The 115,343-nt window shown below is 40.4% G+C and carries 99 protein-coding genes (1 of these 99 only partly in view); 58 read left to right on the top strand and 41 right to left on the bottom strand.

What is annotated here, in order from left to right; genetic code table 11:
* Positions 1 to 388: 388 nt before the first annotated feature.
* The 4 genes from MMU05_RS06865 to MMU05_RS06850 are packed head-to-tail and all read right to left on the bottom strand — an operon-like array spanning position 389 to position 6,076.
* Complete coding sequence (locus tag MMU05_RS06865) at positions 389 to 1,867, bottom strand: oligosaccharide flippase family protein (protein WP_241140937.1); 1,479 nt, start codon at positions 1,865 to 1,867, stop codon at positions 389 to 391.
* 8 nt (positions 1,868 to 1,875) lie between these two features.
* Positions 1,876 to 2,898 carry a glycosyltransferase family 4 protein gene (locus tag MMU05_RS06860; protein WP_241140936.1) on the bottom strand — a complete coding sequence of 341 codons (1,023 nt, stop codon included), beginning with the start codon at positions 2,896 to 2,898 and terminating at the stop codon, positions 1,876 to 1,878.
* A gap of 38 nt (positions 2,899 to 2,936) precedes the next feature.
* A complete protein-coding gene (locus MMU05_RS06855) occupies positions 2,937 to 3,653 on the bottom strand; it encodes a class I SAM-dependent methyltransferase (RefSeq protein WP_241140935.1) in 717 nt (238 codons plus the stop codon).
* Positions 3,650 to 6,076 carry a YfhO family protein gene (locus MMU05_RS06850; protein WP_241140934.1) on the bottom strand — a complete coding sequence of 809 codons (2,427 nt, stop codon included), beginning with the start codon at positions 6,074 to 6,076 and terminating at the stop codon, positions 3,650 to 3,652. Before MMU05_RS06850 ends, MMU05_RS06855 begins: the two co-directional genes overlap by 4 nt.
* 291 nt (positions 6,077 to 6,367) lie before the next feature.
* Here MMU05_RS06850 and MMU05_RS06845 point away from each other — a divergent pair, with 291 nt between their 5' ends.
* Positions 6,368 to 6,643, top strand: coding sequence for a GIY-YIG nuclease family protein (locus MMU05_RS06845; protein ID WP_241140933.1), 276 nt, complete (start codon positions 6,368 to 6,370; stop codon positions 6,641 to 6,643).
* 328 nt (positions 6,644 to 6,971) lie between these two features.
* On the opposite strand, the gene araA is transcribed toward MMU05_RS06845, so the two are convergent.
* Entirely contained in the window at positions 6,972 to 8,474 is a 1,503-nt protein-coding gene (gene araA, locus MMU05_RS06840) for an L-arabinose isomerase (RefSeq protein ID WP_241140932.1), read from the bottom strand.
* A gap of 193 nt (positions 8,475 to 8,667) precedes the next feature.
* The gene (locus MMU05_RS06835; RefSeq protein ID WP_241140931.1) at positions 8,668 to 9,378 is read right to left on the bottom strand and encodes an NUDIX hydrolase; all 711 of its coding nucleotides are present in this window, start codon (positions 9,376 to 9,378) and stop codon (positions 8,668 to 8,670) included.
* 279 nt (positions 9,379 to 9,657) lie between these two features.
* On the opposite strand from MMU05_RS06835, the gene MMU05_RS06830 reads away from it, so the two are divergent.
* The 21 genes from MMU05_RS06830 to MMU05_RS06730 all read left to right on the top strand — a co-directional run bounded on the left by MMU05_RS06830 (position 9,658) and on the right by MMU05_RS06730 (position 32,064).
* The gene (locus MMU05_RS06830) at positions 9,658 to 11,208 is read left to right on the top strand and encodes an alpha-N-arabinofuranosidase (protein ID WP_241140930.1); all 1,551 of its coding nucleotides are present in this window, start codon (positions 9,658 to 9,660) and stop codon (positions 11,206 to 11,208) included.
* A gap of 48 nt (positions 11,209 to 11,256) precedes the next feature.
* Positions 11,257 to 12,939 (top strand): ribulokinase, encoded by a 1,683-nt coding sequence (locus tag MMU05_RS06825; protein WP_241140929.1) that lies wholly within the window; start codon positions 11,257 to 11,259, stop codon positions 12,937 to 12,939.
* 73 nt (positions 12,940 to 13,012) lie between these two features.
* Positions 13,013 to 13,264 (top strand): type II toxin-antitoxin system prevent-host-death family antitoxin, encoded by a 252-nt coding sequence (locus MMU05_RS06820; protein WP_241124719.1) that lies wholly within the window; start codon positions 13,013 to 13,015, stop codon positions 13,262 to 13,264.
* The gene (locus MMU05_RS06815; RefSeq protein ID WP_241124720.1) at positions 13,261 to 13,533 is read left to right on the top strand and encodes a Txe/YoeB family addiction module toxin; all 273 of its coding nucleotides are present in this window, start codon (positions 13,261 to 13,263) and stop codon (positions 13,531 to 13,533) included. Before MMU05_RS06820 ends, MMU05_RS06815 begins: the two co-directional genes overlap by 4 nt.
* 101 nt (positions 13,534 to 13,634) lie before the next feature.
* Positions 13,635 to 14,339 carry an L-ribulose-5-phosphate 4-epimerase gene (locus tag MMU05_RS06810; protein WP_241140928.1) on the top strand — a complete coding sequence of 235 codons (705 nt, stop codon included), beginning with the start codon at positions 13,635 to 13,637 and terminating at the stop codon, positions 14,337 to 14,339.
* Positions 14,340 to 15,553: 1,214 nt separating this feature from the next.
* Positions 15,554 to 15,793: a hypothetical protein gene (locus MMU05_RS06805; RefSeq protein ID WP_241140927.1), complete on the top strand. Its 240-nt coding sequence runs from the start codon at positions 15,554 to 15,556 to the stop codon at positions 15,791 to 15,793.
* Positions 15,774 to 16,118: a type II toxin-antitoxin system PemK/MazF family toxin gene (locus tag MMU05_RS06800; RefSeq protein ID WP_241140926.1), complete on the top strand. Its 345-nt coding sequence runs from the start codon at positions 15,774 to 15,776 to the stop codon at positions 16,116 to 16,118. Before MMU05_RS06805 ends, MMU05_RS06800 begins: the two co-directional genes overlap by 20 nt.
* Before the next feature lie 1,639 nt (positions 16,119 to 17,757).
* Positions 17,758 to 19,959, top strand: coding sequence for a TonB-dependent receptor (locus MMU05_RS06795; protein WP_241140925.1), 2,202 nt, complete (start codon positions 17,758 to 17,760; stop codon positions 19,957 to 19,959).
* 75 nt (positions 19,960 to 20,034) lie between these two features.
* Positions 20,035 to 20,214 carry a hypothetical protein gene (locus MMU05_RS06790; protein WP_241140924.1) on the top strand — a complete coding sequence of 60 codons (180 nt, stop codon included), beginning with the start codon at positions 20,035 to 20,037 and terminating at the stop codon, positions 20,212 to 20,214.
* Between the two features lie 255 nt (positions 20,215 to 20,469).
* Positions 20,470 to 21,069, top strand: coding sequence for a hypothetical protein (locus MMU05_RS06785; RefSeq protein ID WP_241140923.1), 600 nt, complete (start codon positions 20,470 to 20,472; stop codon positions 21,067 to 21,069).
* A 296-nt stretch (positions 21,070 to 21,365) separates the two neighbouring features.
* Positions 21,366 to 21,836 carry a hypothetical protein gene (locus MMU05_RS06780; protein ID WP_241140922.1) on the top strand — a complete coding sequence of 157 codons (471 nt, stop codon included), beginning with the start codon at positions 21,366 to 21,368 and terminating at the stop codon, positions 21,834 to 21,836.
* 41 nt (positions 21,837 to 21,877) lie between these two features.
* On the top strand, positions 21,878 to 22,135 hold the full coding sequence (locus MMU05_RS06775) for a hypothetical protein (RefSeq protein ID WP_241140921.1): 258 nt from the start codon (positions 21,878 to 21,880) through the stop codon (positions 22,133 to 22,135).
* Positions 22,132 to 22,530, top strand: a complete 399-nt coding sequence (locus MMU05_RS06770) for a type II toxin-antitoxin system VapC family toxin (RefSeq protein ID WP_241140920.1) — start codon at positions 22,132 to 22,134, stop codon at positions 22,528 to 22,530. Before MMU05_RS06775 ends, MMU05_RS06770 begins: the two co-directional genes overlap by 4 nt.
* A gap of 156 nt (positions 22,531 to 22,686) precedes the next feature.
* A complete protein-coding gene (locus MMU05_RS06765) occupies positions 22,687 to 23,799 on the top strand; it encodes a hypothetical protein (protein WP_241140919.1) in 1,113 nt (370 codons plus the stop codon).
* A gap of 279 nt (positions 23,800 to 24,078) precedes the next feature.
* Positions 24,079 to 24,987 (top strand): hypothetical protein, encoded by a 909-nt coding sequence (locus tag MMU05_RS06760; protein WP_241140918.1) that lies wholly within the window; start codon positions 24,079 to 24,081, stop codon positions 24,985 to 24,987.
* Positions 24,988 to 25,156: 169 nt separating this feature from the next.
* Positions 25,157 to 26,143 carry a hypothetical protein gene (locus tag MMU05_RS06755; protein ID WP_241140917.1) on the top strand — a complete coding sequence of 329 codons (987 nt, stop codon included), beginning with the start codon at positions 25,157 to 25,159 and terminating at the stop codon, positions 26,141 to 26,143.
* Positions 26,144 to 26,555: 412 nt separating this feature from the next.
* A complete protein-coding gene (locus MMU05_RS06750; RefSeq protein WP_241140916.1) occupies positions 26,556 to 28,961 on the top strand; it encodes an ABC transporter permease in 2,406 nt (801 codons plus the stop codon).
* Between the two features lie 343 nt (positions 28,962 to 29,304).
* Positions 29,305 to 29,883, top strand: coding sequence for a hypothetical protein (locus MMU05_RS06745; RefSeq protein ID WP_241140915.1), 579 nt, complete (start codon positions 29,305 to 29,307; stop codon positions 29,881 to 29,883).
* 233 nt (positions 29,884 to 30,116) lie between these two features.
* Entirely contained in the window at positions 30,117 to 30,617 is a 501-nt protein-coding gene (locus MMU05_RS06740; RefSeq protein WP_241140914.1) for a QcrA and Rieske domain-containing protein, read from the top strand.
* A complete protein-coding gene (locus MMU05_RS06735; protein ID WP_241140913.1) occupies positions 30,617 to 31,165 on the top strand; it encodes a YceI family protein in 549 nt (182 codons plus the stop codon). Before MMU05_RS06740 ends, MMU05_RS06735 begins: the two co-directional genes overlap by 1 nt.
* 23 nt (positions 31,166 to 31,188) lie before the next feature.
* Complete coding sequence (locus MMU05_RS06730; protein WP_241140912.1) at positions 31,189 to 32,064, top strand: DUF5777 family beta-barrel protein; 876 nt, start codon at positions 31,189 to 31,191, stop codon at positions 32,062 to 32,064.
* Here the strand turns inward: MMU05_RS06730 and MMU05_RS06725 are convergent.
* Positions 31,966 to 32,739: a hypothetical protein gene (locus tag MMU05_RS06725; protein ID WP_241140911.1), complete on the bottom strand. Its 774-nt coding sequence runs from the start codon at positions 32,737 to 32,739 to the stop codon at positions 31,966 to 31,968. The two genes, MMU05_RS06730 and MMU05_RS06725, sit on opposite strands and share 99 nt — an antisense overlap.
* 399 nt (positions 32,740 to 33,138) lie before the next feature.
* Here MMU05_RS06725 and MMU05_RS06720 point away from each other — a divergent pair, with 399 nt between their 5' ends.
* Entirely contained in the window at positions 33,139 to 34,053 is a 915-nt protein-coding gene (locus tag MMU05_RS06720) for a helix-turn-helix transcriptional regulator (RefSeq protein WP_241140910.1), read from the top strand.
* Positions 34,054 to 34,115: 62 nt separating this feature from the next.
* Here the strand turns inward: MMU05_RS06720 and MMU05_RS06715 are convergent, their stop codons facing one another.
* From MMU05_RS06715 to pxpA, 5 genes are all read right to left on the bottom strand, one after another.
* The gene (locus MMU05_RS06715; RefSeq protein WP_241140909.1) at positions 34,116 to 34,412 is read right to left on the bottom strand and encodes a DUF433 domain-containing protein; all 297 of its coding nucleotides are present in this window, start codon (positions 34,410 to 34,412) and stop codon (positions 34,116 to 34,118) included.
* A gap of 66 nt (positions 34,413 to 34,478) precedes the next feature.
* Positions 34,479 to 35,990 carry a DUF4301 family protein gene (locus MMU05_RS06710; RefSeq protein ID WP_241140908.1) on the bottom strand — a complete coding sequence of 504 codons (1,512 nt, stop codon included), beginning with the start codon at positions 35,988 to 35,990 and terminating at the stop codon, positions 34,479 to 34,481.
* A gap of 208 nt (positions 35,991 to 36,198) precedes the next feature.
* Positions 36,199 to 37,059, bottom strand: a complete 861-nt coding sequence (locus MMU05_RS06705; protein ID WP_241140907.1) for a 5-oxoprolinase subunit C family protein — start codon at positions 37,057 to 37,059, stop codon at positions 36,199 to 36,201.
* Entirely contained in the window at positions 37,052 to 37,762 is a 711-nt protein-coding gene (gene pxpB, locus MMU05_RS06700; RefSeq protein WP_241140906.1) for a 5-oxoprolinase subunit PxpB, read from the bottom strand. The genes MMU05_RS06705 and pxpB overlap by 8 nt, the downstream gene beginning before the upstream one ends.
* A 3-nt stretch (positions 37,763 to 37,765) precedes the next feature.
* The gene (pxpA, locus tag MMU05_RS06695) at positions 37,766 to 38,494 is read right to left on the bottom strand and encodes a 5-oxoprolinase subunit PxpA (protein ID WP_241140905.1); all 729 of its coding nucleotides are present in this window, start codon (positions 38,492 to 38,494) and stop codon (positions 37,766 to 37,768) included.
* A gap of 206 nt (positions 38,495 to 38,700) precedes the next feature.
* On the opposite strand from pxpA, the gene MMU05_RS06690 reads away from it, so the two are divergent.
* The 3 genes from MMU05_RS06690 (at position 38,701) to MMU05_RS06680 (ending at position 42,540) form a co-directional block, all read left to right on the top strand.
* On the top strand, positions 38,701 to 40,551 hold the full coding sequence (locus MMU05_RS06690) for an ATP-binding protein (RefSeq protein WP_241140904.1): 1,851 nt from the start codon (positions 38,701 to 38,703) through the stop codon (positions 40,549 to 40,551).
* Between the two features lie 58 nt (positions 40,552 to 40,609).
* Positions 40,610 to 41,239: a response regulator gene (locus MMU05_RS06685; RefSeq protein WP_241140903.1), complete on the top strand. Its 630-nt coding sequence runs from the start codon at positions 40,610 to 40,612 to the stop codon at positions 41,237 to 41,239.
* A 155-nt stretch (positions 41,240 to 41,394) separates the two neighbouring features.
* Positions 41,395 to 42,540: a hypothetical protein gene (locus tag MMU05_RS06680; protein ID WP_241140902.1), complete on the top strand. Its 1,146-nt coding sequence runs from the start codon at positions 41,395 to 41,397 to the stop codon at positions 42,538 to 42,540.
* A gap of 152 nt (positions 42,541 to 42,692) precedes the next feature.
* Here MMU05_RS06680 and MMU05_RS06675 read toward each other — a convergent pair whose 3' ends face one another.
* The 7 genes from MMU05_RS06675 to MMU05_RS06645 form a co-directional block, all read right to left on the bottom strand.
* The gene (locus MMU05_RS06675; RefSeq protein WP_241140901.1) at positions 42,693 to 43,349 is read right to left on the bottom strand and encodes a DUF6266 family protein; all 657 of its coding nucleotides are present in this window, start codon (positions 43,347 to 43,349) and stop codon (positions 42,693 to 42,695) included.
* 270 nt (positions 43,350 to 43,619) lie between these two features.
* Positions 43,620 to 43,907, bottom strand: coding sequence for a hypothetical protein (locus tag MMU05_RS06670; protein ID WP_241140900.1), 288 nt, complete (start codon positions 43,905 to 43,907; stop codon positions 43,620 to 43,622).
* 1,194 nt (positions 43,908 to 45,101) lie between these two features.
* Complete coding sequence (locus MMU05_RS06665; protein WP_241140899.1) at positions 45,102 to 46,298, bottom strand: BamA/TamA family outer membrane protein; 1,197 nt, start codon at positions 46,296 to 46,298, stop codon at positions 45,102 to 45,104.
* Between the two features lie 203 nt (positions 46,299 to 46,501).
* Positions 46,502 to 47,569 (bottom strand): formylglycine-generating enzyme family protein, encoded by a 1,068-nt coding sequence (locus MMU05_RS06660; RefSeq protein WP_418884463.1) that lies wholly within the window; start codon positions 47,567 to 47,569, stop codon positions 46,502 to 46,504.
* Between the two features lie 135 nt (positions 47,570 to 47,704).
* Entirely contained in the window at positions 47,705 to 48,166 is a 462-nt protein-coding gene (locus MMU05_RS06655; RefSeq protein WP_241140898.1) for a hypothetical protein, read from the bottom strand.
* A 45-nt stretch (positions 48,167 to 48,211) separates the two neighbouring features.
* Positions 48,212 to 48,814 (bottom strand): hypothetical protein, encoded by a 603-nt coding sequence (locus MMU05_RS06650; RefSeq protein ID WP_241140897.1) that lies wholly within the window; start codon positions 48,812 to 48,814, stop codon positions 48,212 to 48,214.
* A gap of 4 nt (positions 48,815 to 48,818) precedes the next feature.
* Positions 48,819 to 49,457: a DUF4136 domain-containing protein gene (locus MMU05_RS06645; protein WP_241140896.1), complete on the bottom strand. Its 639-nt coding sequence runs from the start codon at positions 49,455 to 49,457 to the stop codon at positions 48,819 to 48,821.
* 193 nt (positions 49,458 to 49,650) lie between these two features.
* Here MMU05_RS06645 and MMU05_RS06640 point away from each other — a divergent pair, with 193 nt between their 5' ends.
* The 13 genes from MMU05_RS06640 to MMU05_RS06580 all read left to right on the top strand — a co-directional run bounded on the left by MMU05_RS06640 (position 49,651) and on the right by MMU05_RS06580 (position 68,690).
* A complete protein-coding gene (locus MMU05_RS06640; RefSeq protein ID WP_241140895.1) occupies positions 49,651 to 50,814 on the top strand; it encodes a helix-turn-helix domain-containing protein in 1,164 nt (387 codons plus the stop codon).
* 233 nt (positions 50,815 to 51,047) lie between these two features.
* Positions 51,048 to 52,202, top strand: coding sequence for a helix-turn-helix domain-containing protein (locus MMU05_RS06635; protein ID WP_241140894.1), 1,155 nt, complete (start codon positions 51,048 to 51,050; stop codon positions 52,200 to 52,202).
* Between the two features lie 122 nt (positions 52,203 to 52,324).
* On the top strand, positions 52,325 to 54,430 hold the full coding sequence (locus MMU05_RS06630) for an alkyl/aryl-sulfatase (RefSeq protein ID WP_241140893.1): 2,106 nt from the start codon (positions 52,325 to 52,327) through the stop codon (positions 54,428 to 54,430).
* A 207-nt stretch (positions 54,431 to 54,637) separates the two neighbouring features.
* Positions 54,638 to 55,873 carry a BamA/TamA family outer membrane protein gene (locus tag MMU05_RS06625; RefSeq protein ID WP_241140892.1) on the top strand — a complete coding sequence of 412 codons (1,236 nt, stop codon included), beginning with the start codon at positions 54,638 to 54,640 and terminating at the stop codon, positions 55,871 to 55,873.
* A gap of 57 nt (positions 55,874 to 55,930) precedes the next feature.
* Complete coding sequence (locus MMU05_RS06620; protein WP_241140891.1) at positions 55,931 to 56,818, top strand: DUF2490 domain-containing protein; 888 nt, start codon at positions 55,931 to 55,933, stop codon at positions 56,816 to 56,818.
* Positions 56,819 to 56,987: 169 nt separating this feature from the next.
* The gene (locus tag MMU05_RS06615; RefSeq protein ID WP_241140890.1) at positions 56,988 to 58,157 is read left to right on the top strand and encodes a helix-turn-helix domain-containing protein; all 1,170 of its coding nucleotides are present in this window, start codon (positions 56,988 to 56,990) and stop codon (positions 58,155 to 58,157) included.
* A gap of 228 nt (positions 58,158 to 58,385) precedes the next feature.
* On the top strand, positions 58,386 to 60,215 hold the full coding sequence (locus MMU05_RS06610) for an alkyl sulfatase dimerization domain-containing protein (protein WP_241140889.1): 1,830 nt from the start codon (positions 58,386 to 58,388) through the stop codon (positions 60,213 to 60,215).
* Between the two features lie 28 nt (positions 60,216 to 60,243).
* On the top strand, positions 60,244 to 61,740 hold the full coding sequence (locus MMU05_RS06605) for a DUF1254 domain-containing protein (protein WP_241140888.1): 1,497 nt from the start codon (positions 60,244 to 60,246) through the stop codon (positions 61,738 to 61,740).
* Positions 61,741 to 62,171: 431 nt separating this feature from the next.
* Positions 62,172 to 63,341, top strand: a complete 1,170-nt coding sequence (locus MMU05_RS06600; protein ID WP_241140887.1) for a helix-turn-helix domain-containing protein — start codon at positions 62,172 to 62,174, stop codon at positions 63,339 to 63,341.
* Positions 63,342 to 63,598: 257 nt separating this feature from the next.
* The gene (locus MMU05_RS06595) at positions 63,599 to 65,434 is read left to right on the top strand and encodes an alkyl sulfatase dimerization domain-containing protein (RefSeq protein WP_241140886.1); all 1,836 of its coding nucleotides are present in this window, start codon (positions 63,599 to 63,601) and stop codon (positions 65,432 to 65,434) included.
* 26 nt (positions 65,435 to 65,460) lie between these two features.
* Positions 65,461 to 66,915 (top strand): DUF1254 domain-containing protein, encoded by a 1,455-nt coding sequence (locus MMU05_RS06590; RefSeq protein ID WP_241140885.1) that lies wholly within the window; start codon positions 65,461 to 65,463, stop codon positions 66,913 to 66,915.
* A 94-nt stretch (positions 66,916 to 67,009) separates the two neighbouring features.
* Positions 67,010 to 67,780: a DUF2490 domain-containing protein gene (locus tag MMU05_RS06585; RefSeq protein WP_241140884.1), complete on the top strand. Its 771-nt coding sequence runs from the start codon at positions 67,010 to 67,012 to the stop codon at positions 67,778 to 67,780.
* 175 nt (positions 67,781 to 67,955) lie between these two features.
* A complete protein-coding gene (locus tag MMU05_RS06580) occupies positions 67,956 to 68,690 on the top strand; it encodes a DUF2490 domain-containing protein (RefSeq protein ID WP_241140883.1) in 735 nt (244 codons plus the stop codon).
* 319 nt (positions 68,691 to 69,009) lie between these two features.
* Here the strand turns inward: MMU05_RS06580 and MMU05_RS06575 are convergent, their stop codons facing one another.
* Both MMU05_RS06575 and MMU05_RS06570 read right to left on the bottom strand, forming a co-directional pair.
* Complete coding sequence (locus MMU05_RS06575; protein ID WP_241140882.1) at positions 69,010 to 69,657, bottom strand: hypothetical protein; 648 nt, start codon at positions 69,655 to 69,657, stop codon at positions 69,010 to 69,012.
* Between the two features lie 37 nt (positions 69,658 to 69,694).
* Positions 69,695 to 70,168, bottom strand: a complete 474-nt coding sequence (locus tag MMU05_RS06570) for a copper resistance protein NlpE (protein ID WP_241140881.1) — start codon at positions 70,166 to 70,168, stop codon at positions 69,695 to 69,697.
* Between the two features lie 195 nt (positions 70,169 to 70,363).
* On the opposite strand from MMU05_RS06570, the gene MMU05_RS06565 reads away from it, so the two are divergent.
* Complete coding sequence (locus MMU05_RS06565; RefSeq protein ID WP_241140880.1) at positions 70,364 to 72,925, top strand: glycogen/starch/alpha-glucan phosphorylase; 2,562 nt, start codon at positions 70,364 to 70,366, stop codon at positions 72,923 to 72,925.
* A gap of 86 nt (positions 72,926 to 73,011) precedes the next feature.
* On the opposite strand, the gene MMU05_RS06560 is transcribed toward MMU05_RS06565, so the two are convergent.
* From MMU05_RS06560 to MMU05_RS06550, 3 genes are all read right to left on the bottom strand, one after another.
* On the bottom strand, positions 73,012 to 73,497 hold the full coding sequence (locus MMU05_RS06560) for a hypothetical protein (RefSeq protein WP_241140879.1): 486 nt from the start codon (positions 73,495 to 73,497) through the stop codon (positions 73,012 to 73,014).
* 915 nt (positions 73,498 to 74,412) lie between these two features.
* A complete protein-coding gene (locus tag MMU05_RS06555; protein ID WP_241140878.1) occupies positions 74,413 to 75,021 on the bottom strand; it encodes an HdeD family acid-resistance protein in 609 nt (202 codons plus the stop codon).
* A 202-nt stretch (positions 75,022 to 75,223) separates the two neighbouring features.
* On the bottom strand, positions 75,224 to 76,237 hold the full coding sequence (locus MMU05_RS06550; protein WP_241140877.1) for a helix-turn-helix domain-containing protein: 1,014 nt from the start codon (positions 76,235 to 76,237) through the stop codon (positions 75,224 to 75,226).
* A 600-nt stretch (positions 76,238 to 76,837) separates the two neighbouring features.
* Here MMU05_RS06550 and MMU05_RS06545 point away from each other — a divergent pair.
* Positions 76,838 to 77,485, top strand: a complete 648-nt coding sequence (locus tag MMU05_RS06545; protein WP_241140876.1) for a sterol desaturase family protein — start codon at positions 76,838 to 76,840, stop codon at positions 77,483 to 77,485.
* A 61-nt stretch (positions 77,486 to 77,546) separates the two neighbouring features.
* Here the strand turns inward: MMU05_RS06545 and MMU05_RS06540 are convergent, their stop codons facing one another.
* Entirely contained in the window at positions 77,547 to 78,104 is a 558-nt protein-coding gene (locus tag MMU05_RS06540) for a ferritin (protein WP_241140875.1), read from the bottom strand.
* A 320-nt stretch (positions 78,105 to 78,424) separates the two neighbouring features.
* Between MMU05_RS06540 and MMU05_RS06535 the strand changes: the two genes are divergently transcribed.
* Positions 78,425 to 79,765 carry a Gfo/Idh/MocA family protein gene (locus tag MMU05_RS06535; RefSeq protein ID WP_241140874.1) on the top strand — a complete coding sequence of 447 codons (1,341 nt, stop codon included), beginning with the start codon at positions 78,425 to 78,427 and terminating at the stop codon, positions 79,763 to 79,765.
* Here MMU05_RS06535 and MMU05_RS06530 read toward each other — a convergent pair whose 3' ends face one another.
* From MMU05_RS06530 to MMU05_RS06520, 3 genes are all read right to left on the bottom strand, one after another.
* Positions 79,766 to 80,383: a hypothetical protein gene (locus MMU05_RS06530; RefSeq protein WP_241140873.1), complete on the bottom strand. Its 618-nt coding sequence runs from the start codon at positions 80,381 to 80,383 to the stop codon at positions 79,766 to 79,768.
* A 64-nt stretch (positions 80,384 to 80,447) separates the two neighbouring features.
* A complete protein-coding gene (locus tag MMU05_RS06525) occupies positions 80,448 to 81,008 on the bottom strand; it encodes a GNAT family N-acetyltransferase (RefSeq protein ID WP_241140872.1) in 561 nt (186 codons plus the stop codon).
* Positions 81,009 to 81,018: 10 nt separating this feature from the next.
* Positions 81,019 to 82,143, bottom strand: a complete 1,125-nt coding sequence (locus MMU05_RS06520) for a pyridoxal phosphate-dependent aminotransferase (protein ID WP_241140871.1) — start codon at positions 82,141 to 82,143, stop codon at positions 81,019 to 81,021.
* Positions 82,144 to 82,366: 223 nt separating this feature from the next.
* Here MMU05_RS06520 and MMU05_RS06515 point away from each other — a divergent pair, with 223 nt between their 5' ends.
* Positions 82,367 to 83,158, top strand: a complete 792-nt coding sequence (locus tag MMU05_RS06515) for a hypothetical protein (RefSeq protein WP_241140870.1) — start codon at positions 82,367 to 82,369, stop codon at positions 83,156 to 83,158.
* Positions 83,159 to 83,213: 55 nt separating this feature from the next.
* On the opposite strand, the gene mgrA is transcribed toward MMU05_RS06515, so the two are convergent.
* The 3 genes from mgrA to MMU05_RS06500 form a co-directional block, all read right to left on the bottom strand.
* Entirely contained in the window at positions 83,214 to 84,236 is a 1,023-nt protein-coding gene (gene mgrA / locus MMU05_RS06510) for an L-glyceraldehyde 3-phosphate reductase (RefSeq protein WP_241140869.1), read from the bottom strand.
* A 20-nt stretch (positions 84,237 to 84,256) separates the two neighbouring features.
* Positions 84,257 to 85,279 carry a patatin-like phospholipase family protein gene (locus MMU05_RS06505; protein WP_241140868.1) on the bottom strand — a complete coding sequence of 341 codons (1,023 nt, stop codon included), beginning with the start codon at positions 85,277 to 85,279 and terminating at the stop codon, positions 84,257 to 84,259.
* 217 nt (positions 85,280 to 85,496) lie between these two features.
* The gene (locus MMU05_RS06500; protein WP_241140867.1) at positions 85,497 to 86,831 is read right to left on the bottom strand and encodes a YfcC family protein; all 1,335 of its coding nucleotides are present in this window, start codon (positions 86,829 to 86,831) and stop codon (positions 85,497 to 85,499) included.
* A 541-nt stretch (positions 86,832 to 87,372) separates the two neighbouring features.
* On the opposite strand from MMU05_RS06500, the gene MMU05_RS06495 reads away from it, so the two are divergent.
* Positions 87,373 to 89,319, top strand: coding sequence for a sensor histidine kinase (locus MMU05_RS06495; RefSeq protein WP_241140866.1), 1,947 nt, complete (start codon positions 87,373 to 87,375; stop codon positions 89,317 to 89,319).
* Complete coding sequence (locus tag MMU05_RS06490) at positions 89,294 to 89,935, top strand: response regulator (protein ID WP_241140865.1); 642 nt, start codon at positions 89,294 to 89,296, stop codon at positions 89,933 to 89,935. The genes MMU05_RS06495 and MMU05_RS06490 overlap by 26 nt, the downstream gene beginning before the upstream one ends.
* A 194-nt stretch (positions 89,936 to 90,129) precedes the next feature.
* Here the strand turns inward: MMU05_RS06490 and MMU05_RS06485 are convergent, their stop codons facing one another.
* Both MMU05_RS06485 and MMU05_RS06480 read right to left on the bottom strand, forming a co-directional pair.
* Positions 90,130 to 93,366 carry an adenylate/guanylate cyclase domain-containing protein gene (locus tag MMU05_RS06485; RefSeq protein ID WP_241140864.1) on the bottom strand — a complete coding sequence of 1,079 codons (3,237 nt, stop codon included), beginning with the start codon at positions 93,364 to 93,366 and terminating at the stop codon, positions 90,130 to 90,132.
* Between the two features lie 74 nt (positions 93,367 to 93,440).
* Positions 93,441 to 94,433 (bottom strand): SDR family oxidoreductase, encoded by a 993-nt coding sequence (locus MMU05_RS06480; RefSeq protein ID WP_241140863.1) that lies wholly within the window; start codon positions 94,431 to 94,433, stop codon positions 93,441 to 93,443.
* 226 nt (positions 94,434 to 94,659) lie between these two features.
* Here MMU05_RS06480 and MMU05_RS06475 point away from each other — a divergent pair, with 226 nt between their 5' ends.
* From MMU05_RS06475 to MMU05_RS06465, 3 genes are all read left to right on the top strand, one after another.
* Entirely contained in the window at positions 94,660 to 95,955 is a 1,296-nt protein-coding gene (locus tag MMU05_RS06475; protein WP_241140862.1) for a glycosyltransferase, read from the top strand.
* Between the two features lie 21 nt (positions 95,956 to 95,976).
* The gene (locus MMU05_RS06470) at positions 95,977 to 96,858 is read left to right on the top strand and encodes an SDR family oxidoreductase (RefSeq protein ID WP_241140861.1); all 882 of its coding nucleotides are present in this window, start codon (positions 95,977 to 95,979) and stop codon (positions 96,856 to 96,858) included.
* 122 nt (positions 96,859 to 96,980) lie between these two features.
* Positions 96,981 to 98,927 (top strand): sensor histidine kinase, encoded by a 1,947-nt coding sequence (locus MMU05_RS06465; protein ID WP_241140860.1) that lies wholly within the window; start codon positions 96,981 to 96,983, stop codon positions 98,925 to 98,927.
* A gap of 252 nt (positions 98,928 to 99,179) precedes the next feature.
* Here MMU05_RS06465 and MMU05_RS06460 read toward each other — a convergent pair whose 3' ends face one another.
* A complete protein-coding gene (locus MMU05_RS06460; protein ID WP_241140859.1) occupies positions 99,180 to 99,692 on the bottom strand; it encodes a nuclear transport factor 2 family protein in 513 nt (170 codons plus the stop codon).
* Positions 99,693 to 99,913: 221 nt separating this feature from the next.
* Between MMU05_RS06460 and MMU05_RS06455 the strand changes: the two genes are divergently transcribed.
* On the top strand, positions 99,914 to 100,081 hold the full coding sequence (locus tag MMU05_RS06455) for a hypothetical protein (RefSeq protein ID WP_241140858.1): 168 nt from the start codon (positions 99,914 to 99,916) through the stop codon (positions 100,079 to 100,081).
* A 137-nt stretch (positions 100,082 to 100,218) separates the two neighbouring features.
* Here the strand turns inward: MMU05_RS06455 and MMU05_RS06450 are convergent, their stop codons facing one another.
* From MMU05_RS06450 to topA, 4 genes are all read right to left on the bottom strand, one after another.
* The gene (locus MMU05_RS06450) at positions 100,219 to 101,547 is read right to left on the bottom strand and encodes a flavin-containing monooxygenase (RefSeq protein WP_241140857.1); all 1,329 of its coding nucleotides are present in this window, start codon (positions 101,545 to 101,547) and stop codon (positions 100,219 to 100,221) included.
* Positions 101,540 to 102,232, bottom strand: a complete 693-nt coding sequence (locus MMU05_RS06445; protein ID WP_241140856.1) for an SIR2 family NAD-dependent protein deacylase — start codon at positions 102,230 to 102,232, stop codon at positions 101,540 to 101,542. Before MMU05_RS06445 ends, MMU05_RS06450 begins: the two co-directional genes overlap by 8 nt.
* Positions 102,233 to 102,495: 263 nt before the next feature.
* Positions 102,496 to 103,824 carry a hypothetical protein gene (locus tag MMU05_RS06440; RefSeq protein ID WP_241140855.1) on the bottom strand — a complete coding sequence of 443 codons (1,329 nt, stop codon included), beginning with the start codon at positions 103,822 to 103,824 and terminating at the stop codon, positions 102,496 to 102,498.
* 389 nt (positions 103,825 to 104,213) lie between these two features.
* The gene (gene topA, locus MMU05_RS06435; RefSeq protein WP_241140854.1) at positions 104,214 to 106,538 is read right to left on the bottom strand and encodes a type I DNA topoisomerase; all 2,325 of its coding nucleotides are present in this window, start codon (positions 106,536 to 106,538) and stop codon (positions 104,214 to 104,216) included.
* Between the two features lie 157 nt (positions 106,539 to 106,695).
* On the opposite strand from topA, the gene MMU05_RS06430 reads away from it, so the two are divergent.
* Positions 106,696 to 107,175, top strand: coding sequence for a SixA phosphatase family protein (locus tag MMU05_RS06430; protein WP_241140853.1), 480 nt, complete (start codon positions 106,696 to 106,698; stop codon positions 107,173 to 107,175).
* A 142-nt stretch (positions 107,176 to 107,317) separates the two neighbouring features.
* Here MMU05_RS06430 and MMU05_RS06425 read toward each other — a convergent pair whose 3' ends face one another.
* Positions 107,318 to 107,683, bottom strand: a complete 366-nt coding sequence (locus MMU05_RS06425) for a BlaI/MecI/CopY family transcriptional regulator (RefSeq protein WP_241140852.1) — start codon at positions 107,681 to 107,683, stop codon at positions 107,318 to 107,320.
* Between the two features lie 257 nt (positions 107,684 to 107,940).
* Positions 107,941 to 108,690 (bottom strand): acyl-CoA desaturase, encoded by a 750-nt coding sequence (locus tag MMU05_RS06420; RefSeq protein ID WP_241140851.1) that lies wholly within the window; start codon positions 108,688 to 108,690, stop codon positions 107,941 to 107,943.
* A gap of 218 nt (positions 108,691 to 108,908) precedes the next feature.
* Here MMU05_RS06420 and MMU05_RS06415 point away from each other — a divergent pair, with 218 nt between their 5' ends.
* Positions 108,909 to 109,274, top strand: a complete 366-nt coding sequence (locus MMU05_RS06415; protein ID WP_241140850.1) for a phage holin family protein — start codon at positions 108,909 to 108,911, stop codon at positions 109,272 to 109,274.
* Here MMU05_RS06415 and MMU05_RS06410 read toward each other — a convergent pair.
* The gene (locus tag MMU05_RS06410) at positions 109,234 to 109,698 is read right to left on the bottom strand and encodes an AlbA family DNA-binding domain-containing protein (protein ID WP_241140849.1); all 465 of its coding nucleotides are present in this window, start codon (positions 109,696 to 109,698) and stop codon (positions 109,234 to 109,236) included. The genes MMU05_RS06415 and MMU05_RS06410 overlap by 41 nt on opposite strands.
* A gap of 127 nt (positions 109,699 to 109,825) precedes the next feature.
* On the opposite strand from MMU05_RS06410, the gene MMU05_RS06405 reads away from it, so the two are divergent.
* The 7 genes from MMU05_RS06405 to MMU05_RS06375 form a co-directional block, all read left to right on the top strand.
* Positions 109,826 to 110,389 carry a hypothetical protein gene (locus MMU05_RS06405; RefSeq protein WP_241140848.1) on the top strand — a complete coding sequence of 188 codons (564 nt, stop codon included), beginning with the start codon at positions 109,826 to 109,828 and terminating at the stop codon, positions 110,387 to 110,389.
* A gap of 62 nt (positions 110,390 to 110,451) precedes the next feature.
* Positions 110,452 to 111,354 carry a histone deacetylase family protein gene (locus MMU05_RS06400; protein WP_241140847.1) on the top strand — a complete coding sequence of 301 codons (903 nt, stop codon included), beginning with the start codon at positions 110,452 to 110,454 and terminating at the stop codon, positions 111,352 to 111,354.
* Positions 111,355 to 111,358: 4 nt separating this feature from the next.
* Positions 111,359 to 111,592, top strand: coding sequence for a hypothetical protein (locus MMU05_RS06395; protein WP_241140846.1), 234 nt, complete (start codon positions 111,359 to 111,361; stop codon positions 111,590 to 111,592).
* Positions 111,593 to 111,676: 84 nt separating this feature from the next.
* Positions 111,677 to 112,285 carry an OmpH/Skp family outer membrane protein gene (locus MMU05_RS06390; RefSeq protein WP_241140845.1) on the top strand — a complete coding sequence of 203 codons (609 nt, stop codon included), beginning with the start codon at positions 111,677 to 111,679 and terminating at the stop codon, positions 112,283 to 112,285.
* A 98-nt stretch (positions 112,286 to 112,383) separates the two neighbouring features.
* On the top strand, positions 112,384 to 113,355 hold the full coding sequence (locus MMU05_RS06385) for a deoxyhypusine synthase family protein (protein ID WP_241140844.1): 972 nt from the start codon (positions 112,384 to 112,386) through the stop codon (positions 113,353 to 113,355).
* A gap of 1 nt (position 113,356) precedes the next feature.
* Positions 113,357 to 115,072, top strand: a complete 1,716-nt coding sequence (locus MMU05_RS06380; protein ID WP_241140843.1) for an OmpA family protein — start codon at positions 113,357 to 113,359, stop codon at positions 115,070 to 115,072.
* Between the two features lie 268 nt (positions 115,073 to 115,340).
* A protein-coding gene (locus MMU05_RS06375; RefSeq protein WP_241140842.1) for a LacI family DNA-binding transcriptional regulator crosses the window boundary here: on the top strand, positions 115,341 to 115,343 show its 5' portion. 1,005 nt of this gene lie beyond the right edge of the window; the window shows 3 of its 1,008 coding nt (coding positions 1-3); its start codon is at positions 115,341 to 115,343; its stop codon lies off the right edge, out of view.

Below are 115,343 nucleotides of genomic sequence, written 5' to 3'. Positions count from 1 at the left end.
TTGGTTGAATATTTGATCAGTTTCTTTTTTTTAATTTTTTACCCAATAAAAATACATATTTTAAGTTCTTGACAAAATGATTTTTGGTCAATCAAAAAGATTCCTTCTTTGTAAGGAAAATTAGCCTGATTGCTGATTTTTGCAGGGTTTTTTATGAAAAAGCAATCGGTCCAATCTGTCATTATTTTGTATATTTGCACAAATGGCTCGGGTCGCCGACATGTTCCGACTTCACAATTATAAAACAATCCCGAGTGAAGCCCTTTCCAAAAACAGGCCTCATCCTTTAGCGATAAAGGACCTCGTATCTCCGGATGCAGGATAACAGTGGAAGTTTGCGGATCTCGTGGCAGCTCAAATCCTGTCAGTAAAGAGGTTTGGTAACACTCTAAGGCCTGAGCCCTTTTATTTTTTGAATTACTTTTTTCTGATTTTCTTTGGCTACGCCCAATGCAACAATCCCCAATCCATACAATAAAGTGATTGCCCCGGATCGGATGACCATATCGGCAATTCCGGATAGATTGTCTCTAAAAAAATAAGCTTGAACAAAATAAATAGCCACTCCCAAAAGAATGATTTTCAATACATCCCACGAAAATGGCTCAAAGGAAAGTCTTATTTTGATATAGAGGTATTTGATGAAATTATAGAGAAACATGGCCAAAAATGAGGCAAATGCTGCCCCTTCTATACCATAGGAAGGAATGAGCAATAAATTGAATACCACAACGGCAACACTCATGATGACGGTGGCGGTAATATTGAAAATGTAGTATTTGGAAAAAACAATGATTTCTCCGTTTATGGAAAAGACGATGTCACACATTTTTCCAAATCCGATCCAAAGAACGACCCATTTTCCGGCCTCGTAAATGGTATTGTTTGGTACAAAGTGATAGAGATTATCAATATTGGACCAAATCCCGAGGAATAACAGAACACAAATCAAAGTCTGATTTACGGCAATGTCTTTATACAACTTGTCTATTTTGGGGAATTCCTTTTTGGAAAAAAAATCAGCCACTACAGGCATACTGACCTGAGAGATGGCTCTGCGTGGCATTTCCATGACAATGGCAATTGAAAAAGCAATGTTATATATCGCGTTGGCTTCTAATCCGATCATAGAACTCACCATCAAGCTGTCAATTTTCATGATCAAAATGCCTCCGGCAGTGCCGAGTAAAGTGATGAAGCTATAATTAAGAAACTCTGATTTGAAGCCCTTTCTTTCAAAAAAGAAATCTGTTTCAACGCGGAATATCCCAATGCGGAACATGTAGATTATCAAGCTTCCAAGTACGATGAGGTAATTGAGCGATAATCCCCAAATCATCTGATCAAAGTCTATCCAACCGACTAAATAGACCGAAACGAGCACTGTCGAAAGCAAACGCAAAAATACCTCTCTGAGTAATGTCGGTATTGCGATCTTCATATAAGACCTGCTGAAGGCATCCAAAACAGTATTGACTACTGCAAATAGGGTAATCAACAATACCACAACGAAGAAGTCAATGACCTGCGGGGAATTGACGGCAAAGGCAGCGATAATTTGGCTTTTGAAAATAAAAAACAAAAGAGAGACAGCAATAAACCCCATCAAGGTGACCAAAACACTGAAAGTGAGGAAAGAACCCTGCTTGCTTTTGAGTTGGGGAAAAAACCTCGTGATGGCATTTCCCAAGCCCAACTGTGCAAAGGGAACCAAAAGCATCGCCATGTCCTGTACTGTTCTGAAGACTCCGATTTGCTCAGGGGCAAGGGAATACGGAAAGAGCCACAATACATTGAAATACCCAATTGCCACTCCCAAATAATGGGAGAGGGTAGTCAGAATGCTTTGTCGGGCAAATTTTTCCAATGGATTAATCAGTTAAACAATCCCAATAATTCTTTTTTTCTTTTGGAATAAGGATAATCTTTCAAGATTTTGTTTCTGGATTTTGATCTTTTCTTTTCAAAATCCATGTTTAAAACCTCTTGGATTATTTTGGCTAATCTATCGGGATTTTTTTGATCCAAAATAAAACCAGAATCATCTATGATCAAAGGAATATCCCCGACTGCTGAACCAATAGGAACGCAACCACACAGCATGGCTTCAGCAAGTGCATTGGGAAACCCTTCAGAAGTTGACAACTGCAAATAAAAGCGGTGACTGTTGTACAATTCCTTCAATCCTTCTTTGTCTTTGGGTCCGGTAGTGGAAATATTTTTCGCCGTTGGGACATAGTCAAGATCACCTACCAGGGTAAATGTGGCCTCAGGAAATCTTCCTGCAATCAATTCGATCATATCAATCCCCTTGATCCTAGCTCTGACAGGATTGGAGATTCCTTTTGCCACAGTGATAAAGGTCATCGGCTTCCTTTCCTTTCCAAAGTCAATCCAAAAATCAGTATCAAAACCATTGTGGATAGTCTTGATCGGTGTTTTTAGATCGGGAATCAGGTTTTTCAGTCCCTGTTTGGATGAAATGGCCGGATCGTATTTATAGTCCGATTGGATAAGAGAATCTGCAACAGGTAGGATTTTTGTGCAGTTTTTGAAACTGTAAACAGTCGCCATTCTCAGCCATTTCTTTCTGAAATTCCCGTAGTTTATCTCCGGCATATTGACGGCATCAGTTCCTCCACATTGGATAAAAACTTTTTTCTTGAAAATCTTGCCAAAGAAGGTCGGTAGTACAGAATGATATCCACCAAAAAAACATAAATAATATGTCGTCTTTGGCAATAAGATTACCAATTGAAAAAACTGGAGAATAAAGAAAAAGGGGAGAGCAACTGGGTTTTGGGTAAACTGAAGTGTTTTGATGGAAAACTTAGTCTGGATCATTTCAACATCTCTATCCGTAAATGCAGTCCGTACTGGATAGGTATAAATAATCATAGATTGTCTTGAAATGGATCTGAATTATTGAGAATTGGCTACAGAAAGATACTGTTTTTGATTTTAAGAAATGTCCTTTCTATAAAAACGGGCCATTTTCCCCTTAAAGTACTTTTGGTGACTTTGGTATTTCTTCTGAAAACAAAGTATTGGTAATCTTTTTCCTCAAAGAAAACAGGATAAGTTTCCATCCTGTCGAGATAATAGCCATTGTCTCTTAAAGCAGCAACCAAAGTAGCGGTGTCTAAAGGTTGGTCAATAATTTGGAGCTTTTGGGGTTCGTTACTGATGTTATATTGCAAAAACCTAGGTGCAGGGATATGGATGAATACCACCGAACCTTCGTGGGAGTGGGCATCTATTCTGGCAAACAGATTGGAGTGCTGCTCTACAGGAATATGTTCCAAAACGTCAGGAAAAACAAAATAATCAAATGTCTGACCGGATTTGGTAAAATCGCTCATGTCAGAAACTTCGAAGCTTAGATTGGAAAATTGCTTCCAAAGGATTTTGGCTTTTTCTACGCTTTTTTCGCTGATGTCAACCGCCAAAACTTTTCCTTTTGGGGTTTTCTTCGCGATCAATTGACTGACCGTGCCGATACCGCAACCAACCTCCAACACATTATGATTGGATTTTAACCCTGATTGGACAAGCTTATCAATGATGGATATGTGGCGTGAATTAATCCCCGTCTTTTCCTGCTTGGTCACATATTCATCATAAAACTCCTTTACTTCTTCCTTTTTGCTCATGGTTTTAGAAAAGGTTTAATTGACAAAAACGTTCCCCCAATCAATGTGAGGAGGATAAGATATTGAAAAATGATGGTGACCGTCTTGGTATTGTAGTAGCTATCCGGCTCAAATTTCATTAGAACCTCAGATTTTCCTGCAGGAACAGATATGCCCCGAAGCAGGTAATTGGTTCTAATTATATCGGTTTCTTGCCCATTGACAAGTGCTTTCCATCCTTTGGGATAGTATATCTCAGAAAAGACAACCAAACCGGCTTTTGTCGCTTCAACAGAATATTTCAACTCATTTGGTTTTTGGGAAGTGATGGCAACAGAACCCGAACCAGTCTGGACAGTACCAAACTCAGTCTCATTGACAGTTGCTTCATTTTTTATATCCATCTGAGAAATGAGTTTGATTTCATCTTCGTTGGAGGTGACGTTTCGGATCGTTGTGGGGAACCAAGCCGGCCCATTTGCTTCGGGATTACTAAACACGGCATTCTCAGCTTGACCTGCGACCACATATTTGGTGTTGAGCATATTCAGTGCTTTCAGTCCCTGCCAATCGAAATCTCCTTCCTGTGCTTTTTGGATAAAAGACTGAATTTCAGAACCCAATACGTTTTCAGTTAATTCTTGGTAACGCTTCATTTTCGCTCCATGGTAACCACCGATGCTGTTGAAGAAATAACTTGTTCGCGCATCGTTGAAAGGATTTTCCAGATTGATTACCCTAAAATATCCTTGGTCATTCAGGATTTTTGCATCAGCAGGTGTTTTTGCAAAAAACTGTGCTGAAGGACTGGCCTGAAACGAGTCTTCATTCAGGTATCTTTTATTGATCATCCAAAGGTCGATAGCAATCAACAATGCGATGGACAATCCGGCTATTTGTGTTGAGATTTTGTTTTTCAAACTTGCCCAAATCAAACCTGCAGCAAGCAAAATGAAAATGAGACTTTTGAAAGCACTGCTTTGAAGCATTGATTTTCTGTCCTGTTGGATAGCGTCGACAAGCCATTCTGGCAAGTTGGCATCTACAGGTGCCCTGAATCCAAACATTCCTGCAAAAAGCATGAAAAACAAAGCCAAACCGGCTGTACTTCCCAAAGCGATCGAAACGTTTTGGATTAAGGATTTATTATCACCGCTTCTGAATAGGTACTCCAAACCCAAACTTCCCAAAACAGGGATAGCAAAAAGGGCAATTGAAAGGGCCATGGTTACTGCCCTGAATTTGTTGTAGCCAGGAAGAATATCGAAAATCAAGTCATTGAACCAAGCAAGATTTTTTCCAAAAGCAAGAAAAATGGACAAGATCGTAATCGAAAGGAACACATATTTATACGTCTTTGGAGCATAAATCAAACCCAAAACAAACAGAAAAAGCATAATCGCCCCACCGTAAATAGGACCTCCTGTTCCCGGCTGCTCTCCCCAATAGGTAGGCGCTTTTTCAATAAACCCTGTTGCTTGGGCACTTTCAACGCCATTGCTCCGCAAAGCCTGTTCTGAATTAGAATCTTTTGGCAAAGCTTCCCCACTTCCACCACCATATATAAAAGGAACCAAGAGAGTGAGAGTTTCCATTTTTCCCTGCGACCAGTTGAAGGCATAGTCTCTGTCCAAACCGCCTTCAGAAGTATTGGCTGAAGTAATATTGGATTGTCCTCTTGTGGAATATTCACCGTATTCCAGTACCGTCATAAACCTGCTAAGATTGGATCCGACAGCAAGACAGGCGCCCAAAACCAGGATGAGCAGCGTTTTTCCAAAGGCAGGTAGGCTTTTAGATTGATACGAATCCACAATTTGTCCGACGCCATAAATCAACACAATCAACAAAGTGTAATAGGTAATCTGAAGGTGGTTGAATTTGAGTTGGAGCATCAAACCAAAAGCAAAAAGCGCAAGACCCAAAATCTTTTTTCCTGAGAATGCCAAATGAATCCCTGCCAAAATCAGAGGAATCAGGCAGATGGCCCAGATTTTGGCATTGTGTCCTGCATCCAAGCTGATGATATGGAAGGTATTGAAGGCAAAAGCCACTGCACCCGCAATTGAAAATTCAGGTCGGACTTTGAAACTCAAAAGCAGGATATACATGGCCACCATTCCAAAAAACAAGGAGTTGACAGGGTGGGGTAGTCCCAATGTGACCACTTTAATCAGGAAATTGGTAATGTCTCCCGGAACTTCAAAGCTCACCAAATAAGCCGGCATCCCGCCAAACATGCTGTTGGTCCAAAGTGCTTCCTCACCTGTTTCGGCCCTGTAATCCATGACTTCCTTGGCAGCACCTTCCCACTGTAAGATATCATATTGGAAAATGATTTTGCCATCAAAAATAGCCGGAGAGAAATAAAACAATACGATGAGGTAAAAGACCACAACTCCTACAAGGTGCGGCAAGATGTTATTTTTGAAGTTGATCTGCATGATCCGAGTCAGTTCTTTTTGAAAGAATGGCGCAAATTAAAAAATAAATAGGATTATCCGCCTGCTTTTCAATTTCCAAATTCACTTAAAATCCCTTACCAAGCCCAACCAAAGAGGTGGTCCCACAAAAAATACCCGGAAGAAGCGGGGTTTATCCAGATCGCAAAAGATAAGATTGAGATTTAAGACAAAGGTTTGAATAACTAGAATTTAGTAACCTTATTTCAAAAAATGATAAAATGAGTAACTTTAAGTTGATGGATTTCAAATTCCCACGAAATAAGAAGGTATATGGTAGCTTACATGTATATTTTGATTTGCGGAAATGGGCAATACTATGTTGGGAGTACAAAAAACTTAGATCTGAGAATTGAACAACATCAACTAGGCCAAGGTTCTAATTTTACAAAAAAGAATCTTCCGGTAAGACTGGTTTATGTTGAAGAGTTTGACAGAATTGACCTTGCTTTCAATAGAGAAAAACAAATACAAAAGTGGAGTCATGATAAAAAGGAAGCATTTATAAATGGGGATATTAAAAGGTTGAAACTACTTTCAAATAATTGATTTTTAAATATTTGGTAGAAAGAGGGGGGGGGTAAAACTATAATGGCACCTCGGCAAGCTCGGTGTCCGAGATGATTTTTACTGAGGAGGGGAAGGGGAAATGCGGCGAAGCCGCATTTCCCCTTCCCCTCCAATGCCGAATCTGCGGTGGCCGAGCTTGCCGAGGCCCATTTTTATTTTTATCTGAAAGCCAAAAAAATGTATGACTCTTTAAATAAATGATTTTAGGTTTTTTTTAGAGAGAGCCATCCAAAAGAAGCATGAATGTCTTCTCAAATTAATTCAAACCACGATCTATGGACTATTGTCTGCCAACTATCGACTCCTTCTATTTATCAAAAACCTTATAATACACCTCACTCCATTTCAACTCATTCTGAAGATTTCTGATAGTGGTTTGTGAATCAATATTCACAGATTCTATCCCTGCAATATTGGCAAAGTCATTTAGAATTGTCGTAGATAGATTTTGGCTGAAGCAGGTATGGTGTGAACCTCCGGCCAAAATCCAGGCTCCACAACCGGTTTTCATATCAGGCAATGGTTTCCACATAACCCTGGCGACCGGTAATTTGGGCAAATCATGCGGAGCGTCTAGAGCCTCGACTTCATTGACAATCATCCTGAATCTATTTCCCATATCCACGAGGGAGGCATTGAGCCCTTTACCGGCTTTTACATTGAAAACAAGCCTGACAGGATCTTCTTTTCCTCCGATTCCCAAGGGATGAACTTCGCAAGAAGGTTTGCCTGAAGCGAGACATTCATCCACCTCAAGCATATGCGAACCCAATACAAGGGTGTTTTCAGGATCAAAATGATAGGTGTAATCTTCCATAAAGGCATTCCCGCCTTCCAATCCCGTTCCCATTACTTTCATTGCTCTGACTAGAGCGGCTGTTTTCCAATCTCCCTCACCTGCATAGCCAAAACCTTTGTTCATCAGTCTTTGGACAGCGATTCCCGGAAGTTGGCGCATGCCATGCAGGTCTTCAAATGTGTTGGAAAAAGCTTTGAATCCGCCTTCTGTTAAAAATCGCTCCAATCCGATTTCTATCCTCGCAGCTTCGACCAAAGAGTCTCTTTTTTCACCACCGTTTTTTAGATTTTCAGCCAAAGCATAAGTACTCTCATATTCTTTGATCAGGTTGTTGATTTCTGACTCGGTCACAGCATTGATTTTTTGGACCAAATCTCCTACAGGAAAGGTGTTGACAGCAAATCCAAATCGCATTTCAGCCTCGACTTTATCACCTTCAGTGACTGCTACATTGCGCATATTGTCTCCAAACCTTGCGATTTTCATGCCCTGCCAGTCATGCCATCCGCTAGCTGCCCGGCACCAACCGTCGATTTCCTCATGGACTTCTTTGTCCTGCCAAAAGCCCACCACGACTTTTCTGTTGATCCGCATTCGGCTTGTCAAAAAACCAAATTCCCGGTCTCCATGGGCACTTTGGTTGAGGTTCATAAAATCCATATCGATGGAATTCCAGGGAATATCCCGATTGAATTGGGTATGCAGATGGAGTAGGGGTTTATTCAGGATTTTGAGTCCATTGATCCACATTTTGGCAGGAGAAAAAGTGTGCATCCAAGTAATGATTCCGATACAATTCACCGCTTGATTGGCATCCTGACAGATTTGGAATATCTCTTCAGTGGTTTTAACAATAGGTTTGAATATTATTTTGACTGAAATCGCATCAGATTGGTTTAGTTCTTTGGCTATGACTTCTGAATGCTCAGAGACCTTGGATAAAGTCTCCTCACCATATAGATGTTGGCTTCCGGTGATAAACCAAACTTCGTTTTGGGTAATTTTTTTCATGAGAATTTCCTTTTTGAAACAGGATAGGTTAATTATGTGCACCCCTTTTTTCCGACCTCAGTGGAATTAAACTTTCGAATTGAAAACCAAGGCATCGGGCAATCGGTCAGTGATTTTTTCTTAAGTTAAAAGTAAATCAATTAAGTGTATTAATTACACCTATAGAAAACAATTTAATCATCTAAAAATAAATTTATTCGCGGACACTTGTAATTTCATGGAGTGGGATGATATTCTGAATGGTCAATATGGTCTCTTTGTACTGCTTCACATCCAAGGAATAGTAAAAAGCGCCTTTCTTAGAGCTCAGTTTGTCCTTTTCTTTTTCCTTTTTCAAAAGGTTGGTGGAAAGTAACTTTCGGGTAAAATTTCTTTTATCAAATTTGGTATTATAAAGCCCTTCATACATGGTTTGCAACTGAGGCAGCGTAAATTTTTCCGGGAGCAATTCAAATAGAATGGGGTGAAAAGCTGCCTTGTACCGCAACTTATTCAATGCGATATCTACCATTTCCTGATGATCAAAAATGAGTTTTGGAAGTTCTTTCATCGGAAACCACCTTGCATGAAAATCGTCATTGATCTGTTGTTGGTATTTTTCGATATCGATCAAAGCGACATAGGTGACGGCAACGACCCTTTCAATCGGGTCCCTGTCAGGCCTGCTAAATGCCCCCATTTCTTCAAGATAAATGTCCTGAAGTCCGGTGAGTTGTTTCAAAATCCTGGAAGCTGCTTCGTCGAGTGATTCCTCAGGTTGGACAAAGCCTCCCATCAAAGACCATTTTTCTTTTTCAGGGGCAAAACCGCGTTGGATCAAAAGCAACTTGTACTCTGTTCCATCAAATCCAAATACTATGCAATCTACTGCTACAAGGATTCTTGTTTGGTTGGAGTATTTCATTTTACAATTGATTCGATCTGAAATTAAGTTCTCAAAAGATATGTAAAATCTCAGATTAAATAAAAATGAGACTCTTCCTTGATGCAATCTTCTTCACCCCAAATCAAAGAGACTCATTCCTGGGACGATATTTGATTATTAGTGTAATTATTACAATTAATCTTTGCCCCATCAGGTTTATTTTCTAATATTATCAGGTGTAATCCCGACGAGATTTGGGTAAAACATACGTCGATTTAAAAAATGATTCAATCAAATAAACCTCAAATACAAAATCAAATGAAAAAAATTGGTTTAAAAGGACTTGTCATGATGACAGCAATGTTGGTTTCCTTCAATTCTGCTGCCCAAACCTCCCGACTGATAGTCAATGCCGATCAGGGAAGTGTCATTATCAACAAACATATTTATGGTCATTTTGCGGAGCACCTTGGAAGAAATATCTATGGGGGAATCTGGGTAGGGCCGGATTCCAAAATCCCCAATGAGGAAGGTTACCGATTGGATGTTATGAAAGCGATCCAAAAACTGGAGATTCCCAACCTGCGTTGGCCGGGAGGTTGCTTTGCAGATGAATACCATTGGACAGACGGTATCGGCAATCCAAAAGACCGTCCTACGATGATCAACACCCATTGGGGCGGCGTGGTAGAAGACAACTCCTTTGGAACACATGAATTCATGAATTTTGCCAAAAAAATCGGTGCTGAACCTTATATCACAGGTAATGTCGGAAGCGGTTCAGTTGATGAAATGTCCAAATGGATCGAATATATCAATTTTGACGGGGTAAGCCCCATGTCAAACCTGAGAAAGAAAAACGGTCAGGACGAACCTTGGAATATTAAATATTGGGGTGTTGGAAATGAAAACTGGGGCTGCGGCGGCAATATGACAGCCGAATATTATGCCAATGAATACAGAAGATATGCAACCTACGCGAGGGATTATGGGGCAAATAAACTATATAAAATCGCAGGCGGAGCTAACAGTAATGATTATAACTGGACCGAAGTATTGATGAAAAACATTCCCCTCAATATGATGGATGGGCTTTCGGTACATTATTATACCATGACTGGTTCTTGGACTGACAAGAAATCGGCTACTGTTTTTGACAAAGAAACTTACTTGGAGACTTTGAGAAAAGCTTCAGGAATTGAGGAATTGATAAAGCGCCATGGTGCTATCATGGACCAATATGATCCTGAAAAAAGAATAGGAATGATCGTTGATGAATGGGGAACTTGGTATCAAGTCGAGCCTGGAACCAATCCTGGTTTCCTTTATCAGCAGAACACTATGAGGGATGCCCATGTGGCAGCAATTTCCTTGAATATTTTCAATAAACATGCTGACAGAGTCCATATGGCTAATTTGGCCCAAACGGTCAACGTGCTGCAGGCCATCATCCTTACCAATGATACAGACATGATCCTTACCCCGACATACCATGTTTTTGATCTGTATAAGCCCCATAAAGATGCTACTTTGCTTTCCCACCATCTTGTGACGGAAGTTGTGTCTTATGGCAAAGAAAAACTGGAGGCTTTGAATGTATCTACTTCCAAATCTCCCGATGGAACGGTAAATATCAGCATTGCAAATATTCATCCTGACAAGAAAATTGACCTTGATGTGGTGTTGAGAGGGATTTCAGCCAAGACCGTCACAGCGGAATATGTGACGGCACCGTCCATAGATTCTTACAATACTTTTGAGAAAAAGGAGGTAGTCAAAAAAGCAGCTTTCAAAGATTTCAAATTGGATAAAGACAACCTGAAAATTGCTGTTCCCGCCAATTCAGTCTTGATGGTTAGGGTGAAATAATGTTTTTTAAGTACTAATTTGGTTCGAAAAAAAACTGATATTAATAGCATGGACGATAAATATGTAATCGGGTTGGACTATGGGACAGATTCTGTCAGGGCGGTTTTGGTGAATACCAAAAACGGTGACTGCGTCGCAAGCCACGTTGTTTTATACCCAAGATGGAAAGCCGGTAAATACTGCAATCCGGTGGAAAACCAATTCAGGCAACATCCATTGGATCATTTGGAAGGTTTGGAAGCGAGTGTCAAAGGTGTGATGGAAAAATCCAAAATCCCTGCTTCACAAGTCAAAGCCATCTGTGTGGATACCACAGGTTCTTCCCCTTTGCCTGTGGATGATAAAGGCCAATCCCTGGCCATGAATCCTACATTTGCAGAAAACCCAAATGCCATGATGGTACTTTGGAAGGACCATACGGCCATCAAGGAAGCCAATGAAATCAACCATATTGCCCGAACTTGGGGAGGGGAGGATTACACCAAATACGAAGGTGGAATTTACTCTTCAGAGTGGTTTTGGTCTAAAATATTACATGTTGTAAGAGATGACCAAAAGGTGGCTGATGTGGCGTTTTCCTGGATGGAGCATTGTGATTTTATCACTGCACAATTGATTGGAAATGAAGATCCTTTGACACTAAAGCGAAGCAGGTGTGCGGCAGGCCATAAAGCCCTTTGGCATGAAAGCTGGGGAGGTTTGCCGCCCAAGGAGTTTTTAGGATTGTTTCATCCTTATTTAGCGTCATTAAGAGATCGTCTTTATTCTGAAACCTTTACTTCAGACAATCAGGCAGGAAACCTTAGCGAAAATTGGGCTGAAAGGTTGGGTTTGACCACAGATACAGTCGTGGCTGTGGGAACATTTGATGCCCATGCAGGCGCTGTAGGCGGCGAGATATCAGAAAATACCCTGATCAAAGTAATGGGAACCTCCACTTGTGACATCATGATTACTTCCAAAGAGAATCTTGGAAACAACCTGATAAAGGGAATCTGTGGGCAAGTGGATGGATCTGTCATTCCCGGAATGATTGGTCTGGAAGCGGGGCAATCCGGTTTTGGGGATGTTTTGGCTTGGTTTAGGGATTTGATTACCAAACCAAGTATCGATTTGATCCAAAAAAGTATTCATTTGGACGAAAGCCAAAAAGCAAAACTGATAGAAGAAGTCCAAGAAAATCTCATAACCCAACTTTCCGAAGAGGCACTTAAAATTCCCGTGAATGAATCTAAAATAGTTTCACTTGATTGGATCAATGGGCGAAGGACTCCTGACGCCAATCAGGCTTTGAAAGGAGCGATTATGGGTTTGAATATGGGTTCGGATGCAGCGAGGGTTTTCAAATCCTTGGTGGAAGCCATCAGCTTTGGTTCCAAAAAGATTGTCGACAGGTTTGAGGAAGAAGGGGTTAAAATCGAGACAGTAATCGGAATGGGTGGTGTGGCCAAAAAGTCCAAACTTGTCATGCAGACATTGGCAGATGTGCTTGATATGCCCATAAAAGTGGCCACTTCAGACCAGGCACCGGCTTTGGGTGCGGCCATTTATGCGGCAGTTGCAGCAGGAATCCATCCTGATACACAAGCAGCAATCAAGGCCATGAGCAATGGATTTGATGAAGTTTATCATCCCATTACAGAAAATGTAAAACACTATAATAAATTATATAAGGAGTATGGTAGGTTTGGGGAGTTTGTTGAGCGCAAATTAGGACAATCAAATAATTGATATGGTTTTCTATAAACTTGAACTTATATCTGTATATTTATGTACCATATTGGTACATAAAATTTATTAGGATATGTTAGTAGTCAGCTCAAGAGAATTCAGGGAAAATCAAAAAAAGTACATGGATCTTGCCGATAACAATGAGCAAGTGATTGTTCAGAGAGGCAAGGAAAAGGCATACGTATTGGTTCCAATTTCAGAAAAAGACAGATTCTTTTTAGACCCTGAGGTTTTGGAAGATATCAAGGTTGGAATTTCACAATATAATACTGGAAATACCATCAAAGTGGACAAATCAGATTTTGACAAGTTATTGGGTTTGTGAGTTACATTATTGAATTTACTCCAAAAGCCTTAGAGGGAATCGAAAAGCTCAAAAAATCAGGAAATAAGCCGCTTTTATTAAAGCTCAAAAAACTTCTTGTGGAGCTTACAGAACATCCTTATTCAGGTGAGGGACAGCCCGAATTGTTGAAACATTCATTAGCGGGATTTTGGTCCCGACGAATAAATAGGGAGCACAGAATAGTATATGCTGTAAATGAAAAGAGCATTACAGTTACAGTGATTTCAACTGTAGGCCATTACAAATAAACTTTTGAAGGTTTTACAGGGATTTCATTTTTCAGAGAAGAAAAATTGATATTGTTGATTCCTATAAATTTAATTATTGTTCAAATCCATTTATAAATTTCATGTCTATTTACAAAAGCCTCAAACAAGAATGCTATACAGCCAATATGCTGCTTCCAAAATTGGATTTGGTAGTCTATACTTTTGGGAATGTCAGTGCGGTGGATAGGGAAAAGGGAGTTTTTGCCATCAAACCAAGCGGAGTTCCTTATGAAGAACTGAAAGTGGAGGATATGGTGATCGTTGATTTTGACAATAACGTCATTGAAGGAAAGATGCGGCCTTCCTCTGATACCAAGACACATGCATTTCTTTACAAACATTGGGAAAATATTGGAGGAATCTGTCACACACATTCGACGTGTGCAGTTGCTTGGGCACAGGCGCAGATGGATATTCCGATTTTTGGGACGACACATGCAGATCATCTTACGGTGGACATTCCCTGTGCACCTCCGATGTCAGACAGTTTGATTCAGGGAGATTATGAACATAATACAGGTCAGCAGATTTTGGATTGCTTTGCTTCCAAAGGGTTAAGACCTGATGAAGTCGAAATGGTGCTGATTGGAAATCACGGTCCTTTTGCTTGGGGTAAAAATGCCGCTAAAGCAGTTTACAACAGCAAAGTCTTGGAAGAAATCGCACGCATGGCCTATCTGACCTTACAGATCAATCCCAATGCCCCAAGATTAAAAGATGCCCTGATCAAAAAGCATTTTGAGCGGAAGCACGGAAAAGATGCCTATTATGGGCAAGGTTGTTAGCACATAAAATCTTAAGAAATAAGTATAAATCAATTGGTACTTTTTTGGTTTCCATGATTGACATTCAATCTGGATTCTAACTTCAGGATATCATTTTTTTCGTATTCTCCATTGTTAAAAACACCCTATTTCCCTAAAAATCGCGGTTTTGATTCCGTCGGGTAATCTTATTGAATGAGTGTTGGACCATTTTATCTCCTTCTCCAGAGGCGGGATTTATGGTTCATTTGAGGTTTAATTTTCTCCCGCAGTTCTCGCAGATTGACGCAGAAAATAAAGCCGTCACTACAAAGCCCATTTTTGTGTCTGCACAAACATTCAACTTTCCATTGTTATCCTTCTTCTCCAGAAGCCCGATATTTTTTTTACCGCAATGGTCACCAAGGTTTCGCAAGGATCGCAATGATCCAAGCTCACTCTGTTTTTCTCTGTGTACACTGTGCACTCTGTGGTGTTTTATTTTTTACCGCAATGGCCGCCAAGGTTTCGCAAAGGGGGGCAGAGGGTATTGATTTTTTACCGCAGAGGACACTGAGAGCACAGAGGAAAAAATTAGGAGGAGGAGGGATTGTTATCCTGCTTCTCCCGAAGCTGGATACATTACTTTTTTGATTCAAAATTCTCCCGCAGATAGCGCAGATTGCCGCAGAAAAACAGGCTGTCACTCTGATTCGCCGCGGCGGAGAGAGTATATCGCCCATGTTTGTGTCTGCACAAACATTCAACTTTCCATTGTTATCCTTCTTCTCCGGAAGCCCGATAATTTTTTAACCGCAATGGTCACCAAGGTTTCGCAAAGGGTCGCAAATGGGGATTAATGATTTTACCACGGAGCTCGCGGAGGACACAGAGGACGGTATCATGTTGAGCAATGTTTGATTGAAGTAAAAACCTTCCCCTTGTAATTTCGAACTCAGAGAGAAATCTAAATCTATCTCCCATGTTTGTGTCTTCACAAACATTCAACTTTCCGTTGTTATCCTGCTTCTCCAGAAGCAGGATATTTTTTCACCGCAATGGTCGCCAAGGTTCCGCAAATGGTCGCCAAGTCTTATTCCCCAAAAATAAATTTCTTCCTTTAGTAAAAATACCCCGGTCACGGGGTTTTTTGTTGGTACAGAAAAAAAAGAAACCGTAATTCTCTTTGATTATTTGATTTTTTTAACCTTGTAGTATATATCAAAAGTATATACCTTTAGATAAATAATAAAGCTATGAAAAACCTATCATTGAAGCTTGAAGACGATATTTTTCAGGAGACTGAACTTATCATTTCAAAAGGCAACAAGAACAGAAACAGGTATATCAACGATGCAATTGAATTTTACAACAGACTTCATAAGCGGAGACTATTGTCAGAACAGTTAAGCAAGGAATCAAAAATCGTAGCACAGGACTCTATGGAAGTTTTGGCTGAATTCGAAAAACTTTTCGATGAAGGTCAGGCAATTTGAAATTTGGATTGCTGACCTGAACCCAAGAAGGGGAACGGAGGCAGGAAAGGTCAGACCTGTTATTGTCATTCAGACCGATTTGCTCAATAAGGAACATCCTTCTACCATCATTTGTCCGATTACCACCAATGTGAAGCCCGAGGCAGAGATTTTAAGGGTTCACCTCAAGAAGGCAAAATTTGGACTCATAGAAGATTGTGATGTCATGATTGATCAAATCAGGGCAATAGATAACAATAGACTTTTGGAAAAGATAGGAGAGGTGGACAGGGCTACCGCGGAAAAGGTCAAAGCAAACTTAAGGATTTTGATGGATTTGGGTTGAAATATAGATTTTGATTCTTGATGCCCGTGTTTGTGTCTTCACAAACATTCAACTTTCCATTGTTATCCGCCTTCTCCAGAAGCCCGATATTTTTTTAACCGCAATGGCCGCCAAGGTTTCGCCAAGGATCGCAATGGTCAAAGTTTACTCTATTTTTTCTCTGTGTACACTGTGCACTCTGTGGTGTTTTATTTTTTACCGCAATGGCCGCCAAGGTTTCGCAAAGGGTGCAGAGGGTATTGATTTTTTACCGCAGAGGACACTGAGAGCACAGAGGAAAAAATTAGGAGGAGGAGGGATTGTTATCCTGCTTCTCCCGAAGCTGGATACATTACTTTTTTGATTCAAAATTCTCCCGCAGATAGCGCAGATTGCCGCAGAAAAACAGGCTGTCACTCTGATTCGCCGCGGCGGAGAGAGTATATCGCCCATGTTTGTGTCTGCACAAACATTCAACTTTCCATTGTTATCCTGCTTCTCCAGAAGCTGGATATTTCTTAAACCACAATGGCTGCCAAGGTTTCGCCAAGGTTCGCAAATGGGGATTAATGATTTTACCACGGAGCTCGCGGAGGACACAGAGGACGGTATTATGTTAAGCAATGTTTGATTGAGGTAAAAACCTTCCCCTTGTCATTTCGGACGCAGAGAGAAATCTAACTATATCGCCCATGTTTGTGTCTGGACAATCATTCACCTTTCCGTTGTTATCCTGCTTCTCCTCAAGCCGGATATTTTTTAACCGCTATGGTCGCCAAGGTTTCGCAAAGGGGGGCAAAGGGTTTCTATTTTTTTACCTCAGAGGAAGCTGAGCACAAGGACGAGAGAATCAAAAACAAGAATAAAAAGAGGAAAAAACTTCCCCTTGTCATTTCGAACGTAGAGAGAAATCTATCCCCATGTTTGTGTCTTCACAAACGTTCAAATTCTTTATCCTGAATCCCCTCCTGAGTGTAATATATACGCTTTACTCCGCTAGGTGGAATTTATAATTCCACCCTTTTATTTTTTGGGATTTGAAATCCCGATTCAGCTAAGTTCAACCCTTTTTGGGTTTTTGGAAAGAGTTTAATTTATTACTTTTTCTTTGGATAAAGCCTATAAGCCTGATTACTTTTTTTGGTCCACCAGCTAAAGGAGGTGGCAATACACTAAAGCAGTTGGCAATCAAAACCAAGGAAACGCTTCAACTGAATTTCATTCATATTTCCTCATTCTGAATTCTTTATTTTTTCCCCGCCAATGTTTGTGTCTCACAAACATTCAATCTGAATTTCTCATTCTGAATTCTTTATTTTTTCCCCGCCAATGTTTGTGTCTCACAAACATTCAATCTGAATTTCTCATTCTGAATTCTTTATTTTTTCCCCGCCAATGTTTGTGTCTCACAAACATTCAATCTGAATTTCTCATTCTGAATTCTTTATTTTTTCCCCGCCAATGTTTGTGTCTCACAAACATTCAATCTGAATTTCTCATTCTGAATTCTTTATTTTTTCCCCGCCAATGTTTGTGTCTCACAAACATTCAATCTGAATTTCTCATTCTGAATTCTTCATTTTTCCCCCTTTCCCATTAATGGAATTTATTTTCTTCCTAATTGCATTTGACCTTACCTTTCCTAAAAACAGAAAAATAGATGAATCGAGGTTTGATTTTTTTGGTACTGGTTTTCCTCCCTTTTTTGGCACAAAGTCAGTTGAGAGGCAAAGTATCAGACGCCAAAAGTCAGGAACCGCTTGAATTTGCCAGTGTCGCAGTTTACAAAACGTTGGATAGTACACTCGTGGAAGGAAGCATCACGGATGTATCAGGTGTTTTTTTGATTGAAAATGTGCCGGCAGGTTCCTACTTTTTGAAAGTGAGTTTTATCGGTTTTCAGACGCTTACCGGCCCGGCTTTTGACTTGACGAAAAATGAGGCCCTTGATTTTGGTACCATCTCCCTGCTACCGGATCAGCAGCAGCTGGAAGGAGTGGAAGTACAGGGCCAAAAGATTACCTCAGATTTCAAACTCGATAAGCAGAGCTATTCGGCTGAGAATTTTGAAGTAGCCCGGGGAGGTTTTGCAACCGATATCCTCAAAAATCTGCCCGGAATCAGTATCAACGGTGAAGGTCAAATCTCTATCCGGGGAACGAGTGGATTTGTGGTGATGCTCAACGGGAAGCCCATACAGGGAGATCCAATGATGATTCTCTCGCAGCTTCCTGCCAATGGAATCGAAAAAGTGGAGTGGATTTCCTCTCCTGGTGCACGATACGACTCAGAGGGCAAAGCGGGGATGATCAACATCACTACTGTAAGGGGAACCACAGATGGCTTATATCTTCAAGTCAATTCCAGACTAGGATTTCCGTCTATCGAAACCTATGACAATGCTGCCAATCCAAGACGTTATGGAGCAGACTTCAATCTGAATTACCTGAAAGGGAAATGGGATCTTTCACTGGGAGCCAGTTACCAGCGAAATGATCTGTCAGGGCGAAGAGTAGGGGATGTATTTACGGTGCGTGGAGACACCACGACCTTTTTCCCATCCGAAGGGGAGCGAAGTACGGTGGAGGTGAATTACTCGGGCAGGTTTACACTTGGCTTTAATCCTGATCCCAATAATTCCTTCAGCTTGGGATTCTTTGCAGGTGTGCGGGACAAAGTGCGTACGGCAGACATTCTATATTTTGACAACAGGGCTGAAGTAAACGGTCAGCGGCTCTATACGATGCAATATTTCAATGCCAATGAACAACAACGCCGGGGGGATTTTGTCTTGGGTAGCCTAGACTATGCCCATATTTTCGCCGATAAATCGAAACTCAGCACTTCATTCCTTTACGAATATACCATGCTCGGTGGGCCTACCACCAACCGGAATTTGGGGTATCCGGATATGACTGAGGTTTTGCAGGACGAGTTCAATACTAATGACAATCCCCTGAATGGTTGGCGGGTTAATTTGGACTATGCATTCAAGCCGCTGTCAATAGGTCAGGTACAAGTAGGCTATCAATATCGGAATCTGGATCACAGAGGAGATTTTATCTATAAGCGAAAAAATAATGAGACGGGTATTTTTGAGCTGGTTCCGGAATTTTCCAGCAAAGTGGACCTGAAGTACACCATCCACGCGGGATACCTTCAGTTGGACAAACAACTCAATAAACTCTCTTATGGAGCAGGATTAAGACTGGAAGTAATGGATAGGAATTTCAACCTTCAGGATCGGACAGGCACCTTGGATACGCTCTATGTGTATGGTTATTTTCGGCCCTTTGCCTGCGCAAATGTGGGCTATCAGGTCAATGAAGAATTGCAGCTGAAGGCCAGTTTCAGTCAGCGTGTGGAGCGAACCACTACATTCAAAATGAATCCTTTTCCGGAACGGGAACACAGCGAAACCTTGGAACAAGGCGATTCCGAACTGCTTCCGGAGTTTATCAACCAAGTCGAGGTAGGCCTCGTGAAAAACTGGAAGGACAACAGCTTCTACGCGACGGCTTATCATTCACGAGTCAAAAACTTAGTCAATCGGGTCAATACGGTATTCAATGATACCATACTCAACCGGATTTATTCCAATGTGGGCACAGCCAAATCAACAGGAATTGATCTAGGCGCTGAACTCTTCCCTGCCAATTGGTGGAAGTTTTTTGCAGGATTTAATTCCTTTTATTATTCCATTAACGGAAGCTTTGATGACCGCCCTGTAAACAGTTCCTCATGGGTTTACTCCATTAATTTGACATCAAGTTTTGTAGTGGCGCCTACCGTGAGTATTCAGGCCTCATTCAATTACCTTTCCAAGCGGGTGACCGCACAGGGAGAAGATGGGCGTTTTTAAAATCCCAATCTATCGATCAAAAAAACATGGTTGGACAGCCGATTGACTGCAAATTTGCTTTGGCAAAATATCGACATGGGCCTGCTCAAGAGCAACGAACAGCGGATCACGGCCTTTCGGGAGGGTGAGTTTTTTACCACCACCAATTACATCTATGAGGTGGATGTGATTGTGTTGAATCTTTCCTATACCCTTAATTCATCCAAAAACCGGACAAAGTTCGTAAAGAGTGAGTTTGGCGAGAAGGAGTTTTAGACTAGTCAGAGGCTATCTCGAAAGGGCCAAAGCCCCCGCTGGTATGAATTTGCAATCCACCCTTTTATTTTTTGGAAATCCGTTTTTTTTCTTTCTATACTAAAAAATACCCCGATCACGGGATTTTTTGTTTGTCAAAGAAAAGGTAAGTTTGAAATTGTGGTTATTTCAATAATATTTGGGAAAGCAGTCTATTTTAAAATACTTTACTTTATTGTTGAAGAAAGAAACGTACTAAAAGCCAAATAATAAAAAATGGACAATAATTTGATAAACAAACTTGAAAAGTTCTACGACCTTAATGATCATGAAAAACAAGAAACTTTGATTTCAATTTTGAATCTTGCTAACGATAACCCTGAAAAATTTATAAAAGCAATTCAAAATGAAAAATTCAATAGACTAAATAACCTACCCATTATTTATGAAGCTCTATCGAAGGATTTAGATAACTGGGCGGACTTTTTTATAACTGAGATTGAGCGTCTATTTGAAACTGCCAAACAATCAAATACTCCATATAGCATTCTTAATCATCTTCAAGAATTTACATTTATTGATCCGGATAAATTTAAACATCGGGACAGAATTGTAGAAATTTTAGCAACACAGTTGGATAATGAAAATTCTACTTTTCGATTTTGTGCTCTGGATCTATTACCAGATTTTGTTAAAGACGATGATATGCTGACAATTAATAAAATGAAAAAGCTTCTAAAAGATGAAAACTGGAGGATTAGATATTGGACGTATCTAAATTTGAAAGATATTGGAGTACTAGATGAACAAAATGATAAATTATCCTGGACAGATAGATTAAGATCAAAGTTTCTTAATAATTTAAAGTTTCAATGATAAAGAAGTGTGGTAGGTAACAATTTTTTACCCCGCCTGAGAGTAGTCAATACGGCTGTCTTTGGACTGTATGGTGCCGGAAGCTATCGGCATGCAATTCCACCCTTATATTTTTGGAAACCCATTCTTTTTGTTTTTGTAGTAAAAAATACCCCGATCAAGGGATTTTTTGTTTGTCAAAGAAAAGGTAAGTTTGATATTGGAGTTATTTCCACAATACTAGGAAAAGCATGCTAAATGGATGCTTTCCACTATTATAGAATAAAGCAAAACGTTGGCGAAAATTGAAAAAAACCATGGAAAGCAATAATCTATATCACCACTTTCTGAAATATCTGTTTCTTGGCTTGGGAATAATAATGTTAATTACGTGTATCTTATCTTGGTTCTTTCCTGAGTTATTCTGGGTAAATGGTGAGAAAATGGAACAAAGCATCGTTACCACGTTAGTTTTTGGAAAGATGGGAATAGTTTGCTTCACAATATTTATTGCTATTAAGGATAAATTTGTGATAGTAAAATTAGGAGGCCAAAATGTAACAATAAAAAATGGCGAGAACGAAAGAAATATAAATTGGATGGAAGTGGAATCCCTTTCTCTCATACAGTTTGTTTACCCTCCTTTGTATAAATTGAAAGTTAAAGGGGATAATATAGTCTATTGGTTTAATACGGAAAATGAATTTATAAAAGCATCTGGTTTTGTAAAAAATTTGAGTGATATGGGAGACTTGATTCAGAAAAAGAAAAGAGAATTAGGGATTTAATTCTCCAAATCTTTTGACCATCAAACCATTAATTTCGTAAATTGAATAAAAAAAGTATGGCAAACCTCACTTTAAACAACAAGACATTAGAAAAGTACTTCGGTCTCTTGAAAGGTTTGGATAATCTTTCTAAGAAAAAACTGATCATTAAATTGACCGAGTCTCTTGATATAAAAGAAGAGAAGGTGGATTTGCGAACCCTTTTTGGAGCATGGGAAGATGATAAAGATTCCGATGAAATTATTAAAGAAATTAGAGAATCCAGAATTGAAAAAACAGAAAATCCTGGTTTCGAATGAAGTACCTTTTAGACACCAATATCTGCGTCCATTTTTTAAGAGGGAAGTATGGATTGATAGAGAAGTTTGAACTGCTTGGTGCTGAGAATTTTGCTATTTCAGAAATTACTTTGGCAGAATTGGTTTTTGGAGCTGAAAACAGTAAAAATCCCCGAAAGAATCTTGAATTAATTGAAGTATTTGCTAACCAGGTTGTTATCCTTCCGATTTTTAGTGCCATTTACCTGTATGGAAAAGAGAAAGCCCGATTAAGATCAATAGGGTTGCAGATCAGTGATTTTGACCTGTTGATTGGATGCACCGCAGTAGAAAAAGATCTCATGATAGTGACAGAAAACGTGAAAGAGTTTCAAAGAATCTCTGGTATTCAATTAGAAAACTGGGTTAAAAGATAACCAACAACTTTCGCTAACATCACTTTGGATACAGTGGGCAAAACCTAGTAAATATGAAAATCAGTATCTTTTGGAAGTCAGGAGAAAGTTTGAAGGAAACTGCTTCGAATGTCCGCCATCTCCAAGCTGAATCCCGCTAGCCACAATCAAAACCAAATGAAGAAAAAAACAAGAAACATTTTACTTACTAGTATCTCAATATTGGTTGCTCTATTTTTTTATGGAAGACACAATTTTGGCGACGATAGACAAAGTTTTAGAGAAATCGTATCATTAGCAGGTGTTGGAGATGTCAGCACTGCTTTTATCAGAATAGAAGAAAGAAAAAGTTTCTCAAATCCGATAGTGAATTTAATTTATCAAAGATGGAAGAAAAAAATGTATGCTCGTTTTGTTTCAAAAGAAGAAGTGTTTGAAAATACCTCTGGAAACAAAATAGTAAACGACATTTCCAACATTTACCGTGAATATTGGCGAGTGGAACTGATGAAACCCTTGCCAGAAAGCAGAACAGACTCCACACTTTATAATAACATCGCTGACTATGTAATGTCGAACAATCTAACAAGACTTTCAAAAGATAGCTTACGAAAGAATATTAAAGACGACTCTGTGTTGAAAAAAATAATTGAGAAAGAAGGATTTAAAGTAAATTTTAACTTTCGAAATGGTTTTCAAGAGTTATTTATTTGGAATAAAGAAAGTACAGAAAAGTATGATGTGATTTTGCCAAAAGAAACTATCAAAACTACAGTTGTATTTATTGAAAGCTATCATATAAACGGCTATGACGAATTTGCAACTTTTGGCGATTCTCAAGTTGGTGGATGGGCTACAAAAGATTCTACAAAGCTTTACTGTAACAAAGGCACTTATGATTTAAATTCAGAGAAATTTAAAGTTTCTTATTTAAAACATGAAAGTTTACATTTTACTGATTTAAATAATTACCCAAACTTAAGTGCTGCTGATTTGGAATATAGGTCTAAGGTTATTGAATTGATGTATTGTACCGAAGAAACTATTTATGACCGAATCTCAGAATTTGTGTCTGGAGCGAATAAAGCTGATAGGGATAATGCTCATCCGTACGCTAACTATATTTTGATTCAAAATCTGTCGAAATTGATATTCAATTCCGATTTCAACTCAGATATTAATCAATGGAAAAAAGTGTCGGTCGATAAAATTAACAAGGCCGCATCCTCATTGTATGAATCAAATGAAAATATACTACTGAAGGACAATAGCATAAATGAAATAATATAAACCCTCTTTGGGTGTAGCTTAGACAATTGAAACTGGACTGGGTGGGTGCTGATAGCTATTGTCATGCAATTCCACCCTTATATTTTTGGAAATCCATTTTTTTTTCTTCCTATAGTAAAAAATACCCCGATCAAGGGATTTTTTGTTTGTCAAAGAAAAGGTAAGTTTGATATTGGAGTTATTTATAAAAAATTTGGGAAAAGTCCCTAAATCGGACTGCTTTCCTCAATTATAGAAGAAAACGAACCGTTAAGCAACATTTGAAAACAAAATTGAACAATGGACGCTATTGACCAACTAAAAAAATTAGATTTAAGCGAATATCCAATTGCTGAAATTGACAGATTACTTACCAGTTTAGGTCCGCTCGGAATTATGCTTACCGATTATCATAAAACACCCGAAAACCAATATTCAAAAGAAATTGAGCGAGCCGTAAATAACACTAAAGAAGAACCAGAATTCAATAAGGTTTCTAGAATATCATATAAACCTGCAAAATTCAATTCAAACTATTTGAGAGCTAGCACACCAAAAAATACAATGTTTTATGGTTCTGTGATTTCTGAAGAAGATTTTGACAAAGAAGAAATGAAATATCCAAGAATTGTTGGTTCTTCAGAGATTTCTAGTCTAATGAGAAATTCAGACGTAATCGAAGGTTGGAGCCGATTGACATTTGGGAATTGGAAAGTGATTGAAGATATTTCTTTAGCAACAATTATTGACCCTTCATTGGATTATGAACATCCTTATTTAAAGGGTTTGAAAAATAAGTATTCAGAGTTTTTAAAAGAAATGCCCGAAAACGTAAGGGAAAATACTGTTAAATGTCTTAAATTCTTATCAGCGGAATTTTCTAAATATGTTTCCAGTGGTAACAATCACGAATATTTAATTTCAGCAAAGTTCACCGAGATTTTTACAAAAACTTCCAATTATGATGGAGTTGTTTATCCAAGCGTTCAAGCAAAAGGTTATGGTTTATGTGTTGCCATTCACCCAAGAGCAATGACCAAATTGAAACTAACCAAAGTTTTGCAATGTAAATTGAACAAAACCATTGGAGAAGACGGAGGAAACAATTTTCAACTATTGAATGAAAAGCATTGTTTAGTTGAGGATGGGGCTGAAACATTTGAATTAAAAGAAATAGAAAAACAAAAAATGTTGCCTAACAATGGCTAAAAAACATAGGGGGATAATGCTCTCCGAAATGTTTTTTATTTATCAAACTGCAGTTTCTGTGGAAAAGTAATCGCTTCGAAAGCCCTTAGTTTCTTAGCCTAGACCGTAAGCTGCAAGCATTGATACGGCAGTGTAACTTCAAACTAACAAGCAAAATAAAGAATAAATTATGACAGGACTCGAGACAAGCATTATTCAAAAAGTTAAGGACGAGCTACAAACATCAGACGAACTATCGGCAACTGAACTTTACGACCTTTTGCATAAATATAGAAGTGCGCAGCATCCAGACAAGTTCATTGACGAAGAAAGGAAAAAAGAAGCAGAAGAAAAATTTAAGCGATTAAACGCTCTTTTACTTGAACTTTCAAAGTTTATTGAACAAGAAAAAATACAAAAGAAACCAAGTGAAATAATTCCATTTCAAAAGGATTATGAAATTGTAAAATCTAAGCAACAATTAGTAAACTATGAAGAAATCATCAGTAATCTTGAACTGAATAAAAGAGTAAATGAAAACGAAATTAAAACCCTAAAAAAGCAAATACTTAATCTTCAAAGTGACAAGGCCGACGAAAAAGCAGCAGACTTAATTAATCATTATAAACCTTCAAAGCAAAGTCTTTTATCCCAAGGTATCATCTTTCTTTTCACACTTACAATCAGTGTATTGACAAAAGTTGAAGAAGTTGCAGGCATATTGACAAAATACTTTCCATTTGACCCAGTTTATTTAAAATATATAATTTTTAGTGTTTTAGTTTTTATTCCACTTAGGTTTTTCAAAAATTATATTGAAGAGGGGCAAATTGAAAATACAGCTAAACGAATTAGAACTCCACTTTTTATAAATAAATTCCTTAAATTTTTGGCTGATAAAGACATTAAAGATACGTTTACTGAAATGAACGTGTATGATTTTTTAAGTTTAGAGTTAGCTCCGAGAAATTTTATGACAAAATTCTTTCGAGCAAACGTTTTTAAACTATACAATGAAACTACCATTGACGGTTTAAAGGACATTTTTATTTACAACTTACTTTATAAACAACTAATTTCAATATCAAGTGCCGAGCAGCTTGATAGAAAATTTAAAATATTAAAGACACGCCATTATTCATCAGCAAATTTTGACTTTGACGACCTCGACCTTTAATGGTGTAAAAATTCTAGCTCTAACAACTCCCCAAAAGGCGGGGTTTTGTGCTCTAAAGACAGATTTGTGGTTACAGGAACTTCGTACTTTTAATCAACATTTGTGGTGAATCGCCCGCCCTTCGGGTAGCTGCAAAACGTTATTTTTTTCAGAATCTGTAATTCCTAACCATATCTTTTTGAACCTTCCGACTGAACATTCTCCAATCAAAAGTTGAATTCAATTTTTTTCACTAAACTATTGCCCGAATTCGGACAAAGTTGATCGGATGGAGATTGTGCGTAGGCGGACAAATCGCTTAATTCTTTCAATTTGGGCCTCTTTCTGTGGCATAGAACTGGCAAAGCCAACAATATCAATTGATGCTTGTTTCTCTTTTGTCCCTTTTCCCAATTCCTCATTTTATACTCCCATGATCCACAGTTACCTTCGCATTGCCTGGAGAAGTCTATCCAAAAGAAAGCTTTTTACTTTTATCAATCTCACCGGTTTGGTCTTGGGCCTAAGTTCTTTCCTGTTGCTGTTTTCCTTTGTAGCATCTGAATGGACTTACAATGATTTTCATGTCAACAAGGATAATATTTACCGGCTTGTGGTGACGGATGGGGTCAATGAACCTGAGGTCTATCTTCCTCCCGGATATGCTGCGGTCTTGGAATCACAGTTTACCGACATCAAAACCGCCAACATTCTTGCCAATCAGATTGCAGGTGGTTTGGTCATCATCCCCGAGACCAAGGAATCTTTCAAGGAAGATTGGGTGATGTATGCAGACGGGGATTTTTTCAGGTCCTTTTCCTTTCCGATCTCTAGCGGCAATGCTGAACTCACCCAGCCAAATACGGCGGTGATTTCATCCAAACTGGCTAAGAAGTTCTTTGGCAATGAAAACGGGATAGGCAAAACGGTTCAGGTCAGCAACCAATTTGGGAAGTCAGACTACACCGTTACCGGGATTTTGGAGGACATTACCGTCCGTTCGGATATCAAAGGGGAAATGTTCCTTTCCATCCATACTTTGGAGAATGCTGCCAACCGCAATGGAAACGATTGGGCAAACCCCAATGGAATGGAATCCAGTTTTGTCAACCTCTTCGTCACACTCAAAGATGGTTCAGACAGTGAAGGTGTTGCGGATCAGATTACCCAATTTATCAGACAAAACCCCGATGCAAAAGACCAGACTGTCATCTTGCAGCCGCTTTCTGAGATCCATTTGGGCAATTCCCTGTCAGACCCTTTGCCAACTCAAGGCAGTATGGGTACGGTTTTGGTTTTTGCAGCCATTGCTTTGATGATCGTAGGGATCGCTTATGTGAATTACCTTAACCTCTCTGCGGCAAACATCCTGACCCGCATCAAGGAAATCAGAATGAGAAAAGTGTTGGGTGCCGACAGTTGGCAGCTTGCGCAGCAGTTTATGATGGAGACTTTGATGCTGATGCTAGTTGCTTTTGGTTTGTCCTTTTTGATCGCCAAGCTCGTCGAAGGACCTTATGAAAGCCTCTTCGGCCAACCGCTTTGGTTTGGTGCCTTTGCCCAACCTTCTTTTTGGTTGGTGATTAATGCTATCCTATTGCTATGCACGCTCCTTTCAGGGTTTTATGTGGTGGCACTTTCCGGGAAGTTTGGACACCAATTCCAGATCAACTTCCAACCGAAAAGCAGCCAAACCCTCAAGAAAACCTTGGTTATCCTGCAATTTGCGATTTCGGTGACCATCATCATCGGGACCATTGCCATCCGTGACCAACTTAGCTTTATGCAAAACCAAAACCTGGGAATGGACCTCACGCAGAAGCTGGTGATAGATGGGCCGAGTGATTTGGGTGAAAACGGTGCTTCGAAAGTTTCCGCCTTCAAGTCTTCACTCAGGTCTCAGGCTTTTGTGGAGAAATTGAGTACTTCCAATGCCTTGCCGGGAATCGGGTATAATTTCTTTGCGAGTGGAATAACTCCCATGGTACCACGTCCCGAGGACAAAGATAAATCCTATGGCATGATGATCATGGATAATGAATTTATTGACACCTATGGTATGACCTTGGTGGCAGGAAGGAATTTTTCCCCGGAGGAAGCCAATCAGGGATGGGGACAATCCAAGAAACTCATGCTCAATGAAAATGCTGCTTTGGGTTTTGGATTTGAATCTGTCGAGGCGGCAGTGGGTCAAAGTGTCTTGTGGGGAGAGCCTTACGAAATTTTGGCGGTGGTCAAGGATTACCACCACATGTCGCTCAAAGAAGAGATTATGCCGATGATTTTTTTACCTTCTCAGGCATCGGGATATTTCAGTATGGTGGTCAGCAGCGATCAGATGGAAGGAAATCTTGAATCGATCAAAGCCATCTATGAAGAGATTTTTCCCGGAAATCCCTTCGCCTATTTCTTCATAGATGAGCGGTATGCCACCCAATACCAACAGGAACAGCAGTTGGGACAGGCGTTTTTGGTAGGAGGGATTATCGCGATCCTGATATCCTGTATGGGATTATTTGCCTTGGCAGCATACACCGTACAGCAAAAATCCAAGGAAATCGGGATTCGCAAAGTACTCGGCGCAAGCAGCCAAAGCCTTATCCAACTTGTCAGCAAGGATTTTGTAATCTTGGTAGGGATTGCTTTGGTGTTGGCCTTTCCGTTTTCTTGGTGGGCGCTTGATACATGGCAATCAGGATTTCCATACAAGGCAGGTATTTCGGTGTGGACTTTTACTTTGGCCGGAGGTCTGACAATGTTCATCGCTTTGATTACAGTAGGTTCGCAGGCACTCAGGGCAGCCTGGGCCAATCCGGTGGATTCCATCAAGGACGAATAAGGAGATTTACCACAGGAGATCACTTCGTCCATTCAGCATTCTATATTCATCATTTGATTTCTCTGCGGCTCGGCGTGAGGTAATTTTTCTTAAACCGCAAAGGACCCAAAGGTATCGCAATGGGTCGCAAAGGACTGATTGATAAGAATACAATACCACAGGACAACAAGGGCACGGCGCATGGTAATTCTAAGTTTGTTTTACAAAAACTTTATTAATCTCAATTATAGTAAGAAGACCTACATGTATTAAGACGAACCCAATGAACATTTGCAACCTTTCCCTTAATTTTCTGACCAATTCGTTAAAATACCTATATTAGTAAAATCAAATTAAGGCAGCTGTGGATTTAGGAAACATTGTTTATATCATCGCCATCATCGCATATTTCATTTATACTGCGACAAGAAAAAAAGGAAACCCGGAAGAAATGGATCAGCCCGGTGCTCCCGATAGTCCGCAGGAACAAAGGAAACCTGTTTCATTTGAGGACCTTTTGAAAGAAATCCGCCAAGGCCAGGGTCAAAGAGAAAAGGACCTACAGGGTAGCGGGCAGGGGAAATCTGCCGAGCAATTTCCCAAAAGAAGTGAAACACGGACATTTGAGCAGCAGAAACCAAGGCCTGTTCAAGAAGGCAGGACTTTTGAACAACCCAAACTGAAACCTGTTCAGGAAGAAAGAAAAATCAGGAGATACGAAAGTTACGAAGGTGAAATTGCTGAGCGGGCGCTTCCGGAAAGGGTCAAATTGGCTGATCAGGAGAGAATCCACAGCCATGTATCCGGTATTAAATCTTCCATTGCTGTAGAGTCATTGGATTCTGTTGAGGAAGAAAACAAATACAAAACCTTATTCAGAAACCCTGAAAATGTCAGAGAGGCTATTATCATGAGCGAAATTTTGAAGAGAAAGTATTTTTAAAAACCTGTAAAATTTTTCTATTCCTCATTTAAAATATCCCATCTTATATAAAGTAAAAGCAGCGATTGGATAGGATTTTGAGCAATTCAAGATCATCCGATTTTTAATTTTTGTAAAGATTATTCATCTGATTTTTTCTGAACTTTCTTCTTAAAACAAGTTTGCCATTTTTTGAGTTTAAATTTCAAATTCCCCGAGAGTCCAAAACTCACTTTAAGACCGTATATCCGATTATGAAAACATTGACAGAAATCAAAACAGGTGAATTATCTACTGAAAGGAGAGATTTCATCAAAAAGTCAGGTGCTTTAGCCGCTATGTCTTTATTTGGAATAGCATTTTTTACAAGCTGTTCCTCTGACGATCCCAATCCCGGGGGCGGAACCAACAATCCTCCCGCATCAGGAAACGGAATTACAGTAACTAACAGTACCGTTACAGTGAATTTGGATCTTGCCACTGCTTTGGCAACTGCCGGAGGTTGGGCTTTGGTCATTGACGCCAAAGTATTGATTGTCAATTTGGGAAGTAACACTTTCAGTGCTTTGACTTCGGTATGTACCCATTCCCAATGTGACAGGAACTGGACTTTTGCAAGCAATGTATTTACCTGCACCTGTCATGGTTCTCGGTTCAATACTGAAGGGGCTGTCCTCACGGGTCCTGCGATACAGCCTCTCAAAACTTACGCCACTAGCCTGAACAACAAGACTCTCACAGTCAATCTTACCTGATGAAAGGGTTTTTGATTTTTACTTTGGTCTTTTTTCTTCTGATAAAACCGGATGAAATCAAGGCCCAGGTTTTCAAGACAGAAACAGGAACAGTTGAATTTCTTTCCAAAGCCTCTTTGAATGAATTCACAGGAGAGTCTTCTTCCTTGAACGGTTTGGTGGATCTGGAAAAAAACCTGCTCGATTTTTTTGTGGACCTCAATACTGTCAAAACAGGAATCGGGTTGAGGGACAGGCACATGAGGGAAAATTATTTGGAAACAAAAAAATACCCTTTTGCGGAATTTACCGGAAAAATAGAGTCTCTCCCTGTTCTGACCAAAGGCCAAAGCCGTGATGTAACTGCCAAGGGAAAATTTAAAATCCACGGCGTAGAGAGAGAAATCACCGTTCCGGGCAAATTGACCATGGTCTCAGACAATGAGCTCAAGTTGGAGGCCCAGTTTAAGGTTTTGCTTTCGGATTATAAAATAGACATTCCTACAGTGGTGTTTTATGAGCTTTCGGAAGAACAGGTCGTAACCATCCAAGCCACTTTGAGAAAATAATTCCCCATCCCAACCCACATCTTATGAAATTCAAAACATTGGCCCTTTTGATGGGGCTGTCATTCAGTTTGCCTGCATTTGCGCAGCTTGAGAGGAAATTGGCCACCGAAAACCAAGAAGTGGAATTGATTTTCCATGCACCCCGACACATCAATTTGCTGACCGTCGAACCCTTGGTCAAAAAAGACCTTCACTTTGCAATCATGCATACTTTTGGGACTTTGGATGGCGGGATTCAGGAATTATGGGGATTGGACAATGGCGCGAATATCCAATTCAGTTTTGAATATGCATTCAGCGATAAGTTTTCTCTTGGGGCGGCCCGTCAAAGCCGCGACAAGGTTTATAACCTGTATGGCAGGTATCATTTGCTGAAACAGACCCAAAACAACAGCATGCCGATTTCCCTTTCGGTGATGGGAGGTGCAGGCGTCAATTCTTCCAATTATGATTTCCTGCAAAACGATGCGCCCACATTTGGAGAAAGAACTTCCTATGCATTTCAGGTGATGGGAGCAAGGAAATTTTCGGACAAATTGAGCGTACAGGTCACACCGATGATGGCTTATTTTGTAGATCCAAATCCCATCTTTTTTATTGAAGGTGACCAAAATCTGTATTTGGCTTTGGGATTCAGCGGCAAATACAAAGTGACAGGCCGATCGTCTCTGACTTTACAGTGGATTCCAAATCTCAATAGCGATTTAAGAAATAACCTTGGGGTGGGAATTGATATAGAAGCAGGGGGACATGTGTTTCAGATGTACTTCGTCACTTCCCAATTCCTGAACGAGCAGTATTTATTGGCAGGCGGCAATGGAACCCCCGGAGATGAATTCAGGATAGGTTTCAATGTCAATAGGATCTTTGCCACAGGGAGAAAGAAGGGACTGAAATAGTCCTTCTTTGGGGATTTTTCTGAATGTTTTGGTGTGGATCCATTCGTCCTCAAACTCTTCCACGGTTTTATAGGGTGATGTGCTAAGCCATAGATCAAAGGAAGAGATAAATTCCTGTTCATCAGGGTAAGCATGTCGGTAATATTTATAGATAAAAATCTTGAACATATCCGGGTTTTGATCCATTGTTTTATACCAGTCGGCTACCCTGAAGAGATTTTCTGGAGGCGAAGGCAATTCACCCAATAATACTTCCCTGCTTAAAAAGACAAAGTTGTTTGTCAATATAGGAACGTGATTATCAGTGGATAGCACATATTCATTAAAATGCTTTTTGAAATGGGGATAATTTTTTGTTTGGATCTGGAAATAGAAACTAGCAGCAACCGGTAAAATCAGAAGTAAGACAAAAACAGGTTTGAAGAGTTTATGATCTGAAACAAAAACATATAACAGACCCATTCCTGTGAGGTAGGCACCCATTTTTGGATCTTCGAGTAAAAATGCCACAAATATACCCAGGGCAACAAGTACCGAGAATCTGGATTTCCAATTGGGTTTGTTTCTCCATTCTTTGGCCCCCATGGCTGCCAAAACAGACAAGGGACCTATTAAAAATGTTAAATGTTCGTGGTTGGGAAAGATGGGATTGTATAATTCCAACGTTGAACTCATAAACCAAAAATCAAGGATCAAACAAAGTGCTGCCATTGTGGAATTCAAAAACAATTTTTTCTTTCGTCTTTATTCCAATAACCATTCCAAAAAATTTATTCTGGTAGAACCTCAAAAAAGGTAATCGATTTATAGGCTAAGCGCTTCTTTGCCAAGAACCAATTTTTTTCAACAATCTGGACGGATCCCGATATCTATCGGGACGAAGTCGGAAGACCGATGCACCGTACCTTTCAAATCTCCAATCTTGAAATATTTTGAATTACCATTTTCAGGTACCATGCGTACATTTAAAATCATTTTATTCTCGAAAGCTTAATATTATTTTCTGACATTATGTGTCAATCAGAATTTGGTTAAATACTAAAAGTTGTATCTTTTGGCTATAAAATTAATCCCATGGCCCAAGCGAATACCATAGAACAACAAAAGATTCTTCGTGTCTTTAAACTCATCAACCTTCTGCGGGGAAATATCGGGAAAAATGTACACAGGTTGGCCGAATCCCTCAATACAGACTCAAGGACGATTTACCGATATTTCAAGTTATTGGAAGCTTTGGGATTTGAAATAGAGAAGAAGCATTCCAAATTCAGGATTGTGGACCGCGTGGAAATTCCCATTGAACATGTTTTCGGTACTTTCAATGAGGAAGAAATCGGATTCATGAATGAACTGATCAACAAAAGCAGCCAGAAAAACCTACTTAAAGATTCTATCCTTCAAAAAATCAATATCCGTTCAGATTTCAGGCAAAGTGTAAATCAGCTTTTCAATGCCAACCTCGGGATTTTTGTAGACCTGATTTCACATGCGATCAAGGACCAAAATCAGGTAATCCTGAGAGATTACTATTCGATGAGTTCGGATTCCGTTACAGACAGGTTGGTCGAACCGGTTGCATTCAATAAAAACTTTGACTCCATCTATGCTTTGGAAGTAGAAACCAAAGAGATGAAAATGTTTAAAATTGAGCGGATAGGAGAGGTGTTGTTAACATCCAAAGTCTTTAGATATCAATCCTTGCATCAGCCTTTGGAACAGGGATTGTTTGGATTTTCAGGCAAAAGTCAGTTTACCGTCCACCTCAAACTCACCAAAAAAGCCTATCAGCTGATGATCGAAGAATTCCCCGATGCCAAACCATTTACCTACACCAAAAACCGGAATCAATATTATTTTGAAGGAGAAGTACCTCAGTTGCCGGGATTGGCCCGTTTTATCCTTGGCTTACCCGGAGAAATTAAGGTGGTAGAAGGAGAGGAGCTCAAATTGTATCTGGCAGAGCAACTGGAGAAAGCTAAATTTTTTTAGTGAGAGGAGAGATGTGAGATATGAGATATGAGACTTTAAAAATCCTCAATATTTTTGTCACACTAGACTTCGATGTTTTCTTCAAGAGATATCATATCAGCCGCAAACTGAAGAGCTGCCAAAATCTGTTCTTTTGAAATATGTGGATAGTTTTCCAATAAATCTTCGATGGAATATCCTTCCCCTAGTTTTCTTATTACAAGTTCTATAGAAATTCTAGTCCCTTTTATTATCGGTTTTCCCAATAATACATCAGGGTTTCTTTCAATTAGGTTTCGATAAGTCATTGCAGTAATATTTTTATGCCAATTCAATTTAAACAAAAGAGCCACAATTTTCATCATGGCTCTTTCTTTCAATTCTCTTTAGGAATCTTTTTATTTTCTTAGAATCTATCTCAATTCTCCCATCTCAAATCTCACGTCTTATTGATGCTCGTCTCTCAATAAATCATTCACCGTCTTCACAGGATTGAAAGTAATCAAGGGTACTTCCACGAATACGGTATTCCATCCTGCCATGGCGCCGTTCCACAATCCCGGCAATTCTAATGCTTTTAAGTCACGTCCGCTTTTTGACTTTTCGGTGATGAACCCTGTCCGCATATCCCTGAATTTCAACAAGTCAAATTTATTCCCCTTGTAATCCTTCGTGGCACATACCAAATCCACAGGATTGAAGTGGGTAGAGGCAGAGAAAATCTCTTTGTGTTTTGGGTTGGAAAGGTCGATCTGTGCAGTCTCAGCGATCTGTAAAGAAAGCGAACCGTCATCCTCTTTCACCCAAAAAGGTCCACCTCCCGGTTCCCCGGTATTCTTGACCATCCCGCAGACGCGCAAAGGTCTGTTGAGTTTGTGGTGCAGGTATTTTCCTTTTTCAGCAATACTTTTCCCATGGTAGGAATCAGGTAAAATTCCGCCCAATGAGTCAGTAACCACCTTCTCGGCAAAAGACACTGCAGATTCATCTACATTCTGATCCAACTTTTTCAAGGCTTCGAAGACCTTCTCCTGTATCTCAAGCAACAATCCCCCGATTGCAATCTTATATTCCTTGGTAGTCTGCTTCAACCTGTCGGGAACTTCATTGTCAATGTTTTTGATGAAAATCACATCTCCGTCGATGTCATTCAGGTTTTCGAGCAATGCGCCGTGTCCTGCCGGTCTGAACAACACGCTGCCATCTTCCTCTACAAAAGGCTCGTTATCCATCGTTACCGCTATCGTATCGGTGGATTTCTTTTGTTGCGAATAGGTAATATCGAACTTGACCCCATATTCCTTTTCCAGCTTTGGCTGAACTTCAGCAATCAATGACTTAAACTTTGGCTCGTGGTCAGGAGAAACCGTAAAATGGAGCCTGATGGTATTGCCTTTTCCCAAACTGTACATCCACCCTTCGATCAGGTGTTCGTAAGCCGGAGTTCTATTGTGGTCAGCATATTTATGGAATTTCAATAATCCTTTGGGGAGATTTCCATATCCCAATCCCGAATCATTGAGCAGGGCCGAAATGATTTTTTTGTATTCCTTATTTTCCAAAGCCTCGCGGATGCTTGATCCTTCTTTTTTGAGGGTATTGTCCAGGTCTTCATAGAATGCAAACTTTTCGATCTGACTGATGAATTTGTCTACAAACTTGTTTTTGGAAATATCTCCGTCACCTTCCACAAAGGAAAAAAGGTCTTTGAACATCCTCGTAGCGGCACCGCTGGCAGGTACAAATTTGACTACTTCTTTTTGCTTTGCTTTTTCCGGATAGGTTTTTTGGAAATGTGCCAATTCGGAATCGGTCAATAATTTGATTCCGTCACCGATGGTAGCTGCCCTTTCGATTGGTAAAAATGGGAATCCTTCTTTGAAGTTTTTGAGCTGTTCTTTGGCATTTTCAAGGGACATACCCTGACTCAAAATCTGCTTTTCAAGCTGTACGTTCATGGTTGAATGGTTATTGGTTCAAAAATTTTTTAATGATATATGGATTTCTGGTATTGGTTGTTTGAAGTGTAAATTGGGATAAATCATGATTGAAAAATCAATATCCATAAATATCCAATATCTATCAATATCTGTTTGAAAAGAATTAAATGGTATTCCAATTTCAATGACTTTACAGATATTGAATATATAGGATGGAAGCTTTTTTCTAGATGCTAAAGCTAATTTTATCACCCGGTCTTTTTTGGGAAAGGATGTTGAGGGAATTGTTTTCCACGTGCAATATCCTAGGATATCCGCCTGTCACCTGCGCATCCCGCATGAGGATGATAATGTTTCCGTTTGGCGTCAACTGAACTGTACCCGGATAGACCGGTGCAGTCAGAATGGGTTCCACCTCATTTTCTATGGTTTCTTCGAGTTGGTACGCCATCCTATTGACCAATGTGGAAATGGTAAAAGACTTTTTCATGATCCTGTTTTGCGTCAGCTTGGGCAATTGATCCCATTCAGGACCTTTGAATACTTTGATTTCCCCATGCTTGAACCAATTGAGGTTCATTTTGGCATGTGAACCCAAAGCAGGGTAGAAGCGCTCTTCAGAGAGGTAGCAGACAGAATCACTTTTTTCAATTCTCGATTGAGGCGTAATGCCTGAGTACCAACTTCTGCTTTCAGCCACGATTTCAGATTCAAAACCTCCCTGTATTCCCATATAAAGCCATTGGCCTTTTCGGAATTTGCGGACATGGATGGTATCATCTTCATTGATATCAAGGATTTTACCGGCTTTTACTTGTTTGTCATTGAGATAAATGTCCGCATCAGCCCCTGCGAAAACTACCCGGGTGGGCATCTCAAAAACCATCTTGGCTCCGGGACCTCCCATTTCCAAAACCGAATCGTAGAATTGGTTTTGAAGTAAATAGTTGGCTTGGGTCATCGAGAACCTGTCCATCACTCCAGAATAAGGCACTCCATAAACTGCCATACCAAATCTCCCAAGGTCCTGAATGGAGGACAATAACCCTGGTTGGACAAAATGGATGTATGCAGGCGTTTTAATCATGATGCCAGATATAGAGACCTTGATGGGAGAGTTGTTTTATTTCTACGAAAACTTCTCTTGTGGTGGGTTCAAATTTGATTTTGTCACCCACGGCCGGAATAACCGGAATTTCTTTGGAAATATCGAAAAGTCTGACCGGACATTGGCCTATGGCGTGCCAGCCTCCGGGACTTTCGGAAGGATAGATTCCGGTCTGTTTTCCCCCAATCGCTACGGTTCCGACAGGCATTGACCTTTCAGGTGATCTTTTTCTAGGCGTGAATAGTTTTTCATCCAATCCTCCGAGATACATGAAACCCGGCAAAAAGCCGTAAAAATGTAAGGTATAAACTGTTTCCGAATGAATTTTTATGATTTCGTCAATGCTGAGTTGATGGATCTGTGCCAGTTTTTCTAAGTCTTTTCCAAATTCGGTGCAATAGCAGACAGGGACTTTCCATATTTTGGAAGCAAAAGTCCCGAGGATTTTTGGCAACTGATAGATCTCTTCCAGGATATCTCTGCAATCTTCCTCGCTGATTTCAATCCTGAGTTTCAATGAAAGTGTGTTGAACCCCATCCTTATTTCACGGATGCCTTCAGCGTACTCCATCTCCAAAAACCGCTTTACCTGTTGCTGTTCATGAAGAATGTCATGGGAAATTTCTTTTGGCCAGACCAGTTCTATCAATTTGCTGTGAATCCTAAAAATCCTGATATCCATATCTTATTGGCCAAAATGTGCTCTGATACATTTTAAAATTTCCAAGGCTGCAGGATTATCTCCGTGGACACAGATGGTTTCTGCTTCGATGGGGATAAAATTTCCGGTGACGGTTTTGATTTTTTGTTCATGAACCATCCAGCCAACATGTTCTATCACTTCCTGAGGGTCGGTAAGCAATGCTTTTGGTTTACTTCTGTCTACCAAGGTCAGGTCGTCATTGTAGCTTCTGTCCGCGAAAACTTCCCTTTTGATCTTGATTCCGGATTCTATCGCCATAGCCGCCATCAGTGATTCTGCGGGACAATAGAAAATGGTATCGGGGAAATATTCTTCGACCAAATGGATCAGAATAAAAGCTGTTAGGTCATTTTTGGCAGCAAAATTATACAAAGCACCATGCGCCTTGATGTGATTCATGGACATCTCTTGGTGCTGACATATCTTTTCAAAAAATTGGATTTGCTTTAAAATAATCGTGTGGAGCAGCTTATGTTCTATTTCCATGAACTTTCTCCCAAAATTTTCCCTGTCCGGAAAGGAGGGATGGGCACCTACTTTTACTCCAAATTTTTTGGCAAGCTGTAGAGCATCAATGATGCTTTTTTCATCTCCCGTATGTCCTCCGCAGGCGATATTGGCACTGTCAAGCAAAGGCATCAACTCCCCATCATTGTCCATTCCTTCCCCAAGGTCACAATTGATATCAAAAGGAAAAATGTTTTTTTTCATCAGGTTAAAAGTAACAAAATCCTTGTTGAATTGGGGCCTGAACCTGAATGGTTTTTATCGGATTCAATTTTTTTACCAATTCCATAAAACACAAACCTGCCAACAAATTTGGTTTGATATCTCTATGAACGATATCCAAATGAATCTTTGGGTAAAAAAATGAAATATTCCTACATTTAATATTATGACATCTCCCCGGACTGCTTATGTATAAATCCCCTGTGTTGGTTGTGTTCTTCTTATGCCTGTCGGTTTTTTCTTTTTCTCAGGAACCTGATTCTATTCTTCTTAAGAAAGCGACCTCTGCATTTGAGCTCGCTTCGGTCAATTCGGATTCAGCCCTTCAAATTGCCAAAGATGTATTGAAACTTTCAAAAGAAAGACGATTTACCAAGGGAATGGCAAATTCCTACAATGCCTTGGGTTGGGCGTACATGCACAAAGGCAAAATGGATTCCTCCCTTGTATCTCTTCATGAAGCAAAAAAGCTATTCGAAAGCACTTCTTCAAACTATGATGTGGTCAGGGTAAATATCAATATCACTGAAGTTTTGACCAAGCAATCCCGCTTTGCTGAAGCTTTGGATTATGCTTTGGAGGCCGAGTCACTAGCCAATAAAATCGGTGACCTACCCCTTCAGACAGATACCAAGCGGCTTTTGGGGATTTTGTACCGCGAACAAGGTGACTTAGAAAAATCTGTTTCATATTTCAATCAAGCCATAACCGGATTTGAAAAACTCGGTGATATCCGGAGGTCGGTCAACACTGCTATAAGCCTCAGTATTTTATTGAGAAAAATGAACCTCGCAGACAGCAGCCTGACAGTGCTTGAAAAATGTTTGTCCTTAGCACAAAACCAACCAAACAACGATTACCAATTGGCCATGATCAGGGAACATCTTGGAGACAGCCATTACCAAAAAGGTGATTTTCAGGCTTCATTGGGGGATTATTTGGCAGCCTTCCGTTTGTTTGAAAAATTGGGAAATATGGCCGATGTAGCCTACGAAGCCATAGTGGTGGGCAAGACGCAGGTTTCAATGGGGAAATATGAAGATGCAGACCGATACCTTTCTATGGCTTATGCAGTCAGTGACAGCCTTGGATTTACCAATTACCAATACGATGCATCTGTGGAATTGGCAGCATTGTACCAAAAGACAGGACAGTGGGAAAAGGCCACCAAACAGCTCGGGATGTCGCTGCAGCTCAAAGACAGCCTTGCCAATCAGATGCAGCTTCAGAAAATGGCGGAGCTCAAAGAAAAATTCGAATCCGAAAAGCAGGAGCAGGAAATCGCCTTACTCAAAGCCAACATTGACCTCGAGAGCAGCAGGTCCCGGCGGAGGATGCAACTGCAATATTTTGTAGTCGCTGTTTTTTTATTGGCGATCATATTGGCTTACCTGATTTTCAACAGATACCAGCTCAGCCAAAAACTCAAAGAACAGGAACTGAGAAACCAGATTTCCTCAGACTTACACGATGACCTTGGATCCACTTTGTCGAGCATAGACATCAACAGCAGGATCGCCTTACTCAAGATTGATGACGGCAACCTTGTCGCTTCACAGCTCCAAAAAATTCAGGAAAACAGCAAAACCATTTTGGACAGTCTCTCGCACATCGTTTGGTCTATCAACCCCTCCAATGACAGTGTCCAAAAAGTAATCTCTAAGATGAAGGATTTTGCCTCCGAGGTATTCGAATCTCAGGGCATCCTTTATAGATTCAAGTCCGATGAAGAAGATTTAGAATCGAAGATCAATCCCTTGATCAGAAAGAATATCTACCTGATTTTCAAAGAAGCGGTAAACAACAGTGCTAAATACAGTTTCGCAGAAAATGTGGAGATAGAAGTTGGGTTCAAAAACCAATGGTTTCACCTCTCGATCATTGATGATGGAAAGGGTTTTGATATCCATGAATCCGGCGAAAAAGGAAACGGACTAAGGAATATGCGCCTGCGGGCGGAGCAGATCCAAGGAGATTTGACCATCAATTCCCAAGTTGGCCAAGGAACTTCCATCCACTTCAAAGTTCATATCCCCTGATTTGGGTATTGTAAATGGCTGTGCCAATCGATAGCTTTAAAATTCAAATGTTTTCCCTATGCCAACCAAGATTTTGATTTATGACGACAATACTGACCTTAGGGAAGGGATATGCCATTTATTGAGATTGAGAGAGGAATATGAAGTGGTGGGGGATTTTGGAGATGCCCGTAATGTCGTCAGGGAAGTCACGGAGTTGAAACCTGATGTGATTGTGATGGACATCGAAATGCCCGGAATTACAGGGGTAGAGGCAGTCAAAAAAATCAGGGCCATTGACCAAAGTGCCCAAATTATCATGTTGACGGTGTTTGATGACCAAGGCCATATTTTTGAAGCCCTGCAATCCGGGGCAAATGGCTATCTTCTGAAAAGAAATGCATCTGACAGGTTGGTCCAGTCGATAGAAGAAGTTTTATCAGGAGGTGCACCTATGAGTCCTTCCATTGCCCGACTCATTATTTCCCAAATGCAATTTCTCAAACCACAGGTTAATTACCAGCTTTCGGTCAGGGAAAAGGAAATCCTGAAATCTTTGGCCACCGGCAACAGTTTCAAACTGATCGCCTCTGACCTGCAGATCAGCCTCGAAACAGTCAGGACCCACATCAAGCGGATCTATGAAAAGCTGCAGGTACACTCCCAGATCGAGGCCGTAAGCAAAGCCTTGAATGAAAAACTGGTCTGATTTTTTGATTCTTCTTGATTTTTATCCCCCTTTTAGGGTATTGTGGTTATTGGTCTATTTCAGCAATTTTACTTTAAGCAAATCAGTCAGGTTGAAGTTTTAACAGGCTGTCTTTCATGATTTTTGAAATATTCCATCATTTAACTTAATCAGTTATGAGAAAAATTACCTTCCCATTTTGCAATGAGGTCCTCTTAAGGCCACTGCTTATCGTCTTTATCCTGGGGTCATTTGGCTGTTCGGAGGAGGAGGGACCAAACAACGTAAACAATCCAAATATTCCGGTTGTGACCAAACTTGAAATTACAGAAACTACTCCTGAAATTGTTTTTTGGGGAGAAGAAGTAACTATCAATGGCACGGGATTTAGTGCCAAACTTGAAGATAATTTTGTTTGGCTCAAAAATGAGACCGCTTCATTGAGTAGTTGTCCTTCAGATAATAGGAATGATTCTACCGGATGGAGGAAAGCTACAGTCCTCAAGGCTACTCCGACCTCTCTCACGATAAAGGTTCCTTACAAAACTGCAGATCAAAACGGAGGAAAAAGAGCTTGTGGTGTTGTTGATCCTAGTATAAGTATAACTGCAAATGGAAAAACGGTGGTTTCGAAAAAGATCAAACTCCTTGGAATACCTTATATTTCAAGCATTTGCTACACCAATTCATTGTTCCAAGGCTCAGGAATAATTCCCGGGAAAGAACTTGAGAATCAAATCAGCATTCCGGGAGTAGGAGTATACGGTTCAAGCTCGGGGATTGATAACAAAATGAAACTGCTCGTCAATGGTGCTGTAATTCCTCTTACGAAGATTGAAAGTACCGGTCCTACCAATTGTGCAAGTGGTTACAAGTTTGTTATACCTATAGATTTTGCCACCGGGATTTGTACGCCCGACCCGATCCGTCCCGGTAGATTTTCGACGATGATGGATTTTGTGGCAATCATTGAAGGGACAAATATCCAATCAGAGAAATTTTCTTATCCGGTCCGAACATTTCCTGAAGAAAGTATAGAGTCGTTCTCGGCACAGAGGGCATCGAAAGGTGCAGGAGGCAATCCCGAAATCAAAATCAAGGGAAAAGGGTTGAATTGGTACAAAGAGGCGAGATTTATCAGTACCAATAGTGCAGGATGTCCTATGACGACCATAGCTCCGGTTTCCAACGTAGCAGGAACCGAGTTGACGGTTGCAATACCGCTTGCAAATATGACTGCAGGTTGTACCTACCAGATTTCTTTGATCAATACCTGTAATATATCCACAGGTCAAATCGGACAGGTAACTATTGATCCTTGATTATTGCTTATTTTCCATCAATAAGGGATAAGGCTTTTAGCTTTATCCTTTATTACTTTGATTTCAGGCTAATTTTTTACCGTAATGGACGCTAAGTTTTCACAAAGGGTCGCTAAATGGGGTGATGGTTTTACCACGGAGTTCGGGTTCTTTTAAAAGCATCCCAAGTAAACAGAATCAGAGAGCAATAATTTTCCATTGTGTGTTTGCTCCTGACTGAAGGCGAGGTAAATATGCCATTTTTTCTGAAGCGAATGAACGGATAGTGAAATGAACTGGCTTTCAGACGACCTGTCTTTGCCAAAGGTGGTATTTTCCGACAGCATTTGCTCGGGATGGTGTAGGACTATAAAAGCTTTGTCCCATGGTTTTGCATTTGAAATATGCGCATTGCTTTGCCAAGTGATATAAATACCATGGTCCAATTTTTCTGCTATTGCATTTATCGGAGGTAATAGCGGTCCCAGACTAACCTTTATCAATGCAGGATCGATTGCAAAATTTGGCCCATCAGCAATGAAGGCATTGTTTAAAGTATAGGAAACACAGGCGTGGAAAGGCCTTCTTGCTCCTTCCGCAAAATTTTGAAAACCAAATGCTATGGCTCTTGTAAGCGATTTCAGGTGACTTTGGGTAAGGGTCATTTTGCTCTGGTACAGTCTTCTAAGCGGTGATGTCTTTTTCTTTTTTGCCTTGGTCTGCTTGGGTGGTGCTTGCCGGACATAGGTTTTGCCTTCAACTTGATAATACACTAATCCTCCAACTTTACCATTGAATTCTCCTCCGGATGAATCATTTACTCTTGCCATATGGGTGACTTTTAAAATGAAAACTTAATATATAAATAATAAATTAGAACTACCAAACTCGACAACCAAAACCCTCTGTTCCCTTTATGCTTTGGGCTTCAATAACAAAAATATTATTGATGAAGGATTGGAGTTTGAATGGTGATGCATTGGTCATGGATTGGTCAATGGGTATGGTATCTACAAATGGGAGGGTACTATGGTGAAGGGAGTCAGTATGACTGGTATGGCTTTGGACTTAGGGAAAAGGGGGTTAAACTATTTTTAATGTTATTTTTCATCCCTCAGGTTGAAAGAAATAAAGAATTCAGAATGAATAATGTTTGTGGAGACACAAACATTGGCGACGTCGACCGACCACGTAGTGGTCAAATATGGGTAGCCCCGAGTAATCCCGATAGCTATCGGGAGCAACTCGGGGTAAAAAAAGAGAACAACGATTCTGGCTTTTGGCAGAGGAAATGCAAATGGGGAAATAGGGTTTCCGCCAAAAACAGGGAAGGTCAATTCTTGAAATTGATTCAACCCCTTCAGGGTTGGCCGGGTCTTGTCGTACATTTTGACTCCCGGGTTGAAACCCGGGGCAATTCAAGGTTCGACCCCGTTGGGGTCAATTTTAGGTTATCCGGATGTTAGCGACGAATAGTGAATTAGAGTTTCCGCCAAAAACAGGTGCGTTCAAAATCCTTTTCGGCCATTGCGAAACCATTGAGTCCTTTGCGGTAAAAAATATACCTCACGCAAAGACGCAGAGCAAAAGTGAAAAGGAGGAGAATGAATAATGTTTGTGGGGACACAAACATTGGCGGCGACGAATGATCCCACAGGGATCAAATATGGGTAGCCCCGAGTAATCCCGATAGCTATCGGGAGCAACTCGGGGTAAAAAAAGAGAACAACGATTCTGGCTTTTGGCAGAGGAAATGCAAATGGGGAAATAGGGTTTCCGCCAAAAACAGGGAAGGTCAATTCTTGAAATTGATTCAACCCCTTCAGGGTTGGCCGGGTCTTGTCGTACATTTTGACTCCCGGGTTGAAACCCGGGGCAATTCAAGGTTCGACCCCGTTGGGGTCAATTTTAGGTTATCCGGATGTTAGCGACGAATAGTGAATTAGAGTTTCCACCAAAAACAGGTGCGTTCAAAATCCTTTTCGGCCATTGCGAAACCATTGAGTCCTTTGCAGTTAAAAAATATATCTCACGCGGAGACGCAGAGCAAAAGTGAAAAGGAGGAGAATGAATAATGTTTGTGGAGACACAAACATTGGCGGCGGCGAATGAATGATGTTTGTGGAGACATAAACATTGGCGGCGACGAATGATCCCACAGGGATCAAATATGGGTAGCCCCGAGTAATCCCGATAGCTATCGGGAGCAACTCGGGGTAAAAAACGAGAACAACAATTCCGGTTTTTGGCCGAGGAAATGCAAATGGGGAAATAGGGTTTCCGCCAAAAACAGGTGCCTTCAAAATCCTTTGCGACCTTAGCGAAACCATTGAGTCCTTTGCGGTTAAAAAATATACCTCTCGCAGGAGATTCGTAGCAGGAGAGGAGAATGAATAATGTTTGTGGGGACACAAACATTGGCGGTTCAGAATGAATAATGATTGTGGAGACATAAACATTGGCGAGATTGAATAACCTTTAGGGTCGGTCCCAAATTCACAACTTTTTTCTGCAAAAATGCTAACCCGTCGAATTTGTTTACAAGGATTAGATCCGCTCCTTTGTTAATAAAAATCCACTTTTTAAAAACTCTCGTTCACATTGAGGTAAAAACCTGAATTGCCTTTTTGGCCCCAACCATAGTCTGCAGTGATCGTGGTGCGGTTTTTCTTGTTGATCATGACGCGTAGGCCCAATCCATATCCCGGATTAAATTGCTCAAAAAGTTTCTCATTGGTGTCACGACTGCTGAAACTACCCGCATTGACAAAAACAGTTCCACCAAAGGTTTCCTTGTTTTGCTGTAAAGGAAAGCGGTATTCAGCTTCGGTGTAGACCATACTTTCACCTCTAAATCTACCTTGGGCATAAGCACGGCCCGACCTGCCAAACATATCCCAACCTATGGAAGGCAGGTTCATATAAGGTAGTTCGCCTGATACAAGAAAATTGCCCATTCCCCAAACTGCAATCAGGTGTCTTTTTCTTCTTTGGCTGAGGTTGAAATAGTGTCTGTAGTCCATCAAAATGGTGCTTGAGGATTTGACTGAACCAAGGAAAGTGGGATTGACCTTGTAGGAGAGGAGTGCAAAGTTTTTTTCGTAAGGAGAAACCGCGATGTCCCTGTTTTCCATGATGGCATTGAGGGTAATTCCTGACAGAATATATTTATCTGTCGAAATCCCACGGGCAATGTTATAAGCATCATGTGAAAATTCGAGCTCGGGAGCATTTTCCTCATCGGAAAAATTGGTAATCTTCGAGTGTAGATCAAAATGATAACCCATTCCAAGATAAAACTTTGAATCCCCAATCCTCCTTAATACGGTTTCGTAAAACCGGATCAGGCTAAAATCCATTTGCTGCTCGCCCCGCCAAACTCCCGGTCTCGCGGGATCTTCGCCGGGTTCATTTGGTGCACTGCTTCCCAATCCAAATGTAGGCTGAGAGGTGATGAAATAACGCCAGTCACCGACAAGTATCCATTTGTTCTTGTCCAAAAAGATGTTGCTTCTTGAGCTAAAAATCCACTGTTTTTTGGTCGTGTAAAGGAAATTCCCTACAAAATTCGACATTTTGGTGTCAGCAGGATTGCCCATATACCATGTTGCCGAAGGGGCCAAACCAAACATCCAACCATTTGCCGGGTTGGAGCCTACAGCTGGCAAAGGCACCCATTTGAATTCATGGATTCTATTGGGTTTGTAAACTGTAGTATCCTGGGCTTTCAATTCCTGAAAAATGCCCAAAAATATGATGATCACAGAAAGTACCTTCATGGTATCGAAATTACGGTGGATGGTTTGGGGGTATTATTTCTAAATACAGCGTTTAACTTAGAATGATACAAAGCAAGCGATCAAATGCAAACTGTCAAGGAAAAACACGCACAGCTATATTGAATGTACTGAATAATTTTCTAAAAAGGAAAATGAACAGTCAGTATCAATGGATCCCTGATGTCGTAGCTTTCGTTTGGTGATTATTTCCCGTCAGCCACGCACCTGAATCCTACATTGGAAGTACCGCTGTCGTAAGCGTGTCCCTGTCGGGCTGAGGGCCGGTAATTGATACAGTAATCATCCGCACAGAGGAAAGAACCTCCTTTGATGACTTTTTCAATGGCGTAAGGATTATCCGGATTGTAGCATTTGCTGATTGCACTGTCAAGTGCCGGAGCCTCACCGGACATTCTGAGAAAGGTAGCTGCATCAAACCAGTCACTCGTCATTTCCCATACATTGCCTATGATGTCATACAGACCAAAATCGTTTGGCGGAAAGCTTTTGACAGGAGCTGTACCCAAAAAGCCATCCCTTCCTTCATTGGCATGAGGAAAATCCCCTTGGAAAGTATTCGCCATAAATTGCCCGTTTGGCTGGAAATCCGCGCCCCAAGCGTAGCGTTGGCTTTCTTTACCTCCCTTGGCGGCATATTCCCATTCGGCTTCTGTGGGAAGTCTTTTTCCGGCCCATTTAGCATAGGCTTCGGCATCCTCATCTGCCATGTGCACGACAGGATGGTTTTCTTTTCCTTTCATACTACTTCCAGGACCTTCTGGATGTTTCCAGCTTGCACCGTCTACCCATTTCCACCAAAGTGCTAGGTCATTTGTTTGTGTCGAGACAGCCTGGGCAGGTGGAGAAAAAACCAAGGAACCGGGTTGCATGTCCTTATCAGCCGGTCTAGGGGTGCCGGGAGGAAGCTGAACTTTCATTTCTTCCCAATCCAATGGCCTTTCTGCAACGGTTACATAACCGGTCTCTTCCACAAATTTGGCATATTGGGCATTGGTCACTTCCGTCACATCCATCCAAAAACCTTTGACTTCCCTCTTTACTGCCGGCCTTTCTACATGATAAGCTTCCTGCTCATTGGTACCCATAAAAAACGAACCGCCTTCAATCCAAACCATCCCTTCCTTCGAAAAATCCGAGGCTTGCTGTATCTCATTTGCCGTGACTTCTACCTCTTTTTCCTTAGGATTACATTGGGCAAAAAGAAATCCTGTCAACAAAACCGGAACTGCAAAATAGTGGGATTTTTTCATGGGTGGCTTTAAATTTGGTTTCATAAAGGTAGGTCAGTCCTAGAATAATAGCAATATCTGGTTTTTGCCAGAAGGAATAAAAAAACCTGCTCCCAAATAAAGGAACAGGTTTATAAGTTTCAAAATTTCAACAAATTAAAGCTCTCCAATGAAAGGCAGTCTTTCAGTGATAGCTAGAAGAATGGTATTCTGAACGTAGTTTTCCAACTGTACAAACTTCGCTGCATTGATCGCACCGATGGATTTCTTTACTTTTTTATAATGCTTGGCAGTGAGACCGTTGAGACTTGCATTGTTTTTCATGGCCTTTATCGCCAAGGCGTCTGCGTCAGTTTCTGTAAGATTTGGTAGCTTTTCAAGGTACTCATTGATAAGAAGGACTCTTGCCTTCATCAGCTCTCTTCTTTCTACTTCGTATGCTTCATAGACTGGCCAAAAACCCGAATCTGCAGGCAGTGCCATGTACTGCTCTACTAGAGCACGCTTTTCCATTCCAAAAGCTGATTGGATCAATTTGATCTCGTCGTTGATTTGTTGGGCATTGCTGATCAGAGGAAGAGCAAAGAAAATCAATAGGGCAAATAATTTTGTTTTCATAAAAGTTTTTTTTTTTTAGTTGAGTTAAAGGTTAGGTTGTATTTATTATTTGTTAAAATTTAGCATTACAAAACCAAGGTTAAATCCCATCATCGAATGTGCCCGCATGTCGGCGTTTTCGAAGGTCTGATAATATTTTGAAGACAATTTGATGCCGACATAATCACTCAGCTGGTAGATAGCGCCTATTTCAGGCCGGATGATAAATTGTCTAGCTTCGGTTTTTTCCACAAATATACCCATACTTACTGTCTGCGTATTGATGCCAAGACCGGCACCCATAGCTATGAATGGTTTAAAAGGTTTATCGGCGTTGAAGATATAGATGGCAGAAGCCATAATCGGGGTTACTTTAAGGTAGCGGTATTGAATTCCGGACAATGAGGCAGTGCCTTGCTCAAAAGTCTGACCGGGGACTTCCTCGTAGAAATTCATTGTTCCGAATTCCACACCGTATCCAAAATTATTTTCATTCATTCTATAGAATTCAAAATTGGCTCCACGGCCTGTAAAATTCTGAGTGAAATCCGCTGTTCCGCCCAAAGGCAAAGCAGGAGCAAAATTAAGTTGAATCATCGTTCCTTGGCCAAAAACAGGTAGCGAGGACAGGCAAAACAATACTGATAAAAGGTATATATAAGGTTTCATAAAATCACTTTTGGATGTAGGGAGATTGGATAAATGCCTGATTGATACCTGCCACTGCCCGTTCTGTATTGCTTGTCTGTGACCCTGTCAATGCCCCGTTGACAATGACTACCCAATCTACTTCTAGTTGATTGGAAGCGTTTACCGACTTCATGTTGACCAATTGGATCAGCAATGACCCTGTAGATACAGAGCTGACCACAGCAGGCTGGTAGCCGGGATAAATCCATCCAAGGCCAGCTCCAAGATTAGGTATCCACCAATCCCAAAACCACCAATTGTAATTAAAAATAAGGGAATTGCTTTCCGGTACAGTAGGAAGCAAAATGTAATCAGGATTGGCGAATTGGTTGACTTGGGTAAATCCTCTCGCCAACATGTTTGCACGGATAGCTCCAAGAATACTTCTGCCGGCTACAAAATCTATGAAAGGAGGCTGCTGACCCGGCTGTATAGGGGTCTCTGTGACGATTACCACATTTTCAGGGATGGCAAAAGTAGTCCCTTGGGCAAAATCAAAGTCAGGGTTGAAATTGGTATAGACGACATCGAGTGTGGTAACATCTTCAGGAAGATCAGGTGCGCATCCAAAAGATGCCATCAACCCAAAGACAAAAGCTAAGCAAGGGAAATTGAACTTCATTACTGGTTTGGAATTTTATATAATAAAAACAGTGGATCAAATGTATGAATAGTTTTTTGGAAAATACAAAACAACAGAATTTGTGATGGTCATTCGTGAGAATATTTAAGGAATATTGGCAGTATTAGAGGTATTGGAAATTTAATTTATAATTTGCAACTTCATAGTGAAGTAACCATAAAATGATTTTAGTATGGAAGTAGCCCTCGATTGGAAAAATTTTTTCTATGTATTTTCACAGTTTGTCGGGTTTTTGGTAGGGTTGGTTTTGATTTTTTTTGGATTCCGAAAAAACCGACAAAACATACTTCTTGGTTTTAATTTTTTGGTTCTCACCTACAGTTCTTTTATCATTTGGCTTATTACTACCTCTTACTTTGTGTATTTTCCACAGTTGTATCGGACAGGCAATTTTACCGGGCTTTTGTTTATGCCCATGATGTACCTGTACATCCGGATGGTAGTGACAGGCAAAAAGCTTCAATTGAAGGATGCGCTTCACCTGATTATTCCTTTGGTTTTTTTAGTGGATTATTGGCCTGTCCTGGTTTTGGACAATGCTGATAAATTGGCGCTAATCCGATCCGAAATATCCAATCCTGCATTGTTTACTTCATTCAACCAATCGCGTTTTTTTCCTGATGGCTTTTATACGCCATTCAGATCCTTCGTCCTTTCTATTTATTGGATTCTTTCGGTGTATTGGGTGAGACAAGGGACCAAGAAAGTTGAAAAGGATGGGTTTGCAAAAGAGTGGTTTGCCTGGATAAAGGTTTTTTTGGTTTTGGAATTTTTGGTTTTCTTTCCATTTTTCATGCTTTTCTGGACTGTCGATCCTTTAACAGCCTTCCATTTGGTACATATTACTATAGTGGTTCTCAATTTGACTACCGGTATGTCCCTCATGTTTTTCCCAAAAATACTTTATGGTCTGGACAAAGATCTATTTGTCCAACACCAAAAGAAGCAAAAGTCAAAAACAGAAATCATGGACAACATTTCGGTGGAAAAATCCACTGAAATTGAGAATAAAATAAAAACAGCGCTCGAAGAAAATAAAAGGTACCTGCAACACGGATATTCTATTCATGACCTGTCTGAGGACACAGGGGTTCCGACCTACCTGCTTACCATGTACATCAATAAGGTTTTGGATTCCAGTTTTACAGACCTGATCAATAAAAAAAGGATAGAAGAATGCTGTCTGCTGATGGCTTCAGGTAAATACTCGCATTTGGCCATTGAGGGATTTGCCACCCTTTGTGGATTCAACAACCGCAATTCATTTTCTTTGGCTTTCAAGAAGTTTAAAGATATGTCTCCCTCTGCATACTACAAAGTTAATTCAATCAAGTAACCAGCCAATCCGTTCTACTTCTTTCTGATAGGATTTTGGAAATACAATTATTATCCTCAAGACCTTCCAATTCCGCCAAATTGGTTCACTCAAGAGATTATTTACCCTAATTTATGTCATTTCAATTTAGTAAAAACACCCGTCAATTTTGTGCCATATTTTACAAAATTTCGATAGTTTCGTGCAGATTTAAGCTATTATAGTTTCATTTTACCCTACCGTTGACTTAATTTATGGAAATCACCGCAATAAACTTATTTTTTCTTTTCACGATGTTTATTGGGTCCTTGGTAGGATTGATATTGATTTATTTTGGTTTCAAAAAAAACAGACACAACATCCTGTTAGGAATTAACTTTTTGTTTCTTACCTATATTTCATTGATTGTTTGGCTTCTGACTTCGGGATATTTCTTGAATTTTCCCTTTTTGTATCGGACAGGCAATTTAGTGGGATTCCTCTTCATGCCATTGATGTTCATTTACATCCGAACGGTCTTGACAGGCAAGGGTATCCATTGGATTGACCTGATCCATTTGATACCGGCACTTGTAATTTTGATTGATTTTTGGCCTGTATTGATGCTTTCAAACCATGAAAAATACTTATTGATCCAATCAGAAATTTCCAATCCGGTATTGTTTACAACTTATTCCCAAAGCCGTTTCTTTCATTTTGATTTTTACACACCATTTAGATCAGTGGTTTTGGCTTTTTATTGGATTCTTTCGGCCATCCTTGTTTGGACCAATACTAAAAAACAGGATACAAAAGGCTTTGCAAAAGAATGGTTTATATGGATCAAGATATTTTTGGGACTGGAACTTTTGGTTTTTTTTCCTTTTCTTCTTTTGTTTTGGGCCGTTGATCCGATTATGAATTATTTATTGGTTCATCTGACTGTTGTTCTACTTACAATTGTAACAGGTTTTGCTCTTCTTTTTTCTCCAAAAATCCTTTATGGGATGGACCAAAATCTATTCGAGGAGCAATCCATAAAAAGCAAACCTGAAAGGAATGAAACACTTTCCGAACAAAAGACCAGAGAAATTGAATCAAAACTTGATTTGGTCCTGACAAAGGATAAAAAATTTCTCCAACACGGTTACTCCATCCATTCCTTGGCAGCAGATACTGATATTCCTGTGTATTTATTGACGCTATATATCAACCACCACCTCAACACAAATTTTTCAGATTTGATCAATCAAAAGAGAATCGAGGAATCCTGTAAGTTGATTCAATCAAGGAAGTTTGAACACCTTTCTATACTTGGGCTTGCAGAAATTTCAGGTTTCAACAACAGGAACTCATTTACTTTGGCCTTTCAAAAGTTCAAGAATGTTTCTCCTTCGGCATTTATCAAATCGGTGAAGACAAAAACATAGAATATATCTCGCCAATTTTTTACAAAGATTGGCACCTAAGTCCGTTTAACCTTCTTTTACTCTCAGTGCCTGAGTAACTTTAAAAGTTAATTTTAATTTAAACTTATAAAAAAATTATGGGCATGAATCGAGTTTATAAAACCCTACTGATTCCGTTTTTAGCGGTTATTTTATTTAGCCAAATCAGTTGTAATAACCAGAGTACCGAAACTACAGATGCCGAAACTTCAGGATCCGATTTGGCTGTAAGCGACCACTTCGATCCAAAGGGGAAAGGTCCATCCAAACACACCTTGGCAATTTGGGAGAATTGGAAAAAGACTTTGCCATTTGAAGATAAAAGAGATTTTGAAGAAGCTCAGAAAGGCTTTATTGCCGCGCCGGACTTCAGACAAATCAAAAACGCCGAGGGTAGGGTTATTTGGGATATTGGCAGGTATGATTTCCTTTTAAATGAGCAGGATCATCAGACTATTCATCCATCCTTGCAGCGGATCGCAACTCTTAATATGGGTTATGGTTTGTATAAAGTTTCAGATGGGATTTACCAAGTCCGGGGTTTTGATTTGTCCAATATGACCTTGGTTGAAGGAAAAACAGGTTGGATTCTAATTGATGTCTTGACTACAAAAGAAACATCGGCAGCAGCCTTAAAATTTGCCAATGAGCAGTTGGGCGAAAGGCCTGTCAGGGCGGTAATTTATTCCCATACCCATGCTGACCATTTCGGAGGTATAAGGGGAGTGGTCAATGAGGAAGATGTTATTGCTGGTAAAGTAAAAATCATTGCTCCAGAAGGATTCATGAACTTTGCAGTATCTGAGAATGTGATCGCAGGCAATGCCATGAACAGAAGGTTGTTTTATCAATATGGAGTGCTATTGCCTGTAAGCCCTTATGGGCACGTAGACCAAGCTTTGGCCAAGAATGTTTCTTCCGGAACGCTGGGCTTAATTGCTCCTACTATTTCAATCAGCAAACCTGTCGAAGAACTCGTAGTTGACGGGCTAAGGATGATCTTCCATAATACCCCCAACACTGAGGCACCTGTTGAAATGAATACTTACATCCCTGAGAAAAAAGCATTGTGGATGGCTGAGAACGTTACTGCCACAATACACAATATATATACCTTAAGGGGGGCTTTGGTACGGGATGCATTGACTTGGTCCAAAAAAATATCTGAGTCACTCTATATGTTTGGAGAGGAAGCCGACGTCATGTTTGCCTCACACCATTGGCCAAGATGGGGCAATGAAAGGGTACAGGAAGTTCTACGTACACAGCGTGATGCCTATGGTCATATTCACAATACTGTTTTGAACCTGGCCAATCAAGGGGTGACAGTCAACGAAGTTCACAATGTATACGAAGTGCCCGCCAGCTTACAAAAGCAGTGGTCCGCTCGGTCTTATCATGGTTCTGTGGAGCATAACAGCCGGGCCATTATCAACAGGTATTTAGGCTATTGGGATGCCAACCCACTTACTTTAATACCGATGGCGGAAAGAGAATCTGCACCGTTATTTGTAGAAATGATGGGCGGTGCCGGACCAATTATCGAAAAGGGAAAGGAACTTTTCGAAGAAGGAAAGTATAAGCATGCTGGGGAGCTTTTAAACAAATTGGTATTTGCAGAACCGCAAAACCAAGAAGCCAAAGACCTTTTGGCTGATTGTTATGAGCAGATAGGATACCAACAGGAAAGTACAAGTGTCAGGAACAGTTTCTTGGCTGGAGCTTATGAGCTTCGAAACGGTATCCCTGGAGGCGAAATGCCTAAATCTGTAACTCCGGATATTATCCGTGCCATGAGCACTGAAACCTGGCTGGATTTTCTTGGTGTAAAACTCAACAGTAAAAAGGCTGAGGGAATCAACTTCAAGATGAACATCATTACTCCTGACAACAATGAAAAATTCTTAGTAGAGCTTAGCAACTCTACACTGTCTAACCTTAAAGGGTTTACCGCTAAAAATGCTGACCTCACTCTCACCTTGAATAGGTCAGACCTAAACATGGCAATGATGGGCGTCAAAAGTTTTGAAGACCTATTGAAAGAAGGAAAGGCAAAAGTAGAAGGCAATCCACAGATCCTTGCCCAATTGGTAGGCATGTTGGATGAATTTGACCCGAGATTTGAAATCCTTCCCGGTACAAAAAAGGAGAAGTACCAAAGCCCAACAGCAGATGGTGGATTTGATGCGCCGGCCTTTATTGAAGATTGATTTTTAATTTTCGGCACGATCCGAATATTTCTTAGGTAGTAAAATGATTTCCTAAAATGAATCAGTGATTCATTTTAGGAAATCATTAGCTATTGGAGAGTTTCACTTCAATTCTTGCAATGATTGCTTTAATAGGTGCAATAATTCCTGAATTCCCAATGCTATTGCTCCTATATTTAATTGTTCAAAATTATATTCCCGCCAAAAATGAAAAAATCCCTTACTGTTGTATTGTTATTTGGTTTCCTTTTTTTTAGCCCTCTAGTTACATTTGGTCAAGAAGAAGAGAAGGCTACCGAAAAAGTAGAAAAAAAAGAAAAGAAAGTTGATATTACGATTTTGCCTGTAATAGCAACCAACCCCACTGTCGGGGTTTTGTTTGGCGTATTGCCCGGTCTGAATTGGAATATGGGAACTCCGGAAGATACAAGAAACTCTACCGCTCTGATTGGTATTTATTATACTACGCTGAATCAGCTGTTCACCTCATTTCGATCCAACGCTTTTACAAAAGGCGACGGCTTCAATTTATTGACAGATATAAGATTTAACCTCAACTCACAGCCTACATATGGCCTTGGGTCAGAGATTCGAAGCCCTATAGTGGGTGAGGGGGGTGGTGTCAACGATTATCCTTATCCACCTATTCCCGCCAATGAACAGATGGCATTTAATAATTTCAGGTTGTATCAGACCGTTCAAAAAAGGCACAAGCAAACCAATTTGTTTTATGGGATCGGTTATCATTTGGACATCTTTTGGAACATTGATGACAAGCAGCTTGACCTTGATGCCGACCCACAGAGAATTACCCACCACTACCGGTATCAAACCCTAAAAGGAATCAGTACCGAAAAGTATTCACAGTCAGGCCTTTCACTGAACACTACCTTCGACAGCCGGGACAATGTAGTAAACCCATATGAGGGTCAATTAGCGGCTGTTTCATTAAGGCTTTTTCCTGAGTTTCTTGGAAGTACAGTCAGTGCTTCACAATTGTGGATGGAATACAGAACCTATCTCAACCTGGATAAGAACCGCGCCCGTAATGTATTGGCTTTTTGGACATACGGTTGGTTTGTCACAAGCGGCACTTCACCTTACCTTGCATTGCCAGCCATCGGATGGGATATGTTTGCCCGTTCAGGACGACCATTCACACATGGAAGGATAAGAGGCGAGGACCTCATGTATGCTGAAACTGAATGGAGGTTTCCATTGCAAAGAGATAAGGATAAGTGGGGAGGCGTGCTATTCGTGAATACCTCTACCGCAAGCAGCAGAACTGAAAATATTAATCTGGCCGGTAACTTTGTCTTTGGATATGGAGGTGGCTTGAGATTTATGATCAATGAGAAGAAAAGGGTCAACCTAGGTCTTGATTATGGTTTTGGTACAAATGGCGCACAAGGATTGTTCCTCAATCTCAATGAATACTTTTAAAACAATTAGTGGTTAATAAATAGTGGGTTTAAATTTGGTTTGGATTAAGTAAAAAGGGTGAAAAACATACCAAGGCCTAAGTACATGGAGTTTTGTTGGATTTCTTTGTTTGCACAGGTCTATCATCCTGCAAGGACAATGAACGTTCCTGACAGGAAAATTTCCAATGTAAAAACAGCCACGAGGATGTTTTTCCCCTTTTTTATTTTTCTATTTGTAGGGCTTCAGGTTCAGGCCCAATCCAATAAACCCCAATATTGGTTCACTTATAACCACACCGGAAGATTTGCTGACAGGTGGAGTTACGGATTTGACCTTAATCACCGCACCAACGGGATCATTCCTTTCAACTCAAGTCTGAGTGCGGCAAGGATGGGGATGAATTATCATAGCAAAACAGGATTCAGGATTACGGCAGGGTACGCTTGGTTTGGAACTTTTGTGCCCCAACAAGAACGTATCTGGCTGCATGAAAACAGGCTTTATGAACAGGTTCAGTACAGCCACTCTTCTGGTAAAGTCAATTTCACCCACCGCATCCGGATCGAACACCGGTGGAGACAGTTGTTTACTGATGCGGCTTTGGATGAAACCGAAGTGTTTCTGACAAACCGGTACCGCTATCTCTTCCAGTTAGATGGACCGATTGCGAGAAGACCTGATAGACAGACTTCTTTTCGTTGGCAAGTCGCCAATGAGTTCTTTATCCATAACAAGGAGGAAATAGGGTATATGCTTTTTGACCAGAACAGGACATTGGCAGGAGTATTGATTTCGCCTTCCAAAACCGTCAGTTTGGCGGTACTTTACCAACTTATCTTACAGCAGCAGCCCTTTCTCAAGGAAACCCGAGCCATCAATTCCTTTAGGATCACACTTTTTCACCAATTGGATTTCAGGAAAAGGAAGACCTTTAAGATTGAGGAAATCCCAGTAATTGATTGACGGTTTTTTTGATTTCCCTACTTGTAAATTACTGGTGAATTATTTTTGTAGCTTTACTGTCCAATTAAGACCTTCATTTTTTCATATACATGGCTTTTTAATTTGGTTGAATATTCATTAATTGAAAAGTTATTCATCTGGATAATTTAAGCAGGGAATTCTCAATCGAATGGAAATAAGTTTTGATTTTATATCCCTGGTTCATTTGGTGGCGATAGTATTAGGTATTGTGTCCTCTGCTGTTATCCTTTTTTTTGGTTTCAAAACTTTTCCCGCCAACCAGCCTTTGGGCCTTGGTCAGTTGAGTATTTCCTTGGGTCTTTTTGTCAGTTTTTCCCTGGTTTCCCAATTAATTGTCCATTGGCCTTTTTTGTATAGAACGGGTCAGATATTCGCCCTGATTTTTATCCCAATGCCCTATTTATATACGATATTCTATATAAGGAAACGGCAGTGGTGTTGGTACGACTTGTTGCATGCGCTCCCATTATTGATTTACATGGTTGATTATTGGGATGTTTTGTCCATGTCTTCGGCGCAAAAACTACTCCTCATCCAACAGGAAATCAATGACCTTGATGCCATGGCAAAATTTAACCAGGGCAAATTTATCGGTCCGGGTTTTCACCATATATTCCGCACGGTTTTGTTTAGTGCCTATTGGGTAGCACAAGTAATCCTTTTTGTAAAATGGGTCCGAAGCCAATCCTCAATAACTTTACAAAACAAGGTTTGGCGCAATTGGATGTTGGTGTTTCTGGGGTGCCAATTTTTCTTATGGTTCCCTTTTTACCTTTCTCTTTTTTGGTTGGATGATTTGACCAATTACCAAATCATCGATTCCTTTTCAGTAATATGGCTATTGCTGTCAAGTCTATCTCTTTTCTTTTTTCCTTCCCTGCTATATGGGAAGCCTATGGATGGTGGGGAAGGCATTTCTAAGTTGACCAAAGTGCTTAAGAAAACCCCTATATCTGAGGAGGAGGGAAAAAAATTAGAGGAAGTCATGCAGTCGATGGAAACACATATGGATGAGAGTAGGTTATTTTTGAAGACCGGGTACACCATCAATGATTTTTCGAGGGATATCCATATTCCTGTCTATCTGATTTCAAAATGCCTGAATACTTTCAAGGGTTTGGGATTTGTGGAATATGTCAACCAAAAGCGTGTTCAATATTGCATTAAAAAATTTGACGATGGGGAATGGTCCAATTACAAAGTGGAAGCTATCGCCACCGAATGCGGATTTAGCAACCGCAATTCATTCACCAATGCTTTCAAAAAATTCCTCGGAACCTCCCCATCTGAATACAGGGAAACTTTTCATAAGTCGTAGGTTTCAATAATGGAAAAACTCAGCTGATATTTTTTAAGATCAAGTCCTTGGTATTCGCCTTAATTAATTGAATTGATGCCATGACATTTAGCCTTTTGAGATGTCTTGACGTATTTTTGAGTTGGGCTCATCATTAAACATTCTGTTTAATGAGTTCAATTCACCGGCTAAAATTTTTTCAATCCATAATCAATAAAACAAATCATAATTATAGCTAAAAAACATACCATGAAAAAAAACCTTCTTTTAGTATGGATAGTGGCCGCCTGCCAACTTACCGTATCACAGGCGCAATCAACTCTCAACTATCCAGGCCGCTATATGGGCCGGGAGGAAGTGAAGCTATTTACAGCACCCAATGGCGCGGTGGCGGATGTTGGGTTTGCCAAGATATTGCAATTGATATACCCCCAACCGACCATTGAAAAGACTGCCGAAGGTATATGGGTGATCGGCGGATATTCTATAGCCAACTTTGTGGTGATTGAAACGGATGAGGGATTAATTGTTATTGATACAGGTGACTCGGAAGAAGAAGGAAAAAAAATCAGGGAAGTCATCCGGGAAAACATCAGCAAAAAACCCATCATTGCTGCCATTTATACCCACTCTCACTACTGTTTGGGAACAGGTGCGTTGGTAGATGACCCAAAGACAGCGATCATCATCGGGCATAAAAAATTGAACGAAACGGTTCAGACGGCCTTGAATGCAGGAGGGGCTATAGCAGCAATACCCGAATTGGGACCGGTTTTGAGTGCAAGAAAGGCGATTCAATTCAACAATTTCCTTCCCGATACTGGTGAGGATGGTTTGCTTGGTGGCAGGATCCGCGACAAGAAAAACGCTTACTTACCTGCTAATAAAGTGGTTGAAAATGAAGAGATTGTTAAAATTGGTGGCATGGATTTTCAATTTTTTACAGAATACAAATCTGACGACTATAACCTCACCATTTGGTTACCCAAGCAAAAAGTGGTTATCAATAATTTCTATTGGCCGGGTATCCCCAATCTGTACAGTATCCGTGGCGCTTCTTACAGAGATCCGACGGAATGGAGAGATGGACTTCAGGTGATGAGGGATCTGAAACCGGAAAAAATGGTGAACACCCATGCAAGGACAGTATCAGGCGCCAAAGAAGTTTTTGAAGCTATCTCTCATTATATGGATATGGTCACCTTGGTTTATGACCAATCCCTAAGAGGGGTCTTACATGGCCTGGGACCTGATGAGTTGCGTTACTTTGTGTACTTGCCCAAACACCTTGCTGATTTCCCCAACAATGCACAGGCTTATGGTGAAGTGCCCTGGTTTACCCCTGCTGCATTTTACCACCAAATGGGTTGGTTTGATAGAGATGTTTCTACCCTCCAAAAACTGCCCCCGGTAGAAGAAGCTCAACGCACTGTCGCATTGATGGGAGGAAGAAAGAAGGTGTTGCAGGCGGCAAAGACTTCATTTGGCAAACGTGAACTGGCCTGGGCAGCACAACTTGGGAATTACCTATTTACCATAGATCCCAAAGATGCCGAAACCAGAAAACTATTGGCCGATGTGTACAGGACAATGGGCCAATCATCTCTGAGCATGATCGGCAGGACATTCTTTTTAAGTGAAGCGAGGGCACTCGAAGGCAAAGAACAGCTTCCTAGGGTAGTTCCCCCGAAGCCTGAAAATATTGCAGGCAAACCCACCTTTTTTGTGGACATGTTCCGGGTAAGGATTGACCCGAGGAAATCAGAAAACACCGAGAAGATGTTGGTGTTCAATTTCTCAAACGGAACCACGGCTGGCTTGCATGTGCGCAAAGGCATTGCAGAATTTGTTCCCAATCCGGCCAGTCATTATAGGCCTGCAGATATTACTGCTATCGTAGAGGTAAACACTTGGGCCGAACTTTACCTCAATTCTACCACTGTGGAAGAAGCTTCAAAAAGTGGCGGGGTTAAAATGACCAAAGGAAGCGTGGAAGATTTGAAGGCTGTGATAGATTTGTTTGACAAGTTTGATCCAGTTAAGAACTACACGATTCCGATAACTGATTCAGATTTTTGAATTGATCATACTTAAAACAATGCCTAACATGAAAAACAAGTTATTGCTTTGCTTGGGTTTACTATTCTTGGCATTAAGCTGCCAAAGCCCGACAGAAAAATCAGCACCCCAAACAACAGATCAACCTACCGACCTACCGACTGGCCAACAACAGGCCGGACAACCGTTGAATGGTGCCAAACAGTCTGTTCCCGATCTAGAAGAACAGGTGGCTTACCATAGGGCGTTCGAGGCGGTGGTCTGGGCGATGCCCGCTTCGGCCATCACCCGTTTTCGCGAAGGATTGTATGAACTTCCAGGCGTCAAGGACAATGTGGTTATTGCCTTTTCAGGGACGCTGAAACCGCGGCATGAAGTCATCACTGCCAACACAGTAACCCCTTATATTGCTGCGTTCACCAATCTGACAAGCGGTCCGATGGTCGTCGAAATCCCCGCAGCCACGGACAAGGCTAGCCTTTATGGGCAGGTTGTTGATGCATGGCAGGTCACTATTGCCGCCGTCGGTCCCACAGGACCGGATAAGGGCGCCGGTGGCAAGTACCTTTTCCTCCCACCCGGTTACCAGGATCCAATCCCGGCAGGTTACTTCCCGATCCGCTCCACAAGTTATCGGCTTGCATTGGCATTCCGCTCTGTCGCAGGCAAAGGTGCCACCCAAGCCGATGCTTATGCCTACACGCAAACCATGAAGATGTATCCTCTTTCGGAAGCTGCCAACCCAAAGGCCACACAATTCGTGGATGGTCTTCCCCTCACCATCAATACGCTCCCTTACTATGACTTCCGAGCCATAGAGGACATTCATGACCTTATCAATGTGGAACCTGTAGATCCCCGGGATAAGGTGATGATCGGCATGTTGGCGGCGATCGGCATCGAGAAGGGTAAGCCTTTCAATCCGTCACCAAAGATCAAAGCGGCCATGGAGCGGGGAGTGGTTGATGCTTACCACTACATGCAGGAAGTGACCAGAAAAGGCTTGGAAGCAAGTCTTTGGTGGCCTGACCGGCATTGGGCCATGGTACTGGTGCCGGACGAAAACCGCGGGTTCTCGTTTGTCACCGACAGGTCAGTTGACATCGACAAACGTGCCGCGATATGGTTCCCCGCTATTTTTCTGCCTCCGATCCAGGATGAAAATGCCGGAGTGGTCTACCTGTCGGCGATTGCTGACAAAAATGGAAATGCTGTGGAAGCGGGCAAACTCTACCGCATCCGGATTCCCAAGGACACCCCGGCCAAACAGTTCTGGTCGATCACCGTGTACGACAACGCCACATGGGCCTTCATCATGAACCCGCAGGATCGATCCGGATTGGGGTTATTCGATAGGGACAAACTTAAGGTGAACGACGACGGGAGTATAGATATCTATATGGGACCAAAGGCTCCCGACGGACTGGAATCCAACTGGATACCGACCATGAACAAGAAGCCCGTCATATGGCTACGACTTTACGGCCCCGATACTCCATTTTGGCAAAAAAGTTTCACAATGCCGGATATTGAAATGGTGCAATAAAGTGTGGATGATTTGAAGGGAGTATCGGATTGGTTTGACAATTCTGATATAGCTGGAGACTACGTGATTCCGATAACCGATATGGGGGATCAATTCTGAGTTCCGATTATAGTAAGTTAAGTTTAAATTCGTAAGGGATTATTGCAGGAATTCTATTTCGGCAATAGTCCTTTTTCTTTTTAGCCCAATCCCTGAAATAATTTCTTGATCCCAATAATAACTAAGGACAAATATTCAATATTATGGACGTTGGTTTTTACCAAGGGCAGGAGGGAGTCTTTGTTTTGAATGATTGGATTAAAGCATACGGGCATTATCCCCTGAAATAATTTTCGTAGGTACTTTTTATATTCACCGCCAAATAATTCCCCAAAATTCCTTTATTTGTAATGTGTGAAATGTGGCGACAGTAAAGGTTTTAACTTTTAAAAATGGAAATAAGTTTTGATGCTATCACCTTTGCTCATTTGGCCGCTGTCATAGTGGGAGTGGTATCTTCTGCGGTTATTCTTTATTTCGGATTCAAGACCAATCCTGTCAATCAACCCTTGGGTATTGGGCAGCTAAGCATTTCTCTGGGAATTTTTGTGAGTTTCTCCATCGTTTCCCAATTGATTGTCCATTGGCCATTTTTGTACAGGTTGGGAAATGTTTTTGTGCTGATTTTTATTCCAATGCCTTATTTATACACTGTTTTCTACACCCAAAAACGGCTATGGAGGTGGTATGATTTGTTGCATTTAATTCCGTTATTGATTTATCTGGTGGATTATTGGGACACATTGTCTCTTTCTTCAGCTCAAAAGACAGAATTGATCCTACAGGAGATTAATGATTTGGACCTCTTGGGGAAATTTAGCCAAGGAAGGTTTATTGGTCCGGGTTTTCACACGGAATTCAGAACAGTACTATTTAGCGGTTATTGGGTTGCCCAAGTTGTTATTCTGTTTAGATGGGTCAAAAGTCACTCTTTATTGACTCCTGAAAACAAGGTTTGGAAAAATTGGATGATCCTGTTTCTAGGTTGCCAATTTTTTTTATGGTTCCCTTTTTTCCTTACTGTTTTTTGGTTGGATAAATCGACTACTTACTTCATCACCAACTCTTTTTCTGTGGGATGGGTGATGCTTTCAAGTCTTTTCCTTTTCTTTTTTCCTTCCTTGCTCTATGGGAAGCCTTTTGAGGGTGGAGATAGGATATCAAAGTTTACCAAAGCCCTTAAGAAGACTCCTATATCTGATGAAGATGAAAAAAGATTAGAGGAAGTCATGCGGTCGATAGAAACACATATGGCTGACAATAGGCTATTTTTGAAACCAGGGTACACCATCAATGATTTTTCGAAGGAAATCCATATTCCCGTCTATCAGATTTCAAAAAGTCTGAATACATTTCAAGACCTGAGTTTTATAGATTTTATAAATAAGAATCGCGTCCAATATTGCGTGCAAAAATTGGAAAAAGGTGAATGGTCAAATTTTACCATTGAGGCGGTTGCCCATGAATGTGGGTTTAATAACCGCAATTCATTTACCAATGCTTTCAAAAAATTTCTTGGGACCTCCCCATCTGAATACAGGGAAAATTTTCACAAGTCCTAGAGTTCAATAATCAGCCCACGGCCACGCTCGGGAAATAAATCAGCCGATTTTTTTTTTTATATACCAAGTCGTTAGTATTCGCCATTCTTGATTGAATACATGCCAGCACATTTAGCCTTACAAGATGCCTTGACTTATTTTTGAGTTGTAGCCATCATGAAACCTCATGTTAGATTGGGTCAATTCACCATTCCATACTTTTCTGCCCAGTAAATGGTAATAGCAGTTAAACATAGATTTACATTCCAAAATACACCATGAAAAAACAGATTCTTTTAGTATTGATAGTGGCCGCCTTCCAACTAACCCAGTTACAGGCGCAATCAACCCTCAATTACCCCGGTAGGTACATGGGTAGGGAAGATGTGAAGACAATAACAGCTCCCAATGGAGCGGTGGCCGATGCCGGTTTTGCTCAAACACTGCAATTGATTTACCCACAGCCGACCGTTGAAAAGACTGCCGATGGGATTTGGGTGATAGGCGGGTATTCCATTACCAATGTGGTAGTGATTGAATCTGATGAGGGTTTAATTGTTATTGATACGGGTGATTCTAAAGAAGAGGGAATTAAACTGAGAGAAGTAATCCGGGAAAACATCAGTAAAAAACCTATCATTGCAGCCATTTATACCCACTCGCACTACTGCATGGGCACAGGCGTGATGGTAGATGATCCGAAAACAGCCATCATTGTTGGTCACAAAAGACTTAACGAAACAGTTCAAAATAATTTTATGTCGGGAGGTGCCATTGCACAGATTCCTGAATTGGGACCGGTTTTGACAGCAAGGCAGTTGATCCAATTCAGTAATTTTCTTCCTGATACAGGTGCTGATGGCCTTCTTGGTCAAAGGTACCGCATCAAGGAAAATGCATATTTGCCTGCCAATAAAATAGTTGATGATGGTGAAATAGTAGATATTGGCGGAATAGCCTTTCAATTTTTTACAGAATATAGGTCTGACGATTTTAACCTTACCGTATGGTTACCAGAGCAAAAAGTAGTCATGAATAACTTCTATTGGCCGGGAACCCCCAACCTTTACAGTATCAGAGGCGCTTCTTACAGAGATCCTAGGGAATGGAGAAACGGACTTCAGGTAATCAGGGACTTGAAACCTGAAGTGATGATGAATACCCACGCCAAAACCGTTCAGGGTAGCAAAGAGGTATTTGATGCCATTTCAAATTACATGGACATGGTGACCTTGGTTTATGACCAATCCCTCAGAGGAATTTTGCATGGTTTAGGTCCTGATGAATTGAGGTATTTTGTCTATCAGCCCAAACACCTAGCTGCTTTTCCCAACAATGCACAGGCTTACGGGGAAGTTCCTTGGTTTACGCCGGCAGCTTTTTACCACCAAATGGGTTGGTTTGACAGAAACCTCTCTACCCTTCATAAACTGCCTCCGGTAGAAGAAGCTCAAAGGACAGTCGCATTGATGGGAGGAAGAAAAAAAGTATTGCAGGCAGCCAAGGCTTCATTTGCCAAACGTGAATTTGCTTGGGCAGCTCAACTTGGAAATTACCTGTTTACCATTGACGCTAAAGACACCGAAGCCAGAAAATTATTGGCCGATGTATACAGGGCAATGGGCCAAACTTCCTTGAGTGTAATAGGCCGTTCCTTTTTCTTAAGTGAAGCGCGTGCACTCGAAGGAGAAGTGCAGATTCCTAGGGTAGTGCCACCTAAGCCGGATATCATTGCTGCCAAACCCACTTTTTTTGTGGACATGTTCCGGGTGCGGATTGATCCAAAAAAATCAGAAAATACCGAGAAGATGTTGGTATTCAATTTCTCTAATGGTACCACGGCGGGCCTGCATGTACGCAGGGGCATAGCTGAATTTGTTCCCAATCCTGCCAACCATTACAGGCCGGCGGATATTAGTTGCATAGTGGATACCAAAACATGGGCTGATCTTTATCTCAACGCTACCACCTTGGATGAAGCTGCCAAAAGCGGCGGGGTTAAAATGACCAAAGGAAGTATGGAAGATTTGAAGTTCGTAATGGATTTGTTTGACAAGTTTGATCCTGCTAAAAATTACACCATTCCTTTGACTAATGCGGAGGACCAATTTTAAGCTCCGATTAAAAAAAACATATATATATGCATCAAAGATCATTGCTAGATTTCCTTAAATGCAATTATCATTTAAAATTAGAAACGATGAAAAATAAATTGTTGCTTGGCTTAGTCATTATTGCTTTTGCCATTGGCTGCCAAAGTCCGAAAACTGAAGTTACACCCGAAGAAGCCCGGGCCATCGCCAAAGAGGCTTACCTTTACGGCTTCCCGCTTGTGGACAATATGCGTGTACAGTACACCTATTTCGTTGATAAAGGCCATGCGAACTATAAAGGGCCTTACAACACGCTTGTCAATATTCCTCGGGTATTCACACCTGATGACAGAGCGATCCAGACCCCCAATTCTGACACCCCGTACTCTTGGATCGGCTTGGATCTGCGGGCAGAACCTATCGTGTTTACTGTACCACCTATCGCTCCTGAGCGTTACTGGAGCTTGCAGTTGATTGACCTATATACACACAATTTCGATATTCCGGGGAGTCGAACGGACGGTAACAATGGAGGCAGTTTTCTTGTTGCCGGACCCAACTGGCAAGGTGAAAAACCTGAAGGAATTACACGCGTGATACGTTGTGAGACCGAAATCGCCTCCGCCCAGTTTCGGACACAACTCTTCAATCCGGACGACCTCGAAAACGTCAAGAAGATTCAGGACCAGTATATTGCTCAGCCCTTATCATCATTTCTTAAAAATCCGGCTCCTAAAGCCGCTCCGGCCATAGACTTTCCCCAACCGCTTACGCCTGACTCACAGAGAACATCTCTCGATTTCTTTTCACTGTTGAACTTTTACCTACAGTTCTGCCCAACCCATCCATCAGAAGTGGCTTTAATGGAGCGATTTGAAAAGATCGGTATCGGTGCAGGTAAAATTTTTGATGCAGAGAAACTATCACCTGAATTGAAAGAGGCGATTGAGGCTGGCATCACCGATGCCTGGTCTGATTTCCAGGGGTTAAGAGATCGGTTCAACAGAGGTGAGATGACGTCCGGTGATGCACTTGGCACCCGTGAGCATCTCCAGAACAATTACCTCTACCGGATGGGTGCAGCGGTGATCGGGATCTATGGACTTTCGAAGGAAGAAGCGATCTATCTGCCTTACTTCACGGACAGTGACGGCCAAAAGCTGGATGGCTCTTATCGGTACAATTTGCGTTTTGAGAAGGGTCAGATGCCCCCTGTTAACTCTTTCTGGTCGCTTACTATGTACGATTCTCCAGCCAGCCTATTGGTTCACAATCCAATCAATCGCTACCTGTTGAACTCGACCATGCTGTCGCAATTCAAAATGGATGAGGATGGTGGTCTAACGTTATATATTCAGCATGATTCACCCGGAAAGGACAAGGAATCCAATTGGCTTCCTGCGCCAAAAGGGGCCTTCTTGCTGTTTAACCGACTTTATTGGCCTAAGCCGGAAGCGCTTGACGGTACTTGGAAACAAGCTCCATTGGTTCGGGTGCAGTAATCTATTGCCAATATATTCTTGATTCTCAATAAAAAACCTCAACCTTGTATGGTACTTTCCATTTTGGGTTGAGGTTTTTTGTATTTTTGTGGACATGGGTTTTTATAAAAAAGTAGTTTTTCTATTCATTTTTACCTTTCTATCCTATTCGATCAAATCGAGAGCCCAGCAGCAATTTCAATATAATTATGAGACTTGGTGGGGAGTGATGACCTCCGTGAGGGTTTCTGAAAAATGGTCAGTTTGGAATGATGCCCATTTTGTGGATGAGACTTTTTTTATTTACCGGACAGGGTTGACTTACCATAACAAACGGGACAATCTTGTCACGACGGCTGGGTACAGTTGGTTACGGCTTACCACGCCTCTTTCGGAAGGGAGACTGATCCGAACAGAACATCGGCCTTGGATGCAAACCACCTTTAGGGTTCCATCTACAAAAAAGTTAAGCACGAGTTTCAGGTTCCGATATGATGCCCGATTTATTCAAAATCTTGAATCAGGGCAGTTGGCAGAGGGGTTTTCTTTCAATCACCGGTGGAGATTCAACAATGCATTGCGGTACCGTTGGGGAAATGTCCTCAGTTCAAACACTGTTTTGAGCACCAGTTTACTGAATGAAGCCTTGTTTAGAACCGGTTCTGGACCCAATGGGGTCAGGCATGAACACCGAACCCACTTGCTCATGGGGCTTTCAAAGGGACCAATTACCTATTCGGTAGGATATATTGTAAGGTATATCAATATCAGTCCCGAAAGGGCCCGACTCAACCACGGCATGGTATTTTGGATGACCATAAATCTGAATACCTTTAAGAAAAAAACCACTGAATTTGTAGAATTCCCCGAGGACCATGTCAATTAAATTAGATATACTCTTCTTTGCCAATAACCATACCTTTTTCTTCAGTTAGGACGGATCCCGATAGCTATCGGGACGAAGTCGGAAGACAGGTGTACCGGGTATTTCAGTCCGAAGACAAGAATTATAATTGTATAGCTAAACCTTACATTGATTTTATTCGATGAAAATTAAAATTTTGACAATAATCCTTTTTACATTTTTTGGACGACCTGTTTTGGCTCAGAAAGAAGTGGATACCGAATCTTGGTGGGGATTGATGACTTCAGGGCAGATCTCCCCAAGATGGTCTTTGTGGTTGGATGTCCACCATGTTCCCCAACTTTTTGTGATTTATAGGTCAGGAATTACATACCATACCATCGACAAAAAAGTGACATTGACAGCAGGTTATGGATACCTCGGATTGACTACTCCATTTTCTGAGGGGAAACTGATCAGACCCGAACACAGGCCTTGGGGTCAGGCAGTTTACCGGTTACCCGGCAAAGGACCTTTGAGTGCCAGTTTTAGATTCAGGTATGATTTGAGATTCAGACAAAACTATAGCCTGACAGAATTGACGGATGGTTTTTCTCTTAATTACCGTTACAGATTCAATATGAGTTTGAGGTATAATTGGGGAGATAGATTGAGTCGTCATTTTAATTTTTCGAATACCCTGTTCAATGAATCATTGATAACTACCGGACCCGGCCCTAATCCATTACCTTTTGAACACAGGGTTTTCTTTTTGTTTGGCTTTCAGAAAAAAGCGGTCACCTTCTCACCTGGGTATCACGTCAGGTTTGGGACACCAAATTTTGGAAACCTTAGAATAAACCATGGCTTTGTCCTATGGATTAATTGGAATTACAATTTCAAAAACTTTAAAAAGCATTCCTTGAAGGAATTTCCGGCAGATAAAATGTAAAAAATGATTATCCGCTTATTTGCCAATAGGTCAAAAACGGAGCGTAAATGGCAGCGGATATATAATCTGTCCATAGACCACAGTCCATACCTGTCCGACGAGACAAAGCCGCGGCCATTGTACTTAAATCCAAGTTTTTTTATATGCTTTTGGTAAGAAAGCGGAAACACAGAATAGAAAAATCCCGGCCGAGGATTCTAAGCCTTGACCGGGATTTTAATTCAATTTTTATTTAGGGCCTTCACGTACAAAGACAACAAACATTAACAAGAGGTGCTGTCGACCGTGGTCTGTCGTCCGTGGACGATTTAAATTATTCTTATTGTTTCCTGATTACTCCTTCTTCTAGCATCCTTTCCAATACCACTTGGGCAAATTCGGAGGAGAATTTTTCCATGGATGTTGGATTCAGGGTCTTGGATTGGGCTGACCAAACCAAGAGTTCCGACTTGACATCGTACACGTTGATTTCGATAAAATACCTTCTGTCATTCACAATATGGCCCGGAGTCATCATCATTCCGTGGTTCATTCCCCAGAATCCGCCGAAATTTCCGCCCATTCCCCATCCTGGGCCCATCATCATCGGACCGCCCATCATCATGGCACCCGGAATATAACGCTGCTCATCCTGTACATCAATCAATGTCATGGTCATGATGCCGTCCTGTCCGTTTTGGTTAACCACATTCATCATCGCATTTTTATCCAAGTCAGTACTCATCCAAAAATTTGGACGGATGGTCGCACTGCTCGTGGTGGATCTGATACCCAATTTGGATAATTTTGACCTTACGTCGTCCTCTATTGTCTGTCTTTTGGTCACATCACCGATGATAGCTGCAACGTATAGATTACTGTATCCGCCTTGATATTTATCAGGACTTGTCCAGGACCTTGTTATTTTTGTAGCCGGAGAGCAGGCAGAAGCCAAGATTAGGAATGCAAATACTAAAACTTTTTTCATAATTGATGTTTTGTTGGGAGAAAATGGATTGTATTTTTTATTGTTTGACTAATTGATAATTTTTTTCAAGATCACCGGTGATTCTATTTCCTTCCAAATCAAGATGGAAAAGGACATTCTCTCCGACAAAATATTGGTTTGGAACTTCTTCATCTTGAAGGGTTATGGTGTTGCCGGCTTCGTTCCAAGTGAATACTCCGGATGATTCTATGACACTTTGATTTTCTTTGCCCAAATAAGTGGATTTCTTTAAGTAGGAATTTCCAGATCCAAGTTCTATAGTTGTTTCAATTCCTTCACAATCCGCACAAGGCAAAACTCCTTTGTAGATTCCCAAAAAATCTAGAGAATTACTGGCGTTATGTCCATCGATTTGGGTTGGTTCTTCAGATTCGAACATGGCATCGTCCACGATCAATTCATCCTGTTTTGCATTTTTCTCACAACCTGAAAAACAAATGGAAATATAAAAGAGCGCAACAAATAAAATTCCTACAGGTTTGATTTTCATTAAGTTTTTGATAAATAAATGCCTTTGCAAGATACAATCAAATTGAGAATGGGACAATTATAGTTTATTGTTTTCTTACAATTTTTAACAAAACAGGGCAGATTAGTTTGCCTCAGGATGGAAATGAAAATTTTGATTGACTTTTGTTTTGATTAACTTTCGGACTTCCAATGGCTTAGTCAACAGAAAAATTAAATGAAAAAGAGCAATAAAAACAATGGGATAAAATCCGGAACTGAAGAACAACCAACACCATACAACACCAATCATCCCGGTGAAAGAGAGGATTCTAGGACTGGTTTGGCAGTAGAGACTTTAAAAAAAGCGATTTCCAACAACCTTTTTTATGTGCAGGCTAAGTATCCTGAAATCGCCACAAGAAATGATTATTACATGGCTTTGGCTTACGCCGTCAGAGATAGATTGCTGCAAAGATGGGTGGCTTCCGTCAAGCAATATATTCAGGGAAAGGAACGAATAGTGTCATATCTCTCTGCTGAATACCTTTTGGGGCCACATCTTGCCAATAACCTGATCAATCTTGGGATTTACAATGAGGTGGAGCAGGCTTGCGAGGAACTTGGACTTAACCTGGATTGGCTGATAGAAAAGGAAGTGGAACCGGGACTGGGCAACGGGGGGTTGGGAAGATTGGCTGCCTGTTATATGGATTCCCTTGCTACCCTGGAAGTGCCTGCTATCGGATATGGGATCAGGTACCAATTCGGGATTTTTGAGCAGGATATCAGAGACGGATGGCAGGTAGAAGATACTGACAACTGGCTGAGAAGGGGAAATCCCTGGGAAATCGCACGCAGGGAATTGAGCTATGACGTAAAGCTTGGAGGACATATTCAGCATTATATAGATCGAAGTGGAAAATTTTGCAGCAACTGGATTCCTGAATTGGTGGTAAAAGGAGTAGCCTATGATACACCTATTTTGGGATATAAAGTCAACACTGCAAATACATTAAGACTTTGGAAATCTGAAGCACCACACTCTTTTGACTTTCAGTCCTTTAACGCAGGCGAATACAACAATGCGGTGAACCAAAAAATCATCTGCGAAAACATCAGTAAAGTCCTTTATCCAAATGATGAACAGCGGGAAGGCAAAATCCTGAGACTGCAGCAACAGTACTTTTTTGTGTCCTGTTCCTTACAGGACATGATCAATATCCACCTGAATCAGGGCGAAAAAATTGAGGATTTTGACAAAAAATTTGCTGTCCAGTTGAATGATACACATCCGGCAATCGGAGTTGTAGAATTGATGCGCCTATTGATGGACGAGCACCTGTTGGATTGGGATACCGCTTGGAATATTACCACCAAAACATTTGCTTATACCAACCACACCTTGCTTCCGGAAGCTTTGGAAACCTGGGATTTGGAGTTATTTGGTTCGGTATTGCCTAGGCATCTTGAGTTGATTTATGAAATCAACCGAAGATTTCTTGATTTTGTGACGGTGAAGTTTTTTGGTGACAACCAAAAAATAAGCAACCTTTCCCTGATCGGTGAAGGAAAAAGGAAACATGTCAGAATGGCCAACCTTGCCTGTCTTGGAAGCCACGCCATCAATGGTGTTGCTGCTTTGCATTCTGATTTGTTGAAAAAAACTGTTTTGAAGGATTGGTACGAACTTTCACCTGAGAAATTCAGCAACAAAACCAACGGAGTTACCCCAAGAAGATGGATGGTATTGAGTAATCCAAAATTGACCAAGCTCATTACCGAAAAAATCGGAGAAGGTTGGATCAAAGATTTGGAGGAATTGAGAGGCCTGGAAAAATACGCCGATGATCCTGAATTCCAACAGGCTTGGATGAAAGTGAAATTGGATCAGAAAAAAGCCCTTGCAAAGAAAATCCAAAGAAGGTTGGGAATAAAAGTCGATCCCGAATCCATGTTTGATATTCAGGTCAAGCGAATCCATGAATACAAACGTCAGCACCTGAATGTCCTTCACGTCATAGCGCTATACAATCAAATCAAGAAGAACCCGGACATGGAAGTGGTTCCCCGGACATTTATTTTTGCCGGAAAATCTGCTCCCGGATACCGCAAAGCCAAATTGATCATCAAATTGATCAATTCTGTGGGCGAAGTAGTCAACAATGATCCGGATATAAAAGGCAGGCTTAAAGTGGTTTTTTATCCCAATTACAATGTGACCAATGCCCAGAAGATTTATCCGGCTGCTGACCTTTCTGAGCAGATTTCCACTGCGGGAAAAGAGGCTTCAGGAACAGGAAACATGAAGCTTTCCATGAATGGCGCATTGACCATTGGAACTTTGGATGGTGCCAATGTCGAAATCAGAGAATGCGTAGGGGAGGAGAACTTCTTCCTTTTTGGCTTGACTGCAGATGAAGTATCCAAAACAAAAAATGAAGGATACAGGTCAAAACAGTATTATGAATCCAATGCCGTTTTAAGAGAAGCCATCGATCAGATCAACTCAGGCTATTTTTCCCATTTGGATGTGAATACTTTCAGGGAATTGACGGATTCTTTGATGAATGACGATCAATACCTGTTGTTTGCTGATTTTCAATCTTACCTTGAAGCTCAGGAAAAAGTATCTGAAGCCTTCAAACACAAGGAAATGTGGGCTAAAATGTCGATTTTGAATACGGCAAGGATGGGCAAGTTTTCGAGTGACAGAAGCATCAGAGATTATTGCGATGAAATCTGGAAAGTGAAATCTGTTCCGGTCGAAATAGACGCTATCCGAATTATTGAAAAATAAAAAAGGGGGATTAATCCCCCTTTTTTTTGCATTATTTTAAAAGAAGGTGACGTTCTATCCTCAAAAACGCTTCCTTTCCTTGTAAGTCAAAAAACTTCTTTTATTTGGTAATGTGAATCTTTAAAAGAAAATTTTTCCCCTTGCTTTTTTCCTTTCATGACTTGGTAGAGAGGGCTGTCCGACGAAAGCCCAAACACCGAAATCCCGTTTACTTTCATCCTTTCAATGCTTGCTGATACAAAGAAAATGTCTTTGTCAGTCACCACCACACTGCCCAATCTCACCGAATCATTGATGTCTTCAATGGTTGGAAGCATGTTTTGGAGCAGTTCCATTTCCTTATTGGCAAAGTTTACCTGTTCTCCGATGGCATTGGCTCTGTGGATCTGTTCAGCATTGAATCCTTGTTGGGACATCTCGGGTTCCTCTTGGTTGGCTTCGTTTTCACCGCCAATCATTTCCCTGATACTGTTTTTGAAATCATCGATGACTGATTGATGTTTCTTGATACTTGTCTCCAATAGTGCTTTTTTAAAAGCGGCATGGTTGATATTTAATACGCTGGTTTCCATTGTTATATATTGGTAGTTGAATTATGATTTATCTTGTGAATTATCATTTATACAATTTAAAAATAGGTAGCCGTTGATTTCATGACATATGTTTGGCCTATCTATGATTATTGTTCTTGATTTGGGTTGATTGATTCAATTGGAAAAATTCTGACCAAACCAACAAAAAACTAAGACGGATAAAAATCAAAGAAAAATTATCTTCTTTTTTGAGACTAAAGCTTCTGCCAATATAGAGGGCAAAGACTATGCCCAATAATACTGAACGCTTTTACGCTTGTATTGCAAATCGAAACATAGAAGTCAGTCTTGTCTCATCAACGCTTCCAAGTGTGGGAAAAAGAGTTTAAAAAATATGTATATCCGCCTTCTTACCAGAATAGGATTACTTACAGAATGGTCTCGTCCACGATAATTATCGGGATCGACCACCGGAATTTATTGATATTGAAGGGGGGTGGTAGAAATGCGGCAAAGCCGCATTTCTACCACCCCCCTCTGATCTCACGATATCCGTTCACCGAGCTTGCCGAGGTGGAGAAAAATGATATTTGGCTACTGGTATAAAAGCGGATAATCATATCAAAAAGTATTTGTCAGACTTAGTTTTTAACATTTTTAGAAATGTTCAGAAAAAGAAATGACGTTGAGGTTAATCTAAATCGGCATCGGCCACGATAGCGATCGGGATCGGCCACCGGGGTTGTTTAGGATAAGGGGTGAGGAGGGAAAAGCGGCGCAGCCACTTTTCCCTCCTCACCCTCAAAAACCCAATATCTCCGATCCCTGAGCTTGCCGAAGGGTAAATTGCTATTACGTTATTGGTAGTAAGAAACTCCGTAACCTAAGTCAATTGCTATCCAAGGATGATTTGTATGCGATTTTTTCGATGTATGTCTTTGAAAATGCCGGTATTTAGGAAATTTTGCTTTTCAAGTTTTGCAACAACTCTTTAGCATTACCACCTTTTTCTTTGATCTTCTTGAGTGCAAAAGCAAGGGTGATGTTAAACAATCCCAAGGAGAAGAATGCCAAAGCAGTAAAAAACACAATTGTCAATCCTCCTAAAGTTGGGTTGAACAAAATCATCAAGGAGAAAATGACTGACAATGCACCACTTGCCAAAAGCCAACCCCATCCGTCTGATCCGTATTTTTTCATATCGAATGCAAAACCGAAGGTCGCAAAGCCTTTGAACATAAAATAAAAGGCGATGATAAACGGAAGCACGACCATGGTGACAGCAGGATTGAAAAACAACACCGCACCTACCACAAAATCAAACATGGCCCCTGCAAAATGCCATCCCCAATCGTCGATTTCATTCCGGTTGTTGATGGAAAATATCAACTGAAAAATACCTGAAACGAACATAAAAGAAGCAAAAATAATAGCCAGACTCATGTAACTTTTGACTGGAGTGGAGATGGTCCAAGCACCCACAAGGATGAATAAAATGCCGACCAACAGCGGAAGCCACCAGTTTTTGATCATAAATCTGCTCTTTTTAATTACTGATTCCATTTTCCTTTTGTTTAGATTTTTTGTTTTTAAAAATATTGAATCCAAAATGTAAGAAAATTTGAGTTCTGTTTTAGGTGTTTGGCCCTATATTATTGTTAAAAAACACCTAGTATCTTGAACAAAGAGATTTAGATTAAAAAATACGTTCGGCTCCCGATATTCTTATAAGCCTGAAAGCAAAAATCTCTATTTGGGACATTACTTAATCCATCTCTTGTAGAATAGCTGCCAATTTGATTTCAATTTTTTTTCTGAGTTTATTAAAAAATCTTATCCTTTCTTTTTCGCCGACAGTACTGATCATGGTGGATTTTTTGATCAGGTTATGGAGGTTATAAAACATGGCTTCATTGAATTTGGGATCCATAGAACCAATAAAATACATAACACTGTGGTTGAGGTAAGTAATCTGAACATTGTCTAACTCAGCAATAATAGTATTGTCACCGATGACAAAGTCATTAACATACATGGTATAAGGCGCACTCTCGGCTGTGGGTTCTTTTCCCAAAGGGAATTTCAATCCCAATTCCGCCATTTTTTCGAGATGGTTGACTACTGCCAATAATTGTTCAAACAATATCTTCAATTCTTTCTGTGAAGGAATCAATCCCATGTCATTGTACAATTCAATCTGCCGGATCGTCACATTTATTCCTTCTTCATTCCAAATCTCTGTGGTCGGAATCTGATTGAACAAATTGATCATTTTGGTGCTCGTGTCTTTGAGCTTATAATAGAGTAGGTTATTGAAAGAGAATTTCTCGTTCTTCAGACTTTCATTATGGAGGATGGATTTCATCCAGAAGAAGAATTTAAACGAGGCCAATTCAGGAAAATATAAATGGTAGAAGGGAGGCAGGTCTTTTACCAGGTAATACATGTGCTTCTTTTTTTGGATATGAAACATCTGTATCTGCTTCAGCACGTCTTCAAACCAATCGTCAAAACTATCCTTGGTAAAAGAATTCAGTTTACCGTGGAAGACTATGGCATTTGTCTGCAGATTAAAAATCTGATCAAGGGAAATATTGAAATGTTGGCTGATTTTTTTGATTTCCTCCAGGTCAATAAACTTTTCACCACGGATTCTTCTGTAGGCAGAATCATTGCTGATATCCAATAAATCTGACACTTCATCCACAAGGGACTTGTAGGGGGGGAGTAGGTTTCGTATATGCTGGAAAAACTGAACCTGAATTTCTGAGTTGCCCATAAATATTTTAAAGAGTTGAGTTTAAGGATTTCCCAAAAACCTGAAAAAAACCCTAACCTTTGAATTTTGATAATCAGAATTAAATTTCGTTTAAGTCATTATTATAATCAGATATTGACTAATTTAAAGAAACGCACAGAATATTCCTAAAGAAAAATCGCTCAAAAATGAAGTAAAAATAATAATATGATTATTATAAGAAAAATTTATGAATTATCGGATTGATTTAAAATCAATAGCTTTTTTCAAATTTGATATTAATGAAATTACTTTCCTTTTTTCCAATAAATGTGCCTGATTGGAATTAAATCCGACTTTTTGATTTTGATCCAAAATCCCATTTTGAATAAAATGATTTGGGAAGAATATCCAAAGCCAGCTCTGATATCAAGGTTTTTTTCAAAATTCAATAAAGTGGGCACCTCGCTCGCCTACTTTTCTGAATAAATACCAAACAGGTCTTAAGCCTGCTTTTTTTCAATTCGCCAATGGTTCCCGGCTCAGGTAATTTGGTATCAAAATAAGGATCGACGGTTTAGCCTGTTCAGCTTGGATAAACCTGGTTTTCTGAATTTTTCATCAACCAAAACTCAAAGCCAAATGGAAACTCAAAGAATCTCCTCCGCAAAAAGAAAAGAGCTTTATGAAGCAATCAATTGCATCATGGTATTTGCTGTCATCGCCACTGTATTGGTTTTGGGAGCAGGATTGACAGCATCGCCCACATTCAAATTTATTTTTCTATTGGTCACAGGTTGGCTGGGATGGACCTTTACCGAGTATTTTTTACATAGGTTTTGGATGCACAACCACTTCAGGAATTTCAATAGCAAGATCTACGATATGCACATGAACCACCATAAGCATCCTCAGGAAATCAAAATTGACGGAACCCAGAGATCCATCTTATTTGTGGTTGGAATTTGGATCTTTTACTTTGCCTTGATTTGGAACAATTATTTCACTTTGTTTCTGGGCTTTTATGTTGGCCTTACCTTATATAGCCTGCTTCACATCATGCTACACAAAAAGTGGGGACGCTATGTTTTTCCCAATGTCCAAAAAGCCCACATCCACCACCATGGAAAATATCCTGACAAAGGATTTTCTTTCAGTACTATTATTTGGGATTGGATGTTTGGCACTTTACCTCCAAAAGAGGATGTTATCTCTGAGAAAATGTTGCGGTTTTATTTCAAGCCTGACAAAGAAATGCAGGAATCAAAAAAGTCAAAAGTGAAATTCTGACGGCTCATTTTTTAAATAAAAAGGGAAAAGTGCAGGTGGCGCTTTTCCCTTTTTTATGTTGTTATTGTGCTTTTGCAGCAGATGCCGCAGCAGCTTTGCCGTGAAGCTTGCCGAGTTCCTGATCGATAGTCCAAAGGCCAATTCCTTCTTCACCGATAATGTCGAACAGTTCCAAAGCTCTTCTTGCCAGAGTTTCTTCTTCCCTTTGTTCAGTGACATACCATTGCATAAAGCTGAAAGTCGCAAAATCCTTGATCCCAAAGGCGTGGTCTACAATCGAATTGATTGACTTGGTCACTTTGATTTCATGCTCAAGAATTAGCTCAAATACCTCACGCAAGGAGTTGAAATGGTGTCTGACACCTGTAATTTCCGGTTGGATGGCGTGTCCTCCTGCTTCGTTTACATAATGAAAGATTTTCATCATGTGCATTCTCTCCTCATCCGCATGGACATAGAGGTATTGGGATGCATTTTCATATCCCATCATGTGGCACCAAGATGCCATAGAAAGGTAGTATGCTGAAGATTTACCTTCCATTTCTATCTGCTGGTTCAATAATTTTTCTGTATCGAGCAGTAATGAACGCTGAAGCGTTACGATTTCTTTTGGTTTCATGGAGATTTTATTTTATACAAACTTAACTAATTTGGAAAGATATGGTTATCGAAAGCCAAGATTTTGGCAAAATTTAGATTTGGTATAAGTAAAAATCTAAACTCTGATTTCCATTCTTTGAAGATACTTTTGATTTGATTCCTTTGGCATAGGAAATTGACCATATCGAAGCAAATTTATACACATTTATACCATTGGCTTTCCTGTCATAGGCTTATACTTTATATTTAAATAATTATGCATCAAATCTGTAATATTATTTCGGATATTGAATTGGATAGTACATAAACAACCCCTAATCTTAAAATAACCAGAACCTTATGAATTCAAGAAGAAAATTTATTCAAAACGGCCTATTGCTATCAGCAGGATTGAGTATGCCGGGCATGATACACGCTGATACTTTGTCAGCTCTTAATAAAAAAATTGCCCCATCTGACCAATTGAATTTTGCAGTCATTGGATGTAAGGGTATGGGTTGGTCAAATATGAATGCCCACCTCAAAATGCCCAATGTCAACTGCGTAGCCATTGCAGACATTGACCAAAGTGTTCTTGACCAAAGGTCAGAGGATGTGAATAAACAGAGAGGAAAAAAACCACAGGTATACAAGGACTATCGCAAAATGCTCGAAAACAAGGACATCGATGCGGTAATCATCGGTACGCCTGACCATTGGCATTGCCTGACGATGGTGGACAGTCTTTCAGCAGGTAAACATGTATATGTCGAAAAACCAATAGCCAATACCATTGAAGAATGTAACCTGATGGTCAAAGCCAAGCAACGCTATGGAAAAATGGTTCAGGTAGGTCAATGGCAGCGAAGCGGTTCCCAATATGCTGAGGCGATCGATTACGTGAAATCCGGCAAATTGGGTCAGATCAGATTGGTAAAGACATGGGCTTACCAGGGTTGGATGAAGCCTGTTCCGGTCATGCCTGATGGACCTGTTCCTCAGGGAGTGGATTATGATATGTGGCTGGGCCCTGCACCAAAGCGACCATTTAATGGAAATAGATTCCATTTTAATTTCAGGTGGTTCTGGGATTATGCCGGTGGATTGATGACGGATTGGGGAGTGCATGAGATTGACATTGCCCTATATGCCATGGGTGTCACTGCGCCAAAATCAGTAATGGCCTCAGGCGGCAAGTTTGCCTATCCGGATGATGCTTCTGAAACACCCGATACCTTACAGACTGTCTATGAATACGATGGATTCAACATGTTGTGGGAACACGCAACCGGAATTGACGGCGGTAATTATGGCACCACAGAGGGAATTGCATTTATAGGAAACAATGCCACATTGGTAGTAAATAGGGGAGGATGGAAGGTGATTCCTGAAACAGAAACCAAAGAAGGTAAAAGAGTCAACAAAATCGAAGAGATCCAATTGATCAAGCCAAATGGAAATGCCCTTGAAATCCATGCGAAGGGATTTGTGAGCTCCATTATTGAAAATGATGCTTCAAAATTGACCTGCGGAATAGAGACCGGCAGTATTGCCGCCATCAATGCCCAAATGGGAAATATCGCTTACAAAACCGGCAAGAAAGTTTATTGGGATGCTACAAAAGGTCAATTTACGGATCCTGAGGCAAATGCATTGATGAAAGCCAATTATCATAACGGCTGGAAATTGCCCACCGTTTGATCAGCGGTTAAAAGATGAAAGATTGAGGGGAAGGTTATTCATTCCAGTAGCCTTCACCCCATCTTTTGTCACCCAGTCATGGGTTATTTTCACCATATTTTTTTCCAAGTCAAATTGGATTGAAATTTTCCCCTCTTTTGGGTCATACATTTTTTCAAAAGTCAATTCATCCGGAAAATAATTCTGGCCGACAACCGGCCCAAAAGCAAAATTTTTCCCTTCTAAGGTGGGGATAATTTTTGGATCAGTGATACCCGTCGATGGGTAGACAATGTATTCACCGCTTTGAAGAGGAAATTCAGGCAAAGTTTTGCCATTAGAAACAGAATAAATCCCTATAGACATAACCGAAGAATTGGAAATGTACGGCTGCGAAAAATTGACATCCGTAGAAAGATCCAACTTTGCCCACACGTGGGAACCTGAACTGGAGAAATTGACCGGACCGGTGATGGTGAGTTTGGCTGACTTGAATTCAAGACGTTCATCCCCTAAAGAAAAGTTGCTAAATTCTGTAAAAGGATCTTCTCCGGTATCGGTGATGGCACAGGCAGAAATTCCAAAAATCAGAAAAAATGAAACAAGAATATTCCGGGACAAAAATTTTACAGGTTTCATAGGTTTTAGAGATTAGCAAAGATATTAAAGATCAAAAACTGTTCCCTAAAAAATAGATTAATTATCACCAATCATTTTCTCTTTTTACATAATCCCATTCCTGTTTTAGGACACTATAATATATGGTATCCCTTCGCCTTCCCATTGTCATCAAAGTATGGCTTCTCAGCACCCCTTCTTCAATTGCCCCAATGTTTTTAAGTGCCTTTCTTGCCTGAATATTCAATACGTCAGTTTTGAATTCCACCCTTTCCAAACCTAATATCTCAAAGCAATAAGTAAGCATGATCTTTTTGACCTGTGAATTGATTCCCACGCCTTGGGAGTTTTTGCCAAGCCAAGTCCATCCGATTTCTAACCTGCTGTCTCTTTCGGAAATATTGTCAAAGGCTGTCGAACCTACAATCGTGTTGGTGGTTTTTTCAATGATAACAAACTGCAGCCTCTGTTTTTGGAAAGCCGGCAAAGCCCAAGTTGCTAACCCTTCTTTGGTAGAAAGGTCATGGGTAAAAAAGCGCCACATCTCAGGATTGGAGGATAAAACCAACAAAGCAGGAAGGTCATCTTCCGCTAATGGCCTTAACAAAACATTATCATTTTCCAGTCTGAGGTTAAAATCGATCATTGGCCAGTTATCAACCCAAAGTTTCTTTTAAGACTTTATTGAAAAAGGCAACTTCCTCGATTGTCCCGGTACTTACCCTGCACCAATCATCAAAAGGAGGAAAAGGTCTTCCGACGACGACACCTTTGGCCAACATCGTCTTGGCCAATTCTTTTGCATCTTGGTTTGCATGGAAAAAAACAAAATTTGCCTGAGAGGGTAGGTAGGTCAATTTCAGTTCATCCAAAGTCGTCTCGATCATTTTTCTTGCTTCCAGGTTTTTTTGAAGACTGAATTGGTAAAAATCATTTTCCTGAAGCGCTGCTTTTCCGGCTTCAATCGCCATTATGTTTGTATTGGCAACGACCCTTTCGGAAAGTTTTTTTGCGATATCAGGCCTTGCGACAAGGTATCCCAATCTGATACCGGCTAGACCATAGACCTTGGAAAGGGTTTTGGAAACAATGATATCTTTTCCCTCTTTTACCAGTTTGACCATAGAGGGATAGTTCGGATCTTCGATGTAATCACAATATGCCTCGTCGCTAAAAACCATCGTCTTTCTACTTACTGTTTCACAAAAATCCAAAACCTCATTTGCGGGTAGCAATTTCCCTGTTGGGTTGTTGGGATTACATAAGAAGACAAGCTTGGTCTTGGCAGAGACCCGTTTTTCAATTTCTTTCAAATCATAATTCATGTCTTTATCCAAAGGCACCCAATTGATTGTGGCACCCCAGGTTTCGGCATAGGTCATCAATGACAGGAATGTAGGCAAACCAGAAATCACCTCATCTCCTTTTCCTGCATAAGTAATACCGGTAATCTTTAGCCCTTCGGTAGATCCTGCGACCAATACGATATGGTCGGGAGTCACGCCTTCTTTTTTGGCTATCATTTCTACCAAAGGCGCATTGTATCCCCAAGGATACCTGCAACTGATATCAAAAGCATCCTGCATGGCCTTTCGGACTTTTTGTGAAGGTCCATATGGGTTTTCATTTGAGCCGAGCCTAATGGGATTATCCAAAGGCCTTGGATTGTACTTAACAATTTCCTCGGCTGATAGCTTGCTGAATGAACCCGTACCGGTAAGTAGAGCCGCCCCGCCGGCCAAAGATGCACTTCTTAACCAATCTCTTCTAGAAAATTTCATATGATTCTGATTTGAGTCAAAATGTAATAATATCAGTTTTTTATTCCTAATCTATAGATCAAGGATTGCTCAATAATGGTAAATATCGCCTAAACGGAAAATATTTTACCAATTTCATAAATGCAAGAAAAAAAACTAGGTAAATATTATCATTTTCAAAATATAGTACTTAAATTTTATCAAATACTTATCAATTAGTCTTTAATCCCAAAATTATCCTGCCATGAAAAAATTAATCATTTTCTTGTTTGTGGGGATTTTTGCCGTTTCTATGGCAAACGCCCAGGCGCCAACTTATTTGGTATTTGAGTTTATCAAAGTAGAATCGAATCAAACATATGATTTTATCGAGTTCAAGGATTTTATGGAAAAAATCTATGTGGCAGCAGTTAACGACAAAAAAATCAAAGGATGGGATTTTTGGGCGCTTCAATCAGGTGCTGACCCGAGTGAATTCCAATACATTACCGTTACCTATTATGACAATCCTGTGACGATGATGAACGGATTTCAAGATGAGGAAATGGTCAAATATGCCATGATCGCTTATCCGCATCTGACTGAAAAGCAGGTGGTAGAAAAGTTTAACGAAGCCATAAAGAGCCGTGACCTGGCTCAGAGAGCGTACATGCAGGAAATCGCCACAACAAATGATAACTTCAACCTAAAAAAAGGTTCATTGGCTTCTTTTGATATGATGAAAGCAGTAGAAGGAAAATTCCAGGAATATGAAAAAGCCGAAAAAGAAGTCTTTCAAAAAATCCATCAAAACAGAATCGAAAAGGGATTGATGGGGAGTTGGAGTCTTTTGAGAACAGCACTTCCATTTGGTAGTGAGGCCAAATACACCCATTTGACAATGAATATGTTCAAGGATTACCTCCAGTTTTTCAATGCACAGGAATATGAAGATATGGAATCCACAGCAGAACAGAGAGCTGCCATGGCAAAAGGAATCCAAGCCAGAGAACAGAAATACATTTATCTAGCCACTTTAGAAAATTCTGTCAGGTAAAGCCAAAAAAAAGGAATAACGGTGACAAACTTGAATAGATTGTCACCGTTATTGTTTAATAGGATTGAAGGATATCCTCTATTTTTTTCAACTCTTCGGAAGAGAAATTAAGGTTCTTTACTGAATCTACATTTTCAGCCAATTGTTCGGGTTTACTTACCCCTACCAAAACAGTGGTAATTCTTGGGTCTTTTAACAGCCAAGCAATTGCCATCTGGGCTAAACTTTGACCTCTGTTCAAAGCTATTTCATTAAGCCCTTTTACTTTTTCAATGACTTTCTCAGAGATTTGGGCTTCTTTAAGGTAGCGGCCGTCCTTTGCAATTCTGCTGTCTTCAGGAATTCCCTTTAGGTATTTGTCTGTGAGGATTCCTTGTTCAAGCGGAGAAAATGCGATAGATCCGATTCCTTTTTCTCCCAAGACGTCCAACAAACCTCCTTCTACCCATCTGTCAAACATGCTATATCTTGGTTGGTGGATAAACATTGGCGTCCCCAATTCCTTCAGTATTTTGTAGGCTTTGGCAGTATCTTCTGCATTGTATTGTGATATTCCGGCGTACAAAGCTTTTCCCTGCCTGACAATTTGATCCAAAGCCCCCATTGTTTCCTCAAGCGGTGTTCCTGGATCCGGTCTGTGATGGTAGAAAACATCCACATAATCGAGTCCCATTCTTTTCAAACTTTGGTCAAGTGAAGCGATCAGGTATTTTCTTGATCCGTGGTTGCCATACGGTCCAGGCCACATGTCCCAACCTGCTTTGGTAGAAATAATCAGTTCGTCCCTGTAGGGCAGAAAATCCTTTTGCATAATTCTGCCAAAAGTCTCCTCAGCAGAACCATACGGAGGGCCATAATTATTGGCAAGGTCAAAGTGTGTAATTCCAAAATCGAAGGCTTGGCGAAGGATATTCCTTGCATTTTTAAAATCAGCATTATGCCCGAAGTTATGCCATAATCCAAGAGAAATCATAGGCAGCATAATGCCGCTCTTGCCACATCTTCTATAATCCATGGAATCATATCTTTCCTGATTTGCATGGTACATGGGTAGTGGTTGGTGGTCGTTGATATGCATTGTCGTTATATAAAAAGGCTTTAAGATTTATTTTCAATTAGATTAGTGATGATTTCATCAATCTTTTCCTGGTTGTTTTGGACAAACAGTACACCTGCTCTTTTCAAAGCAGCCATATTCTTTTTGGTGGCATTGGCCATGTCAGAATTGGCATCTCCGATCGGCGGTTCTAGGCGGATATATCCCTGCCTGTTATTTCCTGCATCAAAGAGCCATTCTAATTGATGTGAAACTGTCTCAGAATTACCTGACATCATGATATCGATCAGAGGTTTGATCCATTCTACCGTTCCAAAGTTTTTTGCTTTCTTGTAAGGAATGGGTTTTTTGACCGAACCGGTACCGATTGAGATCATCATCATGTCCTTGGAAGTTGGATTGGCGACGTAGTCAAAGATACATTTTCTAACTTCGGCATAGGCACACATCGCTGGATTATTGGCAAATACACCCCCATCAATTAACGGAAAGGATTCCGCTGCTTTGGATTGGATCAAGGCCGTCTCAAAGTAGGTAGGAGCAGCAGATGTTGCCTGACTTAAGTCTCTGACATAAAAATCCTCCGCTTCGCTTTCAACGGCTTTGGAATGCTTGAAAAACTTCGCCTTTCTAGCTTCGATATCATAAGAAGTAAACAGGCATGGGCGAATCAGCTGGCTCAAAAGCGTATCCCCAAAGTAATCATTTAAAGATTTTTTCAAATTGGTGTTCGAAAACTTCTCGTCTTTGAGTCCATTGAATGATTTGACTTTTTGGGAAAAGGGATTGCTGAAAATCTCTTCTCCGTTTTCCAAATACAATTGAACTACCTCTGATAATGTGTATTTGGGTTTTTTGGGATTGCTTTCACTGGGCATGAGCATCCCGCAACCCAATATGCCACCAGTGCTTGTCCCGGCTACAAAGTCAACATAATCGACTAGCCTTGCATCAGGATCGAATAAGCGGTCTTGCAGCTTTTGTTCCATCAGGGCCAAAATTGTCCCTGGGATAATTCCTCTGATTCCACCTCCATCTATGGAGATGATGGTTACTTTTTTCATTGGGATTTGGGTCTTGTTAAAAATAATGTATGTATGCAGACAGTAAAGCGAACTTTCAATTTTCTTCAGTCTAAAGCTATTCGGTACTGATTTCTAATTCTAAATTTAACACTTTAGAGGAATCTATTTCGCAGTAAAAGCAAAGAAACAGAACCTTTTTTTCCCGAAAAATTTCACTACAAAAAACTATTTTTCCTTTTTAGCATAAAGAAAAATTTCAAGAAAAAACAAAAATTCCCAATACAATGCTTGTCATTCCGATAAGCAGCAAAATCAGGGTTGGTTTCCAAGTAGCCTTCATCCAATCTTTATAAGAAATACCCGAAGCAGCCAAAATGGCCATCAGTGCCCCATTGGTCGGTGTGACCAAGTCCATCAGGCCTGCGCCATATTGGTACGCCAAAACCACCACCTGTCGGGACATTCCAATCAGATCCGCAATCGGTGCCAATAATGGCATCGTCAAAACAGCCTGACCTGAAGTACTCGGGACAGGAATATGCAATATACATTGACCCACCAACATGGAGACGGCGGAAAGCCCTAGCGGCAAACCTTCCAAAGGGCTGAATAATCCGAGAATAATAGTATCAATAATCTGTCCTTCCTGCATGATCAGGTAAATGCTCCGGGCCATTCCCACTATCACACCGGCAAAAATCAATTCTCCAAAACCCTCCGAGTACGCCCTTGCGGTACCGTTGATTCCAAGGTTTCCAATTAACCCTGCCGCCAACCCCAAAACAAAAAAGATGGCTGACATTTCATTGTAATTCCAATCCAAATTGGTCAATCCATATACCATAAAACCAAAAGTTAGCGCAACGAGAACCAAAATTATAATGTGGGAATTGGACAGACTTTCCGGCTTTTTATCTGACATATCCATTTGGAAGGAATTGTCTTTTCCGGTTTTGATAAAATATGTAATCCAAAAGCCCAAGGCCAAAGCAAGAAAAACCAATCGATACAGACTTCCTGAAAATACAGGGACTTCAGCCACTTTTTGTGCAATGATTACTCCGAATGGGTTGGTCGGACCGAATGAACCGCCTATCACCGCTGAACCCAAGCTGAAGGCAATGACCGCGGTTTTGGAATATCCGATTTTGGTGGACAAAACCATCAGAAGAGGTACCATGGCAATTACTTCCTCTTGAAAACCGCTCAGGTTGCCCATAGCCGCAAAGAGAACTCCTATAATTACGGTCAGAAATGATTTGGCATTGTTGAACCTGAAAATCAAAACTTCCAATCCACGGCTGAAAGCACCGGTTTTCTCAACCACATAAAAAGCACCTCCAATGATCAAAATTAAAACCACTACCTCAGCGCCTTCAATGAACCCTTCGGGAATACTCAGGAACATCTTTCCAATGCCAACAGGGTTGTTATCATGTTGCTTGTAGCTACCCTGAACCACTATTTCCCTTCCTGTCGCCTCATCCAATACCCTGCTATAAGATCCAGCGGGGACTACATAGGTAAGCATTGTAGCTAAGCCTATAAAGACAAGCATGATGATCAAAGGGTGGGGGAAGGATAGTTTCATGGTGGCTAGCAGGATTTAATCCGATAAGTAAAGATGTGGAAATTTTTTGTTTGGTTAAGGTTGGGGAGGGGAATTAATCTTACACTTGATTTCAGTGCTGTGGTCAAAAATTTATGTTTTCAGGTGGGTTAAATCGCCTTTCCATGCGGGTTCAGGACCAAATCAGAAATTTGTTTTTGGTGCAGACCAGGATTTTTTGGATTGGTAAAGTCTGACCCTTTTCTCATCTCTAAATTGGAAACTGGGGACGAAATGGATGGGAATTTGCTTAAGTGAAAGATTTAGATTTGATGACTATGACAAATTCTTTTGGAGGATAGGTTGGTAATATATAATTCGGTTTTTTCAGCTAACGTGCGTGCATTATTCAAAATTTAGAGTTAACTCCTACATTTTCTCCTTAATCACTTCTGTACAAGATTTTTTTTCATTATTTATTACTAAGCCTTCAAAAATGAAACCCAATCTTTTGATATTCAAGGGTTTCAAACTATATTGACTTTTTGAATTTCATTGATTTACCACTTATATTATTGTCAATATGATTTTCAGCCTGATTTTTTGTCTTTTGAACCTCTTGCAGCCTGTGGGTGAACGACCCGTGACCTATGTTATTCGTGATTCGGAATTAGATGAAGAGTTTAATATTTTGAATATTATGCTGTATGGCACGGTTTACTATTTCAAAGAGATCGAGCCCACATCCGCGGCAGAGGCGTATGAAAAGTTTTTTGCGGGTGAATTCGTCCGTATACCTCAAAGGGCACGGTTCAACAAAGGTTTTCAGGAATTTGATTATTGGTTTGCAACTGATATAGAGAATATGACCAATAGGGAGCATCAAATAACATATGATGCTTACTATGGTTCTTTTTATAGAATCGATTATTATGAGTTTGATGCGCATGGGAATCTCTTAACAACTGATGCGGCCGGATACTCTGTTCCTGGAAATAAGAGAAAACTTAACCACAGAAATGATAGTTTTGAAGTTGTCTTACCTCCAAGATCCAAGAAAACGCTTTTTATAAGGGCGAATTTTATGGGTGGAAAAACGAGTTCAGCATTCTACAGTGGTGAATATCAATCGGTATTGAGAGATTCTGGATGGAGGGCGTTTTTAGTTGGTTTGATTTCCGGAAGGTTATATGCGATAGCAGTTTTGGGTTTTTTGGTTTTTTTGTTTTTCAGGCAAAAGATTTACCTGTTTCTTTCCCTTTATATAGGATTTGGTATATTGATTTTTTTGGATGCAGACCAAAGCATCTTGGATGTTTTAGACAATGCAACCTATTTAAAAACAGGTCCTTGGTTTGCGCCAATTTCGAGTTTGTTATTCTCTACTTTTGCCCTTTTGTTTACGCATGAGCTTTTTCGAATCAATCTGAAAGAACAGACCCTAACTCTTTGGATTCCACGATTTGGGATGTTTCAACTAGCTTATGTGGGCATTTGCCTGCTGCTGTTTTTTAACTTTCTTGAGCCTAAGGAAATGCCGATTTTCTACACTATTTCTCAATATCTGGGAATTATCAATTTGGTTTTGTGCTTGGCAATTTGCTTTGTTTATTTCAGGGAAAATAGGGCATTGGCAGGTTTCGCATTGACCGCAAATCTACTTCTAGCTTTTGGAGGGATTGTTTATTTCGCTACTAGCTTAGGATCTACCCAATTTTTGCCGTTTGATTTTGGTTTTATAACGTATGGTTTGACGTTCAACGTCCTTATCATCATCATTGGCTTAGTATACCAATTTCTTGTTTCGCAGGAGACAAAAATCCGCCTCCTTACTGAACAAAACCAAATTGAGCAACAGATGGTCAAACTGACCATCGAAGCCCAAGACAAAGAGCGGCAGCGCATCGCCAAGGACCTGCACGATGACTTGGGTTCTAACCTTGCGATGATCAAACTCCGCATGGAGCTTTTGATGGAAAACCAAACCAAGCTGAATCACAGTAACCAGAATCTGGAAGAAATCCATCAACTGCTCGACGGGGCCTGCAGGGACCTGCGCTATATTTCCCACGAGCTGATGCCTGCCGACCTCTCGACCAAGGTCATGCGAACCATGGTTGAAGAACTCGTGGAAAAGCTCTCCGTCCAGAAAAGAGTTGCCATCCGCGCCCAAATGGAAGAAATTCCCATCCTTTCCATAGATACCAAGGTGAATCTATTCCGGATCATCAAGGAACTGATGAACAATGTCCTCAAACATTCGAAGGCCACCGAGGCTAGTATCCATCTCTTCCAGCTTCCCGATTCCGAAACCATTATATTGGAAATCAACGATAACGGCAAAGGCATGCCCAAGGAAGTAATGGAGGGAAAATCGAAAGGCATGGGATTGAAGAACCTGGAAAAGAGGGTGGAATATTTGAATGGAAAACTGCACATCCAAAGCAGTGGTTTGGGAACTTTGATTAGGGTCGATATACCCTTGGTATCAAATCAATTGGCTTATGAAGAAAACAATACTGATCGCTGACGACCATGACCTCTTTGCAGGAGGTTTGAAACTTATTTTGGAGACCATGCCCTCATTTGAAATGATTGGCAAGGTATCCAATGGAAAAGAACTGATAGATTTTTTGGAGAACCATGACCAGGTTGATTTGCTTGCCCTGGATTTAAGTATGCCTTTGATGGATGGCATGCAGGCTTTGCCATTTTTACAACGGAACTTTCCTTCTTTGAATGTTTTGGTCGTCACAGGTCAACATACTACTGCCACCATGGAATTGTGCAGGAACTTGGGTGCTAAGGGATTTGTGGGCAAAGATGCGAGTCTTGCCATTTTTAAGGAAGCCCTGCAAGAAGTATCAGAAGGGAGGGGATATTTTCAACCTGTTCGCGCCGGTATGGAAAACAAGGTTTATGCTATTGATGATACTTTTGAAAAGCTCAGAGAGACCTACCAATTGTCCTCCAGAGAAATGGAGATCATCCAAATGATTCTACATCAACAGGAAACCAACGCCATAGCCCAAAAACTCCATCTTAGTCCCTTGACTGTAAAAACCCATCGTAAAAATATTTTTAAAAAGCTTAAAATCAACAATGTAGTGGGACTTATGAATTTGCTGAACGAGATGAAGGGGTGAGGACTACTTCTTTTATTCTTTTGAATATAAAAATGATCTAATGGTCAAAAATAGTTGGTAAAATACCTTTTAACGGTCTGAATTTAAATTGATTACAAACACTTTGTTGAACCGGTTTCAATCGGCAGATTAGCTGTTTTTGAAAATTTTTCCGTCACCAATTATAGGGATTTTGATCCTAACCAGGAGCTACCTTAGGCATAGCCCGTTTGCTCTTTTTTCAGAAGAAAAAGAAGTTCATGAAAAGCGTCCTTTGTGGCAGATAGGTCCCTTTTTTCCCAACTTTTCATCCCAATTTCAATTAGCTTATAGGCATCTTCAGGCATTCTTTGCTGACTTGAATCCAAGAAACTTTTGCTATATTCCACGGCTTTTTCCCAATTCTCCTCTTCCACGGCCATCCCCATCAAAGGTCCTTTGTAAAGAAACTCTATGGGATTGGATCCTGGAAATTGCTTATATGCTTCGATGGCAGACCCTAGAAATTGATCGGCTTTCTCCCGATTACCCAACTTCCAATATGCCCATCCTAAAATGCTATCGGAAGCACCGATATAGTAATGGCTATTGACTGATTTTGCCAGATTCAAGGAGGCTTCTGCATAAGCAAGGGTTTTTGACAAATCTCCTTTTTTCCGCATGGCGAGTGCGATATAGGTTTTGCTAATAAGGAGAGAATCCATATCCCCCACATGTTCGATATATTTGAAGCTTTCCAAAAAAATCTCTTCGGCCAAATCATGTTCATTTCTCCACATTCGGGCAAAACCTGATATAGCCAATGCCCTTCCAATCAAAGCTTTATTACCTATTTGCTTTGCCGTATCCAATTGCAGATTCAGCCTGTCAATCATAAAATCAGGAAGTTGGAAATATCTGAAGCGCCTAAGGTCTGAAAGGAAAAGTGTTCCGTACAAGCGATTCTTTTGGACAAGATTCCCAAATTTTTCAATAATGGGATTTACCCGATTAATGGTTTCATCCAGTTCTGGTACTTTATTTCCAAAATAATAAGCCCAAGCCAAATCCAATTGAAGGTCGATCCATTCTTCTATCCACATTTGGCCATTTGCTTCGCTGAATTCGCCTAAAAGCTGCTCTGAATCCTGATAATTTTCGATCATTTTTGGAAAATTTCGTGCCGCATTGAATGCCAGTCCCTTTTTCCGGATAATCTGCGCTTTTTTGATGATGTGTTTTGGATCTAAATTGGCAAGTGCTTGGTCCAATGCCTTAAGTGCCTCTTCTGTTTCTCCCAATAAGCTGTAAATCCCTCCAATTTTCTCTAAACAGTATTCCAATTCCTTAATTTGGATGCCGTCGTCCTTTTTTTTGATTTCCTCAACAGCTTTGAGGTAAAGATTCAGTGCCTCCCGGTTGGAATAGTTTTGTTCTGCTTTTTCGGCTGCTTTTTGGAAGTAATTGGAGGCTTTCGAAGGTTCCCCTCCTAGGGAAAAATGAAAAGCCAAGCTTGGTGCCAATTCATCGAGTTGCTCAGGGAAAATGTCTTCCATTGACTTAGCGGTCAGCAAATGAAGCGCCTTTCTTCTTGAAATCAATAAACTCTGGTAGGTCACGTCATGGGTAATGGCATGTTTAAAGATGTATTCTTCGCTTTCCCTGTTTCTGATAAGTGTTTTCTTTAGCAATTCATTTAGGGATTGGTCAATGTCAAACCTTGGAGTCTCCTGTTCGATAATCAGTTTTAATACCGAATCCTGAAATATCCTCCCAATCACAGAAGCATTCTGAAGTGTATGTTTGCTGGTAGCAGGCAAACGATCGATCCTTGCTGCAATCACTCCCTGTAGGGTATCCGGAACCTGCAGATCTTGGATTTTATCACTTACCGTAAATCTGCCGGAATCCAAAATCACCATTCCCGTTTCAATTAAGGAACGAAGCAACTCTTCCAAAAAGAAGGGGTTGCCTTCTGATTTTGAAAGAATCATTTCCAATGTTTTGGAGGGTAGGTTGTCTATTTTCAAAAGGTTTTCCAATAACTCGGCACTTTGCTCTGCTGATAGTGGACTGAGTTCTAATTTTTCGGGATTGAGGTCCAGTTGGGTAAGATTTTCAAACCACTCTGAGATATTTTCTTGTGTCCGACTCACTATCAAAAAGAAAATCGGGAGTTTTTTTGATCCTTGGAGGATGTGTTGAAGGAGTTGGATAGAGGAGGCATCCGCCCAATGAAGATCTTCCCAAACCAAAACCAAGGGACTGTCTTTAGCCAGTTGGGTTGTCAATTGGGCAAAAGCATCCCACATTCTGACTTGAATTGCAGAAGGCATGACGTCCTTAAAAATCTCCTCAAATTCCTGTTTCAATGGAAGTCCCCGAAGTCTGGATAAGTATGCCGTCCTTTGAGTTGACTGATTGAGAAATTTTTGCTCAAGAAAACTCTCCAAAATATCGGATACAATATGAGGAGGAGTGTCTTTCTCTACTTTTAAAATATCATCCAAGAGGGAATTGACTATTTTATAACTTACTGATTCTGTGTGTGCAAAAGCGCGTCCTTCAAACCATTGGAAACGACCTGAGAATTTGGTGCGTAACTCTGAAACAAGCCTGCTTTTTCCCATTCCTGCTTCTCCCAATAGGAATAAAACTCCGGCTTTTCCTTTATCCAAATTTTCCAAGCCAACCTCAATTCTTCCCATATCCTTTTCCCGTCCAATGATGGGGGAGAAAAGTCCATCAAAGCCCCTTTCCCTTGTGATATACTTTTTGATTGCCTTTAGTAAATAAATTTGGACAGGTTGAGATTTTCCTTTGAGAGAAATGGGCGGCAAAATGTCAAATTCAAAGTAGGGAGAAGTGAGTTTATAGGTGGTAGGACCAATAAAAATCTGTCCGGATTCGGAAGCACCCTCGAGTCTTGCTGCAAGGTTCACTGCGTCTCCCATGACAGAATATTGCTGTCGATACTCAGAACCTAAACCTCCCGCCACGACCACGCCTGTATTGATCCCAAAATGCATCCCCAAGCGAAGACCTTGGTCTTGATTGAATTGATTCAAAGCTTCCATCATATCTAAGGAAGCCCTTAAGGCCATTTCGGCATCGTTTTCTCGGGCTATAGGTGCTCCGAAAAGAGCCATGATTTCATCACCGATAAACTTGTCTATGGTGCCACCGTATCTCTCGATGATCGGAACCAATACATTGAAGCAGCCATTCATGATTTCTCTGACTCGTTCAGGATCCAATTTTTCAGAAAGGGCCGTAAAACCGGATAGGTCTGCAAACATGACCGTTACCAATTTTCGTTCGTCAAGGCTTTTTGGTTCCTGAGGAATATTTCTCAGCGTTGCGAGCTTTTGTTTCAGGGGTTCGAGGGCCAAATCCACAATGGTATCTCCCAAAAGCTTCCGCTGGGCTTCAAGTGATTTAATGGCTTGTTCTACTTGCTGAATCTCGTTCACCCGATTTATTTTTTAGCCTTCGTGACAAAATGGATAGAAGAATTTATAAAAAAAATGGGGTTAAAATTCATGATTTAGGATGGAAGATCGAATTTTTGACTCAAAAATTCTTCAGGGTGAATCAGTTTAATGTCAAATTCCTCTGCGGTCTTTTTCATATCTCTTGGTAGCGCATCGTTGTTTGCGACTGCATAGTTCAATGCCATGATATTGCCTGCTGCGGGATTGAACAAGGGTAGTATTTTGGACATCAATCGGATCACAAAAGGCGGAGTAGACTTTATTTTTAAGGGTTTCCCGTAAAGCCGTTCGAATATTTTCTTGATATCCAAAGGAGAAAGTCCCTCCGGGCCGCCTATTTCAATAGTCCGATTGATTGCTTTGGGATTAGTAATGGCGGCAATACAAAAGTCTGCCACATTCTCTACGCTTATAAATGCGTTTTTCCTGTCTCCCTTTCCAATGACGTTGAAGGTTTCCTTCTGCTCAATATCATTTTTGATTCCTGCGAAAAAATCATTTGAAAATTTAAATGGTCTTTCAACGGTATTGACCTCAGCACCTCGAAGAGGGACGGTGGTTCCAAAGAAAGGAAAATATACCTCCATAAAAGCAGTAGGCTGTATAATGGTATAGGGCAAGCCGGAACGTTTGAGATGACTTTCCACCTTCCTTTTTGCCCGACTCAAGGGGACAGTATTTTCCCATTTGGGAAAAGGCAGGGCAGATACATAAATGAATTGTTTTATCCCGGCTGATTTTGCTGCATCAATTAATGCTATGGTTCCTGATTCATCCGTTTTTATTAAATCATCCCCTTTCTGACTTGGGGTAGCGGTAGTCGCAGTAGTGACGATGATATCAATATCCCTCAATCCGGTTTCAAATGTTTTGGAATCCAACAGATCCACTATGCGAAAATTTACATTTTGAAGCCTCTCTAAAGGTTTGGTATTTGATGTCCTTCGGTGGCCTGCAAAAATGGAATGAGCGGTTTTCTGTTCTGAAAGTTTTCGGACTATAGTAAATCCCAATTGACCTGTGGCTCCAACGATTAAAATATTCATAAAAAGAGTATTTAAGTATTTCTAAATTTACTCGAAAACCATTTTTGTAAAAATACCCCAAATGGGGTATTTTATTCTCGGTATTTTAGTTGGATTCAAACTTTATCAACAACCTTTTTAGTTAAAAATACCCCTTTAGCAGTATTTTTTTATCAGGTTCTAAATCAGAAATTTAAAATAGTGTAAAGATTTATAACTCATCTTTTTTGCTTAAACAACATTCAACATGGCAAAGATTATACTATCAGTCGGTGGGGTCGAAGGACATACCTTCCCGGTTCTTCCCATAGCCAAAGGTTTGGTTCAGTTGGGCCATCAAGTTCATTGGATTGGAAGTGGTAGTTTCCGGGAAGCCATCGAAAAAACCGGGTCTATATTCTATCCCATTCCTGAAGAATTTGATCCACATTACCTAGGTATTCCGATCTATGAATTCCGTCCTGCTTTGGCAAAGAAAAAAGGAATGGACCAAATCAAAGAGTATTTAATGTGGTTTTTTGATGAAGTAGGGGAGTTTTTTGATACTTTTAATCAGTTGATAAAGGAAGTTCAGCCGGACATTTTTATAGGGGATCCGGTTAATTTTTCCCCCTTATTTTTTGGAGAAATCCTTGGAAAACCAACCATCAACCTTCATGTCGTTCCACCACTAATCCTCAGTCAGGATACAGCTCCATTTGGTTCGGGTTTGCTGCCTGGGAAAAGTCCCTTGATGCGGGTTAGAAACAGAATATTAAATTACCTCGTTGACCGGGTGCTGTTCAAAGATTTGACAGCCTATGGGAATCAAGTCAGGAAAAGACTAAATCTCCCCACATACCAAGGCTTTTTTGGTGATTTCAACAAATTTGTCGATCGTGTTTTGATTTTATCAGTACCGGGATTTGACTATGAGCGGTCTGATATGCCCGATAACCATCATTTTATCGGTCCTTCCATTCCTAAATCCGATCACCATTGGGAAAAACCGGATTGGTGGGGAGATCTGGAAAAAGCAAAGAAAGTCATTCTTGTCAATCAAGGAACTATTGCCAATAGCATTCAGGACTTGATCATTCCAACGCTGATCGCACTAAAAGATGAACCCGATACTTTGGTGGTGGCCGTTCCGGTCAAAGAAGAAATCCCCAACCTCCCTGCCAATGCCCGTGTGGCACCCTTTATCCCTTTTGCCAACCTCTTGCCCCATGTGGACTTACTCGTCACCAATGGAGGATACGGAGGAACCAACATGGCTTTAGGTTTTGGTATCCCGATGGTGATAGGGGGAGCGACGGAGGATAAGATGGAGGTGGCCCAACGGGTGACAGTTTCGGGAACAGGCATCGATATGAAAACCATGAAGCCCACTCCGCAAAAGCTGAAGGCCGCCATCCAAGAAGTGTTTACCAATCCCAAATACAAGCAAAACGCCCTGCGTCTTAAAAAGGAAATCGAATCTTACGATTCTGTGGCTTTGGTGGATCAGGCGATTAAAGAGCTTTTGGAGAAGTACAATAAGAAAAATAAAGTCCTTGTTTGATATCACTTAACACAACCGATTATGAAAAATGTATTGATTACAGGCTGCAGTACCGGACTGGGTTTTGAGACCGCAGCGCATCTGGCAAGAAACAGCTACAATGTAATTGCCACTATGAGGAATCCTTTCCGAAGCCCTGAACTCGGGGAATTAGCCAAAAAAGAAGGTTTGCCCATCACTATCCTCAGCATGGATGTAGATCAGGACGAATCTGTCCGAAATGCCTTTCAGGAGGCTTTGGACCGATTTGGACCAATCGATGTTTTGGTCAATAATGCGGGAATTGCCTCAGATTTTCCTTTGGAGGAAACATCATTGGAACTGTTTCAGCAGATTTTCCAGACCAATGTATTTGGGGCCGTACGCTGTATGAAAGAGGTCATCACTCCGATGCGGAAGCGAGGAGAGGGATTGATCATCAATCTCTCCTCCATCGCCGGAAAAACCCAATCTCCAAGCATGGCAGCTTATGCAGCCACCAAATCTGCTCTGAATACCGTAAGCATGAGTCTCGCAGGGGAGGTGGGAAGGTTTGGAATACGGGTGGCGATCGTCGAACCGGGATTTATCGATACCCCCATCCTCAAAAAATACGATACGGCTTTCCAATCCATTTATCCCAACCGAGAGCAATTGACTGCCTTGGGGCAAGCTTCTGTGTCACTGACTAAAGCGCATCCCATCGTGGTAGCAGAGAAAATACTGGATATCATTACCGGGAAATCCAGTACTTTTTCCAATGTGGTAGGTCCCGATGCCGAGCCACTTTTGGCCTTTAGATTCTCGATGAACGACGAGCAGTGGATCGAAAACGGAAAAATGGATACCGAAACCTTTGCAGAAGGAATGCTACAAATGGGAATGGATATCAGACCGTATTTGTCTCTGGTTCCCAAAGCTTGACTTTTTGGTTAAATCAAAAAGGGTTTAAAGTGCACTAAGGCCATTCCGTTTTGGGATAGCCTTTTTTTATCAAAAGGATTTTCTAACTTAATGAATATGAACTGGTTGATTTTTATAAAAAAATGATAGCTGTGAGAATTGGGCTTGCTTCTTTTTTGGTGTTCACTTTTTGCCTTGTCAGTAGGTTGGAAAATGCTTTTGCCCAAACCGTCAAGGGCCATACGATTTCATTTGAAGAACATGACGAATACCTTGCTTATAATTTGAAGGACTTGGTTTATTTTTTCGAAGAAAAGGAGCCTTTATCCTGGGATCAAGCCTATCAAAAATTAGAATTGGGAGAATTTGAACTGCTGGAAGGAAATGTGTTTTCCAAGGGATTTACCAAGTCGATCTGGTGGTTTGCTTTTCGTTTGGAAAATCCTGCCGATTCGGAGGTGGAAATGGTGATCTCCCCTTACCCGCCTTTTGCAGAAGTAATGAACTATTTTGCCATCCGTGAGGATGGAACGCTTGCAAAAGAGATCAAATCAGGAACTCAGGTAGTCAGGACACAGCGCAATGTCAATTACCGGCTATTCTATTTTGATATGGTAGTACCCCCTGGAGAATCCATGTATTGTTTATTAAGGATGGATACAAGGGGTCGGCACACCTTTACTGTTTTTTATCTGGATACGGAATGGCAGTTCTGGAATGATGAAGTTAGAAGGACCATTTTGTATGGAGAAAATTTGGGAAGGGTGACTTTCATTATCTTTTTGGGATTCATCTTGTTGTTTTATTTTAAGAAACGCTTGTACCTGTATTTTGCGCTATATCTGATGGCACATATGGTCATTTTTCTGGACATGGATGCCTATTTGTATGAGTGGTATCAAGGTCCAATTTATGATAAAGCGGCTCCTTTGATTGTTCCGTTTTTTAGTCTGGTGTTGGCCTTGTTTGTAGTGTATTTCAATTTGGAATATTTTTCAATCAAGCGGTTGAAAGGCACTGCTTTTCATTTTATTTCTTATTGGATCAAAGCCATATGGATCATGCTCTTATTGGTCTTGAGCACCTTGGCCTTTCCGTCAGGGTATGGATTGAAGATTTTTATTTATGAGGGTTCAATCTACTTCGCAATGGCGACATTGGTTCTGACACTGTGGATCTGTATAAATCAATTTAAGAATAAAAGGTGGGAAGCTCTTTTTGCCTTCGTTGCCAATGCCTTTCTGTCGGGAGGGATGTGGTTCTATTTTATTTCAATCCTAGGTTGGTACTATTATCATCCTTATGAGATGGTGTTTCAGGGCTATGGAGGTTTATTCAATGCAGCCTTTCTTGTGGTAGGCATGGTTCACCAATACCGTCAGACCCAAAAGGATAAGGACAAATTGGTCGAGGAACAGATCAATACCGAAAGGGAGGTCCTGAAGCAATCGATACAGGCGCAGGAAAATGAGCGGTACCGGATTGCCAAAGACCTGCACGATGACCTAGGCGGAAACCTCGCCTTGATCAAACTGAAAATGGAACTGTTTGCCGACAAGCATCTTGAGAAAACAGATACTGATGAGTTTGATGCATTGGTCAGACTAATGGAGGATTCCTGTAAGGACCTTCGCTACATTTCTTATGAACTGATGCCATCTGATTTTTCATCCAAGGTTCTCCGAACGATGATTGAGGAATTGTTGGAAAAGATCAATTCACAAAAAAAGCTACACTTCAGCTATAAGGTAGGGGATTTCCCTCCCCTTAATATGGACGTCAAGATCAATATCTTCCGAATCATAAAGGAACTGACCAACAATATCCTCAAGCACTCCCAAGCCACCCAAGCTAAAATCAAACTTGAATTGGATGAGGATTCCAACGAATTGAAGCTGGTTGTGGAGGACAATGGTAGAGGGATTCCAAAAGAAATCCTTGATGGAAAAGTAACGGGAATGGGGCTTTCCAACTTGAAGAGCAGAGTCAGTTTTCTAAATGGCCGATTGGATATCCGAAGTAGCGGTTTGGGGACGAGGGTCAGTATTTGGGTGCCGGTAGTGGGTGAAAGGTCTGGTTCGGTTAATTGATGAGCCGGTAATATAATTCAACCCCTCTCGGGGTTGGGAGGAGCGTCAACCGTCTTTTCTTTTTACCACCGGATTGGCATCCGGGGCCAATAACCTGTCGGTCTTCAATCCCTATCGGGATTTTGAATGTGGGATAATCGAAATGAGCCTGTCCTGAAGAATCCCGGGAGTTGGAATTCCTTCAGTACTTATTTGAACCCAATGAAAAAAGCCACCATCTGGCGGCTTTAAAAAAGATCATTTTAAAAAGAATTAATCTCCATCCCAAACCCCCTGTTGCATACGGCTGTCCAACTCATTGAAGTAAACCACAGAAAGTGTGATCAAGCCATTTTCAATTTTAAAAGTTTGGTGGATGTCCAGATAAATTTCTTTTCCTGAATCTTTGGATTTACCTATAAATACACTCCATAAGAATACCCAATTTCCATTGTATTCTGGAATTTCGTCCCCCGACACATTTACACTGATCATTCTGGTGCGGTCATACCTGACTTCAGAAGTCATATCCCAAATGCTTTTGATATTCCGGATCATATCATCCTTGGTTCCTGGAGAATCCCATCTTGGTCCAAATTCAACATATTTAGCAGCATGTGTCTGCCCCAGCTGTGCTGCATTTTTGGAAGAAATGGTATTGATATACGCCCTTACCACAGCTTGATCTTTATCCCCGTTGGGATTGAGAACAAAATTACCCTGCGCTTGAATTGTCATCGAAAACAATATCAGCAGCATAGTCGGAATAAAAAGAAGTTTTTTCATAGCTTTTGTTTTTTCAGAAAGCTATTTGAAAACCATCTAAGATAAAATACTGCCTAAGTGGTATTTCCATAGATTAATATTAGTTGATAATACACCTTTTGGTGTATTTTTCCACATTCTATTTTTTTTGAGTTTTACGTAAATTGATTTCAGGAAGAAGAAACCGAAAAAAGTTTCTGAAAATTTTATGGGGTCTATTTAATAATCAAATTAATAATCCAATGAATACACACCCAAAAAAAAACCTTGTAGCCATTCAAGGTAAGCGTGGAGAGTTACTTGCTGCAGCTGTGATGCTGTCCATCCACGGACTTGAGGTATCTGTTCCAAAAGCATCAATGAAACCTATCGTTGAACAGGCTTTATTCCATCCGGATTTTAAAAAATAATAATTATCAATAAGGTTTATAATTATTTATGTATACAAGCAATTATGCCAGAAGATTGGACATACATATCAATTCTCTTCTGAAGAATGAAATGCCCGGAATATCGCTTCAGTCTTCCGTCCTGATTAGTATAACCATCAATGAAATTCCATCTTAGCGACCCTATCTTTAGACACATAATCCTTGGGAAGATACTTCAGCATCTGCTTTTTAAAAGCGTGAAAATCCACAGTAATGGTATGCCTAGGAGTATCTATTTGCTTGTAATGAGGGTGTGTTACCTCTTTTTCGCAAAGTTCTTTGATATTGGAAGGTCTATTCCATTTTCCGGCGATTTCCCTTGCCATGATTTTTGCCTGTAATTCCGCTCCCGGCCATATACAGCCTAATGGTTGGAACATCCCCACAAAATAGAGATTCCGGAATTCGGGATGGAACATTTTGAGGTAAAGTGGGACCGGACCTGAACTGTAGTCAATAAACTTTTTATCAAAGAAAGGGTGGGAGAGGTAGTAGCCGGTGCAAGCAATGACAGTGTCATACTCTTCCTCCATACCATCTTCAAAAATCACCTTTTTCCCTTCCAATCTTTTTATATCAGGTCGAGGTTTCACTTTCCCATGTCGGATTTTATAAAGCAGTTCATCATTGATCGTAGGGTGGGTTTCGCCGAATTTATTTTCCACTTTTCTCAAACCATAAAGATGGTTGTCACCTACCATTATTTTGAGTAAAATATCGAAGAAAAAACTCCTTATTTTCAAGGGAATCCATGCACTTCTTTCACCGATTTTGTCTGAAGGTTGGCCAAAAAAGAACTTTGGGATGATTCTATAACCACGTCTCCAGGAAATGGCAGTCATTTTACTGACTCTGCTGGTTTCCACAGCGACATCGCAGGCGGAATTGCCGCCACCTATGACAAGGACCCGTTTATCCTTGAATGGTTCAGCCTTTTTAAACGTGTGAGAATGCAAAAATTCCCCTGTAAATTCTCCCGGGTAATTTGGCCACCTAGGATTCCAATGGTGGCCGTTGCAGACGACGAGATCTGAAAATTCTTCAGTTTTTTGGATTCCACCTGTTTCAGTGGTAATCTCCCATTTATTTTGGCTGATCCATTCGCAATGAATCACCATGGTATCGAACCTAATATGTTCTACCAAGCCAAAATGATCAGCATAAGCCTGAAAATACCTTCTCAATTCATCATGGGATGGATAATCAGAAACCGTGGTATCAAAATCGTCAAAAGTAAAATCCGAATATTGGGAAAGGGTTTTGGAGCTGATGATATGGGTGGTTTCAAAAACGCTGGAGTGGCCTTCATTTTCAGAATAAACCCAGTTTCCGCCCACTTCTGAATTCCGGTCAAAGCATATTGCGTCAATACTTTGGTCCAAGAGATTTTTCAAAGCAGTAATTCCGGAAGGACCAGCCCCAATGACTGCGACTTTTTTAGGCATATTTTTCTATCAGTTCTTTGGACATCATAGCTGTACCTATGGATGCCTTTGCTTCAATTGGCTTCAAATTATCAAAAAATCCGGTTTCAGGAACTTTAACATCAATAATATATTTCAAGCTTTCCTTAGGGGCATATTGGATTAGGCCGGCTGCAGGGTAAACCAACATGGAAGTGCCGATTACGGCAAAAATATCCGCTTCGATGGCGGCATCGATGGCAGGTTCCATCATTGGGACCATTTCTCCAAACCAGACAATAAATGGTCTCAATTGACTTCCTTTTTCACATTTGTCTCCCAATTTGATTTCCCAACCATCCATATCATAAACCAAAGAGGGATCAACAGTACTTTGGGATTTGAACAGTTCTCCATGGAGATGGATGATTTTGGAGGAACCGGCTTTTTCATGTAGGTGGTCCACATTTTGGGTGACGATGGTTACATCGAAGTATTTTTCCAACCTTACCAGTTCCAGATGGGCTTCATTGGGTTCTACAGTCAGAGCCTGTTTCCTTCTTTGGTTATAAAAGTCAAGCACAAGTTCCCTGTTTTTTCTCCATCCTTCCGGAGAAGCGACCTCCATTACATCATGTCCTTCCCAAAGTCCACCACTGTCACGGAAAGTGCTGATTCCGCTTTCGGCAGATATTCCCGCACCTGTTAATACTACCAGTTTTTTCATTTATGATGGTTAAGACTCTCAAGAATGATATTTGTTTTCTTCAGTTGGGATTAGATTCAAACATTAACATACCAATTTGATAATCTTTATCCAAAAAATCTTCTGTTATTATTAAAATAACGGAACATAAAAAGGTAATATCTCAAGATCTTCAAATACGGATCTTTAATTTAATATAGTTTTTAGGTTGTTGATCCCAATGTTTCACTATCTGAGCCTTTACCTACATTTATTGATGCAGAGATTTCCTCGGTGTTGCATAATTATTCTATTCTAAATAGACCGATTTCACCTGAAAATAATGTCAACCATAAATTATTTCCTAGTTGTACCAGTCCATCCACAAATAGATTCGGCCTACTTTCGGATTGGATCAATTCCATAGATCCTTTTGAAAGATCCACTTGATAAAAACCACTTACCCGATGTTTATCCTTGTCGATTCCATATTGAACATATACTAAAAATTTGCTATCGATGATCCTTGTTTCTGAAGGCAAGTGGTACACCACATTTTTTTCCAAACCAGAATCAAAAGCAGGTAGACCATCTCTTTTACCAACTACCAATTTTGGAGTGTAACCCTCTTCATAGTCTTCCAGACTTAAGCCATGACTAGAAAAAACAATATCTTCCTCTTGATTGTATTGAAGTAATGAAGTTCCTTGAAAAGGAGTTAATTCTTCACTCAATGTGCCACTTTCAATATCAAATATTGAGTTTCCGAATATTTTTTGACCTATAACATTTTCCCTAATACTATATCCAAAAGCAAAAGCAGGGACCACTTTCCTTTCATCATTTGAAAGATTTACAACCGTAAGGGTTCTATCACCATCTTTGACTGGATTGGCATAAACGATATGCCCATTTGTTACGCGTGTTAAACTGCCCCCATTTCCTGAACTGATACCAAATGGAAAAGAAATTTTCTCTTCCACATCATATAAAAGAATTTCAGATTCATAAAAGCTTTCATTGACATGTAAAAATTTGTTTTTATCTACAGCTCTCAATTTGCCACCTATTTCGCCATCTAATTTTAAAAGTTCTCCGGTACTTAACTGTAGTCTATAGTGCGCTCGCTCATTGTTCTTAAAATCGAATAAAAACATAAAATCACGGTCGGGAGTCAGGTCAAAATCATATAAGCGCTCGAACTTCGCAAGAGGTTCATCGGTCATCTTGGCTTTGAATTCATGCTTGTAATCGGGTAATTGGTAGATATTGATACTGTCCTTATTCACCCACTCTTCAACAAACAGTTGGTAAGAGTCTTCGTTTTTGAATTTATAATTTATCTCGCCGATATAATCGTGCTGATGATATTGTCCTTTCTCAAGAGTGGCAATTGCAACCGTATCCGAATTCTTATTCAACAGGATTATCTTATTGAAGGTCTTTTTATTATTAATGTGCGACAAAAAAAACTCCACACTTTCTTCAGATTGGGGAAAAGTGGAGAAAAAAAGCTTTTCTGATTTATAAATTATCTCAGGATTTGAAGAAACAATGGGATCTGGTCCATTTAAATATTCGCAGGAGATTAGGAAAATGGAGGCTAATGCAATAGATAAAATTTGATTTTTCATATAATTTAAGGGCAATTAGAAAAAGTAAGAACATACATCTCAAGCAAAGCAATCCTTCTTTTTTGAGATCTATAATTACAAAGTTAATTAATTCCTTCTCAATTATGAAAGAGTTAGGTTAACTTTAAATTAATTTGTGTAGAACAATAATTGAGGTTTTTATTTTTTTTATTGAAACAACTGGATCCCTTGGTAAGTATCCATTGCTTTTTTTATCAACAATAAAAAATGGAGATAAGACAATAGGTCTAAAGGCAAATTAGCATATAGGCAAATTACCAATATCGAATTCCTAACCAATTGCTTTGAAAATAAAATGGAATATGGAGGTCACCAATTTGGTTTATTGGTTAAAAAAAAGCGGGACTTTCCCAGACCCGCTTTGTTAATTATGCCTTCTTTTTGGCAAACTTGCCTTTCTTTTTAATATCAGGTTGATTTTCAATGATTTCTAAGGTTTCAGCGTAAGTTAAATTTTCAGCTTCTTTTCCTTTTGGAATTTTGAAATTGTTTTTTCCAAACTTGATGTAAGGTCCCCATCTACCATTTAAAATCTGAATTTCTACATTTTCTTCGAAGGTTTTGATATGCTTCTTATCATCAGCTTCTCTTTTGTCTTCGATGAGTTTGATGGCTTCTTCTTCATTGATTGTCATCGGATCCTGTTCTTTTCCCAAGGAAACAAACTTATCATCATGTCTCAGGTAAGGTCCAAACTTACCGATAGCAGCAACGATTTTTTTGTCCTCAAAAAAGCCTACTTCTCTCGGTAATTTGAAAAGTTCCAAGGCATCTTCCAAGGTTATGTTTTCGATAAACTGGCCTTTTTTCATGCTGGCAAACTGCTTCTGTTCGTCGTCTTGGTCACCTATTTGAACCAATGGCCCGAATTTTCCGAGTCTTGCAAATATGGATTTACCTGATTTTGGATCTTTGCCTAGTTCACGTGCACTGTTGACATCGGCTCTCGCCACATTCGCCGTTTCCTCTACCCGCAAATGGAATTTGCTGTAGAATCCTTCGATCATATCCTCCCAATTTTGTCCTCCCCTTGCGATATCATCAAATTCCTTTTCTACTTTGGCGGTAAAAGAAAAGTCGATCACATTGGGAAAATGCTCTACCAAGAAATCATTGACTACCATGGCAATATTGGTTGGGAAAAGCTTGTTTTTATCCGCCCCGGTTACTTCTTTTTTGGTTTCTTTTGAAAATTGGCCTTTTACCAATTTCATTTCAGTATAATTTCTATCTGTACCCTCCCTCGATTCTTTGGTTACATAATCTCTTTTTTGGATCGTAGATATGGTAGGAGCATAAGTGGACGGACGTCCGATACCCATTTCTTCCAATTTCTTTACCAGGGAAGCTTCAGTATATCTTGGTGCGGGTCTGGAGAAGGTTTCCTTCCCTTTCAGTTCTTCTAAGTCAAGGTTTTGACCAATGCTTACAGGGGGTATCAGCCCTTTGTTTCCATTTTCCTCATCCTCTGGTTCATCGTCGGTATCTTCAAGATAGACTTTCAAAAATCCTTCAAACTTGATGACTTCACCTGAAGCAATCAGTTTTTCGGGTGTCGTAGATATGCCAATGGTGACTATGGTTCTTTCAAGTTGGGCATCAGCCATCTGTGAAGCAATTGCCCTCTTCCAGATCAGTTCATACAATCGCTGTTCATTCCGGTCACCGTTCACCTCACTTTTTGCAAAGTCGGTCGGTCGGATAGCTTCGTGGGCTTCCTGGGCACTTTCAGATTTGGTAGTGAATTTTCTAGGTTGATGAAATTCAGGACCAAAAGAGGAAGTGATTTCATTTTTTGCAGCAGTGATTGCATCCTCGGACAGGTTGACACTATCTGTCCTCATGTATGTGATCTTTCCCGCCTCATAGAGTTTTTGGGCTACTGACATGGTCTGCGCCACAGAAAAACTCAATTTTCTACTTGCTTCTTGTTGCAGTGTGGAAGTGGTAAAGGGAGCTGCAGGGGATTTTTTAGCAGGTTTTTTCTCAAGGTTTTCTACAGAAAAATCTGCTCCGATACATTTTTTAATAAAATCTTCAGCATCTGCCTGACTTTCAAATTTCTTGGGAAGTTCTGCCGATAGTCTTTTCCCTTTTACATCAAAAACGGCTGTAATCCTGTAGGAAGATTTCGATTTGAACTTTTCGATTTCTCTTTCTCTCTCTACAATCAAGCGAACAGCTACAGATTGAACCCTGCCTGCCGATAATCCTGCTTTTATTTTTTTCCAGAGTATTGGTGAAAGTTCAAATCCCACCAACCTGTCCAATATCCTTCTTGCCTGCTGTGCATTGACAAGGTCAATGTCAATTTTTCTTGGATTTTCTATCGCTTTCAGTATCGCGTTTTTTGTAATTTCTCTAAAAACGATCCTTTTGGTCTGCTCATCCTTCAAATTTAATACTTCCTTAAGATGCCAAGAAATAGCTTCCCCCTCACGGTCATCATCACTTGCTAGGTAGATGGTTTCTGCATCTTTTACCAGGCTTTTCAATTGCTTGATCACATCCCTCTTGTCAGGTGTGATTTCATAAGTCGGTTTGAACTTGTTCTTCACATCAATGGCATTGTCCCCTTTCGGTAGATCACGGACATGACCATAGCTTGATGCTACTTTAAAATCCTTGCCGAGATACCCTTCAATTGTTTTTGCTTTGGCAGGTGACTCTACTATCACTAAATTTTTTGACATAATTTGGTTTACTTAAAAGATTGGCTCGCCGCTTGTAGCTATCCATTTAAAATCCTAAAAATAGACTGCAATATATTCCTATCCAAATAAAGGTGAATTTCATGTTTTTAATAAATTTGATTTCTATTTCCTTGATATGGATTTAATAACATAAAAAATGGCTCTTTCAAAATTTTTGTACCTCCTTCGACATGGACAGGCAGAGCCTGGAATCGGTCCTATTGGCGACCTCAAAAGGCCATTGACTGAAATTGGAATGTCCCGTATAAAACAGGTATCCCAAGTTCTGGCGACAAGGGAAATTACTTTTGACCTGATTTTGGCAAGCCCCGCAGTAAGGACTTCTCAAACTTCAAAAATTATTTCTAATGCTGTTTTTTCTAAAGAAAGATTGGAGGTGGATGAAATCTACGATGCTGAGGTAAATGACCTATTAAAAACCGTATACAAAGTGAACTCCGATGTAAGGAATCTGCTTATAGTGGGCCATAATCCTTCATTAAGTTCATTGGTGATGTTGCTCACTGGCAATGATTCCGTCAATTTACATCCCGGAATGTTGGCCATAATTGAGATTGAGGTAGAGGATTGGAATCACATAGGAAGGAATACCGGAATCCTCAAAGAAGTAATATAGTAAGCTGAAAGGATTGAACTGAATATACCCAATTTTCATTTTTTAGCCTAATTGGCATAAAAAAAGCGCCTTCTTATTAGAAAGCGCTTTCCTGAATTGATTTTCAGACTGGATTTTTAAAATCTAATCTAAAAGCGTATGCTTATTTCTTCAAATCACCCTTTACTTCGTCCATGATTTTTTCAACGTCTTTGACGGCAAGGTTTTTATCCTTAGCATGGAATGAAGCAAGTTTTGCAAATGAACCACTGAAATAACCTGTAAGAAGGTTTTTGATTGAAAAGCTTCGGTATTCGTCCTTAGAAACTATCGGGAAATACTCATGTGATTTTCCGTAAGCTTTGTGATTGACAAATCCTTTTCTTTCCAAAATCCTCACTATCGTAGAGACAGTGTTGTAAGCTGGTTTTGGTTCGGACATTTTTTCGAGGATATCTTTGACGAAACCTTTCTCGATATCCCACAGAATCTGCATGATCTGCTCTTCTGCGCGGGTTAGTTCTCTCATAATGTGTTTAAGTTTAAATTCGTTTCCAACTTATCCATTTAGTTTCTTAATTCCAAGCAAAGGATTCAAATCTTTTTTTAGAAATAGTAAAAAAAAATTGTCCGTCTCTTAATTTAGTTAACCGCTATAAGATTAATGAAAAAAAATCATTTAAAAGTTATGAAATGCATATATCAACGTTTTAACAGAAAATATACTGATACAAAAAAAAACCTCCTTAAGGAGGTTTTTTTAAAGAAGAAATATAATTATTCCGTTTAAATTGACCGGAGTTTGATGATACCGCTAGCATGTAGTAGCTTGACTATCGGATATGTTGGGTCAAACTCGTACCATTTTACAGCAAAGTTGGCTCGATTGGGAAGTTTGTGGTGATTGTTCTGAAATAATTCCCCGAGCATCAAAAGGTCCAACAACAAGCTGTTCTTGGATTTGTCATTGTTGTCAAAGTTGGCATAGCCGTATTTATGACCGCTCCAGTTTACGATTGCACCATGAACCGGACCCATCATAAAATGAATTGGCAATAAAAAGTACATCCACCAGTGTGTTCCTGACAATTCAAAAACTGAAATGCTCAGAACGTAAACCATTACATAAAATACACCCCACGCCAATCTCACGATCATGGTGTCAGCAAATAGATCAAACTTATTCCAATCCGGAACATCTTTGGAAAACCTTTCCTCAGGCTTCAATTTGAAGCTAAAGTAATCGTTATAGATATTCTTTGTCTTCCACATCATCGTAAAAAGATTTTCAGTGTGATGTGGACTGTGGGGATCTTTTGGAGTGTCACTGTAGGCATGGTGCATTCTATGGAGAATGGCATATGCTCTCGGAGACAGGTATGAACTACCCTGGCAAGCCCAAGTGAAGAAATAAAAGAATTTCTCCCAATATTTATTCATGGAAAACATTTGATGGGCTGCATACCTGTGCAGAAAGAAGCTTTGGCAAAACAAAGAGAAATACCAATGCAACAAGAAGAAAACGATTAATATCACTGTTTAGGGATTGAGATTAAGAATTGATTGTAAAGATATGTCCAATATTCAATAATTGAAATCAAAGATAAAGGAACGGCTCAATAAAGGCAATAATCATACTTTGATTAGATCTATAAACTTTAATAATGTGGATATAATATTTAAACCCGCCGTAACTATAAAAAGTTTGAGGGTTTCAATGCAATCATTAATTTTAAGCATTAAAAAACCTATATATGAGCAAATCCAGTGATGTTTTGAATATAATTTTACAGTTAATCCTAGGCTCTATTTCTGTGCTGATTGCCCAATATATCCTACCGGGGGTAGCTGTTGCCGATTTTTTTACGGCATTGGTAGTTGCTGCTTTGCTGACGCTATTCAATCTGACTATCAAACCAATCTTGATTTTTTTGACAATCCCGATTACAATTTTGACTTTAGGGTTGTTTTTGCTTGCGATAAATGCCATCCTGATTTTATTGGCCGCGGAGCTAATTCCGGGATTTTCGGTGGATGGCTTTTGGTGGGCTTTATTGTTTAGCCTTATCTTGAGCTTAATCAATTCCCTGTTGGGGGTGAGTTTGGGTAGGACTCGGTAGTATCAGGAATGGTTTGGTCATAGAGTCTTTTATAATAAATCTTTTCTCCGCTTTGGTTTTTGAAGTAATGCTTTTGAATTGATTTTTCAACAACCACCAATAACACGTACTTTTCTGTTTCTACATTTTTTTCAGATAATTCTATTGTCTCCAAAAGTTCAAACCGTAAAGTTGGATGCGGGTCACAATTTTCAAAAAGGGCTTTTTCGACCATAAAAACCTCTTCTTCGGGATCTACGCCTATTATTTTTTTCTTGTCCGAAACTCCGATCAAAATTATTCCGCCTTCAGTATTTGCGAAGGCTACTAAGGTTTTGGCAAGTTTTTGGGATGAAGTGATGGATTGTTTAAAATCGATTGTCTGTCCTTCTTTCCTATTTAGGAGGTATTTTAAAAATTCTTCATTTTTTTTCGGTAATAACATTTTTTTATAATATAAATACTTGTATTTTAATTACTTAAATGCGAAATCGCTTGCATCTGTGGTCATTATGCTTTTAAGTTAGCAGAAACCGTTGTATGTTGTCTTTAATTTTAGCAACTTTTATCATATGAAATACCAAAATGAAGGTTTTGTTCCTGAAACAATCGAAGCCTTGAAAAAAGAACTTGAAACGTCGAAGAAGAATTTCAAGATTGTAGCTGGGGAAGATAATTCCGAGGAGTTTGTAAATTTTTATTTTATAGGAATGCATGAAGGCAAGGAAGTAATCTATGATGCCGCACTCTATACCTTAAGGCTACACCATGCATCAGAAGTTTATGAATTGGCGGAGCACGAGGCTGCTAAGAAATTCTCCAATTTTAAGGGGATACATTACGAAGAAGATGAAAATGGCAATCTCAAGCCGTTGACCAGTGAGGAGGAAGAAATCGGATGGTTTATGACAGAAATCATCATGGACATCGAGGAGGAAGAATCTGTGAAAGTGCAGGAGTTTGTAGATGTGGACATGAACCATGACTACGGGATAGGATTGGATGCAGCCCTTAATGTGGACGAAATAGATGAAAGGGTAATTACAAAATTTGTCAAGGAATTTAACGATGATACTTTGGCTTTGGACGATACTTCGTATGCCTTCCAATCAGAGGAAGAGGATGTGGATGATTAGCAGGACATTTTTGTCAAACCATTATTGAAAACGCTTGTTATACGACAAGCGTTTTTCGTGTTATGCTCAAAATTGCCTGGTCTCCTATATATAACCATTCCCTTCCGGAGGGACACAGATTTCCGATGGAGAAATACAACCTTCTCCCCGAACAACTTCTCTATGAAGGAACTATAAGTGCGTCAAATTTTTTTTCTCCTACAATCCTTGAAGAAAAATGGATTATAAATTCTCACCATCAAAGTTATCTTGAAAAGCTAAAATCCCTCAGCCTCAATAAATCTGAAATCAGGAAAACAGGTTTTCCTCTCAGCCATGAATTGGTTCAAAGAGAAATGCACATTATGCAGGGTTCGGTGCAGGCATCGGTTTTTGCTTTGGAATTTGGGATTGGAATGAACATCGCCGGGGGCACCCATCATTCTTTTGCAGATAGGGGAGAAGGCTTCTGTTTATTGAATGACATTGCGATTGCTTCAAATTATCTTTTGGACAATAACCTGGTAAAAAAGATATTGGTAGTGGACCTTGATGTGCATCAGGGAAATGGAACAGCAAGTATGTTTGAAGCGAACTCATCCGTTTTTACTTTCAGTATGCACGGCGCTTCCAATTATCCTTTGCACAAAGAATCTTCAGACCTCGATATCGGTTTGCCTGACCAAACGGATGATGCGCATTATCTCAAAATTTTGAAAGAAACCTTACCGGGATTGGTGGATTCCTTTGAACCGGAATTTATCATTTACCAAAGTGGGGTTGATGTTTTGAAATCGGATAAGCTGGGAAGATTGGCACTTAGCATCGCAGGTTGTAGGGAGAGAGATAAATTTGTTTTAGAATTGGCAAAAATCAATTCTATTCCGATTATGTGTTGCATGGGAGGCGGCTATTCCGAAAAATTGAGTCTTATCATTGAGGCGCATGCCAATACGTTTAGGCTTGCACAGGATCTTTATTTCTAAAAAAATGAAAAAACTAAAGAGAAAATGGCTTTTTTATGCCGTGAGCGGGATTTTGGTCATGGGATTTGGGTTAAGTGTCATGGGCGAGGCACTCATCGCCAAAGCCTTGGGAAAAGCTTTTGTAAACTGGTTTTTGATCGGAACAGCAGGACTGGCGTTGATTTTTGCCGGATTGTCAGTTTTTGGTCAGGCCATTGTCTTCAAAAGCCTGATTGATCAAAAGAAAAACCATCTTTAACGGAAATTAACAATTGACCCCTGAAATAAAATTTGCAAAAAAGATACTTTGTTTATATTTGCGCCAATTAGAAAAAATACAGACGTGAAAGAAACAGCAAAATTATTAGTCTTGGCAGGTATTCTAGCTTTGACATTTTCCTCGTGTGACCAAGCAGGTAAAACCACTGAAGGAGCGGCATCAACCGAATCAAAAGAAACAGTAAGTGTGGCAGATTTGAAAGTTGCCTACGTTTTGACCGACAGCGTGATTGCCCGATATACTTATTTCAAAGAGAAATCCGGTGACATCACCCAAAAGGGAAAGAATTTTGAAAGTGAATTGGGCTCAAGAGCAAAGGGATTTGAGCAAGAAGTTGCCAATTTTCAACAGTCTGCTCAGGCAATGACCCCAAACCAAGCGCGTGCAAAACAGGAGGAATTGGTTAAAAAAGAACAAAACCTCGTAACTTACAGAGATAATATCATGCAGGAATTGTCAGGAGACGAATCCAAATTATACAGCGATGTGTATGATCAGATCCAGGAATATCTTACAGAATATGCACAGGCAAATAACCTTGAAATGGTACTTTCCTATACCAGAGGCGGAGCCATCTGGTATTCTAATAAAGCATTGGATATCACCGATATAGTGGTCGAAGGACTCAATAAAAAGTACGAAGCCTCAAAAGTACCGGCTCCCGCAAAATAATAATTTCAAAACATTCTAAAAGCCCGTCATCACATGTCGGGCTTTTTTTATGTTTATTAAATTGGTACTTTCGCACCGGAAAATTCAAAAACTGCTCTATGAAAATCACAGAATTTTTAAAACATAATTTTAGACATTTCAATGCTGCTGCCCTTATAGATGCAGCTGAAGGCTATAAGACCCATCTGGACAACAATGGTAAGATGATGGTTACCTTAGCCGGGGCAATGTCTACAGCTGAAATGGGTATTTCGCTTGCCGAAATGATCCGTCAAAATAAAATTCAAATCATCTCTTGTACAGGTGCCAACTTGGAAGAAGATGTCTTCAACTTAGTGGCCCATGATTATTATGAGAGAATCCCCAATTACAGGGAATTGTCTCCTGCTCAGGAGCAGGACCTGCTTAGCAGGCACATGAACAGGGTAACGGATACCTGTATCCCTGAAATGGAAGCCATGAGAAGGATCGAAAATGTGATTTTGGAAGAATGGGTGAAGGCAGATCAAGCCGGAGAATCCTATTTTCCACATGAGTTTTTCTACAAGATACTTTTATCCGGTAAGCTGGATGCAAGCTTTCAGATTGATCCAAAAAATTCGTGGTTGTTAGAAGCTGCGAAGAAAAACCTTCCGATCATCGTTCCTGGATGGGAAGATTCAACTTTGGCCAATATGTTTGCTGGTCACGTTATTTCGGGCGATGTGAAGAATGTGCATACTGTAAGGACCGGTATTGAGTATATGATGTTTCTGGCCGAATGGTATACCCAAAATGCAACCGAAGAAAGTACAGTTGGATTTTTTCAAATTGGCGGGGGAATTGCTGGTGATTTTCCGATTTGTGTTGTTCCGATGCTCCATCAGGATCTTCAGCGAGACAATGTGCCTCTTTGGGGTTATTTCTGTCAGATTTCAGATTCTACGACATCTTATGGATCCTATTCCGGCGCAGTGCCAAACGAAAAAATAACCTGGGGAAAACTTGGACTTGACACACCAAAATTTATTATAGAATCAGATGCTACCATTGTGGCACCGCTGATTTTTGCCATTGTCCTAGACCAATAAAATGAACTTATCAAGTATCCGTATTTCTTTAAAAGCAAGTGGGCTAACCCTACTTGCTTTTTTCCTTTACTCAGCACTGTCCGCGCAGGAAATTACACCAATAAAACTCTTGAATTCGCCTTATGATGAGCAAAACCCGGTTTTCTCACCCAATGGCGAGTTATTTTTCACTATCGGTTTACATCCCGAAAATGCAGGAGGTCCGACTGATTTTGGGGATATCTGGTTTGGCAAAATGGACGGGAACGGAGTTTGGCAGAAGCCTCAAAGAATTCCCGACTTATCTACCCAAGGCAATGATGTTTTCGTAGGGTTCTTGGATCCCTTGACAGCATTGGTCTACCACAGTGGTCAAAATGGAAAGAAACAGGGGATACACCAATATTCGCGGTTCGGTAATTCATGGAATTATATCCGCCCTTTGGAAATGGGGAATTTTAAGAACAATGGGACTCATTTTAGTGGCAGACTTTCTTCAGATGGCAGCATCCTTGTAATGTCCATGGCTTCTTTTGGGAGTTTTGGAAATGAGGATATCTATGTCAGTTTCAAACAATCAGAGACAGTTTGGTCCTCTCCCTTCAACTTGGGTCCTCAAATCAACACCTACGCCCAAGAACACACCCCATACTTATCTGAAGATCTTCAAACACTTTATTTTTCATCCAATTCTAAAGAAAACAGAAGGGGAAAAGATATTTATTATTCCCAAAGAAAAGGGAAAGCTTGGGACAGTTGGACAGCGCCTTTGCCAATTCAATACACAAATACCCAAGGCTCAGAAATGGGATATACCAAATTCTCCGGAAAAGAGGATGCTGCAATTTTTACCAGTACACAAAACAGTGAAGGTTTTGGGGATTTTTTCATAGTCAAATTCCAGACAATTGAACCTCTGGCCACAGAGGAAGTCACGATCCCCGAACTGCCAACAGCAATTATGCAGGAGGAGATTGTGCCAAAAACCGAAGCTTTGGTGGTTTTGGAAAAATCCGATTCTGTGAAAACAAAAACCGAGTCAATTAAACCGGTTATACCAACGATGGTGGTTGATACGGTGGTTAGAATTACAGAAACTATTGCTGAAATAATTCCTCCCAATGCCTCAATTTCCAAAACAACACAAAGACGGGGACTTGTTAAAGTCTTGGATGCCCAAACCAAAAACCCTATTGACTACAAAATAGAAATCAGCAATGAAAGGGGAATTAAAAAAGTAATTCCAAGTCAGGAGCAACTTTGGGATGAATTGGATGATCCCCAATGGGTCAATTTCACGGTCAGCGCAAAAGGGTACATTCCCCAACTTTTAGACAGAAACACCTGGATCGAATCAGAAGGAAAAGAAATTTTGTTGAAGCCTGCAGTAGCAGGAACGGCTATCATCTTGGAAAATATCCAGTTCAACAGGGGTACATCTGATTTTGCAGATGCAAAGTCTATCCAGGTTTTGGATGATTTTGTATTATTTCTCAAAGAAAATCCCACCATCAAAATCAGATTGGAAGGCCATACAGATAATGCAGGAGATCCGTCCCTGAACAAAGACTTGTCCATGAAAAGGGCTTCAAAAATCAGAGCCTACCTGACCATCAATGGAATTGAATTTGAAAGAATCAGGACTTCAGGATGGGGTGGAACCCGGCCAATTGCAGACAACAATACTGAGGAAGGAAGAACGATCAACCGAAGGGTTGAAATGCTGATTGAGAATTGACCTTACTAGTTTAGATTAATGGTTATATATTATTGAATATCAATAGTATATAACCATTTTTTTTATCTTATTGACATAGAACTCTTTCTAATTAGATCATGTAATTTTTTATATTTCTGATCCAATCTCCCGACCAAATCAGCTTTTATTTTTTATTGAAGGCCAAACAAAAAATAATAATTCAAGTATGGAATAGTAAATATTTGCTAAAGGCATTTATATTAGTACATACCCAAATTAACCGATGATAGAAAAGAGGAAATTAACTTTG

This window comes from Cognataquiflexum rubidum (assembly GCF_022538115.1).
Lineage (GTDB): Bacteria > Bacteroidota > Bacteroidia > Cytophagales > Cyclobacteriaceae > Cognataquiflexum > Cognataquiflexum rubidum.
Note: the sequence above shows the minus strand (reverse complement) of the source record. Positions and strands in the feature narration are given on the sequence as shown.

Coding starts and splice junctions, on each gene's coding strand:
- MMU05_RS06630 (WP_241140893.1), top strand. CDS start 52,325: ATGAATCGAGTTTATAAAACCCTACTGATTCCGTTTTTAGCGGTTATT.
- MMU05_RS06410 (WP_241140849.1), bottom strand. CDS start 109,698: ATGTTATTACCGAAAAAAAATGAAGAATTTTTAAAATACCTCCTAAAT.
- MMU05_RS06455 (WP_241140858.1), top strand. CDS start 99,914: ATGAATACACACCCAAAAAAAAACCTTGTAGCCATTCAAGGTAAGCGT.
- MMU05_RS06470 (WP_241140861.1), top strand. CDS start 95,977: ATGAAAAATGTATTGATTACAGGCTGCAGTACCGGACTGGGTTTTGAG.
- MMU05_RS06850 (WP_241140934.1), bottom strand. CDS start 6,076: ATGCAGATCAACTTCAAAAATAACATCTTGCCGCACCTTGTAGGAGTT.
- MMU05_RS06855 (WP_241140935.1), bottom strand. CDS start 3,653: ATGAGCAAAAAGGAAGAAGTAAAGGAGTTTTATGATGAATATGTGACC.
- MMU05_RS06820 (WP_241124719.1), top strand. CDS start 13,013: ATGTTAGTAGTCAGCTCAAGAGAATTCAGGGAAAATCAAAAAAAGTAC.
- MMU05_RS06655 (WP_241140898.1), bottom strand. CDS start 48,166: ATGAAAACAAAATTATTTGCCCTATTGATTTTCTTTGCTCTTCCTCTG.
- MMU05_RS06790 (WP_241140924.1), top strand. CDS start 20,035: ATGGGCCTGCTCAAGAGCAACGAACAGCGGATCACGGCCTTTCGGGAG.
- MMU05_RS06740 (WP_241140914.1), top strand. CDS start 30,117: ATGAAAACATTGACAGAAATCAAAACAGGTGAATTATCTACTGAAAGG.
- MMU05_RS06615 (WP_241140890.1), top strand. CDS start 56,988: ATGGAAATAAGTTTTGATTTTATATCCCTGGTTCATTTGGTGGCGATA.
- MMU05_RS06705 (WP_241140907.1), bottom strand. CDS start 37,059: ATGATTAAAACGCCTGCATACATCCATTTTGTCCAACCAGGGTTATTG.
- MMU05_RS06670 (WP_241140900.1), bottom strand. CDS start 43,907: ATGTACGACAAGACCCGGCCAACCCTGAAGGGGTTGAATCAATTTCAA.
- MMU05_RS06535 (WP_241140874.1), top strand. CDS start 78,425: ATGAATTCAAGAAGAAAATTTATTCAAAACGGCCTATTGCTATCAGCA.
- MMU05_RS06730 (WP_241140912.1), top strand. CDS start 31,189: ATGAAATTCAAAACATTGGCCCTTTTGATGGGGCTGTCATTCAGTTTG.
- MMU05_RS06830 (WP_241140930.1), top strand. CDS start 9,658: ATGAAAAAAATTGGTTTAAAAGGACTTGTCATGATGACAGCAATGTTG.
- MMU05_RS06565 (WP_241140880.1), top strand. CDS start 70,364: ATGAAAAAGAGCAATAAAAACAATGGGATAAAATCCGGAACTGAAGAA.
- MMU05_RS06490 (WP_241140865.1), top strand. CDS start 89,294: ATGAAGAAAACAATACTGATCGCTGACGACCATGACCTCTTTGCAGGA.
- MMU05_RS06765 (WP_241140919.1), top strand. CDS start 22,687: ATGAAGAAAAAAACAAGAAACATTTTACTTACTAGTATCTCAATATTG.
- MMU05_RS06530 (WP_241140873.1), bottom strand. CDS start 80,383: ATGAAACCTGTAAAATTTTTGTCCCGGAATATTCTTGTTTCATTTTTT.
- MMU05_RS06675 (WP_241140901.1), bottom strand. CDS start 43,349: ATGGCAAGAGTAAATGATTCATCCGGAGGAGAATTCAATGGTAAAGTT.
- MMU05_RS06755 (WP_241140917.1), top strand. CDS start 25,157: ATGACAGGACTCGAGACAAGCATTATTCAAAAAGTTAAGGACGAGCTA.
- MMU05_RS06500 (WP_241140867.1), bottom strand. CDS start 86,831: ATGAAACTATCCTTCCCCCACCCTTTGATCATCATGCTTGTCTTTATA.
- MMU05_RS06585 (WP_241140884.1), top strand. CDS start 67,010: ATGGGTTTTTATAAAAAAGTAGTTTTTCTATTCATTTTTACCTTTCTA.
- pxpA (WP_241140905.1), bottom strand. CDS start 38,494: ATGAAAAAAAACATTTTTCCTTTTGATATCAATTGTGACCTTGGGGAA.
- MMU05_RS06640 (WP_241140895.1), top strand. CDS start 49,651: ATGGAAGTAGCCCTCGATTGGAAAAATTTTTTCTATGTATTTTCACAG.
- MMU05_RS06540 (WP_241140875.1), bottom strand. CDS start 78,104: ATGAAACCAAAAGAAATCGTAACGCTTCAGCGTTCATTACTGCTCGAT.
- MMU05_RS06400 (WP_241140847.1), top strand. CDS start 110,452: ATGCTCAAAATTGCCTGGTCTCCTATATATAACCATTCCCTTCCGGAG.
- MMU05_RS06685 (WP_241140903.1), top strand. CDS start 40,610: ATGCCAACCAAGATTTTGATTTATGACGACAATACTGACCTTAGGGAA.
- MMU05_RS06425 (WP_241140852.1), bottom strand. CDS start 107,683: ATGAGAGAACTAACCCGCGCAGAAGAGCAGATCATGCAGATTCTGTGG.
- MMU05_RS06690 (WP_241140904.1), top strand. CDS start 38,701: ATGTATAAATCCCCTGTGTTGGTTGTGTTCTTCTTATGCCTGTCGGTT.
- MMU05_RS06625 (WP_241140892.1), top strand. CDS start 54,638: ATGAAAAAATCCCTTACTGTTGTATTGTTATTTGGTTTCCTTTTTTTT.
- MMU05_RS06720 (WP_241140910.1), top strand. CDS start 33,139: ATGGCCCAAGCGAATACCATAGAACAACAAAAGATTCTTCGTGTCTTT.
- MMU05_RS06810 (WP_241140928.1), top strand. CDS start 13,635: ATGTCTATTTACAAAAGCCTCAAACAAGAATGCTATACAGCCAATATG.
- MMU05_RS06415 (WP_241140850.1), top strand. CDS start 108,909: ATGAGCAAATCCAGTGATGTTTTGAATATAATTTTACAGTTAATCCTA.
- MMU05_RS06600 (WP_241140887.1), top strand. CDS start 62,172: ATGGAAATAAGTTTTGATGCTATCACCTTTGCTCATTTGGCCGCTGTC.
- MMU05_RS06545 (WP_241140876.1), top strand. CDS start 76,838: ATGGAAACTCAAAGAATCTCCTCCGCAAAAAGAAAAGAGCTTTATGAA.
- MMU05_RS06650 (WP_241140897.1), bottom strand. CDS start 48,814: ATGAAACCTTATATATACCTTTTATCAGTATTGTTTTGCCTGTCCTCG.
- MMU05_RS06495 (WP_241140866.1), top strand. CDS start 87,373: ATGATTTTCAGCCTGATTTTTTGTCTTTTGAACCTCTTGCAGCCTGTG.
- MMU05_RS06385 (WP_241140844.1), top strand. CDS start 112,384: ATGAAAATCACAGAATTTTTAAAACATAATTTTAGACATTTCAATGCT.
- MMU05_RS06505 (WP_241140868.1), bottom strand. CDS start 85,279: ATGAAAAAAGTAACCATCATCTCCATAGATGGAGGTGGAATCAGAGGA.
- MMU05_RS06605 (WP_241140888.1), top strand. CDS start 60,244: ATGAAAAACAAGTTATTGCTTTGCTTGGGTTTACTATTCTTGGCATTA.
- MMU05_RS06525 (WP_241140872.1), bottom strand. CDS start 81,008: ATGATCGATTTTAACCTCAGACTGGAAAATGATAATGTTTTGTTAAGG.
- MMU05_RS06750 (WP_241140916.1), top strand. CDS start 26,556: ATGATCCACAGTTACCTTCGCATTGCCTGGAGAAGTCTATCCAAAAGA.
- MMU05_RS06735 (WP_241140913.1), top strand. CDS start 30,617: ATGAAAGGGTTTTTGATTTTTACTTTGGTCTTTTTTCTTCTGATAAAA.
- MMU05_RS06450 (WP_241140857.1), bottom strand. CDS start 101,547: ATGCCTAAAAAAGTCGCAGTCATTGGGGCTGGTCCTTCCGGAATTACT.
- MMU05_RS06760 (WP_241140918.1), top strand. CDS start 24,079: ATGGACGCTATTGACCAACTAAAAAAATTAGATTTAAGCGAATATCCA.
- MMU05_RS06430 (WP_241140853.1), top strand. CDS start 106,696: ATGGCTCTTTCAAAATTTTTGTACCTCCTTCGACATGGACAGGCAGAG.
- MMU05_RS06595 (WP_241140886.1), top strand. CDS start 63,599: ATGAAAAAACAGATTCTTTTAGTATTGATAGTGGCCGCCTTCCAACTA.
- MMU05_RS06770 (WP_241140920.1), top strand. CDS start 22,132: ATGAAGTACCTTTTAGACACCAATATCTGCGTCCATTTTTTAAGAGGG.
- MMU05_RS06555 (WP_241140878.1), bottom strand. CDS start 75,021: ATGGAATCAGTAATTAAAAAGAGCAGATTTATGATCAAAAACTGGTGG.
- MMU05_RS06515 (WP_241140870.1), top strand. CDS start 82,367: ATGAAAAAATTAATCATTTTCTTGTTTGTGGGGATTTTTGCCGTTTCT.
- MMU05_RS06860 (WP_241140936.1), bottom strand. CDS start 2,898: ATGATTATTTATACCTATCCAGTACGGACTGCATTTACGGATAGAGAT.
- MMU05_RS06785 (WP_241140923.1), top strand. CDS start 20,470: ATGGACAATAATTTGATAAACAAACTTGAAAAGTTCTACGACCTTAAT.
- MMU05_RS06665 (WP_241140899.1), bottom strand. CDS start 46,298: ATGAAGGTACTTTCTGTGATCATCATATTTTTGGGCATTTTTCAGGAA.
- MMU05_RS06465 (WP_241140860.1), top strand. CDS start 96,981: ATGATAGCTGTGAGAATTGGGCTTGCTTCTTTTTTGGTGTTCACTTTT.
- MMU05_RS06710 (WP_241140908.1), bottom strand. CDS start 35,990: ATGAACGTACAGCTTGAAAAGCAGATTTTGAGTCAGGGTATGTCCCTT.
- MMU05_RS06645 (WP_241140896.1), bottom strand. CDS start 49,457: ATGAAGTTCAATTTCCCTTGCTTAGCTTTTGTCTTTGGGTTGATGGCA.
- MMU05_RS06460 (WP_241140859.1), bottom strand. CDS start 99,692: ATGAAAAAACTTCTTTTTATTCCGACTATGCTGCTGATATTGTTTTCG.
- MMU05_RS06800 (WP_241140926.1), top strand. CDS start 15,774: ATGAAGGTCAGGCAATTTGAAATTTGGATTGCTGACCTGAACCCAAGA.
- MMU05_RS06725 (WP_241140911.1), bottom strand. CDS start 32,739: ATGAGTTCAACGTTGGAATTATACAATCCCATCTTTCCCAACCACGAA.
- MMU05_RS06445 (WP_241140856.1), bottom strand. CDS start 102,232: ATGAAAAAACTGGTAGTATTAACAGGTGCGGGAATATCTGCCGAAAGC.
- MMU05_RS06835 (WP_241140931.1), bottom strand. CDS start 9,378: ATGAAATACTCCAACCAAACAAGAATCCTTGTAGCAGTAGATTGCATA.
- MMU05_RS06575 (WP_241140882.1), bottom strand. CDS start 69,657: ATGAAAAAAGTTTTAGTATTTGCATTCCTAATCTTGGCTTCTGCCTGC.
- topA (WP_241140854.1), bottom strand. CDS start 106,538: ATGTCAAAAAATTTAGTGATAGTAGAGTCACCTGCCAAAGCAAAAACA.
- MMU05_RS06550 (WP_241140877.1), bottom strand. CDS start 76,237: ATGGGCAACTCAGAAATTCAGGTTCAGTTTTTCCAGCATATACGAAAC.
- MMU05_RS06610 (WP_241140889.1), top strand. CDS start 58,386: ATGAAAAAAAACCTTCTTTTAGTATGGATAGTGGCCGCCTGCCAACTT.
- mgrA (WP_241140869.1), bottom strand. CDS start 84,236: ATGCATATCAACGACCACCAACCACTACCCATGTACCATGCAAATCAG.
- MMU05_RS06805 (WP_241140927.1), top strand. CDS start 15,554: ATGAAAAACCTATCATTGAAGCTTGAAGACGATATTTTTCAGGAGACT.
- MMU05_RS06440 (WP_241140855.1), bottom strand. CDS start 103,824: ATGAAAAATCAAATTTTATCTATTGCATTAGCCTCCATTTTCCTAATC.
- MMU05_RS06795 (WP_241140925.1), top strand. CDS start 17,758: ATGAATCGAGGTTTGATTTTTTTGGTACTGGTTTTCCTCCCTTTTTTG.
- MMU05_RS06845 (WP_241140933.1), top strand. CDS start 6,368: ATGGTAGCTTACATGTATATTTTGATTTGCGGAAATGGGCAATACTAT.
- MMU05_RS06590 (WP_241140885.1), top strand. CDS start 65,461: ATGCATCAAAGATCATTGCTAGATTTCCTTAAATGCAATTATCATTTA.
- MMU05_RS06480 (WP_241140863.1), bottom strand. CDS start 94,433: ATGAATATTTTAATCGTTGGAGCCACAGGTCAATTGGGATTTACTATA.
- araA (WP_241140932.1), bottom strand. CDS start 8,474: ATGAAAAAAATTACCCAAAACGAAGTTTGGTTTATCACCGGAAGCCAA.
- MMU05_RS06680 (WP_241140902.1), top strand. CDS start 41,395: ATGAGAAAAATTACCTTCCCATTTTGCAATGAGGTCCTCTTAAGGCCA.
- MMU05_RS06380 (WP_241140843.1), top strand. CDS start 113,357: ATGAACTTATCAAGTATCCGTATTTCTTTAAAAGCAAGTGGGCTAACC.
- MMU05_RS06520 (WP_241140871.1), bottom strand. CDS start 82,143: ATGAAATTTTCTAGAAGAGATTGGTTAAGAAGTGCATCTTTGGCCGGC.
- MMU05_RS06660 (WP_418884463.1), bottom strand. CDS start 47,569: ATGAAAAAATCCCACTATTTTGCAGTTCCGGTTTTGTTGACAGGATTT.
- MMU05_RS06395 (WP_241140846.1), top strand. CDS start 111,359: ATGAAAAAACTAAAGAGAAAATGGCTTTTTTATGCCGTGAGCGGGATT.
- pxpB (WP_241140906.1), bottom strand. CDS start 37,762: ATGGATATCAGGATTTTTAGGATTCACAGCAAATTGATAGAACTGGTC.
- MMU05_RS06635 (WP_241140894.1), top strand. CDS start 51,048: ATGGAAATCACCGCAATAAACTTATTTTTTCTTTTCACGATGTTTATT.
- MMU05_RS06475 (WP_241140862.1), top strand. CDS start 94,660: ATGGCAAAGATTATACTATCAGTCGGTGGGGTCGAAGGACATACCTTC.
- MMU05_RS06780 (WP_241140922.1), top strand. CDS start 21,366: ATGGAAAGCAATAATCTATATCACCACTTTCTGAAATATCTGTTTCTT.
- MMU05_RS06825 (WP_241140929.1), top strand. CDS start 11,257: ATGGACGATAAATATGTAATCGGGTTGGACTATGGGACAGATTCTGTC.
- MMU05_RS06560 (WP_241140879.1), bottom strand. CDS start 73,497: ATGGAAACCAGCGTATTAAATATCAACCATGCCGCTTTTAAAAAAGCA.
- MMU05_RS06405 (WP_241140848.1), top strand. CDS start 109,826: ATGAAATACCAAAATGAAGGTTTTGTTCCTGAAACAATCGAAGCCTTG.
- MMU05_RS06570 (WP_241140881.1), bottom strand. CDS start 70,168: ATGAAAATCAAACCTGTAGGAATTTTATTTGTTGCGCTCTTTTATATT.